Origin of the sequence: Streptomyces sp. JW3 (assembly GCF_052216785.1) — a bacterium.
In the GTDB taxonomy this organism is placed as follows: Bacteria; Actinomycetota; Actinomycetes; order Streptomycetales; family Streptomycetaceae; genus Streptomyces.
This window is the reverse complement of the sequence record NZ_JBQOUX010000024.1, coordinates 1-81,878: the sequence shown is the minus strand read 5'-3', so window position 1 is coordinate 81,878 and position 81,878 is coordinate 1. Positions and strand designations below refer to the sequence as shown.

Genomic DNA, 81,878 nt, shown 5'->3' with positions numbered 1-81,878 from the left:
CCCCCCCCCCCCCCCCCCCCCCCCCCCCCCCCCCCCCCCACGTTTCTGCTGGTGAGGGTGGGGTCAGACGTCCTCGTGGGACGCCACCGCGCGGCGCGCGTCCGCGTCCAGGACACCCCAGCTGATCAGCTGCTCGGTCAGGACCGAGGGCGACTGGTCGTAGATCACGGCCAGTGTGCGCAGGTCGTCCTGGCGGATCGAGAGCACCTTGCCGTTGTAGTCACCGCGCTGCGACTGGATCGTCGCCGCGTAGCGCTGGAGCGGGCCCGCCTTCTCGGCCGGCACCGTGGCCAGCCGCTCCAGGTCCAGGACCAGCTTCGGCGGCGGCTCGGCGGCGCCACCGGGGGTGGTGCCCGGCAGCAGCTCCTGCACCGGAACGCCGTAGAAGTCCGCCAGCTCGGCGAGGCGCTGCACGGTCACGGCACGGTCGCCGCGCTCGTACGAACCGACCACGACGGCCTTCCAGCGGCCCTGGGACTTTTCCTCGACACCGTGGAGGGAAAGGCCCTGCTGGGTGCGGATGGCGCGGAGCTTGGCCCCGAGCTGTTTGGCGTATTCGCTGGACATATGGCTCCCCGGACACTGTGTCGACGCGGCGGCTCGGTTTCCTGCCGCGCGGCTGGTAACTCACTGTGAGGTTACGCAGCGTTACTCTCTCGCGTCAAGCCGAATGGTCCGCACCGACTCTTCCGGGCCGGTGGCGCCACATTAGGCCATACGAGTGGCGGGGGTGCTCCTATGGGGTGACAGGGGCCCGGACGGGGTGGCGACCGGCACCTGCTACCGTGGATGGCGCAAATCCGACGTCCTTTAAGGTCCGTCCCGTGAGGCGGAGAAGGAGGTCCGTTTCTTATGGACGCACAGCCCGACAGCCAGCCCGGTTCATCCCCCGACGCGCGGCCCGTACTCGAAGGCCCCGACATCGCGCGGGTGCTGACCCGCATCGCCCACGAGATCGTCGAACGCGCCAAGGGCGCCGACGACGTGGTGCTCCTCGGCATCCCGACCCGGGGCGTCTTCCTCGCCCGCCGGCTCGCCGCCAAGCTGGAGCAGATCACCGAGCGCAAGGTGCCCTGCGGCTCGCTGGACATCACGATGTACCGCGACGACCTGCGCATGCACCCGCCGCGCGCGCTGGCCCGCACGGAGATCCCCGGCGACGGACTGGACGGTCGTCTCGTCGTCCTGGTCGACGACGTGCTCTTCTCCGGCCGCACCATCCGCGCCGCCCTGGACGCCCTGAACGACCTCGGCCGCCCGCGCGCGGTGCAGCTCGCCGTGCTGGTCGACCGCGGCCACCGCGAACTGCCCATCCGCGCGGACTACGTCGGCAAGAACCTCCCCACGTCGCTGCGGGAGACGGTCAAGGTCCAGCTCGCCGAGGAGGACGGTCGCGACACCGTGCTGCTCGGCGCCAAGACCGGCCAGTAGCGCTGCCCGCGCCGGGCCGCCACGGCGCGCCCACGCGCGCGCCGAGCTGCCCGAATCCTCCCGAATGAACTGCCTTACGGAGCCTGACAGATGCAGCGTCATCTCATCTCGGCCGCCGACCTCACCCGCGACGACGCCGTCCTGATCCTCGACACCGCCGAGGAGATGGCCCGGGTCGCCGACCGGCCGATCAAGAAACTGCCCACCCTGCGCGGCCGTACCGTCGTCAACCTCTTCTTCGAGGACTCGACCCGGACCCGGATCTCCTTCGAGGCGGCCGAGAAGCGGCTCTCCGCGGACGTCATCAACTTCACCGCCAAGGGTTCGAGCGTCTCCAAGGGCGAGTCCCTCAAGGACACCGCCCAGACCCTGGAGGCGATGGGCGTCGACGCGGTGGTCATCCGGCACGGCGCCTCCGGAGCCCCGTACCGGCTGGCCACCTCCGGCTGGATCGACGCCCATGTGATCAACGCCGGGGACGGCACCCACCAGCACCCCACCCAGGCCCTGCTCGACGCCTTCACCATGCGCCGCCGCCTGGTCGGCCGGGACGCCGGGATCGGCCAGGACCTGGACGGGCGGCGCATCACGATCGTCGGCGACGTCCTGCACAGCCGGGTCGCCCGCTCCAACGTCGACCTGCTGCACACCCTCGGCGCCCACGTCACCCTGGTGGCGCCGCCCACTCTGCTGCCGGTCGGCGTCGAAACCTGGCCCTGCGAGGTTTCCTACGACCTCGACTCCACGCTCCCCAAGTCCGACGCCGTGATGATGCTGCGGGTGCAGCGCGAGCGGATGAACGCCGCGTTCTTCCCCACCGAGCGCGAGTACTCCCGCCGCTACGGCCTCGACGGCGACCGCATGGCGAAGATGCCCGAGCACGCCATAGTGATGCACCCCGGCCCGATGGTCCGCGGCATGGAGATCACCGCCGAGGTCGCCGACTCCGACCGCTGCACCGTCGTCGAGCAGGTCACCAACGGCGTCTCCATCCGGATGGCCGTGCTGTACCTGCTGCTCGGCGGCAACGAGCCCGCCCAGACCGCCCCGCTTCGCACTGAGGAGAAGTAAGACCCATGAGCAAGATCCTGATCCGTGGTGCGAAGGTGCTCGGCGGCGAGCAGCGGGACGTGCTGATCGACGGCCCGGTCATCGAGGCGGTCGGGCAGCACCTGTCCGCCGCCGGCGCCGAGGTCGTCGAGGCCGCCGGCAAGGTGCTGCTGCCGGGCCTGGTCGACCTGCACACCCACCTGCGCGAACCCGGCCGCGAGGACTCCGAGACCGTGCTGACCGGCACCCGCGCGGCGGCGAGTGGCGGGTACACCACCGTGTTCGCCATGGCCAACACCTTCCCGGTGGCCGACACGGCGGGCGTGGTCGAGCAGGTCTGGCGGCTCGGCACCGAGTCCGGCTACTGCGACGTACGGCCCATCGGCGCCGTCACCGTCGGCCTGGCGGGCGCCAAGCTCGCCGAGCTGGGCGCCATGCACGAGTCGGCGGCCGGGGTCACCGTCTTCTCGGACGACGGCAAGTGCGTGCACGACGCGGTGATCATGCGCCGGGCGCTGGAGTACGTGAAGGCGTTCGGCGGGGTCGTCGCCCAGCACGCCCAGGAGCCGCGCCTCACCGAGGGCGCCGAGATGAACGAGGGCGTGGTCTCCGCCGAGCTGGGGCTCGGCGGCTGGCCGGCGGTGGCCGAAGAATCGATCATCGCCCGGGATGTCCTGCTCGCCGAGCACGTCGGCTCCCGGGTGCACATCTGCCACCTGTCGACCGCCGGGTCCGTGGAGATCGTCCGTTGGGCCAAGTCCCGCGGCATCCAGGTCACCGCCGAGGTCACCCCGCACCACCTGCTGCTCACCGACGAGCTGGTCCGGTCCTACAACCCGGTCTACAAGGTCAACCCGCCGCTGCGCACCGAACGTGACGTGCACGCGCTGCGCGAGGCGCTCGCCGACGGCACGATCGACATCGTCGCCACCGACCACGCCCCGCACCCGCACGAGGACAAGGACTGCGAGTGGGCCGCCGCCGCCATGGGCATGGTCGGCCTGGAGACCGCGTTGTCAGTGGTGCAGGAGACCATGGTGGACACGGGTCTGCTGGACTGGGCCGGCGTCGCCGACCGGATGTCCGTCAAGCCCGCGCAGATCGGACAGGCAGCCGGCCAGGGCCGTCCCGTCTCGGCAGGTGAGCCCGCCAACCTCACCCTCGTCGACACGGAATACCGTGGCCGGGTGGACCCCGCGGGCTTCGCCTCGCGCAGCCGCAACACCCCCTACGAGGGGCGTGAGCTGCCGGGCCGTGTGACACACACGTGGCTGCGGGGCAAGGCCACGCTCGTCGACGGGAAGCTCACGTGACACCTGTAATCCTGCTGGCCGCCGAGAAGGAATCGGCGCAAGTGACCGACTGGGCCGCCCGCATCGGCTGGGTCGTCGGCCTCGGTCTGTTCGTCGCGCTCGTCTACTGGCTGATGCGCGAGGGCTGGAAGTGGCGCGGCACCCTCCAGGGCGACCTGCCCGAGCTGCCCACCGTGCCGGACGACCCCGGCCCGGCGAGACTGAGCATGAGCGGCCGCTACCACGGCTCCACCACCGCCGGTCAGTGGCTGGACCGCATCGTCGCCCGCGGCCTGGGCACCCGCAGCCGGGCCGAGCTGACCCTGACCGGCGCCGGAGTCGACGTCGTACGCCCCGGCGCCGCGGACTTCTTCGTCCCGGCCGCCGCGCTGCGCGAGGCCCGGCTCGACAAGGGCATCGCCGGCAAGGTGCTCACCGAGGGCGGCCTGCTGGTCCTGACCTGGCAGCACGGCGAGAAGCTGATCGACTCCGGCTTCCGCTCCGACCACGCGGCCGAGCACAACGAATGGGTCGAGACCCTGACCGACATGATCAACAAGAGGGAAACGGAAGGCGCACGATGACGACCTCCACCAGGGGAACCGCCAAGGTTCCCGCAGTACTCGTCCTGGAGGACGGCCGGATCTTCCGCGGCCGCGCCTACGGGGCCGTGGGGGAGACCTTCGGCGAGGCCGTCTTCTCCACCGGCATGACCGGCTACCAGGAGACCCTGACCGACCCGTCCTACGCCCGGCAGATCGTCGTGGCGACCGCCCCGCAGATCGGTAACACCGGCTGGAACGACGAGGACGACGAGTCCCGCCGCATCTGGGTCTCCGGCTACGTGGTGCGCGACCCCGCGCGGGTGCCGTCCAACTGGCGCTCCCGGCGCTCCCTGGACGACGAGCTGGCCCGCCAGGACATCGTCGGCATCTCCGGCATCGACACCCGCGCCCTCACCCGGCACCTGCGCGAGCGCGGCTCCATGCGGGCCGGCGTCTTCTCCGGTGAGGCGCTCGCCGACGACGCCGCGCTCCTCGCCCGGGTGCGGGAGCAGCCGCAGATGACGGGCGCGAGCCTGTTCGAGGAGGTTGCCACCCAGGAGGCGTACGTCGTCCCCGCGCTCGGTGCGAAGAAGTTCACCGTCGCCGCGATCGACCTCGGCATCAAGGGCATGACCCCGCACCGCATGGCCGAGCGCGGCATCGAGGTGCACGTCCTGCCGGCCACCGCGACCGTCGAGGACATCTACGCGGTCCAGCCGGACGGCGTGTTCTTCTCCAACGGCCCCGGCGACCCCGCCGCCGCCGACCACCCCGTCGCCCTGATGCGGGGCGTCCTGGAGCGCGGCACCCCGCTGTTCGGCATCTGCTTCGGCAACCAGATCCTGGGCCGCGCCCTCGGCTTCGGCACCTTCAAGCTGAAGTACGGCCACCGCGGCATCAACCAGCCGGTGCAGGACCGTACGACCGGCAAGGTAGAGGTCACCGCGCACAACCACGGCTTCGCCGTCGACGCCCCGCTGGACCAGGTCTCCGACACCCCCTTCGGACGCGCCGAGGTCTCCCACGTCTGCCTCAACGACAACGTGGTGGAGGGGCTCCAGCTCCTCGACAAGCCGGCCTTCAGCGTCCAGTACCACCCCGAGGCGGCCGCGGGCCCGCACGACGCCGCCTACCTGTTCGACCGCTTCACGTCTCTGATGGAGGGCCAGCGTGCCTAAGCGCACCGATATCCAGTCCGTCCTGGTCATCGGCTCCGGCCCGATCGTCATCGGTCAGGCCGCCGAGTTCGACTACTCCGGCACCCAGGCGTGCCGCATCCTGCGCGCCGAGGGGCTGCGGGTCATCCTGGTCAACTCCAACCCGGCGACGATCATGACCGACCCGGAGATCGCCGACGCCACCTACGTCGAGCCGATCACCCCCGAGTTCGTCGAAAAGATCATCGCCAAGGAGCGCCCCGACGCCCTGCTGCCCACCCTGGGCGGCCAGACGGCCCTGAACACCGCGATCTCCATGCACGAGCAGGGGGTGCTGGAGAAGTACGGCGTCGAGCTGATCGGCGCCAACGTGGCGGCGATCCACAAGGGCGAGGACCGCGACCTGTTCAAGGGCGTCGTCGAAGAGGTCCGCAAGAAGATCGGCCACGGCGAGTCCGCCCGCTCCTACATCTGCCACTCCATGGACGACGTCCTCGCCGGCGTCGAGGCGCTCGGCGGCTACCCGGTCGTGGTCCGCCCCTCCTTCACCATGGGCGGCGCCGGCTCCGGCTTCGCGCACGACGAGGAGGAGCTGCGCCGCATCGCCGGGCAGGGCCTCACCCTCTCGCCGACCACCGAGGTGCTCCTGGAGGAGTCCATCCTGGGCTGGAAGGAGTACGAGCTGGAGCTGATGCGCGACAGACACGACAACGTCGTGGTCGTCTGCTCCATCGAGAACTTCGACCCCATGGGCGTGCACACCGGCGACTCGATCACCGTCGCGCCCGCGATGACGCTGACCGACCGCGAGTACCAGGTGCTGCGCGACGTCGGCATCGCGATCATCCGCGAGGTCGGCGTCGACACCGGCGGCTGCAACATCCAGTTCGCGGTCAACCCCGAGGACGGCCGGGTGATCGTCATCGAGATGAACCCGCGCGTCTCCCGGTCCTCGGCGCTCGCCTCCAAGGCGACCGGCTTCCCGATCGCCAAGATCGCCGCCAAGCTGGCCGTCGGCTACACGCTGGACGAGATTCCCAACGACATCACGCGGGAGACCCCGGCCTCCTTCGAGCCGACCCTCGACTACGTGGTCGTCAAGGCGCCCCGGTTCGCCTTCGAGAAGTTCCCGAGCGCGGACTCGACGCTGACCACCACCATGAAGTCGGTCGGCGAGGCCATGGCCATCGGCCGCAACTTCACCGAGGCGTTCCAGAAGGCGCTGCGCTCCCTGGAGAAGAAGGGCAGCCAGTTCACCTTCGTCGGCGTAAGCGGCGACAAGCAGGAGCTGCTGGAGGCGTCCGTCCGGCCCACCGACGGCCGGATCAACACCGTCATGCAGGCCATCCGCGCGGGCGCCACGCCCGAGGAGATCTTCGAGTACACGAAGATCGACCCCTGGTTCGTCGACCAGCTCTTCCTGATCAAGGAGACCGCCGACGAGCTCGCCGAGGCGCCCGAGCTGACCGCCGACCTGCTCGCCGAGGCCAAGCGGCACGGCTTCTCCGACCAGCAGATCGGCGAGATCCGCGGCCTGCGCGAGGACGTGGTCCGCGAGGTGCGGCACGCGCTCGGCATCCGCCCGGTCTACAAGACGGTCGACACCTGCGCCGCCGAGTTCGCCGCGAAGACGCCGTACTTCTACTCCTCCTACGACGAGGAGAGCGAGGTCGCGCCGCGCGAGAAGCCGGCCGTCATCATCCTTGGCTCCGGCCCGAACCGCATCGGGCAGGGCATCGAGTTCGACTACTCCTGCGTGCACGCCTCCTTCGCGCTGTCCGACGCCGGGTACGAGACCGTGATGGTCAACTGCAACCCGGAGACCGTCTCCACCGACTACGACACCTCCGACCGGCTCTACTTCGAGCCGCTCACCCTGGAGGACGTCCTGGAGATCGTGCACGCGGAGGCGCAGGCCGGGCCGATCGCCGGCGTCGTCGTCCAGCTCGGCGGCCAGACCCCGCTGGGCCTGGCGCAGGCGCTCAAGGACAACGGCGTGCCGGTCGTCGGCACCCCGCCGGAGGCGATCCACGCCGCCGAGGACCGCGGCGCCTTCGGCCGGGTGCTGGCCGAGGCGGGCCTGCCCGCGCCCAAGCACGGCACCGCCACCACCTTCGCCGGCGCCAAGGCCATCGCCGACGAGATCGGCTACCCGGTCCTGGTCCGCCCCTCCTACGTGCTCGGCGGCCGCGGCATGGAGATCGTCTACGACGAGACCCGCCTGGAGTCCTACATCGCCGAGTCCACCGAGATCAGCCCGTCCCGCCCGGTCCTGGTCGACCGGTTCCTGGACGACGCGATCGAGATCGACGTGGACGCCCTGTACGACGGCGAGGAGCTGTACCTCGGCGGCGTCATGGAGCACATCGAGGAGGCCGGCATCCACTCCGGCGACTCGGCGTGCGCCCTGCCCCCGATCACGCTGGGCGGCTTCGACATCAAGCGGCTGCGCGCCTCCACCGAGGGCATCGCCGCGGGCGTCGGCGTACGCGGCCTGATCAACATCCAGTTCGCGCTGGCCGGGGACATCCTCTACGTCCTGGAGGCCAACCCGCGCGCCTCCCGGACCGTGCCCTTCACCTCCAAGGCGACCGCGGTGCCGCTCGCCAAGGCCGCCGCCCGCATCTCGCTCGGCGCGACCATCGCCGAGCTGCGCGCCGAGGGCCTGCTGCCGGCCACCGGCGACGGCGGCGAGCTGCCGCTGGACGCGCCGATCTCCGTCAAGGAGGCCGTGATGCCGTGGTCCCGCTTCCGGGACATCCAGGGCCGCGGCGTCGACACCGTGCTCGGCCCGGAGATGCGCTCCACCGGCGAGGTCATGGGCATCGACTCGGTCTTCGGCACGGCGTACGCCAAGTCGCAGGCGGGCGCGTACGGGCCGCTGCCGACCAAGGGCCGGGCGTTCATCTCGGTCGCCAACCGGGACAAGCGCTCGATGATCTTCCCGGCCCGCGAGCTGGTCGCCCACGGCTTCGAGCTGATGGCCACCTCCGGCACCGCCGAGGTGCTGCGCCGCAACGGCATCAACGCCACCGTGGTCCGCAAGCAGTCCGAGGGCACCGGCCCGAACGGCGAGAAGACCATCGTCCAGCTCATCCACGACGGCGAGGTCGACCTCATCGTCAACACCCCGTACGGCACCGGCGGCCGCCTGGACGGCTACGACATCCGTACGGCGGCGGTGGCCCGGTCCGTGCCCTGCCTGACCACGGTCCAGGCGCTCGCCGCCGCGGTGCAGGGCATCGACGCCCTCAACCACGGCGACGTGGGGGTCCGATCGCTCCAGGAACACGCGGAATTCCTGACCGCGGCCCGCGACTAGCAGCCCCGAGGGGGACACCGGAAACGGTGTCCCCCTCTTCATGAGGCGTCATGAGGCGTCATGAGGAAACCCATGTACCCGTACTTCTTCCGGCTCGTCTTCCGGCGCATGGACGCCGAGCGCGCCCACCATCTCGCCTTCCGCTGGATCCGGCTCGCCGCCCGCGTCCCGGTGCTGCGCACCTTCGTCGCGGCCGTGCTCGCCCCGCGCCACCAGGAGCTGCGCACCGAGGCGCTGGGCCTGCGCATGCACGGTCCCTTCGGTCTCGCGGCCGGCTTCGACAAGAACGCCGTCGCGATCGACGGCATGGCGATGCTCGGCTTCGACCACGTGGAGATCGGCACCGTCACCGGCGAACCGCAGCCCGGCAACCCCAGGAAGCGGCTGTTCCGCCTCGTCGCCGACCGGGCGCTGATCAACCGCATGGGCTTCAACAACGACGGCTCCCGGGCCGTCGCCGCCCGCCTGGCCTCCCGTACGCCCGTCTTCCGGACGGTCGTCGGCGTCAACATCGGCAAGACCAAGGTCGTCCCCGAGGAGGAGGCGGCCGGCGACTACGTGAAGTCCGCCGAGCGGCTCGCGCCGTACGCCGACTACCTGGTCGTCAACGTGTCGTCGCCGAACACGCCCGGCCTGCGCAACCTCCAGGCGACCGAGGCGCTGCGGCCCCTGCTCACCGCCGTCCGCGAGGCCGCCGACCGCGCGGTGACCGCCCGCCGGGTGCCGCTCCTGGTCAAGATCGCGCCCGACCTCGCGGACGCGGACGTCGACGCGGTCGCAGACCTCGCGGTGGAACTGGGCCTGGACGGCATCATCGCCACCAACACCACCATCGCCCGCGAGGGCCTCGGCCTGACCTCCGCACCGGAACTCGTCCAGGAGACCGGCGGCCTGTCCGGCGCCCCGCTCAAGGCGCGCTCCCTGGAGGTGCTGCGCCGCCTGTACGCGCGGGTGGGCGACCGGATCACCCTGGTCGGGGTGGGCGGCGTCGAGACCGCCGAGGACGCCTGGCAGCGCATCCTCGCCGGGGCCACGCTGGTGCAGGGCTACAGCGCGTTCATCTACCAGGGCCCGTTCTGGGGCCGCGCGATCCACAAGGGCCTGGCCGCCCGCCTGCGGCAGAGCCCGTACGCCACCCTCGCCGACGCGGTCGGCGCCGACGTCAAGGAGACCGCATGACCGAGCCTTTCGGCACCCGGCTGCGCCGCGCGATGGACGACCGCGGCCCGCTGTGCGTGGGCATCGACCCGCATGCCTCGCTGCTCGCCGAGTGGGGCCTGAGCGACGACGTGGCCGGCCTGGAGCGGTTCAGCCGCACGGTGGTGGAGGCGCTGGCCGACCGGGTCGCCGTCTTCAAGCCGCAGAGCGCCTTCTTCGAGCGGTTCGGCTCGCGCGGCGTCGCCGTCCTGGAGAAGTCCGTCGAGACGGCCCGGGCGGCCGGCGCGCTGGTCGTCATGGACGCCAAGCGCGGCGACATCGGCTCCACCATGGCCGCGTACGCCGAGTCGTTCCTGCACAAGGACGCCCCGCTGTTCTCGGACGCGCTGACGGTCTCGCCGTACCTCGGCTACGGGTCGCTGAAGCCGGCCGTCGACATGGCGCGCGAGAACGGCGCGGGCCTGTTCGTGCTGGCGCTCACCTCCAACCCGGAGGGCGCCGAGGTCCAGCACGCGGTCCGCGGCGACGGCCGCAGCGTCGGCGCGACGATGCTGGCCCACCTCGCCGAGGAGAACGCGGGGCAGACCCCGCTCGGCTCGTTCGGCGCGGTGGTCGGCGCCACCCTGGGCGACCTCTCCTCGTACGGCCTGGACATGGGCGGTCCGCTGCTGGCGCCCGGCATCGGCGCGCAGGGCGCCACCCCGGCCGACCTCCCCGGGGTCTTCGGCGCGGTGCTGCGCAACGTGGTGCCGAACGTCAGCCGGGGTGTCCTTCGGCACGGCCCCGACGCCGCCGCGCTGCGCGCGTCCGCGGACCGGTTCGCCGAGGAGATCCGGGCCGCGGTGGCCTCGGTGTGACTCTCGCCGCATTCCTGGTGCTCGCCGAGCGGTCCCGCCGGGCGGGCTCCGGGGCCGCTTGAGCCTGGATACATCCTCAAATCCGAGGAAGTATGTCTTAAATGTCCGTCCTCGTAGAGGCTGACCAGGACTTTTCCGCTGTTCTCGCTGACTCCGGCGGCCTTGACCGCTAGTCTCCGGGAAGAGTCAACGGGCAAGCGTGTTGCTCGTAGCTCCCCTGGTGTGGGGCGACTAGGTTCCTCACCGGTCCGTATCCGACAGTTCGACATCCGAGGTGACGTAGGCGTGGCTCTTCCGCCCCTTACCCCTGAACAGCGCGCAGCCGCGCTCGAAAAGGCCGCCGCGGCTCGCCGGGAGCGGGCCGAGGTCAAGAATCGACTCAAGCACTCCGGCGCCTCCCTCCACGAGGTCATCAAGCAGGGCCAGGAGAACGACGTCATCGGCAAGATGAAGGTCTCCGCCCTCCTCGAGTCCCTGCCGGGCGTGGGCAAGGTCCGCGCCAAGCAGATCATGGAGCGACTGGGCATCTCCGAGAGCCGCCGGGTGCGTGGCCTCGGGTCCAACCAGATCGCCTCCCTGGAGCGCGAGTTCGGCAGCACCGGCAACTGAGTCCGGACCACCCCGGTATTGCTGGAATAATCGCCGCATGGCTGCAACACCCCGGGGGACGACCCCCGTACCCCCGGAATCACGTCCGCGGCTGACCGTGCTCTCCGGCCCCTCGGGGGTCGGCAAGAGCACGGTCGTCGCTCATATGCGCAAGGAACACCCCGAGGTCTGGCTCTCGGTGTCGGCGACGACCCGCAGGCCGCGCCCCGGTGAGCGGCACGGCGTCCACTACTTCTTCGTCACGGACGACGAGATGGACAAGCTGATCGCCAACGGCGAACTGCTGGAGTGGGCCGAGTTCGCGGGCAACCGGTACGGCACGCCGCGCGCGGCGGTGCTGGAACGGCTGGAAGCCGGGGAGCCGGTGCTCCTGGAGATCGACCTCCAGGGCGCCCGGCAGGTCCGCGACTCCATGCCGGAGGCCCAGCTGGTGTTCCTCGCCCCGCCCTCCTGGGAGGAACTGGTGCGCAGGCTCACCGGCCGGGGCACCGAGCCGCCCGAGGTGATCGAGCGCCGGCTCGAGGCCGCGAAGACCGAACTGGCGGCCGAGCCGGAGTTCGACAGCACCCTGGTCAACACCTCCGTCGAGGACGTGGCGCGCGAGCTGCTAGCCTTGACGAACGTCGTGTGATCGTTACCGGTTCCACTTCCGGTCACTGAGACTGAATCTTTCCCATCCATCGGAAGGTAGAGCGTGTCCTCTTCCATCTCCGCGCCCGAGGGCATCATCAACCCGCCGATCGACGAGCTCCTCGAGGCCACGGACTCGAAGTACAGCCTCGTGATCTACGCGGCCAAGCGGGCCCGCCAGATCAACGCGTACTACTCGCAGCTCGGCGAGGGCCTCCTCGAGTACGTCGGTCCCCTCGTCGACACCCACGTCCACGAGAAGCCGCTCTCGATCGCGCTGCGCGAGATCAACGCGGGGCTGCTGACGTCCGAGGCCGTCGAGGGCCCGGCGCAGTAACAGCAGACCAGTAGTATTTTCAGCCTTTGGCTGACTTGTCCACAGGCCCGGCGGCGCGACCGCCGGGCCTGTGGTGTGTGATGGGGCCAGACGTTCTTCAAGGTCGGGAGAGACGGTGGACAAGCCCAAGGTCGTCCTGGGGGTCAGCGGCGGCATCGCCGCGTACAAGGCCGGTGAGCTGCTGCGCCGGTTCACCGAGTCGGGACACGACGTCCGGGTGGTGCCCACCGCCGCCGCGCTGCACTTCGTCGGCGCCGCCACCTGGTCCGCCCTGTCCGGCAACCCGGTCTCCACCGAGGTGTGGGACGACGTCCACCAGGTCCCGCACGTCCGCATCGGACAGCACGCCGACCTGGTCGTGGTCGCCCCGGCCACCGCGGACCTGCTCGCCAAGGCCGCCCACGGCCTCGCCGACGACCTGCTGACCAACACGCTGCTCACCGCCCGCTGCCCGGTCGTCTTCGCCCCCGCCATGCACACCGAGATGTGGGAGCACCCGGCCACCCGGGAGAACGTGGCGACGCTGCGCCGCCGCGGCGCCGTCGTCATCGAACCGGCGGTCGGCCGGCTCACCGGCGTCGACACCGGCAAGGGCCGCTTCCCCGACCCGGCCGAGATCTACGAGCTGTGTCGCCGGGTCCTCGCCCGCGGCACGACCGAACCCGACCTGGCCGGCCGGCATGTCGTCGTCAGCGCCGGCGGCACCCGCGAGCCCCTCGACCCGGTCCGCTTCCTCGGCAACCGCTCCTCCGGCAAGCAGGGCTACGCCCTCGCCCGTACGGCCGCCGCCCGCGGCGCCCGGGTGACGCTGCTCTCGGCGAACGCGGCGCTGCCCGCCCCGGCCGGGGCGGACGTGGTCGCGGTCGGGACGGCCGTGGAACTGCGCGCGGCGGTGCTGGCCGCCCTGCCGGACGCCGACGCGGTGGTGATGGCGGCGGCGGTCGCCGACTTCCGCCCCGCGGTCTACGCGACCGGCAAGATCAAGAAGAAGGACGGCCAGGAGCCCGAGCCGCTCGCCCTGGTGCGCAATCCGGACATCCTCGCCGAGATCTCGGCCGGCCGGGCCCGCCCCGGACAGGTGATCGTCGGCTTCGCCGCCGAGACGGACGACGTGCTGGCCAACGGGCGCGCCAAGCTGAAACGCAAGGGCTGCGACCTCCTCGTGGTGAACGAGGTGGGGGAGCGCAAGACGTTCGGAGCCGAGGAGAACGAGGCCGTGGTGCTCGGCGCCGACGGCACCGAGACCCCCGTACCGCACGGGCCGAAGGAAGCGCTGGCCGACACCGTGTGGGACCTGGTGGCCGGACGGCTCACCTGATGTCTCGTGCACCCTCCGACACGCCTGCGCCTCGCACATCCGTGCGTGGCGGCCCTGGCCAAGGACGCAGGTCATCGGTCAGAATGCGCGTGCCGCAGGTCACAGCCTTCTTGAGAGTCGAGACGGGTGGGCCCGCGACCGAGTGCGACCGATAAACTGTTCACGGACGTCGCCGGGTGCAGCTCCCCGTGCCGTCCGACCATGATCAGCCAGCAGCCGCTGCAACCCCAGGGAGCGTTGTGTCCCGTCGCCTGTTCACCTCGGAGTCCGTGACCGAGGGCCACCCCGACAAGATCGCTGACCAGATCAGCGACACCATTCTCGACGCGCTTCTGCGCGAGGACCCGTCGTCCCGGGTCGCCGTCGAAACCCTCATCACCACCGGCCTGGTGCACGTGGCCGGCGAGGTCACCACCAAGGCCTACGCCGACATCGCCACCCTGGTGCGCGGCAAGATCCTGGAGATCGGCTACGACTCCTCCAAGAAGGGCTTCGACGGAGCCTCCTGCGGCGTCTCGGTCTCCATCGGCGCGCAGTCGCCGGACATCGCGCAGGGCGTCGACACCGCCTACGAGAGCCGGGTCGGGGGCGCCGCCGCAGGTGACGACACTGACGAGCTGGACCGGCAGGGCGCCGGCGACCAGGGCCTGATGTTCGGCTACGCCTCCGACGAGACGCCGACCCTCATGCCGCTGCCCGTCTTCCTGGCCCACCGCCTCTCCAAGCGCCTGTCCGACGTGCGCAAGAACGGCACGATCCCCTACCTGCGCCCGGACGGCAAGACGCAGGTCACCATCGAGTACGACGGCGACAAGGCGGTCCGCCTCGACACGGTCGTGGTCTCCTCGCAGCACGCCTCCGACATCGACCTGGAGTCGCTGCTCGCCCCCGACATCCGCGAGTTCGTCGTGGAGCCGGAGCTGAAGGCGCTGCTCGACGACGGCATCAAGCTCGACACCGAGAACTACCGTCTGCTGGTCAACCCCACCGGCCGCTTCGAGATCGGCGGCCCGATGGGCGACGCCGGCCTGACCGGCCGCAAGATCATCATCGACACCTACGGCGGCATGGCCCGCCACGGCGGCGGCGCCTTCTCCGGCAAGGACCCGTCCAAGGTCGACCGCTCCGCCGCCTACGCGATGCGCTGGGTCGCCAAGAACGTGGTCGCCGCGGGCCTCGCCTCCCGCTGCGAGGTCCAGGTCGCCTACGCGATCGGCAAGGCCGAGCCGGTCGGCCTGTTCGTAGAGACCTTCGGCACCGCCAAGATCGACCACGAGAAGATCGAGAAGGCGATCGACGAGGTCTTCGACCTCCGCCCGGCCGCCATCATCCGCGACCTCGACCTGCTCCGCCCGATCTACGCCCAGACCGCGGCGTACGGCCACTTCGGCCGCGAACTGGACGACTTCACCTGGGAGCGCACGGACCGCGTGGAGGCCCTGCGGAAGGCCACGGGGCTGTAGGTCCACCGATCCATCGACTTGTCCGAGGCCCGGCGGTCCCTTCGGGGGGCGCCGGGCCTCGGTCCGTCCCGGACCGGCGGCCGGACCCCGTCCGTTGTCAGTGGGCTTTGGTAAGAATGCAGGTGTGAGCAGCGAGAACGAGCAGGCAGGCGGGGGCGGGGAGGGGGCGCCGCCTGAGCAGCTCGCGCTGATTCGGGAGAGTGTGCGGAAGGCTGCTGTGCCGCGGGCCAAGCCGCGGACCTGGCGGGGGGCCGCGGTCGCCGAGGAGCTGCCGGTCGCGCGGGTGCTGGTCGACAAGGGCGTGCTGCATCTCGACCGGTACTTCGACTACGCGGTGCCGGCGGAGCTGGACGCGGAGGCGCAGCCGGGCGTGCGGGTGCGGGTGCGGTTCGGGGCCGGGCGGGGGCGGGTCCGGGGCGGGCGGCGGGAGGGCGGGGCGCTCATCGACGGGTTCCTGGTCGAGCGACGGGCCGAGTCCGACTACGCCGGGCCGCTGGCCGCGCTGGCCCAGGTGGTCTCGCCCGAGCCGGTGCTCGGCCCCGAACTGCTGGCGCTGACCCGCGCCGTCGCCGACCGGTACGCGGGCAGCCTCGCGGACGTTCTCCAGCTGGCCGTGCCGCCGCGCAACGCGCGGGCCGAGCGGCGGGCGTCCCCCGAGCCGCTGCCGCCGCCGCCCGCCCCGGCGGCGGGCTCCTGGGAGCGGTACGCGCAGGGGCCGGCGTTCGTGGCGGCACTGGCCTCGGGGAGCGCGCCCCGCGCTGTGTGGAACGCGCTGCCGGGACCCGAGTGGAGCGAGGAGCTGGCCCAGGCCGTGGCGGCGACGCTGGCCTCCGGACGGGGCGCGCTCGTCGTGCTGCCGGACGGGCGGGCGGTCGCCCGGCTGGACACGGCGCTGCGAGACGTGCTCGGCGAGGGGCGGCACGCGGTGCTCACCGCCGACGCCGGGCCCGAGAAGCGGTACGGGCAGTGGCTCGCGGTGCGGCGGGGCGCCGTACGGGCGGTGATCGGGACCCGCGCGGCCATGTTCGCCCCGGTCCGGGAACTGGGGCTGGTCGCTCTGTGGGACGACGGCGACGACAGCCACAGTGAGCAGCACGCCCCGCAGCCGCACGCACGGGAGGTGCTGCTGCTGCGCGCGGCCCAGGACAAGTGCGCCTTCCTGCTGGGCGGCTGGAGCTGCACCGTGGAGGCCGCTCAGCTGGTGGAGAGCGGCTGGGCGCGGCCGCTGGTCGCCACCCGGGAGCGGGTGCGGGCCGCCGCTCCGCTGGTGCGGACCGTCGGCGACGGCGACCTGGCCCGGGACGAGGCCGCCCGGGCCGCCCGGCTGCCGAGCCTCGCCTGGCAGGCCGTCCGGGACGGACTGCGGCAGGGTCCGGTACTGGTGCAGGTGCCCCGGCGGGGCTACGTACCGCGGCTGGCGTGTGCCGGGTGCCGGGCGCCGGCCCGGTGCCGGCACTGTGCCGGGCCGTTGGAGGGGCCGGCGGCCGGAGCGGCGTTGCGCTGCGGCTGGTGCGGGCGCGAGGAAGGCGGGTGGCACTGCCCGGAGTGCGGGGCGTTCCGGCTGCGCGCCCAGGTGGTGGGGGCCCGGCGCACCGCGGAGGAGCTGGGGCGGGCCTTTCCCGCCGTACCGGTGCGGACCTCCGGGCGGGAACATGTGCTGGACACGGTGCCAGGGTCGCCCGCGCTGGTGGTCAGTACGCCGGGTGCCGAGCCGGTCGCCGAGGGCGGGTACGCGGCGGCGCTGCTGCTCGACGGCTGGGCCATGCTGGGGCGGCCCGACCTGCGGGCCGGTGAGGACGCGCTGCGGCGCTGGATCGCGGCCGCCGCGCTGGTGCGGCCGCAGCCGGCGGGCGGGACCGTGGTCGTGGTCGCCGAGCCGACGCTGAGGCCGGTGCAGGCGCTGGTGCGGTGGGACCCCGTCGGGCACGCGGTGCGGGAGCTGGGCGAGCGGGCCGAACTGGGTTTTCCGCCGGTGTCGCGGATGGCCGCCGTCTCCGGGCCGCCGGAGGCCGTGGCGGAGTTCCTCGGCGCGGTGGAACTGCCGGCCGAGGCGGAGGTGCTGGGACCCGTTCCGATGCCGGTGACCGCCGCGGGCCGGGCCCGGCGGCCGGGCGCGCCGCCACCGGGGGAGCACTGGGAACGGGCGCTGGTGCGGGTGCCGCCCGGCCGCGGGGCGGCGCTCACCTCGGCGCTGAAGACCGCGCAGGCGGCGCGGATGGCACGCGGGGGCGGCGGCGGTAGCGGTGGTGGCGGCGGAGGCGGTGGGGTGGTGCGGGTGCGGGTCGATCCGCCGGACATCGGGTGAGGCGGCGTCCGGCGGTGGCGCGGGACGAGGCGCGTTCTGCGTGTTCTTGCCAGAACGACGGCTGCCCTCCCGGGAGGAGACGGGAGGGCAGAGCGCGGGTGCGGTGCGCGCCGGTCAGCCGTTGCGAGGGCCGGGGAAGGCGGTCGGCCGGGAGTCCTCGCGCAGGGCGGAACTGCCCGCCGTCGGCTGGGTCGGCATGGAGCGGGCGGCGGGGACCGTGGGGACGGGGGAGATGCCCGCCCCCACGTTCACCGTGCGGGAGCCCGGGGTCTCCGGGGTGTGCTCGGACTCCGGCGGGGCGGCCTGGGCCGCGCGGCGCGCGCCGTACCGGCGGTGCACCGCCTGTTTGGTGACCCCGAGGGCGGAGCCCACCGCGTCCCACGAGAAGCCGAGCGAGCGGTCGAAGTCCACGGCGGCCGTGACCAGCGTCTCGACACTGTCCCGCAGCTCCTGGGCAAGACGGACCGTCGGCGCGGGGGCCCGCCCGTAGACGACGAAGCCCGTGGAGGGGCCGGAGCGGCGCGGGCGGTAGACGTTGCCCAACTGGGCGGTGAGCGTGCGCAGCGCGTCCACCTGCCGGCGGACCCGCTCGATGTCCCGCACCAGCAGGTGCAGGCTGGCCCGAGCCTGGGCGTCGTGAGTTGCGTGGTCGGCCATGAACAAGCCTCTCGAACCGGCGTTGAAAGGAATGGGCCCGTCCGGGGGCCCGTGGTCAACTCTTTCTTGACAACGCGGGACCGGTCCCTGGGTCACGGGGTGGGGCGTGGGGGGTTGGTTTGTGCGCCCCCTCGGGTTTCCCTCGGGTTTCGGCCTTCGGGGGTTTTGATCTCTGCGGTGGTCCGCCTCGTAGACTGGTGCGCTGCCCGCCGACCGTCCCCGCCCGAGAGGCCCGTCCCACCCATGAAGCTGGTCTTCGCCGGTACCCCCGAGGTCGCCGTTCCCGCCCTGGACGCCCTGATCGCCTCCGGGCGGCACCAGGTGGCCGCCGTCGTCACCCGGCCCGACGCGCCGGCCGGGCGCGGGCGCCGGCTGGTCGCCTCGCCCGTGGCCGAGCGGGCCGAGGAGGCCGGGATCGAGGTGCTGAAGCCGGCCAGGCCGCGCGATGCGGAGTTCCTGGAGCGGCTGCGGGAGATCGGGCCCGACTGCTGTCCCGTCGTCGCCTACGGCGCCCTGCTGCCCCGGGTCGCCCTCGATGTCCCGGCCCACGGCTGGGTCAACCTGCACTTCTCGCTGCTGCCCGCCTGGCGCGGAGCGGCGCCCGTGCAGCACGCCGTGATGGCGGGCGACGAGATCACGGGTGCCTCCACCTTCCTGATCGAGGAGGGTCTTGACTCCGGTCCGGTGTACGGGACGCTCACCGAGACGGTCCGGCCCACCGACACCAGCGGCGACCTGCTGACCCGGCTCGCCCTCGCCGGCGCCGGCCTGCTCGCCGCGACCATGGACGGCATCGCGGACGGCACCCTGAAGGCCGTACCGCAGCCCGCCGACGGCGTCACCCTCGCCCCGAAGATCACCGTCGAGGACGCCCATGTCGACTGGGCCGCGCCCGCGCTGCGCGTCGACCGGGTGGTGCGCGGCTGCACCCCGGCACCCGGCGCCTGGACCACGTTCCGCGGTGAGCGGCTCAAGCTGGTGCAGGCCGTGCCGGTCGCCGAGCGGGCCGACCTCGCCCCCGGGCAGCTGGCCGTCGGCAAGAACAACGTGTACGTCGGCACCGGTTCGTACGCCGTCGAGTTGCTGTGGGTGCAGGCGCAGGGCAAGAAGCCGATGCGGGCGGCGGACTGGGCCCGCGGGGTGCGGATCGGCGACGGGGAGCGGCTGGGCGGCTGACGTCCGGGACGGGTCTGGGCCGACGTAGGCTGGCGGGAGTACTTCTTCCCATCTCCGGAGCACCTTTTTCGTGAGCGAGCAGCCTCGTCGTCCCCGCAAGCCCGGCAAGCCCTACCGGCGGCCCCAGAAGGACCCCGTCCGCATCCTCGCCTTCGAGGCGCTGCGGGCCGTGGACGAGCGGGACGCCTACGCCAACCTCGTCCTGCCGCCGCTGCTGCGCAAGGCCCGGGAGGCGGACGGCTTCGACGCGCGGGACGCGGCGCTCGCCACCGAGCTGGTGTACGGGACACTGCGGCGGCAGGGGACGTACGACGCCGTCATCGCCGAGTGCGTCGACCGGCCGTTGCGCGAGGTCGATCCGCCGGTGCTGGACGTGCTGAGCCTCGGGGCGCACCAGTTGCTGGGGACGCGGATTCCCAGCCACGCGGCGGTGTCCGCCTCCGTGGAACTGGCCCGGGTGGTGCTCGGGGACGGGCGGGCCAAGTTCGTCAACGCCGTGCTGCGCAAGGTCGCCCGGGACGATCTGGACGGGTGGATCGAGAAGGTCGCCCCGCCCTACGACGACGATCCCGAGGAGCACCTCGCCGTCGTGCACTCGCATCCGCGCTGGGTGGTCTCCGCGCTGTGGGACTCCCTCGGCGGCCCCCGCGCCGGCATCGAGGAACTGCTGGCCGCCGACAACGAGCGGCCCGAGGTGACGCTGGTCGCCCGCCCCGGCCGGGCCACGACGGAGGAACTGCTCGGCGAGGACGCCGCCGTGGCGGGGCGCTGGTCGCCGTATGCCGTGCGGCTGACCGAGGGCGGGGAGCCCGGGGCGGTCGAGGCCGTGCGGGACGGGCGGGCCGGGGTGCAGGACGAGGGCAGTCAGCTCGTCGCCCTCGCCGTGGCCAACGCGCCACTGGAGGGGCCCGACCGGCGGTGGCTGGACGGGTGCGCGGGGCCCGGCGGCAAGGCCGCGCTGCTGGCCGCGCTGGCCGCCGAGCGCGGCGCGTTCCTGCTGGCCTCCGAGAAGCAGCCGCACCGCGCCGGGCTGGTGGCCAAGGCGCTGGCCGGCAATCCGGGGCCGTACCAGGTGATCGCCGCCGACGGGACCCTGCCCGCCTGGCAGCCGGGGAGTTTCGACCGGGTGCTGGTGGACGTGCCGTGCACCGGGCTCGGTGCGCTGCGGCGGCGGCCCGAGGCACGGTGGCGGCGCCGGCCCGCGGACCTGGACGGGTTCGCGCCGCTCCAGCGCGGGCTGCTGCGCGGCGCGCTGGAGGCGGTGCGGGTCGGCGGGATCGTCGGCTACGCGACCTGCTCCCCGCATCTGGCGGAGACCCGGGCCGTCGTCGCCGACGTGCTGAAGCAGGTGCCGGGCGCCGAACTGATCGACGCCCGACCGCTGCTGCCCGGCGTGCCGGAACTGGGCGAGGGGCCGGACGTGCAGCTGTGGCCGCATCTGCACGGGACGGATGCGATGTATCTGGCGGTTGTGCGGCGGACGGCTTGACGTTCGGGCCGGGTGCCTCCGCGTCGGGCACCTTGAGCCGGTTGCCGCTGGGGTCGTTCGCGGGGCGGCCGGTGCGGCCGCCGCATCCTCGGCCCCGTGTCCGGACGGACACGGACGTGACCGGCGAGGGCCCGTCGGAACGCTCGGAGCCCGTCTCGGTGGGACCAGGTCCGTACCGGGGAGACCCGGCGGGGCCGGGCATGGCAGGCTTGCACCATGGCCGTGCAGATCAACCCCAGCATCCTGTCCGCCGACTTCTCCCGCCTCGCGGACGAGGCGAAGGCGGTGCGGGGAGCCGACTGGCTCCATGTGGACGTCATGGACAACCACTTCGTCCCCAACCTCACGCTCGGCGTGCCGGTCGTAGAGTCCCTCGCCCGTGCGACGGACACCCCGCTGGACTGCCACCTGATGATCGAGGCGCCCGATCGGTGGGCACCGCAGTACGTCGAGGCGGGGGCCGGTTCCGTCACCTTCCACGCGGAGGCCGCCGCCGCCCCCGTACGCCTGGCCCGCGAGATCCGGGCCAAGGGCGCCCGCGCCTCCATGGCGCTCAAGCCGGCCACGCCCGTCGAGCCGTACGAGGACCTGCTGCCCGAGCTGGACATGCTGCTGATCATGACGGTGGAACCGGGCTTCGGCGGACAGGCGTTCCTCGACATCATGCTGCCGAAGATCCGGCGCACCCGGGAGCTGATCGCCAAGCACGGCCTGGAGCTGTGGCTGCAAGTGGACGGCGGGGTCTCCGCGGCGACCATCGAGCGGTGCGCGGAGGCGGGCGCCGACGTCTTCGTGGCGGGCTCGGCCGTGTACGGTGCGTCGGACCCGGACGAAGCGGTGCGGGCGCTGCGCGCGCAGGCCGAGGGGGCGACCGCGGCGGCGTCCTGGGCGTGCGCCCACTGACGGGCGGCGCGTACGGACGCCCGCCGACGTCCACTGAAGGACGAGTACGTGAACGGCTCCCGTCCGGGCTGATCAAGTGCGCCGTATCTGCGAGGATGAACGGCGTATCCAGAGTGTGAACAGCAGTGAGGAGAGCGCCGTGTCGGGTATGTCGGCGGGCCGCGCAGCCATGCGGATGGGACCCGCTGAGCTGGTCCAGGCGGCGGCCATGGCCCGCCGTTTCTACCTTGAGGGCAAGTCCAAGATCCAGATCGCGGAGGAGTTCGGCGTCAGCCGCTTCAAGGTGGCCCGGGTCCTGGAGACCGCCCTCGAACGGGACCTCGTACGCATCGAGATCCGGGTGCCGGCCGAGCTGGACGCCGAGCGCTCGGACGCGCTCCGCGCCCGCTACGGGCTGCGCCACGCGGTCGTCGTGGAGTCCCCGGCCGACGCCGAGGAGACCCCCGACCCCGAGAACCTGGGCGAGGTCGCCGCCGACCTGCTCGGCGAGCTGGTCAACGAGGGGGATGTGCTCGGCCTGGCCTGGGGCCGCTCCACCATCCACATGGCGGCGGCCCTGGACCGGCTGCCGCCGTGCACGGTGGTGCAGCTGACCGGCGTGTACGACGCGGGGACCGCCGAGCGCGGCTCGGTGGAGGCGGTGCGCCGCGCCGCCCAGGTCTCCGGCGGCGACGCCCACCCCATCTACGCGCCGATGCTGCTGCCGGACGCGGCGACCGCCGAGGCGCTGCGGCACCAGACCGGCATCGCGCGGGCCTTCGAGTACTTCGACAAGGTCACCGTCGCCTGCGTCTCCATCGGCTCCTGGGAGCCGGGCATCTCCACGGTGCACGACATGCTCAGCGACGAGGAGCGCGGCCACTACGCCTCGCTCGGCGTCGCCGCCGAGATGTCCGCGCACCTCTTCGACGCCGAGGGGCGCCGGGTCGGCCGGGACCTGGGGGAGCGGTGCATCACGGTCAAGGCCGACCAGCTCCGGCGTATCCCCGAGGTCGTGGCGATCGCCGGCGGACAGCGCAAGGCGGCGGCCATCGACGCGGTGCTGCGCTCGGGCCTGGTCACCAGCCTGGTGACGGACACCTCCGCCGCGGACTACCTGATGGCGGCCGGAGCGGCCCCCCGGTCCGCGCTCAACCGGTCCGACCCGGACGGCATGTGACGCGGCATCAGGAAGGACAGGTAGGACAGGTAGGACAGGAAGGAGCGGAGATGGCGGAGACGGCATCGGATCCGGCAGGCCGGATCGTGGTCGCGCTGGACCTCGACGGGGTCACCGACAAGGCCGGCCTGATGGACCGCTGCGCCCGCGTCCTCGGCCTGCCCGAGTGGTTCGGCCGCAACTGGGACGCCCTCGCGGACTCCCTGGCCGACCCCTCCGTCTGGCCCGAGGGGGCCGGCGAGCGGGGCCTGGTCCTGGTCGTGGAGAACTGGCGGGGCTACGCCGCGGCGCGGCCCGAGGAGTGGCAGGTCGCCGAGGAAGTGTTCGCCGAGGCCACCGACCGCGGCCCGGGGCTCTTCGTCACGCTGGGCTGAGGGACCGGTGGGCTGAGGGACCGGTGGGCTGAGGGACCGGTGGGCCGAGGGACCGGTGGGCCGAGGGACCGGTGGACTCAGAGACCCGTGGGCTGACGGATTCATGGGCTGACGGATTCATGGGCTGACGGATTCATGGGCTCATGGCTTCGTGGGCACGGATGAACCGACTGGCTTTGGAGGTTCCTCCCAGGCGCTCCCGGGCAGCCTGGACGTTCTGCCCGGGGCGCCCTCGGGGCCGGTCGTGAAAGAATGAAGTACGTGCTCTTTCCCCCTGGCTGACCTGTCCGGGGGCCACCTCTGATCGACTGGGATGTGCAGCACGTGCGTTTCCTCAACGACATCCAGCCCTCGTACGACCTGACGTACGACGACGTCTTCATGGTGCCGAGCCGCTCCGCCGTGGGCTCGCGGCAGGGCGTGGACCTCCGCTCCCCGGACGGCACGGGCACCACCATCCCGCTGGTCGTCGCCAACATGACCGCCATCGCCGGGCGCCGCATGGCCGAGACGGTGGCCCGGCGCGGCGGCCTCGTGGTCGTCCCGCAGGACATCCCGATCGAGGTCGTCACCGACGTCGTGCGCTGGGTCAAGAGCCGCCACCACGTGCTGGACACCCCGATCGTGCTGGCCCCGCACCAGACCGTCGCCGACGCGCTCTCCCTGCTGCCCAAGCGCGCGCACAACGCCGGGGTGGTCGTGGACGAGGCGGGTCGGCCGGTCGGTGTGGTCACCGACAGCGACCTGAGCGGCGTGGACCGCTTCACCCAGCTCGAAGAGGTCATGTCCAAGGACCTGCTGCTGGTCGACGCGGACCAGGATCCGCGCGAGGCGTTCAACACCCTGGACGCCGCCAACCGGCGCTTCGCCCCCGCCGTCGGCCAGGACGGCCGGCTGGCCGGCATCCTCACCCGCAAGGGCGCCCTGCGCGCCACGCTCTACACCCCGGCCGTCGACGCGGTCGGCAAGCTGCGCGTCGCCGCCGCCGTCGGCATCAACGGCGATGTGGCGGGCAAGGCCGAGCAGCTGCTCGACGCGGGCGTGGACACCCTCGTCATCGACACCGCGCACGGCCATCAGGAGTCGATGATCAGCGCCGTCAAGCTGGTCCGCGACCTGGACCCGAAGGTGCCGGTCGTGGCCGGCAACATCGTCTCCGCCGAGGGCGTCCGGGACCTGATCGAGGCCGGCGCGGACATCATCAAGGTCGGTGTCGGCCCCGGCGCCATGTGCACCACCCGGATGATGACCGGCGTCGGCCGGCCGCAGTTCTCCGCGGTACTGGAGTGCGCCGCCGAGGCGAAGAAGTACGGCAAGCACGTGTGGGCCGACGGTGGTGTCCGGCACCCCCGGGACGTGGCGATGGCGCTCGCCGCCGGCGCCTCCAACGTCATGATCGGCTCCTGGTTCGCCGGGACGTACGAGTCCCCGGGCGACCTCCAGCACGATGCGAACGGCCGGGCCTACAAGGAGTCCTTCGGCATGGCCTCGGCCCGCGCGGTGCGCAACCGCACCTCGGAGGAGTCGGCGTACGACCGGGCCCGCAAGGGGCTGTTCGAGGAGGGCATCTCGACCTCCCGGATGTTCCTCGACCCGGCCCGCCCCGGCGTCGAGGACCTCATCGACTCGATCATCGCGGGCGTCCGCTCCTCCTGCACCTACGCCGGGGCCGGCTCCCTGGAGGAGTTCGCCGAGCGGGCCGTCGTCGGCGTCCAGAGCGCGGCCGGCTACGCCGAGGGCAAGCCGCTGCACGCCAGCTGGAGCTGAGCGGTCGGGTACGCGGTCCCATGCTGAACGATCTCGACGAACGCATCGTGCGCGCCCTCGCCGAGGACGCCCGCCGCTCCTACGCGGACATCGGGCACCTGGTCGGCCTGTCCGCGCCCGCGGTCAAACGGCGGGTGGACCGGCTGCGCGCCACCGGCGCCATCACCGGGTTCACCGTCCGGGTCGACCCCGCCGCGCTCGGCTGGCGGACCGAGGGCTTCGTCGAGATCCACTGCCGCCGCAACACCTCGCCGGAGACCATCCGGCGCGGGCTGGAGCGCTACCCGGAAGTCGTCGCCGCCTCCACCGTCACCGGGGACGCGGACGCCGTCGCCCAGGTCCTCGCCGCCGACATGCGGCACTTCGAGCAGGTCCTGGAACGGATCGCCGGGGAGCCGTTCGTCGAGCGCACCAAGTCCGTGCTCGTACTCTCCCCGCTGCTGCGGCGCTTCTCGTCGGCCGCGCCCGCCTGAGCCCGAACGGACAGGGGAACCGGGGGCCGCGGAAAATCCCCGGCCCCGCCGCCCCGCCGCGACTACCATCGCTGCCATGACCTGGCGACATTGATCCACCCGTCGTGCCTCCCGAGGGCCGCCTCGGCCGCCGTACCACCGGCGTCCGATCCGTCCTCCCGGGAAGGCCCCATGACTCTCTCACCCCCGCGTGCGCCCGCCGCCGGTCTCCGGCGGCTCGCGGCCACGCTGTACGGCTACGCGTTCCTCGACGACTTCGTGCTGCTGTACCCGGTGTACGCGCTGCTGTTCGCCGACACCGGTCTGTCGATCTGGCAGACGTCCTCGCTCTTCGCCCTGTGGTCGCTGACCGGAGTGCTGCTGGAGGTGCCGTCCGGCGCCTGGGCCGACGCGGTCTCCCGCCGGCTGCTGCTGTGGCTCGGACCGCTGCTCACCTCGGTGGGCTTCGCGCTGTGGGTGCTGATCCCCTCGTACCCGGCGTTCGCGGCCGGCTTCGTCCTGTGGGGCATCCGCGGCGCGCTCGGCTCCGGCGCGCTGGAGGCCCTGGTCTACGAGGAACTGGTCCGGCTCGGCGCGGCCGACCGGTACGCCCGCCTGATGGGCCGGGCCCGCGCGGCGGGACTGCTGGCCGTGATGGCGGCGATGGGCGGCGCCGGGCCGGTCTTCGGGTACGGCGGCTACCCGGCCGTCGGCGCCGCCAGTGTCCTGGTCTGTCTGCTCACCGCGGCGATCGCGACCCGCTTCCCGGAGCACCCGGCACCGTCGGGCGGCGGCGCCGGCTGGGCCGCGACCCTGCGCGCCGGGCTCGCCGCGGTGCGCGCCGGACGGTCGCTGCGCCGGGCTCTGCTGCTGGTCCCGGCGGTCGGCGCGGTGTGGGGCGCGCTCGACGAGTACACCCCGCTGCTGGTGCGCGAGACCGGAGTGCCGGACGCGGAGGTTCCGCTGCTGCTCCTGCTGATCTGGACCGGGGCCACCGCCGGCAGCCTGGCGGCCGGACCGGCCGAACGCCTCGGCGACCGGGGACTGGCCTGGCTGCTCACGGGTTCCGCGGCCGCCCTGGCGGCCGGCGCCGGGGCCGGCACCCCGGCCGCCCTGGTCCTGGTGGCCGTCGCCTTCGGCGGTTTCCAACTGGCGACCGTACTGGCCGACGTCCGGCTCCAGCACCGTATCGAGGACGCCGGCCGGGCCACCCTCACCTCGGTCGCGAGCCTGGGCACCGGGCTGGCCACGGTCCTGGTGTACGCCGGGTACGCGGCGGTCGCCTCGCACGCCTCGCACGGCACGGTGTTCGCGCTGTTCGCCCTGGTGTACGTCGGCACGGCGGTGACGGTGGCCCGGAGTGGATGACCGGAGTGGATGACTGGAGTGGATGACCGGAGTGGATGACTGGAGTGGATGACCGGAGTGGATGACTGGAGTGGATGACCGGAGTGGATGACTGGAGCGGATGACTGGAGTGGATGACCGGGGAGGCGGCCTGGGAGGGCGATCGGGGAGGGCGGCCGCCCCGTACGCAACGAATCGCCGCCAGGTGCCCGAACAACGCAACGAACGGCGGGTCGGCCCGCAACAGTCGTCGCTTGTCGCCCCCGGGCCACCGCCCGTAGCGTCTGAGCGACCCCCCGCGCCCCCCGCGACCTCGGTGAGGAACCCCCATGCGCACCGCCCTGCTCCAGAGCTCCGGCCGCCCCGGCTCCGTCGCCGCCAACCTCGACGTCCTCGACGCGGCCGCGGGCCGGGCCGCCGCCGCGGGCGCCGGGCTGCTGGTGACGCCGGAGCTGTTCCTGACCGGGTACGCCATCGGCGCGGGCCTCGCCCGGCTGGCCGAGCCCGCCGACGGCGACGCGGCCGACGCGATCGCCGCGACGGCCACCCGGCACGGCCTCGCCGTCGCCTACGGCTACCCCGAGCGGGACGGCGACCGCGTCCACAACTCCGTCCAGCTCGTCGCCGCCGACGGCACCCGGCTCGCCAACTACCGCAAGACCCACCTCTACGGCCGCTACGAGCGCGACCACTTCACCCCGGGCGACCGCCCCGTCGTCCAGGCCGAGCTGCCCGGTCTCACCGTCGGCCTGCTGATCTGCTACGACGTCGAGTTCCCGGAGAACGTCCGGGCCCACGCGCTGGCCGGCACCGACCTGCTGCTGGTCCCGACCGCGCAGCCGCACCCGTTCCAGTTCGTCGCCGAATCCCTCGTGCCGGTGCGGGCCTTCGAGAACCAGCTGTACGTGGCGTACGTCAACCGGGTCGGCGCGGAGGGCGGGTTCGAGTTCGTCGGGCGGTCCGTCCTCGCCGGACCGGACGGCGTCGCCCGCGCCCGCGCCGGACGCGCCGAGGAACTCGTCCTGGCCGACGCGGACCCGGTCCTCCTCACCGCCTCCCGCGCGGCCAACCCGTACCTGGCCGACCGCCGGCCCGGCCTGTACGGCTCCCTCATCTGACACCTTCCGAACAAGGAGCCCGCACCCCATGACGTTCACGGTGCCCACCGCCGTAGCGCACCCCGACGGGCAGCAGCCGCCGATCACCATGTCCGGCCCGGACTTCCCGTACGCCTACGACGACTTCCTCGCCCACCCGGCCGGGCTCGGCCAGATACCCGCCACCGAGCACGGCACCCAGGTCGCCGTCATCGGCGGCGGGCTCTCCGGCGTCGTCACCGCCTACGAGCTGATGAAGATGGGCCTGAAACCGGTCGTGTACGAGGCCGACCGGATCGGCGGTCGGCTGCGCACCGTCGGCTTCGAGGGCGCGGGCACCGAAGGGCTGACCGCCGAACTGGGCGCGATGCGCTTCCCGCCCTCCTCCACCGCCCTGAAGCACTACATCGACCTGGTGGGCCTGGAGACCCGGCCCTTCCCCAACCCGCTCTGCGCGGCCACCCCCTCCACCGTCATCGACCTCAAGGGCGCGACCCACTACGCCGAGACCCCGGCCGACCTGCCCCAGGTCTACCGGGACGTCGCCGCCGCCTGGGCCCGCTGCCTGGAGGAGGGCGCCGACTTCTCCGCCATGAACCGCGCCCTGCGCGAGCGGGACGTGCCGCGCGTCCGGGAGATCTGGGCGCGGCTGGTCGAGAAGCTCGACAACCAGACCTTCTACGGCTTCCTCTGCGACTCCGAGGCGTTCAAGTCCTTCCGGCACCGGGAGATCTTCGGCCAGGTCGGCTTCGGCACCGGCGGCTGGGACACCGACTTCCCCAACTCCGTCCTGGAGATCCTCCGCGTCGTCTACACCGAGGCCGACGACCACCACCGCGGCATCGTCGGCGGCTCCCAGCAACTGCCGCTGCGGCTGTGGGAGCGGGCGCCCGAGAAGACCGTGCACTGGCCGTACGGCACCTCGCTGGCGAGCCTGCACGACCGCGGCGCGCCCCGCCCGGCGGTGACCCGGCTGCACCGCACCGCGGGCGACCGGATCACCGTGACCGACGCGGACGGCGACATCCGCACCTACCCGGCGGCCGTCTTCACCGCCCAGTCCTGGATGCTGCTCTCGCAGATCGCCTGCGACGACGCGCTGTTCCCCATCGACCACTGGACCGCCGTCGAGCGCACCCACTACATGGAGTCCAGCAAGCTGTTCGTGCCGGTGGACCGGCCGTTCTGGCGGGACAAGGACGCGCGCACCGGGCGGGACGTCATGTCGATGACCCTCACCGACCGCATGACGCGCGGCACCTACCTCCTGGACGACGGTCCTGACCGGCCCGCCGTCATCTGCCTCTCCTACACCTGGTGCGACGACAGCCTGAAGTGGCTGCCGCTGTCCGCGCACGAGCGGATGGAGGTCATGCTGAAGTCGCTCGGCGAGATCTATCCCGGAGTGGACATCCGGGGGCATGTCATCGGCAACCCGGTGACCGTCTCCTGGGAGAACGAGCCGTACTTCATGGGCGCGTTCAAGGCCAACCTGCCCGGCCACTACCGCTACCAGCGGCGCCTGTTCACCCACTTCATGCAGGACCGGCTGCCCGCCGGCCAACGCGGGATCTTCCTCGCCGGTGACGACATCTCCTGGACGGCGGGCTGGGCCGAGGGCGCCGTGCAGACCGCGCTGAACGCGGTCTGGGGCGTGATGCGCCACTTCGGCGGGGCGACCGACCCCGGCAACCCCGGGCCCGGTGACGTCTACGACGCCATCGCGCCCGTCGAGCTGCCGGAGGACTGAGATGAGGGACGGGTCATATCCCCGCCGCGCGGACCTTCTCGTACACCTCGGCGGCGACGTCCTTCAGTTCCTCGGCGTCGCGCAGGCCCGCCTGGAGGTCGATCATGATCTCGTCCAGGCCGATCGCGGCGTGCGCGGCCAGATCCGCGACGATCTGGTCGACGCTGCCGTGGAAGGGCCGCCGGCCGGAGCCGTCGTACGTCTTCGGCCGGTACCGGGCGTTGGCCCGCAGCGTGGCCCGGAGCGGTTCGGTGCGGCCGCGCTCGGCGGCCAGGTCGCGCAGCTGCCGCCACTGCTCCGACACCGCCTGGACGCCCACGCCCACCGGCAGCCAGCCATCGGCGTGGTCGACCAGCCGGCGTCGGGCGCGCGCGTTGCCCGCCGCCAGCAGGATCGGAATCGGGCGCGCGGGCTTGGGGCCGACCACGGCCGGCCCGATCCTCGTGAAGTCGCCCTGGTACGCCACCGGGTCCGGGCCCCACACCGCGCGGCACACGGCGATCAGCTCGTCCAGCGCCCGGCCGCGCTGCGCGAACGGCCGTACCGACGCCGCCGCGTACTCGTCGTGCGACCAGCCGGTGCCGAAGCCCGCCACCACCCGGCCGCCGCTCGCCGCGTCCAGTGTGGCGAGGGTCTTGGCGAGCTGGAACGGCAGGTGCAGCGGGGCGATCAGCACGCTGGTGCCGAGCCGGGCCCGCTCGGTGGCCGCGGTGGCCAGCGCCAGTGTGACCAGCGGTTCGGCCACCGAGCGGTACTCGTCCGGCCAGGGCAGGCCGTCGATGCCGTACAGCCCCTGGGTGGCGGGTTCGGGGACGAGGGCGCGCTCGAAGACCCACAGGCTGGTGTATCCGGTCCGTTCGGCGGCGCGGGCCACCTCCGGGACGTCCGTGCCGATGTCGTACTGACGCATCTGCGGGAGACCGAGTCCGAGCGGGATCGCCATACCTGTGCTCCTTCGCCGTCGGTGTGACCGAAGGGTCAACACCCGCCGGAGGTACGGGAATTCCGCGCCGGGCGGGAGTCAGCCGGGCAGCGGGGTGAGCAGCATGCGGCCCGCGAGACCGACCGCCTCGTCCAGCCGTGCGGCGAACTCGCCGGCCAGGTCCGGCAGCCGGCGCAGCGCCCACAGGGTGCGGGCCGCGACCCAGGCGGCGTCCCGGGCCCGCTCCAGGCTCCAGGAGCCGAGCAGATGGGTCAGCGGGTCGGCGATCCGGAGCAGATCGGGACCCGGCATCAGATCTTCGCGGACCCGCTCCTCCAGCGACCCGAGGAGTTCGCCCACGCGGTCGAACTCGTCCTCCAGGTCACCGGGCGCGCAGCCGAGCGTACGACAGGTGTCCACGACGGCGAGCGCCAGATCGTGGCCGATGTGCGCGTTGACGCCGGCCAGCGCGAACTGCGGCGGACGTACCTGGGGATGACGGCGGAACTGGAACAGGGGCCGCCAGCAGGCGGGCGGCCGGCGCGCGTCCGCCACCGCGTCGACCGCGGCGAGGTAGCGCTCGGCGAACCGTACATCCAGCGTGCTCGCGGCCCGGGCGTCCGGGAAGCGGCCGCCGTCGATGTCCCGGGCGACGGCCTCGGTGACGGTCAGATAGACCCGGTTGAAGACCGCGATCCCGTCACCGGCGGGCAGCGTCGCGTCAAGGGCGCGCATCCGGGACAGGACGGTGTCCACCGAGCCGGTGGCCGTGGGGACGTGTCGACAGTGCGGCATGGGGGCAGAGTCGCAGCTTCAGGGGGACGGCAGGACCGGCGGGCCCGTAGCTTCCTCACAACGGGGGAACGTGCTCGCCGCGTGGGGAGGGGATCCGTATCGTGTCCGGCCTTCGTACCCGGCGGCTCGCCGCGCGCCGGGCCGCCCGCCGCCGTGCCGCCCGGCGCGGCCTGATGGTCGCCGTGGCCGCCGTCGTGACCGCGGCCGGCACGGTCGCCGGCACGCTGTCCGCGCTGTCCGCGCCGGGGGAGGACGGCGGTGCCGGCGGCGGCCGTACGGACGTGGCCCGGCCGCCGGTCACCCGGTCGCTGCGGCCGGCGCCCGGCACCGCGGAGCCGTCCTCGCCCGCACCGTCCCTCGCCCGCTCCCCGGCCGTGTCGGCCACGCCGACCCCGACCCCGACCCCGGCGCCCACGCCCGCGACGACCGCCGGGACACCGCGTCCCGCCGACCCGGCCGCCCGGCTCTACCGCCACCCCGACTCCCAGGTCCTCGACTGGGTGGCCGCCCACCCCGGCGACCCGCGCCACGCGGTCATCGCCGGCCGGATAGCCGGCCGCCCCGCCGCCGTCTGGTTCGCCGACTTCACCCCGGACACCATCACCGCCCGGGTCCGCGCCGTCACCTCGGGCGGCGCCGCCCAGGACCGGGTCCCGGTGCTGGTGCCGTACGCGATACCCGACCGTGACTGCGGCGGCCACTCCGAGGGCGGGGCACCCGACCTGGCCGCCTACGCCGACTGGATCGACCGGTTCGCCGCCGGGCTGGGCTCGGCCGAGGTCGTCGTCGTCCTGGAGCCCGACTCGGTCGCCCAGGCCGACTGCCTGTCCGACCGGGAGCGCGCCGACCGCTTCGCCGCCCTCGCCCGGGCCGGCCGGGTCCTCAAGGCGGCGAACCCGAAGGCCCGGGTCTACTACGACGCCGGTCACTCCGGCTGGCACCCGCCCGGCGAACAGGCCGGGTGGCTGAAGCGGGCGGGCGCCGCCTCGGCCGCCTCCTCCGACGGGATCTTCAGCAACGTCGCCAACTTCCACCGCACCGCCGACGAGACCGCCTACGACCGCGCGGTGCTCGACGCCCTCGGCGGACCGGCCGGCCTCGGTGCCGTCGTCGACACCAGCCGCAACGGCAACGGCGCCCCGGCCGACGGCGCGTGGTGCGACCCGGCGGGGCGCCGGATCGGGGCCGCGCCGACGCTGCGGACCGGCGCGGACCGGATCGACGCCTACCTGTGGATCAAGCTGCCCGGGGAGTCGGACGGCTGCAAGGGCGCACCGGGCACCTTCTCCCCGTCCTACGCCTACGACTTGGCGCGGTGACCGTCCTCCTGGTCGTACGAGGAGGTGCCCTCGTCCAGCAGCGGTTCCTGCGTCTTGAGGTGGGCGGGGGCGAAGGCGCGCAGCGTGTGGTAGCCGGTGATGACGACGACGGTGCCGAGCGCGATGCCGCTGAGCGAGAAGGTGTCGGTGAAGTTCAGTGAGACCCCGCCGACGCCGATGATGATGCCCGCGGCGGCCGGCACCAGGTTCAGCGGGTTGCGCAGGTCCACCCGGGCGTTGGTCCAGATCTGCGCGCCGAGCAGGCCGATCATGCCGTACAGGATGACCGTGATGCCGCCGAGGACACCGCCCGGGACCGCGGCCACCACCGCGCCGAACTTCGGGCAGACGCCGAACAGCAGCGCGAAGCAGGCGGCGGCCCAGTAGGCGGCCGTGGAGTAGACCCGGGTCGCGGCCATCACGCCGATGTTCTCGGAGTACGTGGTGTTGGGCGGGCCGCCGACCGCGGTGGACAGCACGGAACCGATGCCGTCGGCGGAGATCGCCGTACCGAGCTTGTCGTCCAGCGGGTCGCCGGTCATCTCGCCGACCGCCTTGACGTGCCCCGCGTTCTCCGCGACGAGCGCGATCACCACCGGCAGGGCGACCAGGATCGCCGACCACTGGAAGGTCGGCCCGTGGAACGAGGGCAGCCCGATCCAGTCGGCCTGGCCGACGGCGGAGAAGTCGAGCCGCCAGTGGTCGGTGACCTTGCCGCTGCCGTCCACCGAGTGGATCTTCCCGAAGATCCGGTCCAGGACGAACGACAGCACGTACCCGAAGACCAGTCCCAGGAAGATCGCGATCCGGGACCAGAAACCGCGCAGGCACACCACGGCCAGACCGGTGAACAGCATCACCAGCAGCGCCGTCCACTGGTCCTGCGGCCAGTAGGTGGAGGCGGTGACCGGGGCCAGGTTGAAGCCGATCAGCATCACCACCGCGCCGGTGACCACCGGCGGCATCGCGGCGTGGATGATCCGGGCCCCGAACTTCTGCACCGCCAGACCCACCAGGAACAGCGCGACGCCCACCACCAGCACCGCGCCGGTCACCGTGGCGCTGGTGCCGCCCTGCGCCCGGATCACCGCGGCGACCCCGACGAAGGACAGCGAGCAGCCCAGGTAACTCGGCACCCGGCCGCGGGTGGCCAGCAGGAAGATCGCGGTCGAGACACCCGACATCATGATCGCGAGGTTCGGGTCGAGACCCATCAGGACCGGGGCCACGAACGACGCCCCGAACATCGCCACCACGTGCTGGGCGCCGAGCCCGACCGTGCGGGGCCAGGAGAGCCGTTCGTCGGGGCGGACCACCGCACCGGGGGCGGGGGTGCGCCCGTCACCGTGCAGCTTCCAGCGGACGCCGAGATCCATGGGGTGTCGCTTTCCTCGTTCTGGTTTTGCGTTCCGTGCGGTTCGTCCGGACCATTGTCAGGGCTGACCGGGCATGCTTCGCCCTGATGAGCGCCTGCTTAGGATGAGCGGAGCCGCCGATTCGTGTAGGCGGCAATCATCCCGTACGTCCCAGGAGCACCGCCCATGACCGCCGAAGCCCCGTCCGCCCCCGTCCTCTCTCCCGGCCGGCTGGTCCCCGTCACCGTCCACTTCGACGACCTGGACGCCCTCGGCCTGCTGCACAACGCCCGCTACCCGGTGCTGGTCGAGCGGGCCTGGGGCGAGCTGTGGGAGGCGTACGGCCACCGGTACACCGGCGACTGGGCGGCGGCCGGCGACGCCTGCAACGCCGTCAAGGAACTGCGGATCAGCTACGAGGCACCCGTCACCCGGCCCGGCGGATACGCCGTCCACCTGTGGCTGGAGCGGCTGGGCCGGACCGGGCTCACGTACGGCTTCCGGTTCTGCTCGGCGGACGGGGCGACCACGTACGCCCGCGGCAGCCGGGTCCTGGTCCGGCTGGACCCGGCGACGATGCGGCCGGCCCCGTGGAGCGAGGAGTTCAGGACCGTCGGCCGGGGACTGCTGCGCTCGGCGCAGTGACCTTCAGCGGGGTGCGGTCGCCGGCCCGCAGCACGCCCGCGAACGCCACCAGACCGCAGGCCAGCACGGTCACCAGCCCGAACGACACCACCAGGCTGGTGGCCTCGGCCAGGCCGCCGATCGCGCTCGGCGCGACCAGCCCGGAGGTGTACGTGATGGTGGCGACGCCCGCGATGGCCAGCGAGGGGTTGCTGCCGCTGCGGCCCGCCGCCGCGAAGCAGAGCGGCACGACCACCGCGATGCCGAGGCCCAGCAGCGCGAACCCGGCCATCGCCACCGCCGGGTGGCCGCCGATCACCACCAGCACACCGCCGAGCGCGGCCAGCACACCGCTCACCCGCACCGAGCGCACCGCGCCGAACCGGTCCACGATCCGGTCGCCGGCGAACCGGGACAGCGCCATCGTCAGGGTGAACCCGGTGGTGCACGCCGCCGCCAGCCCCGGCGAGGTGCCGAGCTGGTCGCGCAGGTAGACCGCCGACCAGTCCAGGCTCGCGCCCTCCGCGAAGACCGCGCAGAACCCGACCGCGCCGATCAGCACCGCGGACCGCGGCGGCAGCGCGAACCGCGGCGGGGCCGCCTCGTCCTCGGCCGGCTGGAGGTCCAGCACCCAGGAGCACATGACCACGCCGAGCACCGTCAGGACGGCGGCGGCCAGCAGATGGTGCAGCCGGGCGTCCGCGCCGAGGTGGGCGGCGAGCGTGCCGGCCGCCGAACCGACCAGGGCGCCCGCGCTCCACATGCCGTGCAGCCCCGACATGATCGACTTGTCGAGCCGGTTCTCCACCTCGACGCCCAGCGCGTTCATCGCCACGTCGGCCATGCCCGCGGTGGCCCCGTAGCCGAACAGGGCGAGGCACAGGGTGGGCAGGTTCGGGGCCAGCGAGGGCAGGATCAGCGACAGCGTCCAGCCGGCCAGCAGCAGGCGCAGGGCGGTGCGGGCGCCGAAGCGGTGGCTGATCCGGCCGGCCAGCGGCATGGCGAGCGAGGCGCCGAGCGCCGGGAAGGCCAGGGCCAGGCCCAACTGGCCCGCGCTGACCCCGGCGTGCTCCTGGATCCAGGGCACCCGGGTCGCGAACGAGCCGGTGACCGAGCCGTGCACCGCGAAGACGGCCGCCACGGCGTAGCGGGCGCGCCGTACCTCACGTGGCTGGTAGACCACCGCACTGCTCATTCCCGGCCCCTCCGTCGTGTCCGTGCGCCGCTGTGTCCGGCTGCGGGCGTAAACTATCAGGAAGGTTGCCTTATAGATAGCGGGCAACCGGCCGCGGGCCCCGGCCCGTCGATCTGGAAGGATCCCGGCATGCCCGCCACTCCGAGCACCGCCCGGGCCATCAACGACCGGCTCGCCCTCCAACTGTTCCAGCGGGAGGGCCCGTTGACGGCCGCGCAGCTCAAGCAGCTCACCGGTCTGTCCCGGCCGTCCGTGGCCGACCTCGTCGAACGGCTCACCGCGGCCGGCCTGATCGAGGTGGTCGGCGAGGCGGGGGAGCAGCGCCGCGGCCCCAACGCCAAGCTGTACGGGATCGTCGCCGGGCTCGCCCACCTGGCCGCCCTCGACGTACGCACCGAGGGCGTCTCCGTACTCGTCTCCGACCTGGTCGGCGGGGTACTGGCCGAGGCGTCCGGACCGATCCGCGACGACGCCGGGACCGGACCGGCGGTGGAGCAGGCGGTCGCGCTGGTCGAGCGGGCCGCAAAGGTCGCCGGGGCGGACCGGCTGCACACGGTCGGCATCGGCGCCCCCGGCCTGATCGACCCGGCCGGCGGCGAACTGCGGGACTCCGGCGGCCTGCCCGCCTGGCACCGCCGCCTGGTGGCCGCGCTCCAGGAGCGGTTCCCGGAGTCCCGGGTGAGCGTCGAGAACGAGACCAACCTCGCCGCCCTGGCCGAACAGCGCGACGGCGCGGCCCGGGACCGGGACACGTTCGTCCTGCTCTGGCTGGATCTCGGCATCGGCGCGGCGCTGGTCCTGGACGGGGCGGTGCGGCGGGGCGCCTCCGGGGGCGCCGGCGAGGTCGGCTTCCTGCCGGTGCCGGGCACCACGGGCCTGCCGTCGGCCACCGACTGCGGCGGCGGCTTCCACTCCCTGGCGTCGGCGTCGGCGATCGTCGCGCTGGCGGGGGAGTACGGGGTGCGCGGCGCCGGTCCGGAGACCGCGGACGCCCCGCCGCGTTCCGCCGGTTCTGGGGTCGCGGATGCCCGGCCGCGTTCCGCCGGTCCAGGGGCTGCGGATGCCCCGCCGTACGCTGCCGGTTCTGGGGTCGCGGATGCCCGGCCGCGTTCCGCCGGTTCTGGGGTCGCGGATGCCCGGCCGCGTTCCGCCGGTCCAGGGGCTGCGGATGCCCCGCCGTACGCTGCCGGTTCTGGGGTCGCGGATGTCCGGCCGCGTTCCGCCGGTCCAGGGGCTGCGGATGCCCCGCCGTATGCCGCCGGTCCAGGGGCTGCGGACGCCCCGCCGTACGCCGCCGGTCCAGGGACCGCGGACGCCCCGCCGCACGCCGCCGCCCTCGTGGCGGCCGCCGCGTCCGCGTGCCACGCCGACCCGGCCGCCGGCCGCTTCCTCGACGCCCTGGCCGACCGGGTCGCCCTCGGCGCCGCCGCCGTGGTCTCCGTCCTCGACCCCGGCTGCGTGGTGCTGGCCGGGGAGATCGGCCGGGCGGGCGGGACGGCGCTGGCCGGCCGGGTCCACCACCGCCTCGCCCGGATGTCCCCCCTGCCCACGGAGGTACGGGCCAGCCCGCTGGGCGGCGAGGCCGTGCTGCGCGGGGCACTCCTGACGGCCCGCGACAGCGCCCAGACCGAACTCTTCGCGCCACCGGAACGCTAGGGGTCTTCGGAACGGCGGAGCGCCGCCGCCGTCCCGTCAGGAAGCCACCAGAACGTCAGGAAGCCGCCGCGCCCTCCCCACCGCCCCCCTTCCCCACCGCCAGCCACACCAGCACCGCCGGCAGCACCACCGCCGTCCCCAGCAGCGCCATGAACCCAGCGCCGCTCGCCGCCGACAGGGGCGTCAGATGCCGGGCGTGGAAAAGCAGATGCGGCACCGCGGAGACCAGGTAGGCCACCAGCGAGGTCAGCACCAGCCGCCGGTCCATCGTCACCACCGCCGCGCACAGCACCACGGCCAGCGCCAGCCCGGCCCCGCCGAAGTCCCGCAGCAGATGCTCGTTGTAGGGCGGCAGGTGCGACACCCACGGCCACTTCCAGAACAGCTCCGGCAGCAGCAGCACCCACAGGCCGAGCGCCAGCTGGGTGCCGGCCAGCACTCCGAGCCCCGCCCGGAGCAACCCGTCACGTCCGATCGTCCACCGCACGGCGGTAAGCCTTCCCCGCAGGAGACGCCCGCACCCCGGACCTGGGTGGCCCGGCGGCGGGCAAGGGCCGTCGTCACCACCGCCGGGCCGGTCACGGGAGGGGAGGTCGCGCAGACACTAGAGAGGACTAGACCAAAGCGTCAATAGGTACGGACCTGTCGAGGGCCGGAAAGGCCCGGCTGTGAGCCACCCCACAGCCTCCGCCCGACTGGGCGTGGATCAGGCGTGGCACACTGGCTCTGTACCAGAAGCAGCGCACTCCGGGGTCGGTGAAAGTCCGAACCGGCGGTTACAGTCCGCGACCCGGTCGCCTCCAGCGACCGGTTGACCAGGTGAAATTCCTGGACCGACGGTTAAAGTCCGGATGGGAGGCAGTGCGCGGCGGACGAGCACATGTGCGCGTCGCCGGCTGTTTCGGGCCCGTCCTCGGGGGACAGGTCCGACCGACGAGCGCCACACCCGTGCCGTCGTCCGTACGTCCTGTCGGCTGTCGACAGATGCCCCGGAGTCCGTGCCCAAGAGGCAGGAGGACCCGGGAAGTGTTCACCGGAATCGTCGAAGAGCTGGGCGAGATCACCGCCGTCGAGACCCTCGGCGACGCCTGTCGCTTCCGGCTGCGCGGCCCCGTCGTCACCGAGGGCGCCCGGCACGGGGACTCCATCGCCGTCAACGGCGTCTGCCTCACCGTCGTCGACCACGAGGGCGACGAGTTCACCGCCGACGTGATGGCCGAGACCCTGAACCGTTCCAGCCTCGGCGCCCTCACCACCGGCTCCCGGGTCAACCTGGAGCGCCCCACCGCCGTCGGCGCCCGCCTCGGCGGCCACATCGTGCAGGGCCATGTCGACGGCACCGGTGAGATCGTCGCGCGCGAGCCCTCCGAGCACTGGGAGATCGTCCGGATCTCGCTGCCCGCCCACCTCGCCCGGTACGTCGTCGAGAAGGGCTCCATCACCGTCGACGGCATCAGCCTCACCGTCGTCGACGCCGGCCCCGACTACTTCACCGTCAGCCTCATCCCGACCACCCTCGCCCTGACCACGCTCGGCGTGAAGCAGCCCGGCGACCCGGTCAACCTCGAGGTGGACGTCATCGCCAAGTACGTCGAGCGACTGCTCGGCGCCCAGGGGGGCGCCCGGTGAACTGGCTCAATTCGGAGGCGTTCGTCCTCCTCGACCAGCACATCAAGTGGTCGGACATGATCGGCAACGTCATAGGTCTGCTCGGTCTCGCCCTCGGCTGGCGCCGCTCGCTGTGGAGCTGGCCGGTGCAGTTCCTCTCCGGCCTGATCCTCTTCGCCGCGTTCGCCACCGCCCACCTGTCCGGCAGCGCCGGCAAGCAGATCGTCGTCATGGTGGTCGCCGGGTACGGCTTCCAGCAGTGGAACCGGGGCCGCCGGCAGGCCCAGGACGGCACCATCGCCGTCCGCTTCGCCACCTGGCGCGAGCGCGCCGTGCTGCTCGGCGCCGCCGCCGTCGGCACCCTCGCGGTCGGCGGCCTGTTCACCGCCTACCCGAGCCTGTCCTGGGACCCCTGGCCGGACGCCTACGTGTTCGTCGGCACGATCGTCGCCATGTACGCCCAGGCCCGCGGCATGGTCGAGTTCTGGTTCGCCTGGCTGCTGGTCGACCTGGTCGGCGTCCCGCTGAACTTCGCCAACGGCTTCGCCTTCTCCGGCTTCGTCTACGTCATCTACGGCGCGCTCGTCCTGTGGGGCCTGCGCGACTGGTGGCTGCGCTCCCGCAGGGGACCGCGGCCCGTCATGGAAGGAGCGCCCGCATGAGCGCGGCACCTATCCTCTACACCGCCGACGGCCCCGAGGACCTGGTCCTCGACCCCGTCGCACAGGCCGTCGCCGACATCGCGGCCGGCCGCCCGGTCGTGGTCGTCGACGACGCCGACCGGGAGAACGAGGGCGACCTCGTGATCGCCGCCGAGAAGGCGACCGAGGAACTCGTCGCCTTCATGATGAGCGAGTGCCGCGGCCTGGTCTGCGCTCCCATGGAGGGCGACGAACTGGACCGGCTGCGGCTGCCGCAGATGGTCGAGGACAACACCGAGTCCATGAAGACCGCGTTCACGGTCACCGTGGACGCCACCGCCGCGCACGGCGTCACCACCGGCATCTCCGCCGCCGACCGCGCCACCACGCTGCGGCTGCTGGCGAGCGGCACCGCCGAACCCACCGACCTGGTCCGCCCCGGCCACGTCTTCCCGCTGCGCGCCCGCCCCGGCGGCGTCCTGGTCCGCAACGGCCACACGGAAGCCGCCGTCGACCTCGCCCGCCTCGCGGGCCTGCGCCCGGCCGGTGCCATCGTCGAGATCGCCGGCGAGGACGGCCGGATGCTGCGGCTGCCCGAGCTGATCCCGTTCGCCCGCAAGCACGGCCTGACGATCATCTCCATCGAGGACCTGATCGCCTACCGCCGCAGCGCGGAGCCCACCGTCCGCCGCGAGGCCGAGGTCCGGCTGCCCACCGCGCACGGCACCTTCACCGCGTACGGCTACCGCTCCACCGTGGACGGCGTCGAGCACGTCGCCCTGGTGCACGGCGAGCTCGGCGACGGCGACGACGTGCTGGTCCGGGTCCACTCCGAGTGCCTGACCGGCGACGTCTTCGGCTCCCAGCGCTGCGACTGCGGCCCCCAGCTCGACGCCTCGCTGGCCCGCATCCAGGCCGAGGGCCGCGGCGTGGTCGTCTACCTGCGCGGCCACGAGGGCCGCGGCATCGGCCTGATGTCCAAACTACGCGCCTACGAACTCCAGGAGCGCGGCCGCGACACGCTGGACGCCAACCTGGAACTCGGGCTGCCCGCCGACGCCCGGGACTACGCCGCCGGCGCCCGGATCCTGACGGACCTCGGCGTGCGCGGCGTCCGCCTGATGACCAACAACCCCGACAAGAAGGACGCCCTCGTCCGGCACGGCATCGAGGTCACCGGCCGCGAACCGATGCCGGTCCAGGCGAGCGAGCACAACCTCCGCTACCTGCGCACCAAGCGGGACCGGATGGGCCACGACCTGCCCTGGCTGGACACCACCGCCGTGTCCACCTGCGGCAACCAGTAACGAAAGAGCACGAGGAGCAACGTGAGCGGCAAGGGTGCACCCGAACTGTCCGTCAGCAACGTCGGCGACCTGCGGGTCGCCGTCATCGCGGCGCAGTGGCACGAGAAGGTGATGGACGGCCTGGTGGACGGCGCCCTGCGCGCCCTGCACGACCTGGGCATCAGCGAGCCGACCCTGCTCAGGGTCCCCGGCAGCTGGGAACTGCCGGTGGTCGCCAAGGGCCTCGCCGGACGCGGCTACGACGCCATCGTCGCCCTCGGCGTCGTCATCCGCGGCGGCACCCCCCATTTCGAGTACGTCTGCCAGGGCGTCACCCAGGGCCTCACCCAGGTCTCCGTCGACACCGGCGTCCCCGTCGGCTTCGGCGTCCTGACCTGCGACACCGAGCAGCAGGCGCTGGACCGGGCCGGTATCGAGGGCTCCACCGAGGACAAGGGCCACGAGGCGGTGACCGCGGCGGTGGCGACGGCGGCGACGCTGCGTTCAGTATCCGAACCCTGGCGCCAGGGCGGTCCGCACAACCCGTAGAGTGGGCGGCACCATGTCCAAGAAGACGTTCGAGGAGCTGTTCACCGAGCTCCAGCACAAGGCCGCCCACGGCGATCCCGCCACCTCCCGCACCGCCGAGCTGGTCGACAAGGGCGTCCATGCCATCGGCAAGAAGGTCGTCGAGGAGGCCGCCGAGGTCTGGATGGCCGCCGAGCACGAGGGCAAGGAAGCGGCCGCCGAGGAGATCTCCCAGCTGCTGTACCACGTCCAGGTGATGATGGTCGCCCGCGGCATCTCCCTGGACGACGTCTACGCCCACCTCTGAGCCCCGTCCCCGTAAGAAACCACACGAAGGAAGCCGACCTCATGCTGCGCATCGCCGTCCCCAACAAGGGTTCCCTCTCCGGCCCTGCGGCGGACATGCTGCATGAGGCCGGCTACCGGCAGCGCCGCGAGTCCAAGGAACTGCGCATCGTCGACCCGGGCAACGAGGTCGAGTTCTTCTACCTCCGCCCCCGCGACATCGCCATCTACGTCTCCTCCGGCCGGCTCGACATCGGCATCACCGGCCGCGACCTGCTGGTCGACTCCGGCGCCGAGGCCGAGGAGATCCTCCCCCTCGGCTTCGCCCGCTCCACCTTCCGCTACGCCGGCAAGCCGGGCGCGGCGAGCGGCGTCGAGGACCTCAAGGGCAAGACGGTCGCCACCTCCTACGAGGGCATCGTCGCCCGGCACCTCGCCGACAACGGCGTCGACGCCTCCGTCGTCCACCTCGACGGCGCCGTCGAGACCGCCATCGAACTGGGCGTCGCCGAAGTCATCGCGGACGTCGTGGAGACCGGCACCTCGCTGCGCAACGCCGGTCTGGAGGTCTTCGGCGAGCCGATCATGAAGTCCGAGGCCGTCGTGATCCGCCGCACCGGCGACACCGCCGACGAGACGACGGAGGCCAAGGCCCAGCAGTTCCTGCGCCGCCTCCAGGGCGTCCTGGTGGCCCGGACGTACGTGATGATGGACTACGACTGCCGGGTCGAGCAGCTGGAGAAGGCCGTCGCGCTCACCCCCGGCCTGGAGTCCCCGACCATCTCCCCGCTGCACAACGAGGGCTGGGTCGCCGTCCGCGCGATGGTCCCGGCCGCCGACGCCCAGCGGATCATGGACGACCTGTACGAGATCGGCGCCCGCGCCATCCTCACCACCGCCATCCACGCCTGCCGCCTCTGACACCCCCTTCGGAGATCCTCATGGCGGACACCGCAGCGGGGCGGCCGGAGCTGCCCGCCCTGCCCGTCACGTTCCGGCCGGGCCACACCCGCGCCGTGCTGCTCGCCGCCGCCGTCGTGCTGTTCGTGGTCCTCACCACGGTCGCGATGCTGCTGGACGGCCTCGGCCCGGGGGAGCGGCTCAGTTTCGTGCTGACCGCGCTGATCCTGGACGGCGTGCTGCTGATGCTGGCCCGGCCCAAGGCCGTCGCCGAGGAGTCCGGCGTCACCGTCGTCAACCTCACCCGGCGGCGTCGGCTGGACTGGGCCGAGATCGTCCGGGTCAACCTCCGGGCCGGCGACCCCTGGGTCTTCCTCGACCTGAGCGACGGCACCAGCCTGCCCGTGCTCGGCATCCAGCCCGGCATCGCCAAGCAGCGGGCCGTCGCCGACGCGCGCACCCTGCGGGCGCTCGCCGAGGCCCGCTCGGCCGGCCGCCCGGGGGCGTGAGCCACCTGCTCCGGGCGCCCCCGAGGTGCGCTCCGGAGCGTCCCGGGGGCGGATCGGGGCCCGATCGGGGTCGTCCACCCTGCCGCAGTCGCCCCGTTCGTGATTAATCTGGAGGGCGGCGGCGCGACAGGAGCGCCTCCGTCCCTGTCGCTCCGCCCGGTGCACAGGGGTTCCTGCTACCCGAGGAGTGACTCCCTCCGGCGATGGACGGATCGTCCTGCAGTACCTGCGCCGCCCCCGGTCGTGACACGACACAGGCGGCGGCATCATGACCAACCCCCTGCTGCTCCTGGCAGCCGCACTCCTGCTGATCCTCGCCAACGGATTCTTCGTGGCGGCCGAGTTCGGCCTGGTGACCGTCGAGCGCGCGGACGCCGAGCGGGCCGCCGCGGCCGGTGACCGGCGGGCCCGCCGCGTCGCCGAGTCCCTGAAGGAACTGTCCTTCCAGCTCTCCGGCACCCAGCTCGGCATCACCATCACCTCCCTCGTCGTCGGCATGCTCGCCGAACCGGCCCTCGCCCAGCTCCTGGACGGCCCGTTCACCGCCCTCGGCGTCCCCGCCGGCGCGGTGTCCGGCGTGGCCGTCGTGGTCGGCATGCTGCTGGCCTCGGCGGTGCAGATGGTGATCGGCGAGCTGGTGCCCAAGAACTGGGCGGTGTCCCGGCCGTTGCAGGTGGCCCGCTTCGTGGCCGGCCCGCAGCACGCCTTCGCCCGGCTGTTCCACCCGGTCATCGCCGCGCTGAACACGGTGGCCAACCGCCTGGTACGCACCCTCGGCGTCGAACCGGCCGAGGAACTGGCCTCCGCCCGCACCCCGGGCGAACTGGTCTCCCTGGCCCGGCACTCGGCCCGGGCCGGCGCCCTGGAGCAGGACACCGCCGACCTGTTCGTGCGGACCCTGTCGCTGGGCGGGCTGACCGCGCAGCACGTCATGACCCCGCGCGTGAAGGTCAGCGCCCTGCACTCCTCGGCCACCGCCGAGGACGTGGTCAACCTGACCCGCGCCACCGGCCTGTCCCGCTTCCCCGTCTACCGGCACAAGATCGACGAGATCGTCGGCATGGTCCACCTCAAGGACGCCCTCGCGGTCCGCGCCCACGAGCGGCTGCGCACCCCCGTCGCGGGCATCGCCCGGCCCCCGCTGCTGGTCCCCGAGACACTGCCGGTGCGGCCGCTGCTGGCCCGGCTGCGCAGTGAGCAGCCGATAGCCGTCGTCGTCGACGAGTACGGCGGCACTGCCGGGGTCGTCACCCTGGAGGACATCGTCGAGGAGATCGTCGGCGAGGTCCGCGACGAGCATGACGGACAGGACCTGCCCGAGCTGGCCGCCGCCCCGCCCGAGGACGGCCGGCCCGCCTGGGACGCCGACGGCAGCTGCCGCGTCGACATCCTGCGCCGCATCGGCCTGGAGGTCCCCGAGGGGCCCTACGAGACCGTCGCCGGCCTGGTCGCCGACCGGCTCGGCCGCATCCCGGCGGTCGGCGACCGCGCGGAGCTGCCCGGCTGGCGGCTGTCCGTGCGCCGGGTCGGCCACTACCGCGCCGAGCGGGTACGGCTGGTGCGCACCACACCCGTCGCCGTACCGGTCCCGGAGGCGGTCCGATGAGCGTCCTGCAACTCCTGCTCGCCGCGCTGCTGGTGCTCGCCAACGGGTTCTTCGTGGGCGCCGAGTTCGCGCTGGTCTCGGTGCGCCGCAGCCAGATCGAACCGCTCGGCACCGCCCGCGCCCGCCAGGTGCTGCACGGCCTGGAGCACCTGCCGCAGATGATGGCCGCCGCGCAGTTCGGCATCACCGTCTGCTCGCTCACCCTCGGCGCCGTCGCCGAACCGACCGTCGCCCACCTGCTGGAGCCGGTCTTCACCTGGATGCGCCTGCCGCACGGCATGGTCCACCCGCTCGGCTATGTCATCGCGCTGGCCGTCGTCGTCTTCTGCCACCTGGTCATCGGCGAGATGGTGCCGAAGAACCTGGCGATGGCCGCCCCCGAGAAGGCCGCGCTGTGGCTCAGCCCCGGCCTGGTCGCCTTCGCCCGCCTGTGCCGGCCGATCACGGTCGCCCTCGGCGCCTGCGCCCAGGGCATCCTGCGGCTGTTCCGGGTGGAGCCCAAGGACGAGGTGGAGGCCGTCTTCACCAGCGAGCAGCTCAACCGGCTGGTGGAGGACGCGGGCCAGGCCGGTCTGCTCGACCCCGAGGAGCAGGAGCGACTGGAGGACGCCCTGGAGCTGGGCTCGCGCCCGGTGACGGACGTCCTCCTCAAGGGCGAGTCCTGGGTGACGGTCAGCCCGTCGGTCACCCCGGGCCGGATCGTCGAACTGACCGCGGCGACCGGCTACTCGCGCTTCCCGGTCGCCGCCGAGACCGGCGCCTTCATGGGCTATCTGCACGTCAAGGACGTGCTGGACCTGGAGGACTCCGACCGGGCCGTGCCCCAGCAGGTCTGGCGCCCCATGACGACACTGCGGCCCGAACTGCCGCTCGACGACGCGCTCACCGTGATGCGCCGGGCGGCCACCCATCTCGCCCAGGTGGTCGACACCGGCGGCCGGGTGCTCGGCCTGGTCGCCCTGGAGGACGTACTGGAGCTGCTGGTCGGCGAGGTGCGGGACCCGGCGCACCGGGAGGTGGCCGAGGTGACCGTGGCCGAGCCGCGCGGCAGCGGGTCCCCCGAGGAGGTGCTCGCCTCCTGAGCGCGTCAGGCTCCGGGCGCGGCCCCGCGCTCACATGGCCGGCGGATCCTGCGGCCCGCGCCCGGAGAGCACCTCCCCGTACGCCTGCATCAGATCCGGCAGCCTGAGCGTCGCCAGGTCGTCCCGGGTGAGCGCGCCGGGGTAGGCGGACAGCCGCAGATCCCGGTACGCGCAGCTCTTCTCGTACAGCGTGCGCAGAAACCGTCCGTTGCCCAGCTCGTCGATCCAGCCCTGCTCGACCACGTGCCCGGCGATCGAGCGCAGTTCCTCCAGGGCCTCCTCGTCCCACCGGTCGCCGTTCTCGGCGGCCAGCACCTCGCCGATCGCGGTCAGTTCGGTGGGCCGGTACGAGGGGAAGTCCACGCGGGTGGTGAAGCGGGAGGAGAGCCCGGGGTTGGCGGCGAGCAGCCGGTCCATGCCCTCCGGGTAGCCGGCCAGGATCACCACCAGGTGGTCCCGGTTGTCCTCGGCCCGCTTCAGCAGCACCTGGAGGGCCTCGTCGCCGTACGCGTCGCCCTTGCCGTAGCCGGAGTTGGACAGCGCGTACGCCTCGTCGACGAAGAGGACGCCGCCGAGCGCGGAGTCGATCAGCTCGTTGGCCTTCACGGCGGTCTGCCCCAGGTACTCGCCGACCAGGTCGGCCCGCTGCGCCTCCACCAGGTGGTCGCCGCCGAGCAGTCCGAGGGCGTAGAAGACCCGGCCCAGGATGCGGGCCACGGTGGTCTTGCCGGTGCCGGAAGGGCCGGAGAAGACGAAGTGCCGTTTCGGCGGCTGCACCGGCAGCCCCTGCCCGGCCCGCAGCCGGGCCATGTTCAGCTGCGCGGACAACGCCTTGACCTGCCGTTTCACCGGTTCCAGGCCGACCATCCGCTCCAGCTCGGCGAGCGCTTGTTCCAGTAAACGGGGATCGGTGGGGCCGGTGGGCAGGGACGGGTCGGGCGCCGCGGTCCGGTGCCGCACCGAGGGGTCGGCCGCCGCGGGCGGGGGAGCGGCGGGCGGCCCGAAGGCGGACAGCCGCAGATCCCGGTCCTCGACGCCGTAGAACGGGTCCAGCAGGTCCGGGCCCTCGGCGCCGTCCGCGGCGTCCTGCCCGACCCCGGACAGGGTCAGCGCCGCCAGGTCCGCCGCGTCCTCGTACTCGTCGCCCTCGGCGATCGCCGCCAGCCGCGCCGAGGTGTCCATGAACCCGGGGTCGACCCGGTGCACGGCCCGGTACAGCGGCAGGGCGGCGGCGCTGCGGCCGGTGCCCTCGCGCGAGCGGGCCAGCCAGTAGCGCAGTTCCTTGCGCTGCGGCTGCTCGCTGCGGCACCGCATCAGCGCCCCGGCCAGCAGCGGCTCGGCCTGCCCGTACATCTCCAGGCGGACCCGGGCCATGCCGCCGAACAGGCCCGCCTCGATGCCGAGCAGCGGGTCGCCGAGCAGCGGGTCGGTGTGCCGGACGAGCTGCTCCCAGTCCTTGACGAGATAGGCCCGGCAGGCGTGCAGGAAACGCACGTGCGGGTCGGTGTCCACCGGCGGCAGCCCGGCCAGCGCCCGGTCCAGCTCCGGCACATGGCGGCCGTCCAGCCAGTGCGAGGCGTGCGCGAGCAGCAGGTCGCGGGGGCTCTCCAGCACCGGCTGCACCCACCAGCCCAGCCAGTACCAGGAGTTGAGGGTACGGCCGTGCCGGGTGCGCTGTTCGCCGAAGCGGCCCCGGTGCCGGAACATCCTGAGCAGCGCGGCCGTCGTGTCGACGCGCAGCGCGTGCAGTCCGAGCCAGCCGTCGGCCATCCCCGGGTCGATCCGCACCGCGGTCCGGAACTCCTCCTCGGCCTGCGGATAGGCGCCCATCGTGTAGGCGTCCACGCCTCGCAGCCAGGCGAGGTCGGCCGGGGCCGGCGGGCCCTGCGTGCCGAAGTCCATCACGTCCCCCACGAACCGTGCCCCCGTCGGTATGCCACCGGGCCGTCGCCCGCTTTGCTCCGACCGCTGAACCGCCGTGCCCCGGGGCGGAGTTGCCAGGTGCCCGGAGCGGTCGTCCGCGGGCCGCACCCCAGGGCATCGTACCTGCGGGGGTCTTCCCTCCGAAGGGTGCGGTGACGTGCTGTTGCGCGGGGCGGAAGCAGACGGGGCGCAGAGGGTGCGGTGACCGAGGGTAAGCAGTCGGCGGCGTCCAGCGCCCCGGAAAAGGGGCGATGTGGACAGAACGAAGCCCCCGATCACGGGGGAACAACCGGGGGCTTCGCGTCTGCCGACGGCCCCGAAAGGCCGCACATTGAGAACGTAAGACCTGTCCGACCCTTGGGTCAAGCCGAGTTGGGGCTTCTCAGGAACTTGCCAGGGAGGCGCTTTCACAAGTTCGACACAATGGCGGCGGCCGGTCACTCCGGGTGAGAATCGAGGCCCTGGGGTCCCGTCCCGGCAGGTCCGGGGAGCATCTCGTACCCCTCTTGTCCCTCTTGTCCCGGTCGCACCAGGAGGTCGGCATGGGGGCGCGAAGGGTCATGGCGGAAGTGCCGGCGCTCGGCCGGGATCCACCCGTCCCAGAACTCCCGCTGTTCCTCGCCGTCCCGCGTCCGCCCCCGCGCCCACGCCTGCTCGGGCGGCAGCTCCAGCCACAGCAGCGCGGCCAGCCAGGGGCGCAGTGCCCGGCGGCCCGCGCCCACCCCCTCCACCAGGACCACCGGGGCCGGCGGCAGCGTGCGGGGCGGGCCGAAGCGCCGGGCCCGCCAGTCGTAGGGGCGGTAGCGGGCACTCTCGCCGCGGCCGAGCGGCTCGATCACCTGGTCGCGGAGCCGGCCGGTCCAGTCGAACAGTTCCGTGTGGCTGGCGAGGTCGTCCAGGTGCAGTACGGGCGCGCCGTCCAGGGCCCGCGCCAGCCGCCCGGCGAAGGTGGACTTCCCGGAGCCCGCGTGTCCGTCCACCCCGATCAGCCGGACCGGGCCGCAGGACGGGGGCAGCCGGCGAAGGCGGGAGGCTAGCTCGTGGATGACGGGTCCTGAGGGGCGTGGCGGGCGGCGGTCGGTCCCGCAGCACTCTAACCGCGACCGGCCCGCACCTCTCGGGCGCCCGGGGTGAAGAGCGGTATTCATGGGCGTGGCATGGCGGAAAGTGCTGGCCGCGGCGGTCGGCTGCGGTCATAGTTGGCGCACAACCGTGCAAGGACCTGCCCCGACTCGGACACCTGGGGGTCTTCCGCCCATGAGCAGAGCCGAACAGCCGTCCCGCAGAACCGTCCTGGCCGTCGCGGTCGCCGCCGCCGTCGCGGGCACCGCCGCCCCGGCCGCCGCCGGCACCGCCCACGACGCGCGCGGCACCGGCCCCGACCCCGCCCGCCGTGTCGACCACCGCGCCTGGACCACGTACCGCGACTGGCGCGGCGGCACCGCGCGCGGTACCCGGGCCGTCGCCGGCGGCCGTCCCGGCGTGGTGCTCGGCAGCCCCGCCGGGACCACCTCGTACACCGACCCGCACACCGGCCGCACGGCCGACTGGGAGTACGCGACCTGGACCTCGCCCGTGCACCGGCTCGCCGTGCCGTCGACCGAGGCGATCGTCTCCTGGAACGCCCACACCCCGGGCGGCACCTGGCTCCAGGCCGAACTGAAGGGCACCTACTCCGACGGCACCGACACCCCCTGGTACGTGATGGGCCGCTGGGCCGCGGGCGACCAGGACATCCGGCGCACCTCCGTCGACGACCAGAGCGACGGCCGGAGCAGCGTCTGGACGGACACCTTCGCGATCGACGACGCCTCGACGGGGCTGCGGCTGGTCTCCTACCGGCTGCGCCTGACGCTGTACCGGCGGCCCGGGACCCGCACCACCCCGACCGTGTGGCGGCTCGGCGCGATGGGCTCCGACATCCCCGACCGCTTCACCGTCCCCGCCTCCACGCCCGGCCTCGCCCAGGAACTGGCCGTCCCGCGCTACTCGCAGGAGATCCACAAGGGCCAGTACCCCGAGTACGACAACGGCGGCGAGGCCTGGTGCAGCCCCACCTCGTCCCAGATGATCATCGAGTACTGGGGCGGCCGGCTCACGGCCGAGCAACTGGCCTGGGTGGACCCGTCCTACGCCGACCCGCAGATCTGCCACGCGGCCCGGTACACGTTCGACTACCAGTACGACGGCTGCGGCAACTGGCCGTTCAACGCCGCCTACGCGGCCACCTTCGACGGCCTCCAGGGGGTGGTCACCCGGCTCGGCTCGCTCACCGACCTGGAGACGCTGATCGCGGCCGGCATCCCGGCCATAACGTCCCAGTCGTTCCTGGCCGAGGAGCTGACCGGCGCCGGCTACGGCACCTCCGGGCACCTGATGACGGTGATCGGCTTCACCGCGGACGGCGACGTGATCGCGGGCGACCCGGCCTCCGACAGCGACGAGGCGGTGCGCCGGGTCTACCGGCGGCGCGAGTGGGAGAACATCTGGCTGCGGACCAAGCGCTACAACGCGGCCGGCGAGGTGGCCTCCGGCACCGGTGGCGTCTGCTACCTCTTCTTCCCGGCCCACCCGACCCCGCGCCAGCGCGCGGCGCTCGCGGCGGTGGGCGTGCGCTGAGCACGCCGTACGGCGGTCCCCGGCCGGGCGGGCCGGGGACCGGGCGCTGTGACGGACATCTCTGTCGCAACGCCGCTTTTCGGTGGCAAGGTGGACGGATCGGTGGGGGGAACCACCCGGCAGTCCGACCTCTGCGAGAAGCCATGACCGCACACAACGCCACCGCCGCCCGCGTCCGTACCGGCGGCCCCCAGGAAGACGGCCCCCAGATCCTGGAGCACGTCCTCGGCTGGACCCTCGTGGTGGTCGTCGCCATGCTCGTGGTCCAGCTCGGACTGCTGTGACGACTGCTGTGACCTGACCCACGTCCCGGCTGCCATACTGCGGGGGTCCACAGCCCGCCGCAGCCCGGGGTCGATCGTGAACACGAGCCAGCAGAGCGCCGAACCGCCCGTCCCGGCCCCGCGAGCCGGACACGCCCCGGCCCGGCCGCGCGCCACCGGCCGCTCCCTGGCCCGCCGCGGCGAACTCATCGCCATCGGCCGGCGGCTGTTCGCCGACACCCCCTACGACGCGCTCTCGATGGACGACATCGCCCGCGAGGCCCAGGTCGCCAAGGGGCTGATCTACTACTACTTCCAGTCCAAGCGCGGCTACTACCTGGCGATCGTCCAGGACGCGGTGACCGACCTGGTGACCTTCGCGGCCGGCGGTCTCGACCTGCCGCCGGTGGACCGGGTGCACCGCACCGTCGACGGCTATCTGCGCTACGCCGAGCACAACCAGGCCGCGTACCGCACCATCGTCTGCGGCGGCGTCGGCTTCGACGCCGAGGTGCACGCCATCCGCGACCAGGTGCGCGAGACGATCGTCAGCACCCTCGCCGAGGGCGCCTACGGCCGGGCCGGCATCTCGCCGCTGGCCCGCACCGGACTGCTGGCCTGGGTGTGCGGCGTGGAGGGCGCCACCCTGGACTGGATCGACCGCCCCGAACTCTCCCGCGAGACCATGGGCGCCCTGCTGGTGAAGACGCTCGGCGGCGCCCTGCGCGCCATCGCGGAACTGGACCCCGCCCACCCCGCGCCGGAGCCCGCCCGTCGGGACGGGCGGGCTCCTTGAGGCGAGAGGGTCAGCTGATCGCCTTGATCAGCTCCCCGTCCGCCGTGTCCCCGCTCAGCTCCCAGAAGAACGTGCCGCCCAGCCCCTCCTGGTCCTTGTACGCCATCTTGCCCGCGACGGTCCCCGGAGTGTCGTAACTCCACCAGTCCGAACCGCACTTGGCGTACGCCGTGCCGGCCACGGTGCCGGTCGCCGGGCACTTCTCCTTGAGCACCTTGTAGTCCTCGATGCCCTGCTCGTACGTCCCCGCCGCGGGGCCGGTCGCGGTGCCGCCAGGCGCCTCCTGGGTGACGCCGGTCCAGCCGCGCCCGTAGAAGCCGATGCCGAGCAGCAGCTTCTCGGCCGGGACGCCGAGGCCCTTGAGCTTCGCGATCGTCGCCGAGGTGTGGAAGTCCGCCTTCGGGATGCCGTCGTAGGTGGTCAGCGGCGAGTGCGGGGCGGTCGGCCCGGTGCTGTCCCAGGCGCCGAAGAAGTCGTATGTCATCGGGTTGTACCAGTCGACGTACTGCGCCGCGCCCGCGTAGTCGGTGGCGTCGATCCGGCCGCCGGAGGTCGCGTCGGCGGTGATCGCCGCGGTGACCAGGTGGTCGCCGCCGAACTTGGCGCGCAGCGCGGCCAGCACCGCCCCGAACGCCTCCCGTCCGCTGGTGTCGCAGGTCAGACCGCAGGCGTTCGGGTACTCCCAGTCGATGTCGATGCCGTCGAAGACATCGGCCCACTTGCTGTTCTCGACCAGGTCGTAGCAGGACTGGGCGAAGGCGGCCGGGTCCTTGGCGGCCTCGGCGAAGCCGCCGGACCAGGTCCAGCCGCCGAACGACCACAGCACCTTGAGGTCCGGGTGCCGCTGCTTCAGCTTCAGCAACTGGTTGAAGTTGCCCTTCAGCGGCTGGTCCCAGGTGTCCGCGACCCCGTCGACCGACTCGTCCGCGGTGTACGCCCGGTCGGTCGCCGCGTAGGAGTCGCCCAGGGCGCACTTGCCGCCGGTGACGTTGCCGAAGGCGTAGTTGATGTGGGTCAGCTTGTCGGCCGAGCCGGAGGTCTCGATGTTCTTGACGTAGTACTTCCGGTCGTAGGTGCCCCATTCGGTGAAGTAGCCGACGGTCTTCGAGCCGGCGGCGGCCCGCTCGGCCGTGGGGGCGGCGCTCGCGGTGCCCGCGCCGGCCAGCAGACCGGCACCGAGGGCGGCGGTACAGAGCGCGGAGACGACTCGGCGCAGGCGGGGGCGGTTCGGGAAGTGCATCGGGGTGGCTCCTCGTGGGGGGAGAGGGAACGCGCCGATTGGCATGAACGCGATAGTTCGGTTGGGCGGTCACAGTAGGAGGACTAGACCAGTGCGGTCAATGGTTCGGACCATTTTCCGAACGGGCGCGTTCCGCTTGCGGACCCCGGAGTGCACCCGCAGCATTTCTTTGAAGTGAGCGGTCGTTAACTGGTGACGAGCGCTGCTCCGCGGGGCATAATCGCCGCACAGCCGCTGGTCAGCAGCTTCCGAGACCCGGGAGTACGCGCCCGGCCACGGCCGATCGACCCGGCGAGCCGCCCACCCACGGCGCCCGCCCGCCGGTGCGCCCCACAGGGAGGAGAGCGTCGCCATGCACGACCGCGCCCCGCAGCCGGTGGAACGTCACCTGCCCACGGACGAGGCCCGGGACCTGATCTCGCTCGTCCGGGACATCGCCCGGCGCGACATAGCGCCCACGGCGGCCGAGGAGGAGGACGCCGGACGCTTCCCGCGCGAGGTCTTCACCCTGCTCTCCGACTCCGGCCTGCTCGGCCTGCCCTACGACGCCGAGCGCGGCGGCGGCGACCAGCCGTACGAGGTCTACCTCCAGGTCCTGGAGGAACTCGCCGCTGTCCGGCTCACCGTCGGCCTCGGCGTCAGCGTCCACACCCTCGCCTGCTATCCGCTCGCCGCCCACGGCACCAAGCAGCAGTGCGTCGAGCACCTGCCCGCGATGCTCGGCGGCGGCCTGCTCGGCGCCTACTGCCTGTCCGAGCCGTCCGCGGGCTCGGACGCGGCCTCGCTGCGCACCAGAGCCGTCCGGGACGGCGACGACTGGGTGCTCACCGGGACCAAGGCGTGGATCACGCACGGCGGCATCGCCGACTTCTGCACGGTCCTGGCCCGCACGGGGGAGGATGGCCCGCGCGGCATCACCGCCTTCCTGGTCCCGGGCGACGCCGAGGGGCTGAGCGCGGCGGCACCGGAGAAGAAGATGGGGCTCAAGGGCTCACCCACCGCACAGGTCCACTTCGACGGCGTACGAATACCGGACACGCGGCGGATCGGCGAGCCGGGCCAGGGGTTCGCGATCGCCCTGTCCGCGCTCGACTCGGGGCGGCTCGGCATCGCCGCCTGCGCGATCGGGGTGGCGCAGGCGGCGCTCGACGAGGCGGTGCGCTACGCCACCGAGCGGCGGCAGTTCGGCCGGCCGATCGCCGACTTCCAGGGACTGCGCTTCATGCTCGCCGACATGGCGACCCAGATCGAGGCGGGCCGCGCCCTGTACCTGGCGGCGGCCCGGCTGCGGGACGCCGGGCGGCCGTTCGCCCGGCAGGCGGCGATGGCCAAGCTGCACTGCACCGACACGGCGATGCGGGTGACCACCGACGCCGTGCAGATCCTCGGCGGCTACGGCTACACCGCGGACTTCCCGGCCGAGCGGTACATGCGCGAGGCGAAGGTGCTCCAGATCGTCGAGGGCACCAATCAGATCCAGCGGATGGTCATCGCCCGCCACCTCGCGGGGCCGGAGGAACGCTGAAGTCGCCGAGTGCGCGCGGGGGCGCCGTGAGTTCGGCCCACTCCGGGTCGTGGCGCCCCGGCAGGGTGCGGCCGCGGTCGGCCCAGGCCCGCATCAGCTCGCGGTAGATCGGCGGGTCCGGGGGCTGGGGCGCCGGCGGCAGCGCTCCGGCGGGAACCGGGACGAATACGCGCCGCCGACGCCCGCTCGCCGTGAACGTGGGGGTCATACCAGGGCAACGCGTGAAACCGCGGACAGGTCACCGGCGCACGGAATCGTGCACGAGTTCACCGGGGCCCGGCCGCGCGCCCCCGGTGACACGGAGGTCGGATGGCGCGGGCCGGGAGAGTCCGGTGACATGGAGGTCCGAGGGCGCGGGCCAGAAGAGCCCGGTGACCCGGAGGTCCGGTGGCACGGAAGTCCATTGGCGCCGGCCGGGAGAGCCTGGTGGCACGGAAGTCCATTGGCGCCGCCGGGAGAGCCTGGTGACCCGGAAGTCCATTGGCGCCGCCGGGAGAGCCTGGTGGCACGGAGGTCCGGTGGCACGGAAGTCCATTGGCGCCGGCCGGGAGAGCCTGGTGACACGGAAGTCCATTGGCGCCGGCCGGGAGAGCCTGGTGGCACGGAAGTCCATTGGCGCCGGCCGGAAGAGCCTGGTGACACGGAAGTCCATTGGCGCCGGCCGGAAGAGCCCGGTGGCACGGAGGTCCGACGGCGCCGGCCGGGAGAGCCCGGCCGGCCGCCTCCTGCGGCCCGTCGACGGGCCGCGCGCGGCTCAGGCGGCCTGGCGCCGCATCGTCGGCACCCGCATCGGGCGCGAGCCCGGGCCGCCGACGTGCGAGAAGGGCTGCATCCGCCAGTCCAGTCCCTGCGGGAGCGTCAGCAGCAGGGCGGTGTCCTGCTCCTGGGGCTGGAAGGACTCGTCCGCGGGACGGGCGTCGGTCGCCCGGCGGCCGGTGCCGGCGCAGACCGTGAGCCCGAACGGGTTCCACGGCGAGGCGCACAGCGCGTGCTCCGGGAGCACCTCCTCGTCCGCCAGCAGGGCGATGGGCTGGGCGCAGTCCGGGCAGATCACCCGGTACATCTCGAACGTGTCATAGGTGTCGAGTTCGTCCTCGTCGAAGGCGTCGGGTTCGACGCCCTCCGGCGTGGGCTCGATCACCGGCTGCTGCCGCTTGGGCGTGGTACGACCAGGGCGCTGAAGACTCTGCATGGGATTCTCCCCCTCGGGCTGGGCCGGGACGGCACTGCGGCCTCGACCACAGCAAGCACTTCCCGCCCCCCGTCGGCGGTAATCACGAGAACATCACGGAGGCTGTTCGAAGCCTGTGGCGTTCGTCACATGCCGCTCGCGGGTGCCCGGTGACCTCACCGGCCGGGAGCGATCCGGGGTGCTCGGGTGTCCGGGGAGGTCAGACGCACTGTAGGTTCTTGCGCCATGGAGGAGCTGGACCGACAGATCGTGCAGCTGCTCGTCAAGGACGGGCGGATGAGCTACACCGACCTGGGCAAGGCCACGGGCCTGTCCACGTCGGCCGTGCACCAGCGGGTGCGGCGGCTGGAGCAGCGTGGCGTCATCCGCGGGTACGCCGCGGTCGTCGACCCGGAGGCCGTCGGGCTGCCGATGACCGCCTTCATCTCGGTGAAGCCGTTCGACCCCAGCGCCCCCGACGACATCGCGGACCGGCTGGCCGGCGTCCCCGAGATCGAGGCGTGCCACAGCGTGGCCGGCGACGAGAACTACATCCTCAAGGTGCGCGTCGCCACCCCGCACGAACTGGAGGAACTCCTCGCCCGGCTGCGCTCGCTGGCGGGCGTCTCCACCCGCACCACCGTCGTGCTCTCCACCCCGTACGAGGCACGGCCGCCGCGCATCTGACGGACCTGTGTGCCAGGCGGCCCCGGCGAGGGGTGAGACTGGTGTCCATGAGTGAGTCCAGTGCCCCCACCGAGACCGTCCTGCTGCGCCGCGGCGAGGTCCACAGTCCCGCCGATCCCTTCGCCACGGCCATGGTCGTCGAACGCGGCCAGATCGCCTGGGTCGGCTCCGAGGGGGCCGCGGACGCCTTCGCGGACGGCGTGGACCGGGTGCTCGACCTGGACGGCGCGCTGGTCACCCCGGCGTTCACCGACGCACATGTGCACACGACCGCCACCGGCCTCGCCCGCACCGGCCTCGACCTGTCCGACGCCCCCTCCCTCCCGGCGGCCCTCGCCCGGGTGCGGGAGTTCGCCGCCGCCCGCCCCGCCGACCGGGTGCTGCTCGGCCACGGCTGGGACTCCGCCGCCTGGCCCGAGGGCCGCCCGCCGACCCGCGCCGAACTCGACGCGGCCACCGGCGGCCGTCCCCTCTACCTCAGCCGGATCGACGTCCACTCGGCCGTCGCCAGCACCGCCCTGCTTGACCTGGTCCCGGCCGCGGCCGGCCACCCGGACGCCCCCCTCACCGCCGACGCCCACCACGCGGTACGCGCCACCGCGCTCGGCGCCGTCACCCCGGCCCAGCGCGCCGAGGCGCAGCGCGCCGCGCTCGCCCACGCCGCCTCGCTCGGCATCGGAACCGTTCACGAATGCGCAGGCCCGGAGATCTCCTCCGAGGACGACCTGACCGGCCTGCTGGAGCTGGCCGGTCAGGAGCCCGGCCCCCGGGTGGTCGGCTACTGGGCCGAACAGGATGCCGACAAAGCGCGGGAGCTGGGCGCGGCCGGCGCCGCGGGCGACCTCTTCGTCGACGGCTCGCTGGGCTCCCACACCGCCTGCCTGCACCAGCCCTACGCCGACGCGCGGCACACCGGCCTCGCCCACCTCGACGCGGGCGCGGTCGCCTCGCACGTCGTCGCCTGTACCGAGGCCGGCCTCCAGGCGGGCTTCCACGCCATCGGCGACGCCGCCGTCGCCGCCGTCGTCGAGGGCGTCCGGGCGGCCGCCGAGAAGGTCGGCCTCGCCCGCGTCCGGGCCGCCCGGCACCGCGTCGAGCACGCCGAGATGCTCACCGCCGAGACCGTCGCGGCCTTCGCCGAACTCGGTCTGACCGCCTCCGTGCAGCCCGCCTTCGACGCGCTCTGGGGCGGCGCGGACGGCATGTACGCCCAGCGCCTGGGCGCCGACCGGGCCCGCACCCTGAACCCCTTCGCCGCGCTGCTGCGCGCCGGTGTCCCGCTCGCCTTCGGCTCCGACAGCCCGGTCACCCCCCTCGACCCCTGGGGCACCGTCCGGGCCGCCGCCTTCCACCGCACCCCGGAGCACCGGGTCTCGGTCCGCGCCGCGTTCACCGCCCACACCCGCGGCGGCTGGCGGGCCGTCGGCCGGGACGACGCGGGTGTCCTGGTGCCGGGCGCGCCCGCCGACTACGCCGTGTGGCGCACCGGCGACCTGGTGGTCCAGGCCCCCGACGACCGGGTCGCCCGCTGGTCGACCGACCCGCGCTCCGGCACCCCCGGCCTGCCCGACCTCACCCCGGGCCGTGACCTGCCGGTCTGCCTGCGTACCGTGGTCGGGGGGCGGACGGTCTTCGTACGGCCGGGCGAGTGATCCCCACGTCCGACGGGGCGACGATCTTTCCTCCGTCCCTGTGTCGCACTGCCCGGCCGGTCTCGCCGCTGACCAGGGCATTGATTCGATCACCGCAGGTCAAACGGCTGTTGACAGGCGACGGCGGCGGGCCGGTAGGTTCAGCGGAGTCCACCACCGGACGCCCGACCGGGGAACTACCGCGCACACGGCGCGGCGCCGCTGGGTCAGGGACGGTGTGCCGCACCGGCGCACCGCCACTGTGAGCCAGGCCCAGCACTCGCGCCGCGCCGAGGGAGCGTTCCGGCCGGTCGGGAGGTGTGACCCGGGTGGGGCCCGGGCGCTCAGTAGACAACGGCTCTAGGTCGATCCGCAGCCAGCGGGTCCCGGGTCGGCCCGAAGGGCGCCGGGCCCCCATCCGTAGCCGGCCGCGGCTGGCCGCGGCCGAGTGCCGCCCCAAAAGACCCATTGCTACCCAGGTCTTGTGGAAACGACACCACCATACGAACCTCCTGTCACGTCATCGCAGGCCGCGGCCACTATGGTGGTGCCCTGCGGACGGACTTGAAGGGGCAGCAGTGAACGACGGTGACGGGACGCGAGCGGCATCGGGCCAGGAGAGAAGGTTCGGCCCGCTCGGCACGCCCCTGGTGATCATCCCGACCTACAACGAGTCGGAGAACATCAAGGCGATCGTCGCCCGGGTGCGCGAGTCGGTCCCAGAGGCGCACGTCCTGGTGGCCGACGACAACAGCCCCGACGGCACCGGCAAGCTCGCCGACGAGGTCGCCGTCGTCGACGACCGGGTCCACGTCCTGCACCGCAAGGGCAAGGAGGGCCTCGGCGCCGCCTACCTGGCCGGGTTCCGCTGGGGCCTGGAGCGGGACTACGGCGTCCTGGTCGAGATGGACGCCGACGGCTCCCACCAGCCCGAGGAACTGCCGCGGCTGCTGACCGCCCTGAAGGGCGCCGACCTGGTGCTCGGCTCCCGCTGGATGCCGGGCGGCCGGGTGGTGAACTGGCCCAAGTCCCGGGAGGTCATCTCCCGCGGCGGCAGCCTCTACTCGCGGCTCGCCCTCGACCTGCCGCTGCGTGACATCACGGGCGGCTACCGGGCCTTTCGGCGGCAGACCCTGGAGGGCCTCGGCCTGACCGAGGTGGCCTCGCAGGGCTACTGCTTCCAGGTCGACCTGGCCCGCCGCGCGGTCAAGGCCGGCTACCACGTGGTCGAGGTGCCGATCACCTTCGTCGAGCGCGAGCTGGGCGACTCCAAGATGAGCAAGGACATCCTCGTCGAGGCGCTGTGGCGGGTCACCGCCTGGGGTGTCGGGGAGCGGGTCGGCAAGATCATGGACCGGGACAAGCGGGGCCGTCCGGCGCAGCGGCGGTCCGAGCCCTCCTGACCGGGCCCCTTATCCCGCGCTGAGCCGGGGCCAGGCACACTGGAGGTATGACGACCGGCGCTCACACCCCCAGCCAGCCCGCCCGGCCCCAGCGCTCCCGGCTGCGTACGTTCCTGCCGCTGGGCATCGCCGCCTGGCTGGTCCTGGAGATCTGGCTGCTGACGCTGGTCGCGGGCGCCGCCAGCGGCTTCGTGGTCTTCCTGATCCTGCTGGCCGGCGTCGTCCTGGGCTCCGTGATCATCAAGCGGGCGGGCCGCCGGGCCTTCCGCAGCCTCCAGGAGACGGTGCGGCAGCAGCAGGGCGGCGCGATGCCGACGGCCCGGCCGAACAGCGAGGGCAACGGCCTGATGATGCTGGGCGGCCTGCTGGTGATGATCCCCGGCCTGCTCACGGACGCGGCCGGCCTGCTCCTGCTGCTGCCCCCAGTCCAGAAGGCCGTGAGCCGGTACGCGGAGCGCACCTTCGAGCGCCGCCTGCGCGCGGCCGACCCCGGCACCCTCGGCGACGCCTTCCGCCAGGCCCGTATGCATCGCCCGGACGGCAAGGTGGTGCCCGGCGAGGTGATACGGGACGAGGAGCGAGCCAACCCGGACCAGGACCCGCGGCCACCCCTGACCCGCTGAGCCGGCCCTTCCCGACCGAGGCCGGCCAGGCCGATGGGGGACCGGACCGGGGGCGCGGCCCTCTGGGGAGCACGACTGCGGGCGCCGTACGTGCATGTACACGTACGGCGCCCGCAGCAATCGTCCTCAGTCCCCGCAGGGACTACGCACTCTTGCGGCTGTCTCGCGGATGCACCGCGATGTTCATCGCGCCGGAGCGCAGAACCGCCAGCCGCTCCTCGAGGACCTCTTCGAGTTCCTCGCGGGTGCGTCGTTCCATCAGCATGTCCCAGTGCGTACGCGCGGGCTTGGCCTTCTTCTCCTCAGGGCCGTCGCCGTCCACCAGGAGTGCCTGGGCCCCGCAGACCTTGCACTCCCACTCCGGCGGAATCTCCGCCTCGACCGAGAAGGGCATCTCAAAGCGGTGCCCCTTCTCGCATGCGTACTCCACGGCCTGGCGCGGGGCCAGGTCGATGCCGCGGTCCGTCTCGTAGCTGGTCACCACGAGGCGCGTGCCGCGAAGAGCTCGCTCACTCATGAATCGTGCCTCCCGGGCTTGTCGCCCACAGGACAGGTGTCGCTGTCGTCGTCATCCGGTCAACGTCCGGTCGGCGGTAAAGATTCCCGTCCCGAGTCCCGTTCCGGGGCCATGTGTCGCCGTCGTAGCCGCAGCCTTTGTCAACCAGTGCAGTACCCACCGGCGCCCGGTGTGTCACACCTACTGGGAGATGTCACCCGGCGTTTCGGCACCTTTGACGCGCAGTAACGGTACGCCTGGCAGGCCAAAGGCGTACACTACCGCCCTTTCGTGCCAAGTGCTAAATCCTTTCGGGAACGGGATTGCCCGCGTCGCCGATCGCCCGCCGGACCGGCACCCGCGCGAGCAGCGCGAAGCCGATGACGAAGAACGCCACCAGGGAGATGATCGCGTCCCGGTAACTCCCGGTGAGCTGGTAGGTGAGCCCGAACAGCAGCGGCCCCAGCCAGCTCATCCCGCGGTCGCTGATCTCGTACGCGGAGAAGTACTCGGCCTCCTTGCCGGGCGGCACCAGGTGGGAGAAGAGGGAGCGGGACAGCGCCTGGCTGCCGCCGAGGACCAGGCCGATCCCGGCGGCCAGCACGAAGAACCACCCGGGCGCCCCGGCGGGCAGGAAGTACCCGGCCGCGAGGGTGACCGTCCAGGCGACCAGCGAGCCGAGGATGGTGCGCTTGGCGCCGTATCTGCGGGCCAGCCGGCCCAGCAGCAGGGCGCCCGCCACCGCCAGCACCTGCACCAGCAGGACGGCCACGATCAGGGTGGACTGGCCCAGGCCCAGTTCCTCGGAGCCGTAGACCGACGCCTGGGAGATCACTGTCTGGATGCCGTCGTTGTAGACGAGGTACGCCAGCAGGAAGGCCAGCGTCAGCGGGTGCCGCCGCATGCCGCGCACGGTCGCCGCCAATTGGCGGAAGCCCGGCAGGGCCGCCTCCCGCGCGGGGGTCCGGCGGTCCCGCAGCCGACGCAGCGGGATCAGCGCGAAGGCGCCCCACCACAGGCCCGCCGACGCCAGGCAGACCCGGACCGCCGCGCTCTCGGTGAGCCCGAAGGAGTCGTGCGCGGTGTAGAGCACCAGGTTGACGACCAGCACCAGCGCCCCGGCCGCGTAGCCGAAGGCCCAGCCCCGGGAGGAGACGGCGTCGCGCTCCTCGGGCGGGGCGATCTGCGGCAGGTAGGAGTTGTACAGCATCATCGCCACCGACTGGGCCGCGTTGGCGATCACCAGCAGCAGGCCGCCGAGCAGATAGCGGTCGCCGGCCAGGAAGAACATGCCGGCCGTGGCCGCCGCCCCGGTGTACGCCGCCGCCCCCAGCAGCGGCTTCTTGCGGCCGCCGCGGTCGGCGGCGGCGCCCACCAGGGGCATCACCAGCACCGCCACGATCACCGACAGGGACACCGAGTACGCGAAGAACGACCCGGCGCGCACCGGTATGCCCAGCGGATGGACGTACCCGTCCGTATCCGCCGCCGACTCGGCGACCGAGGTGAGATAGGGGCCCAGGAACACGGTGAGCACGCTCGTCGAATAGACCGAGCAGGCCCAGTCGTAGAAGTACCAGCCGCGCTGTTCGCGCCGGCGTCCGGCGGCGTCGTCGGCCGCCGGTGTCCGCACGGTGTCGGTGCCCACCCGTGCCCCCGCCTTCCCCGTGACCGCGCGCCGTCCCCGGCCGGGCGCGGGTCTCAGACCCAGACGCCGCGGTCCTCCATGACCTTGCGCAGTGTGTCGATGTGATCGGTCATGATGCCATCCACGCCGAGGTCCAGGAGCCGGTGCATCCGGTTGGGGTCGTTGACCGTCCACACGTGCACCTGGAGTCCGCGCGCGTGCGCGGCGCGGACGAAGCGGTGGTCGGCCACCGGGATGCCCGACTGGGCTTCGGGGACCTGGGCGGCCACCGCCGAGCGGCGCGCCGCGGCGGGCAGCCCCCAGGAGCGCAGCCGCAGCCCGAGTACGCCCCGGGTGCCGTACGAGGTGGCCAGCCGGGGGCCCGCGAGGCGCTGGGCGCGGGCCACCCGGGCCTCGGAGAACGAGCCGAGGCAGATCCGGTCCCAGGCGTTCGCCCGCCCGACCAGGTTCAGGAAGGGCAGCAGCGCCGCCTCGGCCTTGACGTCGACGTTCCAGCGGACCTCGGGAAAGGTCTCCAGGAGTTCCTCGAAGAGGGGGAGCGGTTCGGCGCCCGCCACCCGCGCGCGGCTCACCTGTGCCCACGGCAGCTCGGCGATCCGGCCCCGGCCGTCCGTCGCCCGGTCCAGCGTCACGTCGTGGAAGGCGACCAGCTTGCCGTCGCGGGTGGCGTGCACGTCGGTCTCGAGGTAGCGGTAGCCCGCCTCGACCGCCCGCCGGAACTGGCGCAGCGTGTTCTCCAGGCCGTCGGCCGCGCCGCCCCGGTGGGCGAAGGCGATCGGGCCGGGATGGTCGAGGTAGGGGTGGCGTATCGGGGTGGTCACCGACGCAGTATCGCCGCCCGGGGTTGACCGGTGGCAACCACCGTGCTGCCGCCGGATGCCGGCGGGACGGCGAACATCCGCAGGAACAACTGGGCCAGCGGGCCGATCGTCACCGCGTACAGCAGGGTGCCGATCCCGACGGTGCCGCCGAGGGCGAAGCCGGTCACCACGACCGTGATCTCCACCCCCGTACGCACCAGGCGCACCGACCGCCCGGTGCGCCGGTTCAGCCCCGTCATCAGGCCGTCGCGCGGTCCCGGGCCGAACCGGGCCGCGAGGTACAGGCCGGTCGCCGCGCCGTTCAGGACGATCCCGGCGATCAGGAAGGCGGCGCGGGCCGCCCAGCCGTGCGCGTCCGGCAGCAGCGCCAGCGTCCCGTCCATCGCCGCGCCGATCACCAGGACGTTGGAGACCGTGCCGAGGCCGGGGCGCTGGCGCAGCGGTATCCACAGGAGCAGGACGGCGGCGCCGACGATGGTGAGGATCAGGCCCATCGACAGGCCGGTGCGCTCGGCCAGGCCCTGGTGCAGCACGTTCCACGGTTCCAGACCGAGGCCCGAGCGGACCAGCAGCGCCGAGCTGGCCCCGTAGAGCAGCAGACCGCCGTAGAGCTGGGTGAGCCGTCGGGTGAGACGCATGGGGTGCCCCCTGTGGTGGACGTGGCTTGACCTGTGTCACCCTGTGGCCTGGTAGCGAGGGCCTGCTATGGCCAATTCGCGGAAGGTGGACTGATTCGCATGGCGCAGTGGACTTCGGCCGTGGGGGCCGCGCAACTGGCCCGGCTGCTCGGGTCGCAGGCGGAGCGCCCGGCCGGGCCCGGCACCCGCCGCCCGCCCGCCTACCGGGCGCTGGCCGACGGCGTCCGGCTGCTGGTGCTCGAGGGACGGGTCCCGGTCGCCGCCCGGCTGCCCGCCGAGCGGGAACTCGCCCTCGCCCTGTCGGTCAGCCGCACCACGGTCGCCGCCGCCTACGAGGCACTGCGCGCCGAGGGCTTCCTGGAGTCCCGGCGCGGCGCGGGCAGCTGGACCGCCGTGCCGCCCGGCAACCCGGTGCCCGCGCGGGGCCTGGAGCCGCTGCCGCCCGAGGCGCTCGGCTCGGTGATCGACCTGGGCTGCGCGGCGCTCCCGGCGCCCGAACCCTGGCTGACCCGCGCCGTCCAGGGCGCCCTGGAGGAACTGCCACCCTACGCGCACACGCACGGCGACTACCCGGCCGGGCTGCCCGCGCTGCGCGCCACCATCGCCGACCGCTACACCGCGCGGGGCATTCCGACCATGCCCGAGCAGATCATGGTGACCACCGGTGCGATGGGCGCGATCGACGCCATCTGCCACCTCTTCGGGGGGCGCGGCGAACGGATCGCCGTCGAGTCGCCCTCGTACGCCAACATCCTCCAGCTGATGCGCGAGGCGGGGGCCCGGCTGGTGCCGGTCGCCATGGCCGACGGCCTCGGCGGCTGGGAGCCGGAGCGGTGGCGTCAGGTGCTGCGCGAGGCCGCGCCCCGGCTCGCCTACGTCGTCGCCGACTTCCACAACCCGACCGGGGCCCTCGCCGACGAGGACCAGCGGCGGTGCCTGGTGGAGGCGGCCCGGTCGGCGGGGACGGTGCTGGTGGCCGACGAGACCATGAGCGAGCTGCGGCTCGACGAGGACCTGGCGATGCCGCCCGCGATGTGCGCCTTCGACCCGGCCGGTTCGACCGTCGTCACCGTCGGCTCGGCCAGCAAGGCGTTCTGGGCCGGGATGCGGATCGGCTGGGTGCGGGCGGCCCCCGACGTGATCCGCAGCCTGGTCGCCGCCCGCGCCTACGCCGACATGGGCACCCCCGTCCTGGAACAGCTGGCGGTGAACTGGCTCTTCGGCACCGGCGGCTGGGAACGGGCCGTCGACCTGCGCCGCGCGCAGGCCCGGGAGAACCGGGACGCGCTGGTCACGGCGGTCCGGCGGGAGCTGCCCGAGTGGGAGTTCGAGGTACCGAGGGGCGGGCTCACCCTGTGGGTGCGCACCGGCGGCCTGTCCGGGTCGCGGCTCGCCGAGGCGGGCGAGCGGGTCGGGGTCCGGGTGCCGTCCGGGCCGCGGTTCGGGGTCGACGGGGCCTTCGAGGGCTATGTGCGGCTGCCGTTCACGGTCGGCGGCGCGGTGGCCGAGGAGGCGGCCCTGCGACTGGCCGCGGCGGCCCGGCTGGTGGAGAGCGGGGGCGTGGGCGGGGCGGGGGCGCCGCGCACCTTCGTGGCGTGACGCCCCCGGTCGCGGGTTTCGGCTACGGCTTGATGAGCGTGGGCACCGACTTCTTCTCGGGCTGCTGTTCCACCGCCGTCTCCGTCTCCGTGTCCCTCTCCCCCTCCCTGTCCCTCTCCTTCTCCTTCTCCTTCTTCCTCTCTTCCTCGGGCCCCGTGAGGGTCGGGACCGGCTCCGGCTTCGGGGTGGTCTCCGGCTCGTCGCCCGGGACGTCGGGCACGTGCTCCCCGTCGGCCGGGGTGGTGCGCGGCGGGAGCAGTTCCAGGACGCCCTGCCGGTGGGTGTCGTCGGCGTCGTCGTCGTACGGGTCCGGGGTGGCCGGCACCTGGAGGCGGAGCACCGGGCCGGTGCCCAGCCGGGCGTAGCCGCGGCCGGGCGGCACCTGGTCGACCGGCGTGGTCCCCGGGGGAGCGCCGAGCGCCGCCGCCAGTTCGTCCGGGCCGGCCGCGCCGAGCACCACCCGGGCGCGGGTGTGCTGCCGTACCGGGTCGCCGAGCGCGTCGAGGGCGTCCAGCTGGTCGGCCACCACCACCGTCACGTGCGCGGCCCGGCCGTGCCGGAGCGGCACCTGGAGCAGGGCCTGCGGATCCCCCCGGCCGTCCGCGCCGGCCAGGTGCGTGAAGGCGCTCGGCCGGTCCAGCAGCAGCCACAGCGGCCGCCGGGTGTCCTCGGGCGGCGGCTGCCCCTCCTGCCGGGCCCGGTTGACGGCGATCAGCCGGCGTTCGGTCTCCTGCGCGGCCCACTCCAGGCTGGTCAGTACCCCGGTGAGGCCGCACTCGACGGCCAGCACGCCGTCCCGGCCGGTCAGACAGGCGTACTCGCCGGTGCCGCCGCCGTCGACGATCACCAGATCGCCGCCGTGGTGCAGGGCCTGGAGGGCGACGGAACGCAGCAGCGTGGAGGTGCCGGTGCCCGGCCGGCCGAGGACCAGCAGATGCGGCTCGGTGGAGCGCACGCCGGTGCGCCAGACGACCGGGGGCACGTCGCGCCGCTCCGCGCCGTGGGTGAGCGGGAGGGTGCGCTGGACCCGGGTGGGGTCGGTGAAGCCGAGCACCGTCTCGCCGGGCGCGGTGACGAAGCGCTGGGCGGCGAGGTCGGTGGGCAGCGGCGGCAGCACGGTGAGAGTGAGGTGGTTGGCCTCCTCGTCCCAGCCGAAGCGGTACTCGCGGCCGCGGCCCGCCTTCGCGGTGAGCAGGTGTTCGATCCGGGCCCGGGCGGCGGCCTCGCCGTCGGTGAAGTGCGCCGGGTAGTGCACCACCAGGTGCGCGAGGCGGCCGTCGGCGTCGAACTCGTGGACCGGGAACGCCTTCTCCCACGAGCCGCCGTGGGCGTACAGCGGGTCGGGGTCCTCGGCGAGCGAGAAGTAGGGGACCAGGGCCTCGTAGAGCGAGGTCAGCCGCCGGGTCCGGGCGTCGTCGGGTCCGTCGGGCCCGGACGGGACGCGGTCGCGGCCCTGCCAGGCCGCCGCCGCCATCAGCGCGACGGCGGCGAGCAGCGGGCCGTACGGCATCAGGGCCACGACCAGGACGACCGAGGCCACCAGGAAGAGCAGCGCGCCGCGCCGGTCCTTGGGGGTCTCGGTCCACCTGCGCCGCGCGGCCGCGGCGAGCCGGCCGAGGCCGCGGCCGATCATGATCAGCGGCTGGAGGACGTCGGTGGCGCTGCCGGCCGCCGTCCGGGCCAGCTCCCGGCTCCGGGCCAGCTGCGCGCCACCGTTGCTCAGAATGCGGGGGAGGGGGCGCCGGGCCACTGCTGCCTCCTGGAAGTGCGGACAGGGACGGGAACGGTCAGAACTTGAAGCCGCCGAGGAGACCGGCGAGGCTCTCCCCGCCCGCCTTGATGCTCGGGGCGATGGCGGTGCTCGACAGGTAGAAGCCGAACAGCATGGCCACCACGGCGTGCGACCCCTTCAGGCCGTCCTTGCGGAAGTAGATGAAGACGACGACGCCGAGCAGGACCACGCCTGAGATCGAGAGGATCATGTGAGTTCTCCTGGTTCGCGGGGACAGTCACCATGAGTACTTCCAGGATCACAGCATGTATCTATACGATTAAAGGTGCAACCGGGTGAAAAACGGCCGTTTTACCCCGCGTGGCGGACCGTCTCCCGGGTCCGCCCGGCCGTGGTGATCTTTACCTCGGGTGCCCCGGGCCATGTGTCCTACGAGCCAGTACCCTGGCGATTCACTCGTACGGGCCGCCCCGCTCGCGGCCACGCGCGTACGGACCCACGAACGTCTGAGAGAGGTGGTCCCGCCATGAGCGAAACCCCCGACCCGGAGGTCGTCGAGCTGGCGACCAAGATCTTCGACCTGGCCCGGCAGGGGCAGACCGAGCCCCTCGTGGCCTACGTCGACGCGGGTGTCCCGGTCAACCTCACCAATGACCGCGGCGACTCCCTGGTGATGCTCGCGGCCTACCACGGCCACGCCGGCACGGTCCGCGCCCTGCTGGCCCGCGGCGCCGAGGCCGACCGGATCAACGACCGGGGCCAGACGCCGCTCGCCGGAGCCGTCTTCAAGGGTGAGACCGACGTCATCAAGGCCCTCCTGGAGGCCGGCGCCGACCCCGCGGCGGGCACCCCCTCGGCCGTCGACACGGCCCGCATGTTCGACCGCAAGGAACTGCTGGAACTCTTCGGCGCGCGGTGACGCACCGCCACCGCCGATATTTCGGTCGCGGCGGGACGAAGCGCCGGGTCATCATGACGACGTGGTTCACGGACGTGACGGCTGGGCAGGTGTTGCCGCACCGCGCGGACCGTGCCCCGGTCCGCAAGGGCCACCGACGAGAGGCAGAGGAAAATGGTCTTCGGCAAGCAAGAGACGGCGGGCGCTCCGACGTGTTGTCGCGCGGCCAGGTAAACGCGTGCTCACCCGGTTGCGTCGACGCTTGATGTCTTGATGTGAGGCTGTTTCCCATGTTCGATCCGGTCATAGCGCCCAGCGGTACGCTGCTCGGCCTGCTCCAGCGGGGACGCGGCGACGGCACGCTGCACGCGCTCACCGCGCCGCGCGCGGAGGCGCTCGCGGCCCTGCACCACTGCGTGCTGCGGGACCCACGCCACGACTGGCAGGTGGAGAACCGCTCCCTCTACTACGCCCGCCTCTTCCTCGACCTCGACGGCGAGCTGACCGCGGTCGAGGCCCATCTCTTCGACACCGAGGACGTCCTGGACCCCGAGGAGTCGCGCACCGGCCTCGCCCTGGCGTTCCTCGGGCACCTCGCCTCCTACGGCCGGCGGGACGCCCTCGAACTGCTGCGCAGGTACGCCGCCCGCGGCGCCAACTGGGCCTGGGCGCTGGACGAACTGGCGCTGCGGGACGACGACGCGGGGCTGCGCGCCCTGGCCGAGCCCGTGCTGGCGCGCTTTCCCGCCGACCCCGAGGGCGAGGCCGAGCTGGCCGCCGCCGTGCGGGACGCCTTCGAACCCAGGCCCTGGCGGCTGTGGGCCGAGGACGCCCGCGAACCGATCGCCGCGCGGGTGCGGGCCGCCCAGGAGGCCGGCTGCTTCGACCGCTGGCAGCGGCAGCTGCGGCCGGCCGGACCCCGCCCAGGCTGGAGCGTGGCCGCCGTCTTCGACTGGGCCCAGCAGGGGCTGGAGCGCGGCGCCGCCCTCCATGTGCCCGCCGCGCGGTGCCTCACCGCCGTGGCCGGCCCCGAGGACCGGCCGGAGATCGTCGAGGCCGCCCGGTCCGGCACCGAGGGCGCCCGCTGCACCGCCCTGCGCTATCTCGCCGACACCGACGACCCCGCCGCCCTCGACCTGATCGAGCACGCCGTGGCCACCGGTACCACGGGGGTCGTAGAGGCCGCCGTCGACGCGTTCGAACGCATGCGGGGCGACGACGTGGTGGACCGGGCCCGCGGCTGGGTCCACCGTCCCGACGAGCTCGGCGCCGCCGCCGGCCGGGTACTGGCCTGCCGGGGCTGCGCGGCCGACCGGGACCTGGTGCTGGCCGCGCTGCGCGAGGCGGTACGGGGCGAGGGCCCCGACGCGCCGACCCTGTGGACCCTCGTCGACGGCGCCGGCCGGCTCGGCATCGCCTGCGCCGCCCCGGTCCTGCGGCACATCTACCGCGAGACCGCCTCCTCCCACCTGCGCGGCCGGGCCGCCCGGGCGCTGGCCGCCACTGACCCGTCCTTCCCGGCCGGGTTCGCCGTGGAGTGCCTGTGGGACTGCGAGGAGACCACCCGCGAACTCGCCGCCCGGCACGCGGAGACCGGCGACAACCGGGTCGTCGAACGGCTGCGTCGGCTCGCCGCCGACCCGGCCGAGGAGGCCGAGGTGCAGACCGCCGTACGCAGCCGGATCGGACCGGACGCGTCCGCGGTGTGAGGGTTGCGCCGCCCGTCGGGCGAGCGGGGAGCGCGCGGGCGCCCAGGGGGTGCGCGAGCCCGGCCGGGGCGGACCTGCGCGCGCCGGATGAACGAGGGATGACCCGCGGGTCAGGCGCGCGTGGACGTGGCCCGACCTGCCCGGGTGGGCAGTCCAACGCTCATGGGCCGTTCCTCGGCCGGAAAGATCGACGTTGACGCGACCACGTCCAGCCCGGCGACAACACGGATATGCGTGTCGTCATCGTGACCGAGTCCTTTCCCCCCGATGTGAACGGCGTGGCCCACTGCGCGCTCCAGACCGCCCGGCACCTCGTCGACAGCGGTCACGCTCCCCTCGTCGTCGCCCCCGCGCCCGCTCCCGGCACCCGGCCCGACCCCTTCGCCCCGTGCCCCGTCGTCCACGTCCCCTCCCTCCCGCTGCCCGGCTACCCCCAGGTCCGCGTCGCCCTCCCCAGCCGCCGCGTCGCCGCCGCCATCGCCGCCCACCGCGCGGACATCGTCCACCTGGCCAGCCCCTTCGTCCTCGGCGTCCGCGGCATGGCCACCGCCGCCCGGCTCGGTGTGCCCGCCGTGGCCGTCTACCAGACCGACCTCGCCGGCTACGCCCGTACGTACATGGGGGCCGGCGAGGCGGCGGCCTGGCGGCGCATCCGCTCCGTGCACTCCGCCGCCGACCTCACCCTCGCCCCCTCCAGCGCCGCCCTGCACGACCTGGAGACGCACGGCGTGCCCCGGGTCCGGCTCTGGCCGCGCGGCGTGGACACCGTCCGCTTCCGCCCCGAGCTGCGCGACGAGGCACTGCGCCGCGCACTCGCCCCGAACGGCGAGCTGATCGTCGGCTACGTCGGCCGGCTCGCCCCCGAGAAGCAGGTCGAGCTGCTGGCCGGGGCCTGCGCCCTGGACGGCGTACGCGTCGTCATCGTCGGCGACGGGCCCAGCCGGGCCGGACTGGAACAGGCCCTGCCCGGCGCCGTCTTCCTCGGCCGCCGCACCGGCGACGACCTGGCCCGGTTCTTCGCCTCCCTGGACGTCTTCGCCCACACCGGCCCCTTCGAGACCTTCTGTCAGACCGTGCAGGAGGCCATGGCCAGCGGGGTCCCCGTCGTCGCACCCGCCGCGGGCGGCCCGCTGGACCTGGTGGACCACGGCCGCACCGGACTGCTGGTGCCGCCCCGGGACGCCGACGCCGTACGCGACGCGGTGGCCGCCCTGGCCGCCGGCCCCGCGCTGCGCGCCGCCTTCGGGACCGCCGGACGGGCGGCCGTCGAGGGGCGCACCTGGGCGGCCGTCGGTGACCGGCTGATCGGGCACTACACGGACGTCCTCGCCGGACGGAAGGCGGTGCTGGCGGCGTGAGCGGCTTTGGTTTCGTCTTGGATCAGGTCCGCGTCGGGGTGCGGGCCGCTGGACGGGTGGCTGATGCCGGTCGGCCGGTCGGCCGCCGCGTCGGTGTCCCGCGCTGGATGGAAGGCGGTGCTGGAGGCGTGAGCGGCTTCGGTTTCGTCATGGATCAGGACCGCGCCGGGGTGCGGGCCGCTGGACGGGTGGCTGATGCCGGTCGGCCGGTCGGCCGCCGCGTCGGTGTCCCGCGCTGGATGGAAGGCGGTGCTGGAGGCGTGAGCGGCTTCGGTTTCGTCATGGATCAGGACCGCGCCGGGGTGCGTGCCGCAGGACGGGCGGTGGACGCCGGCGTGGTGGCCGACCGCCGCGTCGGTGTCCGCGCCGGGCGGAAGGCGGTGGCCACCGCATGAGCGCCCTCCGGATCGTCCGGCTCGCCAACTTCGTCGCCCCCGCCTCCGGGGGCCTGCGCACCGCCCTGCGGGAGCTGGGCAAGGGGTACCTCGCCGCCGGGCACGAGCCCGTCCTCGTCGTCCCCGGCGAGCGCGCGAGCGACCAGGAGACCGAGCAGGGCCGGGTGATCACCGTGCCCGGACCGCTGCTGCCCGGCACCGGCGGCTACCGCGTCCTCACCGACCGGCGGCGGGTCGCCGCGCTCCTCGCGGACCTCGCCCCCGACCGCCTGGAGGTGTCCGACCGCACCACCCTGCGCTGGACCGGCAAGTGGGCCCGGCGGGCCCGGATCCCCGCCGTGATGGTCTCCCACGAGACCGCCGACGGCGTGCTGCGCACCTGGGGCCTGTCCGAGGCCGCGGCCCGCCGCGCCGCCGACGCGCTCAACACCCGTACCGCGCACACGTACGCGCGCGTGGTGTGCACCACCGAGTTCGCCGAACGGGAGTTCCTGCGGATCGGGGCCCGCAACGTCGTACGCGCCCCCCTGGGCGTCGATCTCGTCGCCCGGCACCCGGGGCTGCGGGACGCGCGGGTGCGGGCGCGGTACGCGGGCGGCGCCGGGACGCTGCTAGTGATGTGCTCCCGGCTGTCCGTGGAGAAGCGGCCCGGGACCGCCCTGGACGCCCTGGAGGCGCTGGGCCGGCGCGGCCGGCGGGCGGTGCTCGTGGTGGCCGGGGACGGCCCGCTGCGCGGCCGGCTCGAACAGCGGGCCCGCGAGCGGCGGCTGCCCGTCGACTTCCTCGGCCACGTGGGCGACCGCGGGCTGCTCGGCGCGCTCCAGGCGTCCGCCGATGTGTGCCTGGCGCCCGGACCGGCGGAGACGTTCGGACTGGCCGCGCTGGAGGCGATGGCGTGCGGCACCCCCGTGGTGGCCAGCGCCTCGTCCGCGCTGCCCGAGGTGATCGGCACCGCCGGGGCGGTCGCCGCCGATCACGGGGAGGCGTTCGCCAATGCCGTGGAGCTGCTGGTGGCGCGTGCGGAGCCGGGGCGGCGGGTGGCGGCACGCGCGCGTGCGGAGTGTTTCGGCTGGGGGACGGCGGTTGCCGGGTTCCTGGCGGCGCACGATGTGCCGGTGCCGGCACCTGTGCACCGGGGTGCGGCATGAGGCCGCCGCGGTACGTGGCGCTCGGCGACTCGCTGACCGAGGGGGTGGGCGACCCCGTCGACGGCCGCTGGCGCGGCTGGGCGGCGCTGCTCGCCGGCTCCCTCGCCGGGGAGTCCGAGCGGCCGGTGGAGTTCCGCAACCTCGCGGTCAGCGGGGCGCAGTCCCGGGACGTGCTGGAGGCGCAGCTGCCCGCCGGGCTGGCGCTGCGGCCGGACCTGGTCTCCGTCGTGATCGGCGTCAACGACACCCTGCGCTGCACCTTCGACATCCGCGCGGTGGCCGCCCGGCTGGACGAGGTGTACGGCGCGTTCAGCGCCCAGGGCGCCGTCCTCCTCACCGCCTGTCTGCCCGACCCCGGCACCATGCTCGGGCTGCCGGGCGCGCTGGCCCGGCCGCTGGCCCGGCGGCAACGGGCCGTCAACGCCGTGGTGCACGCGCTGTCCGAGCGGTACGGCGCCCTGCACCTGCACGCCGGCGAGGGCGACTGGATCACCGACCGCGCGATGTGGAGCGCGGACCGGCTGCACCCCGGCGAGCGGGGGCACCGGCAACTGGCCGTACGCGCCCACGCGCTGCTCGCCGGGCACGGACTCGCGCGGGGGCCGGCGCCCTCGGCCGAGCCCGGTTCCCCGGCACCCACCCGGTCGGCGAGCCTGTGGTGGCTGGCCACCGCCGGCACCGGCTGGGTGGCCCGGCGCTCCACCGACCTGCTGCCGCAACTGCTCACCCTGGCCGCCGCCGAACTGCGCCACCGCGCGCGCGGCACGAGCGCCCGGCTCGACCTGCGCGCCTCGGCGGCGGTGTCGGCGGCCCTGGCGGCCTTGTCGGTCACCGACCGCAGGGAGGCCGCCTGAGGCCGCCTGAGGCCGACGCGGCGCCCGCCAAGAGGTCACACCACGCGGTACTGCTCGTCGCGGGCGTCCGTGACGAGCATCTGCCCCGGCGCGTGCGTGATCGCGAACGGCGGACGCGACGCCATCACCGCCGCCTGCGGGGTCACCCCGCACGCCCAGAACACCGGGATGTCGTCCGGCTCCCGGTCCACCGCGTCACCGAACTCGGGCCGCTCCAGGTCCGCGATGCCGAGCGCCGACGGGTCGCCGCAGTGCACCGGGCCGCCGTGCACCGCCGGGAGCAGACTCGTCTCCCGGATCGCCGCCGACAGGTATCGCGGCGGTACCGGGCGCATGGACACCACCATCGGACCGTGCAGCCGCCCGGCCGGACGGCACTGCCGCCCGGTGACGTACATCGGCACGTTGCGGCCCTGCTCGACGTGGCGGATCGGGACGCCGGCCCGGGACAGCGCCGACTCGAAGGTGAAGCTGCACCCGATGAGGAACGACACCAGGTCGTCCCGCCAGTGCGCCCGCACCTCCGTCGGCTCCGCCACCAACTCCCCGTCCCGCCACACCCGGTAGCGCGGCAGGTCGGTACGGAGATCGGCGCCGTCGGCCAGCCCGGTCGTCCACGATCCGGCGTCCGTCACGTCCAGCACCGGGCACGGCTTCGGGTTGCGGGTGCAGAACAACAGCATGTCGTAGGCCCAGTCGGCCGGTACGGAGATCAGATTGGCCTGGGTGCGACCGGCCGCGACCCCGGCCGTGGGGCCGGCCAGCCCCTCCCGGAACCGGGCCCGGGCCGCTTCCGGCCGCCACGCGCCCGCGCGGTCGTCGACGAGCGTGACCGCCCGGTCCTCCGTCACCTGGTGCGTGCCGTTCATGCCAGCTCCTTCCCGCGCGTCTCGGGCAGTCCGAGCAGCGCCGCCGCCGCGATGCCGTAGCCGATCGCGCCGAAGACCAGCGCGCCGCCCACGCCCCAGCTGTCGGCCAGGAAGCCGACCGTCGTGGGGAAGACGGCGCCCACCGCCCGTCCGGTGTTGTACGTGAATCCCTGGCCGGTGCCGCGCACCGCCGTCGGGTACAGCTCGGCCAGGTAGGAGCCGAAGCCGCTGAAGATCGCCGACATGCAGAACCCGAGCGGGAAGCCCAGCACCAGCAGGAGGGTGTCGGCGCCGGCCGGAATGTTGGCGTACGCCAGGACGCAGACGGCCGACAGCAGGGCGAACAGCCAGATGTTGCGCCGGCGCCCCAGCCGGTCGGTGAGGTAACCGCCGGTCAGATAGCCGATGAAGGCGCCCGAGATCAGGAACGTCAGATAGCCGCCGGTGCCGACCACCGACAGACCGCGCTCGTCCTTCAGGTACGTCGGCACCCAGGTGGCCAGCGTGTAGTAGCCGCCCTGGACACCGGTGGACAGCAGCCCGGCGAAGACCGTGGTCCGCAGCAGCCCGGGGGCGCCGGCCGTGCCCCGCGCGAAGATCGCCCGGAACGAGCCCTTCCGGGTGCTCTGTTCGCGCGCGGCGACGGACTCGGGGGCGTCGTGCACACTGCGCCGCACCCACAGGACGAGCAGCGCGGGCAGCGCGCCGGTCCAGAACATGATCCGCCAGGCCAGCGCGTCGTCGGCCACCGAGAACACCACCGTGTACACGATCGCGGCCAGCGCCCAGCCCACCGCCCAGGAACTCTGGATCGCGCCCAGGGTGCGGCCCCGGTGTTTCGCGCTCGCGTACTCGGCCACCAGGATCGCGCCGACCGCCCACTCGCCGCCGAAACCGAGCCCCTGGAGGGCCCGGAAGACCAGCAGCGTCCCGTAGTTGGGCGCGAAACCGCAGGCCACCGTGAACACGGCGTACGTGAGCACCGTGAGCAGCAGCGCCTTGACCCGGCCGATCCGGTCCGCCAGTACGCCGGCGAGCGCCCCGCCGACCGCCGAGACGACCAGCGTGACGGTGGTGAACAGCCCGGTCTGGCCGCTGTCCAGGCCGAAGTACGCGGCCAGCGCGACCATGCTCAGCGGCAGCGTGAAGTAGTCGTAGGAGTCGAGGGCGTAGCCGCCGAACGCGCCGGCGAAGGCGCGGCGGCCGCGCGGGCCGAGGGCGCGCAGCCAGGCCAGGGCGCCGTCGTCGGAGCCGCCCGGGCCGCTGTCGGGGTGCGGGACGACGGTGAGCGGGGCCTGCGGTGGAGGGGTTGTGCTCATGGGGCACCTCGCAGAAGGAGGACGGAGGGTGCGTGCTGATGAGCCGAGGTCCGGTGTCGAGGTCCGGTACCGATGGCAGGTACCGTAGAGGATCGTTCAACGATCCCTCAATACCCCTGTTGTTTCGTTCTTGTGTCTGAGGTTGAATTCCGGGCATGGCAGAGCAGCTGGCGCAACTCGCCGACGACCGCGCCCTCCTGGGGCGCACCAGTACCGCCGAGCGGGTCTCGGACATCCTCCGGAGCCGGATCGCCGACGGATTCTTCCCACCCGGCACCCGGCTGTCCGAGGACAGCATCGGCGGCGCGCTCGGGATCTCCCGCAACACCCTGCGGGAGGCGTTCCGGCTGCTCACCCATGAGCGGCTGCTGGTGCACGAGCTGAACCGCGGCGTCTTCGTCCGGGTGCTGACCGTCGACGACGTCGAGGACATCTACCGCACCCGCTCCCTGGTCGAGTGCGCGGTGGTCCGCGGTCTCGACGAGCCGCCGTACGCGCTCGCCGGCCTCGCCACGGCCGTCGAGGACGGGCGGCGGGCGGCCGAGGAAGGCGACTGGAAACGGGTGGGCACCGCCAACATCCACTTCCACCAGGCGCTGGTGGCCCTCGCGGGCAGCGAGCGCACCGACGAGGTGATGCGCAGCGTCTTCGCCGAACTGCGGCTCGCCTTCCACGTCGTGGACGATCCGCGCCGCCTGCACGAGCCGTACATCGCCCGCAACCGCGAGGTCCTCCAGGCCCTTGAGATGGGTGACCGGGAGGGCGCCGAGCGGCTCCTCGCCGCGTACCTGTCGACCTCGCTGGAGCGGGTGCTCGAGGTGTACCGGCGGCGGGTCGGCGAGGACGGCTGACCGGGCCGGGGCCGGCGCCGGGGGCCGCCCCGGCCGGTCCGCGGCAGCCCCCTGGCAGGGGACGTCTGCGGTCGTTTGGGCCGATGTCAGACCTAGGACCTAGTCTGTGCACCGTGACTTCGCCTGCATCGACGGACAGCGCTCCGCCCCAGCTCAGCGCGGGGCCGCGCCCCGCGACGGGCCCGGCCGCCGACGAGGGGCTGGCGCGGCGGCTGCGCGCCCTGGCCTGCACCGCCCCGCTGCACGACCTGGACGCCCGCAAGGCCAACTTGGCCGGCGAGTACTCGGTCTACGGCATGGCGGAGGTGGCCCTCGCCGCCATCGACCTGGTCACCCTGAACATGGACTTCGACACGGGCGCCGACCACGACCAGATAGTGGCCCGGCTCGTCCCGCGCGTCGCCGCCCAGACCCCCGGCCGCCCCGTCGCCGAGCACGAGCGGGTGGCCCGCTGGGTCCTGGAGAACCTGATCAACGTCGGCAGCGTCGACCGCGGCTTCCGCGCCGTCTACGGCACATTCGAGCCGGACGGCAGCTATGTGCGCCGCGACTACGACTTCAAGCTGATCGAGGAGGTCCCGGGCCCCGGCGGCACGGTGTACCTGCGCACCACCGACGAGGCGGTCAACGTCCTGGTCGGCGCCCTGGACACCGACGTCACCAGCGCCCAGATCGCCGCCGAGGTGAAACTGGAGGTGCTGATCAGCCGCGGCCGGCTGGCCGACGCCCAGCTCGCCGCCGAGCAGGCCCGCTACCGCACCGTGCAGTACTCGGAGACGCTGCGCCGCGCCCTGGACGCCACCCGGCGCAATGTGCGGGCGGTGGACTGGCTGGAAGCCGTCCCCGACATGATCGCCGAGGCCCTGGACCACGTGGCGGACCGGTACCGCCACGAGAACGCGATCCTCACCAACATCCGCAAGGCCCGCGACGAGTCCGAGGAGCTGGAGCACAAGCGGCGCGCCGCCGAGCTGGTCGACATCGTCAAGGACTGCATCCGCCGCCACACCCAGCTCCAGTCCCGACTCCTCGAAGCGGGCCCGCTGTTCCGCGCCGAACAGGACCGGCAGGCGTTCGCCACCCCCCTCACCTCCTCCGGCACCGACCTCTACGGCCACCTCCTCGCCCCCGTCCTGCCGCTGCCCGTGGAGCGGGCGCTGCGCGTCACCGACGCCTTCTTCGCCCACGGCACCGGGCTGCGCACGCCCGTCTCGGTCCGGGTCGGCGACCTCGTCGACCTGCTGCTGACCCCGCCCGTCGAGCGGGAGCACCTGGGCGTCGAGATGCCCGAGCCCGACCTGATCGCCACCCCGGACGACAGCCGCTTCAGCGAGGCGCAGCTGGCGGCGGCCAAGGACCTGCTCGACCTGCCGCACGACGCGCCGCGCCGGCTCTCCGGGCTGCTCGCCGAGGCCCGCCGCCGCGACCCCGAACTGCCCTACCTGGTCGCCCTGCTCGCGGTGCACGCCGCCAGTCCGCCGGTCGGCACCGCCTACCGGCAGGGCGAGGGAAAGCTGCTGTTCGCCGTCGACGACGGCACGGAGCTGGACGACCCAGAGTTCGGCGGCGCCGACCTCGTCGTCGGCACCGCCCTGCTGGACGCGGCCGGCATGACGGCGGCCCGGACGGAGGCGGCGTGACCAGTGGGCGCCCAGCAGATGGGCGGGGCATCGGTCGTGACGGGTGTGGTGTCGGGCCGGCCGGTGCCGGGACGGCTGGCCGGGTCGTGCGGGGCATCGGTCGTAACCAGCGCGGGACCGGGCCGGCCGGCACCGGGACGACTCGCCGGGGTGTGCTGGGCAACGGCCGTGACCGGCGCGGCGCCGGACCGGACGGCACCGGCACCGGCACGACCACGGACAAACGCAAGCGCAGCGAGGAGTACCGACCGTGACCGAGCCCGTCGACTGGAGCGAAGCCGAGCCGGCCGCCGCCGAGAGGGCGCCCGCCGTCACCCCCGCCGACGCCGCCGACGCGGCCCGGCTGGTCGCCTTCGGCCTCCAGCCCAAGCTGCTGCCGGCCCGCGACCAGGAGTACGCCGACCTGCTGCGCCGCTACCGCGAGGACCCGCCGTTCGCCCGGCTCGCCGACGCCGTGGCGACCGGCCTCGGCCTGATCGTCCTGGAGGTGTCCGCCCGCGCGGGCATGGCCGTGACCGCCGCCGAGGACTCGGTGTTCGCCGTCCGCATGGGCGACTACGCGCGCCGCGCCGCCACCGACTCCGCCGACCGCTTCCTGCACGGCCTGGCCCACCTGGCCGTCGCCGCACTGGCCTTCCCGCGCCCCGAGGACCTCGCCGACGACGGCTACATCGGCCGCGTCACGGTCAACGGCGTGGACGGCTTCGTCCGCCAGGCCTGCCGCCGCCTGGAGGAGCGCGCCGCCGAACAGGGCGAGAACACCGACCCGGTCAGCGACGCCCCCGGCCTGGAATCCGCCTGGCGGATCTGGGTCCGGCGCAGCGCCACCGGCGCCACCAAGGACGCCCGCCGGCTGCCCGGCTCGACCACCGGCATCGTTGCCAAGGCCGTCGCCTTCCTCACCGACTCCGGCTTCCTCCAGCGCACCGGCGACGACCACGGCGGCACCTACCGCACCACCGCCCGCTACCAGCTCCAGGTCCGCGACCTGGCCGGCAGCGCCGCCCTGACCGAACTGCTGGAGCTGGGCGTCGTCCCCGTCACCGACGGCACCCCGACCCTGCTGCCCGCCGAGGACACCGACGACCTGGACCTGGTCGCCGACGCCGGCCTGCCGTTCCACTCCGCCTGAGCCCCCACCGACCGACCTCACGAAGACTGCCGAGAGTCCGCCATGTACGAGCTGTCCCGGGTCCGCCTCTACTCCATCGGTCCCGCCGGTGCGCGCTACGCCGACACCGTGCTTGACCTGCGCGGGGTGGGCGAGACCGTGCCCGACCCGGCGCCCACGCAGGCGGAGTTCTTCGAGGAGGAGCCGGTCGGCCCGCCGCGCCGCCCGGCCCCCGCCGGCGTGCTCTTCCTGGAGAACGGCGGCGGCAAGTCGGTCCTGCTCAAGCTCATCTTCTCGGTGATGCTGCCGGGCCACCGCAACACCCTGGGCGGCGCCAGCTCCGGCGTACTGCGCAAGTTCCTGCTCGCCGACGACTGCGGACACGTGGCCCTGGAGTGGCAGCACGTCCTGACCGGCGAGTGCGTCGTGGTCGGCAAGGTCAGCGAGTGGCGGGGCCGCCAGGTCTCGGGCGACCCGCGGAAGTTCGCCGAGGCCTGGTACTCCTTCCGGCCCGGCCCCGGACTGACCCTGGACAACCTCCCGGTCGCCGAGTCCACCGCCGTCCGCCCGCCCGTCGAGGGCGCCTCCGGCGCGCAGGGCCGACGCCGCACCATGAAGGGCTTCCGGGACGCCCTGACCGAGGCCGGCAAGGCGTACCCGCACCTGGAGGTGCACTGGGAGGAGATCCACGACCGCTGGATCGAACACCTCGGCGACCTCGGCCTGGACCCCGAACTCTTCCGCTACCAGCGGGAGATGAACGCCGACGAGGGCGAGGCGGCCGGCCTCTTCGCGGTCAAGAAGGACGCCGACTTCACCGACCTGCTGCTGCGCGCCGTCACCGACACCCGGGACACCGACGGACTCGCCGACCTGGTCAGCGGCTTCGGCAACAAGCTGGGCCGACGCGCCGAACTGATCGCCGAACGCGACTTCACGGCCGGCTCCGTCGACCTGCTCGGCCGGATCGTCGAAGCCACCGGGGCCCGCGCCCTGGCCCGCGACATCCACACCGCCGCCGAGCGCCGCACCCGTACCCTGGCCCGCCGGCTCGCCGCCCGCGGCACCCGCGAGCGGGCCCGCGCCGGGGACCTCGCCCAGCGGGTCACCACCGCCGCCCAGGCCGTCACCCACGCCGAGTCGGCCCGCGAGCGCAGCGCCCTGGTCGCCGCCGAACTCGCCTACCGGCACGCCTCGCTGGCCCTGGCCGCCGCCGAGAAGTCCGCCGCCGCGCAGAAACGGGAACTGGCCGACGCCCGCACCCTGCACTCCGCCTGGCAGGCCGCCGAGGCGGTACTGCGGCACCGCGTGGCCACCGACCGGGTCTCCCGCGTCTCCGCCGCCATCCAGGAGGCCGAACGGGACGCCGCGCCCGCGCTCGCCGCCCGCGCCAAGGCCGCCGTCGACCTGGTCCGCGCCCTGCACGCGGCGGCCGGCAAGGCCGAGGACCGGGCCAACGAGGAGGAGGAGCGGTCCGCCGCCCTCCAGGACACCGGCGACGCCGCCCACCAGGACGCCACCGCCGCCGCCACCGAGGCCCAGCGCGCCCGCAGCGAGGCCGGCCACCTGCGCCAGCGGCTGACCGAGGTCGAGCAGGAGACCGCCGAGGCGGTCCGGGCCGGCTGGCTCGACGACAGCACGCCCGACGCCGACCCGGCCCGCGCCGCCCTCGCCGCCAGCGACGCCGAGAAGACCACCGTCGCCGCCTGGGACACCGCCCGGGAGGCCGCCCGCCAGGCCACCGAGCAGGCCCGCGAGGCGGCCGCCGCCGAGAGCCGCGCCGAACTGACCGCGGCCCGCGCGGCCGACGCCGCCACCGCCGCCCGGTCGGCCCGCGACGCCGAACACCGCACGGCCGGCGCCCTGGCGGCCGAGGAACGCCTCGCCGACCTGCTCGGCCTGGCCTCCGCGACCGGCGGGGCCACCGCCCGCCCCGGTATCCCGGGGCCCCGCCGGGACCGGCCGAGCACCGGCCCCGACAGCGACGGCACCGACGCACCGTCCGGCCCGCCCGCCCCGGGCGACACCCCCCTCACCCCCGAGCAGCTCGACCGCTTCGCCGACGAGTTGGGCGAGCTCCTCGACACCTCCGTCTCCGCCGCCGAACGCCAGCTCTTCGACCTGCGCACCGCCGCCGCCGACGACGCCCGCATCCTCGGCGCGCTCGGCGACGGCGGACTGCTGCCGCCCGGCCCGGACGTACTGGCCACCGTCGAGTTCCTCGGCGAGCACGGCATCCCCGCCCTGCCCGGCTGGCGCTACCTCGCCCAGGCCGTCGACCCCGCCGACCACGCCCGGGTGCTCGCCGCCCGGCCCGAGCTGGTCGACGGCGTCATCATCACCGACCCCGCCTCGCACGCCCGGGCCCGCGCCGCCCTCGGTGACGCCGCCCTGCTGCCGCGCTCCGCCGTCGCCGTCGGCACCGCCGCCGCACTGCTCGCCCCCACCCCGGCCGAGAGCGCCGGCGACGAGGGCGTCTTCCTCGTACCGCCGAACCCCGCCATGCACGACGAGTACGCCGCCGACGAGGAGCGGCAGGCGCTGCGCGCCCGGGCGACCGAGCGGGACGAGGAGATCCGGGCGCTGGCCGCCCGGCTCGGCAAGGACCGGGAACTGGCCGCGCGGCTCGCCTCCTGGCGCACCGGCTGCCCGGCCGGCCGGCTCACCGAGCTGGTGCGGACCGCCGCGGAGGCGGACGCCTTCGCCGCCGAGTGCGAGGCCGAACTGGCCGAGGCCCGCACCGTACGCGCGGAGGCCGACCAGGCCGCCGCCGAGGCCGTCCACGTACGCGACGAACGGCAGGAGGCCGCCCAGAAGGCCCGCCGCGCCGCCGACGCCCTCGCCGGACTCGCCTTCCGGTTGCGCGAACGCGCCGGCTGGGGGGCCCGGCTGCGCGAACTGGCCGACGAGGCGGCCGAGGCCGAGGCCCGCGCCCAGGTCTGCCTGGAGCGGGCC

Annotated in this window: 73 protein-coding genes, 1 pseudogene and 1 riboswitch; of the genes and pseudogenes, 55 read left to right on the top strand and 19 right to left on the bottom strand. The window is 73.6% G+C overall.

The features are described from left to right. Positions 1 to 63 precede the first annotated feature (63 nt). Entirely contained in the window at positions 64 to 567 is a 504-nt protein-coding gene (gene bldD, locus ACTT8P_RS13185) for a transcriptional regulator BldD (RefSeq protein ID WP_024887373.1), read from the bottom strand. Positions 568 to 852: 285 nt separating this feature from the next. Here bldD and pyrR point away from each other — a divergent pair, with 285 nt between their 5' ends. The 14 genes from pyrR (at position 853) to ACTT8P_RS13115 (ending at position 17,474) form a co-directional block, all read left to right on the top strand. Next, entirely contained in the window at positions 853 to 1,431 is a 579-nt protein-coding gene (pyrR, locus tag ACTT8P_RS13180) for a bifunctional pyr operon transcriptional regulator/uracil phosphoribosyltransferase PyrR (RefSeq protein WP_442831794.1), read from the top strand. A gap of 90 nt (positions 1,432 to 1,521) precedes the next feature. After that, positions 1,522 to 2,502 (top strand): aspartate carbamoyltransferase catalytic subunit, encoded by a 981-nt coding sequence (locus tag ACTT8P_RS13175; protein WP_442831793.1) that lies wholly within the window; start codon positions 1,522 to 1,524, stop codon positions 2,500 to 2,502. A gap of 5 nt (positions 2,503 to 2,507) precedes the next feature. Then, entirely contained in the window at positions 2,508 to 3,794 is a 1,287-nt protein-coding gene (locus ACTT8P_RS13170; RefSeq protein WP_442831792.1) for a dihydroorotase, read from the top strand. Beyond that, entirely contained in the window at positions 3,791 to 4,357 is a 567-nt protein-coding gene (locus ACTT8P_RS13165; protein WP_442831791.1) for a PH-like domain-containing protein, read from the top strand. Before ACTT8P_RS13170 ends, ACTT8P_RS13165 begins: the two co-directional genes overlap by 4 nt. Beyond that, positions 4,354 to 5,496: a glutamine-hydrolyzing carbamoyl-phosphate synthase small subunit gene (gene carA / locus ACTT8P_RS13160; protein ID WP_442831790.1), complete on the top strand. Its 1,143-nt coding sequence runs from the start codon at positions 4,354 to 4,356 to the stop codon at positions 5,494 to 5,496. The genes ACTT8P_RS13165 and carA overlap by 4 nt, the downstream gene beginning before the upstream one ends. Continuing rightward, the gene (carB, locus tag ACTT8P_RS13155; protein WP_442831789.1) at positions 5,489 to 8,797 is read left to right on the top strand and encodes a carbamoyl-phosphate synthase large subunit; all 3,309 of its coding nucleotides are present in this window, start codon (positions 5,489 to 5,491) and stop codon (positions 8,795 to 8,797) included. Before carA ends, carB begins: the two co-directional genes overlap by 8 nt. Before the next feature lie 72 nt (positions 8,798 to 8,869). Then, positions 8,870 to 9,976, top strand: a complete 1,107-nt coding sequence (locus tag ACTT8P_RS13150) for a quinone-dependent dihydroorotate dehydrogenase (protein ID WP_442831798.1) — start codon at positions 8,870 to 8,872, stop codon at positions 9,974 to 9,976. After that, the gene (pyrF, locus tag ACTT8P_RS13145) at positions 9,973 to 10,812 is read left to right on the top strand and encodes an orotidine-5'-phosphate decarboxylase (RefSeq protein WP_442831788.1); all 840 of its coding nucleotides are present in this window, start codon (positions 9,973 to 9,975) and stop codon (positions 10,810 to 10,812) included. The genes ACTT8P_RS13150 and pyrF overlap by 4 nt, the downstream gene beginning before the upstream one ends. Before the next feature lie 285 nt (positions 10,813 to 11,097). Beyond that, positions 11,098 to 11,421, top strand: a complete 324-nt coding sequence (locus tag ACTT8P_RS13140) for an integration host factor (RefSeq protein ID WP_190206445.1) — start codon at positions 11,098 to 11,100, stop codon at positions 11,419 to 11,421. A 37-nt stretch (positions 11,422 to 11,458) separates the two neighbouring features. Then, positions 11,459 to 12,052 (top strand): guanylate kinase, encoded by a 594-nt coding sequence (gene gmk, locus ACTT8P_RS13135; RefSeq protein WP_442831787.1) that lies wholly within the window; start codon positions 11,459 to 11,461, stop codon positions 12,050 to 12,052. Between the two features lie 63 nt (positions 12,053 to 12,115). After that, positions 12,116 to 12,388 carry a DNA-directed RNA polymerase subunit omega gene (gene rpoZ / locus ACTT8P_RS13130; RefSeq protein ID WP_003988945.1) on the top strand — a complete coding sequence of 91 codons (273 nt, stop codon included), beginning with the start codon at positions 12,116 to 12,118 and terminating at the stop codon, positions 12,386 to 12,388. A gap of 115 nt (positions 12,389 to 12,503) precedes the next feature. Then, positions 12,504 to 13,706 carry a bifunctional phosphopantothenoylcysteine decarboxylase/phosphopantothenate--cysteine ligase CoaBC gene (gene coaBC, locus ACTT8P_RS13125; protein ID WP_442831786.1) on the top strand — a complete coding sequence of 401 codons (1,203 nt, stop codon included), beginning with the start codon at positions 12,504 to 12,506 and terminating at the stop codon, positions 13,704 to 13,706. A 239-nt stretch (positions 13,707 to 13,945) separates the two neighbouring features. After that, a complete protein-coding gene (gene metK / locus ACTT8P_RS13120) occupies positions 13,946 to 15,169 on the top strand; it encodes a methionine adenosyltransferase (protein ID WP_442831785.1) in 1,224 nt (407 codons plus the stop codon). Between the two features lie 124 nt (positions 15,170 to 15,293). Beyond that, positions 15,294 to 17,474 (top strand): primosomal protein N', encoded by a 2,181-nt coding sequence (locus tag ACTT8P_RS13115; protein ID WP_442831784.1) that lies wholly within the window; start codon positions 15,294 to 15,296, stop codon positions 17,472 to 17,474. A 114-nt stretch (positions 17,475 to 17,588) separates the two neighbouring features. On the opposite strand, the gene ACTT8P_RS13110 is transcribed toward ACTT8P_RS13115, so the two are convergent. Then, positions 17,589 to 18,131 (bottom strand): hypothetical protein, encoded by a 543-nt coding sequence (locus ACTT8P_RS13110; RefSeq protein ID WP_442831783.1) that lies wholly within the window; start codon positions 18,129 to 18,131, stop codon positions 17,589 to 17,591. 243 nt (positions 18,132 to 18,374) lie between these two features. Here ACTT8P_RS13110 and fmt point away from each other — a divergent pair, with 243 nt between their 5' ends. The 10 genes from fmt (at position 18,375) to ACTT8P_RS13060 (ending at position 29,645) form a co-directional block, all read left to right on the top strand. Next, on the top strand, positions 18,375 to 19,307 hold the full coding sequence (gene fmt, locus ACTT8P_RS13105; protein WP_442831782.1) for a methionyl-tRNA formyltransferase: 933 nt from the start codon (positions 18,375 to 18,377) through the stop codon (positions 19,305 to 19,307). A 70-nt stretch (positions 19,308 to 19,377) separates the two neighbouring features. After that, entirely contained in the window at positions 19,378 to 20,796 is a 1,419-nt protein-coding gene (locus ACTT8P_RS13100; protein ID WP_442831781.1) for an RsmB/NOP family class I SAM-dependent RNA methyltransferase, read from the top strand. Positions 20,797 to 21,012: 216 nt separating this feature from the next. Further along, on the top strand, positions 21,013 to 21,699 hold the full coding sequence (gene rpe, locus ACTT8P_RS13095; RefSeq protein WP_442831780.1) for a ribulose-phosphate 3-epimerase: 687 nt from the start codon (positions 21,013 to 21,015) through the stop codon (positions 21,697 to 21,699). 115 nt (positions 21,700 to 21,814) lie between these two features. Next, on the top strand, positions 21,815 to 22,858 hold the full coding sequence (locus ACTT8P_RS13090; RefSeq protein ID WP_442831779.1) for a sugar-binding transcriptional regulator: 1,044 nt from the start codon (positions 21,815 to 21,817) through the stop codon (positions 22,856 to 22,858). 50 nt (positions 22,859 to 22,908) lie between these two features. Beyond that, positions 22,909 to 23,232 (top strand): barstar family protein, encoded by a 324-nt coding sequence (locus ACTT8P_RS13085; protein WP_442831778.1) that lies wholly within the window; start codon positions 22,909 to 22,911, stop codon positions 23,230 to 23,232. A 324-nt stretch (positions 23,233 to 23,556) separates the two neighbouring features. Beyond that, the gene (locus ACTT8P_RS13080; RefSeq protein WP_442831797.1) at positions 23,557 to 24,999 is read left to right on the top strand and encodes a GuaB1 family IMP dehydrogenase-related protein; all 1,443 of its coding nucleotides are present in this window, start codon (positions 23,557 to 23,559) and stop codon (positions 24,997 to 24,999) included. Between the two features lie 20 nt (positions 25,000 to 25,019). After that, positions 25,020 to 25,472: an Lrp/AsnC family transcriptional regulator gene (locus tag ACTT8P_RS13075; RefSeq protein WP_442831777.1), complete on the top strand. Its 453-nt coding sequence runs from the start codon at positions 25,020 to 25,022 to the stop codon at positions 25,470 to 25,472. 171 nt (positions 25,473 to 25,643) lie between these two features. Then, positions 25,644 to 26,819 (top strand): MFS transporter, encoded by a 1,176-nt coding sequence (locus tag ACTT8P_RS13070; protein ID WP_442831776.1) that lies wholly within the window; start codon positions 25,644 to 25,646, stop codon positions 26,817 to 26,819. Positions 26,820 to 27,127: 308 nt separating this feature from the next. Next, the gene (locus tag ACTT8P_RS13065) at positions 27,128 to 27,916 is read left to right on the top strand and encodes a carbon-nitrogen hydrolase family protein (protein ID WP_442831775.1); all 789 of its coding nucleotides are present in this window, start codon (positions 27,128 to 27,130) and stop codon (positions 27,914 to 27,916) included. A gap of 28 nt (positions 27,917 to 27,944) precedes the next feature. Further along, a complete protein-coding gene (locus ACTT8P_RS13060; RefSeq protein WP_442831774.1) occupies positions 27,945 to 29,645 on the top strand; it encodes a flavin monoamine oxidase family protein in 1,701 nt (566 codons plus the stop codon). A gap of 13 nt (positions 29,646 to 29,658) precedes the next feature. Here ACTT8P_RS13060 and ACTT8P_RS13055 read toward each other — a convergent pair whose 3' ends face one another. Beyond that, a complete protein-coding gene (locus ACTT8P_RS13055; RefSeq protein ID WP_442831773.1) occupies positions 29,659 to 30,588 on the bottom strand; it encodes an LLM class F420-dependent oxidoreductase in 930 nt (309 codons plus the stop codon). A 78-nt stretch (positions 30,589 to 30,666) separates the two neighbouring features. Then, positions 30,667 to 31,362: a DUF5995 family protein gene (locus tag ACTT8P_RS13050; protein WP_442831772.1), complete on the bottom strand. Its 696-nt coding sequence runs from the start codon at positions 31,360 to 31,362 to the stop codon at positions 30,667 to 30,669. A gap of 173 nt (positions 31,363 to 31,535) precedes the next feature. Here ACTT8P_RS13050 and ACTT8P_RS13045 point away from each other — a divergent pair, with 173 nt between their 5' ends. After that, positions 31,536 to 32,681: a glycoside hydrolase family 6 protein gene (locus tag ACTT8P_RS13045; protein WP_442831796.1), complete on the top strand. Its 1,146-nt coding sequence runs from the start codon at positions 31,536 to 31,538 to the stop codon at positions 32,679 to 32,681. Here the strand turns inward: ACTT8P_RS13045 and ACTT8P_RS13040 are convergent. Then, positions 32,663 to 34,057: a uracil-xanthine permease family protein gene (locus ACTT8P_RS13040; protein ID WP_442831771.1), complete on the bottom strand. Its 1,395-nt coding sequence runs from the start codon at positions 34,055 to 34,057 to the stop codon at positions 32,663 to 32,665. The two genes, ACTT8P_RS13045 and ACTT8P_RS13040, sit on opposite strands and share 19 nt — an antisense overlap. Positions 34,058 to 34,222: 165 nt before the next feature. Here ACTT8P_RS13040 and ACTT8P_RS13035 point away from each other — a divergent pair, with 165 nt between their 5' ends. Continuing rightward, the gene (locus ACTT8P_RS13035; RefSeq protein ID WP_442831770.1) at positions 34,223 to 34,681 is read left to right on the top strand and encodes an acyl-CoA thioesterase; all 459 of its coding nucleotides are present in this window, start codon (positions 34,223 to 34,225) and stop codon (positions 34,679 to 34,681) included. On the opposite strand, the gene ACTT8P_RS13030 is transcribed toward ACTT8P_RS13035, so the two are convergent. After that, positions 34,641 to 35,855, bottom strand: a complete 1,215-nt coding sequence (locus tag ACTT8P_RS13030; RefSeq protein WP_442831769.1) for an MFS transporter — start codon at positions 35,853 to 35,855, stop codon at positions 34,641 to 34,643. The two genes, ACTT8P_RS13035 and ACTT8P_RS13030, sit on opposite strands and share 41 nt — an antisense overlap. 129 nt (positions 35,856 to 35,984) lie before the next feature. On the opposite strand from ACTT8P_RS13030, the gene ACTT8P_RS13025 reads away from it, so the two are divergent. After that, positions 35,985 to 37,511, top strand: a complete 1,527-nt coding sequence (locus ACTT8P_RS13025) for an ROK family protein (protein ID WP_442831768.1) — start codon at positions 35,985 to 35,987, stop codon at positions 37,509 to 37,511. A gap of 55 nt (positions 37,512 to 37,566) precedes the next feature. On the opposite strand, the gene ACTT8P_RS13020 is transcribed toward ACTT8P_RS13025, so the two are convergent. Continuing rightward, positions 37,567 to 37,998: a hypothetical protein gene (locus ACTT8P_RS13020; RefSeq protein WP_442831767.1), complete on the bottom strand. Its 432-nt coding sequence runs from the start codon at positions 37,996 to 37,998 to the stop codon at positions 37,567 to 37,569. Positions 37,999 to 38,249: 251 nt separating this feature from the next. After that, positions 38,250 to 38,380: riboswitch (FMN riboswitch) on the top strand. 157 nt (positions 38,381 to 38,537) lie between these two features. Between ACTT8P_RS13020 and ACTT8P_RS13015 the strand changes: the two genes are divergently transcribed. The 9 genes from ACTT8P_RS13015 (at position 38,538) to ACTT8P_RS12975 (ending at position 45,956) form a co-directional block, all read left to right on the top strand. Beyond that, complete coding sequence (locus ACTT8P_RS13015; protein ID WP_442831766.1) at positions 38,538 to 39,140, top strand: riboflavin synthase; 603 nt, start codon at positions 38,538 to 38,540, stop codon at positions 39,138 to 39,140. After that, positions 39,137 to 39,781 carry a nicotinamide mononucleotide transporter family protein gene (locus ACTT8P_RS13010; protein ID WP_442831765.1) on the top strand — a complete coding sequence of 215 codons (645 nt, stop codon included), beginning with the start codon at positions 39,137 to 39,139 and terminating at the stop codon, positions 39,779 to 39,781. The genes ACTT8P_RS13015 and ACTT8P_RS13010 overlap by 4 nt, the downstream gene beginning before the upstream one ends. Then, a complete protein-coding gene (locus tag ACTT8P_RS13005; protein WP_442831764.1) occupies positions 39,778 to 41,067 on the top strand; it encodes a bifunctional 3,4-dihydroxy-2-butanone-4-phosphate synthase/GTP cyclohydrolase II in 1,290 nt (429 codons plus the stop codon). The genes ACTT8P_RS13010 and ACTT8P_RS13005 overlap by 4 nt, the downstream gene beginning before the upstream one ends. Positions 41,068 to 41,088: 21 nt before the next feature. Further along, complete coding sequence (gene ribH / locus ACTT8P_RS13000) at positions 41,089 to 41,595, top strand: 6,7-dimethyl-8-ribityllumazine synthase (RefSeq protein WP_442831763.1); 507 nt, start codon at positions 41,089 to 41,091, stop codon at positions 41,593 to 41,595. 13 nt (positions 41,596 to 41,608) lie between these two features. After that, a complete protein-coding gene (locus tag ACTT8P_RS12995) occupies positions 41,609 to 41,881 on the top strand; it encodes a phosphoribosyl-ATP diphosphatase (protein ID WP_442831762.1) in 273 nt (90 codons plus the stop codon). Positions 41,882 to 41,922: 41 nt separating this feature from the next. Then, complete coding sequence (hisG, locus tag ACTT8P_RS12990; RefSeq protein ID WP_442831761.1) at positions 41,923 to 42,780, top strand: ATP phosphoribosyltransferase; 858 nt, start codon at positions 41,923 to 41,925, stop codon at positions 42,778 to 42,780. 20 nt (positions 42,781 to 42,800) lie between these two features. Continuing rightward, positions 42,801 to 43,268, top strand: a complete 468-nt coding sequence (locus ACTT8P_RS12985) for a PH domain-containing protein (protein WP_442831760.1) — start codon at positions 42,801 to 42,803, stop codon at positions 43,266 to 43,268. Positions 43,269 to 43,536: 268 nt separating this feature from the next. Next, the gene (locus tag ACTT8P_RS12980) at positions 43,537 to 44,874 is read left to right on the top strand and encodes a hemolysin family protein (protein WP_442831759.1); all 1,338 of its coding nucleotides are present in this window, start codon (positions 43,537 to 43,539) and stop codon (positions 44,872 to 44,874) included. After that, entirely contained in the window at positions 44,871 to 45,956 is a 1,086-nt protein-coding gene (locus ACTT8P_RS12975; protein WP_442831758.1) for a hemolysin family protein, read from the top strand. Before ACTT8P_RS12980 ends, ACTT8P_RS12975 begins: the two co-directional genes overlap by 4 nt. 30 nt (positions 45,957 to 45,986) lie before the next feature. On the opposite strand, the gene ACTT8P_RS12970 is transcribed toward ACTT8P_RS12975, so the two are convergent. After that, a complete protein-coding gene (locus tag ACTT8P_RS12970) occupies positions 45,987 to 47,858 on the bottom strand; it encodes an AAA family ATPase (RefSeq protein WP_442831795.1) in 1,872 nt (623 codons plus the stop codon). 458 nt (positions 47,859 to 48,316) lie between these two features. Beyond that, the gene (locus ACTT8P_RS12965) at positions 48,317 to 48,859 is read right to left on the bottom strand and encodes a uridine kinase family protein (protein WP_442831757.1); all 543 of its coding nucleotides are present in this window, start codon (positions 48,857 to 48,859) and stop codon (positions 48,317 to 48,319) included. 277 nt (positions 48,860 to 49,136) lie between these two features. Here ACTT8P_RS12965 and ACTT8P_RS12960 point away from each other — a divergent pair, with 277 nt between their 5' ends. The 3 genes from ACTT8P_RS12960 (at position 49,137) to ACTT8P_RS12950 (ending at position 51,557) form a co-directional block, all read left to right on the top strand. Next, positions 49,137 to 50,498, top strand: a complete 1,362-nt coding sequence (locus ACTT8P_RS12960; protein ID WP_442831756.1) for a peptidase C39 family protein — start codon at positions 49,137 to 49,139, stop codon at positions 50,496 to 50,498. Between the two features lie 143 nt (positions 50,499 to 50,641). After that, positions 50,642 to 50,782 (top strand): SCO1431 family membrane protein, encoded by a 141-nt coding sequence (locus tag ACTT8P_RS12955; RefSeq protein ID WP_442831755.1) that lies wholly within the window; start codon positions 50,642 to 50,644, stop codon positions 50,780 to 50,782. 76 nt (positions 50,783 to 50,858) lie between these two features. Continuing rightward, positions 50,859 to 51,557, top strand: coding sequence for a TetR/AcrR family transcriptional regulator (locus tag ACTT8P_RS12950; RefSeq protein ID WP_442831754.1), 699 nt, complete (start codon positions 50,859 to 50,861; stop codon positions 51,555 to 51,557). 10 nt (positions 51,558 to 51,567) lie between these two features. On the opposite strand, the gene ACTT8P_RS12945 is transcribed toward ACTT8P_RS12950, so the two are convergent. Continuing rightward, positions 51,568 to 52,797: a glycoside hydrolase family 18 protein gene (locus ACTT8P_RS12945; RefSeq protein WP_442831753.1), complete on the bottom strand. Its 1,230-nt coding sequence runs from the start codon at positions 52,795 to 52,797 to the stop codon at positions 51,568 to 51,570. Between the two features lie 352 nt (positions 52,798 to 53,149). On the opposite strand from ACTT8P_RS12945, the gene ACTT8P_RS12940 reads away from it, so the two are divergent. Further along, positions 53,150 to 54,322 carry an acyl-CoA dehydrogenase family protein gene (locus ACTT8P_RS12940; protein ID WP_442831752.1) on the top strand — a complete coding sequence of 391 codons (1,173 nt, stop codon included), beginning with the start codon at positions 53,150 to 53,152 and terminating at the stop codon, positions 54,320 to 54,322. Between the two features lie 754 nt (positions 54,323 to 55,076). Here ACTT8P_RS12940 and ACTT8P_RS12935 read toward each other — a convergent pair. Further along, positions 55,077 to 55,514, bottom strand: a complete 438-nt coding sequence (locus tag ACTT8P_RS12935; RefSeq protein WP_442831751.1) for a hypothetical protein — start codon at positions 55,512 to 55,514, stop codon at positions 55,077 to 55,079. A gap of 225 nt (positions 55,515 to 55,739) precedes the next feature. Between ACTT8P_RS12935 and ACTT8P_RS12930 the strand changes: the two genes are divergently transcribed. The 4 genes from ACTT8P_RS12930 (at position 55,740) to fxsA (ending at position 59,837) form a co-directional block, all read left to right on the top strand. Further along, a complete protein-coding gene (locus tag ACTT8P_RS12930) occupies positions 55,740 to 56,180 on the top strand; it encodes an Lrp/AsnC family transcriptional regulator (RefSeq protein WP_004002750.1) in 441 nt (146 codons plus the stop codon). Between the two features lie 47 nt (positions 56,181 to 56,227). Continuing rightward, positions 56,228 to 57,832, top strand: coding sequence for an amidohydrolase (locus ACTT8P_RS12925; RefSeq protein ID WP_442831750.1), 1,605 nt, complete (start codon positions 56,228 to 56,230; stop codon positions 57,830 to 57,832). Between the two features lie 557 nt (positions 57,833 to 58,389). Continuing rightward, positions 58,390 to 59,214, top strand: coding sequence for a polyprenol monophosphomannose synthase (locus ACTT8P_RS12920; RefSeq protein WP_442831749.1), 825 nt, complete (start codon positions 58,390 to 58,392; stop codon positions 59,212 to 59,214). 47 nt (positions 59,215 to 59,261) lie between these two features. Continuing rightward, the gene (gene fxsA, locus ACTT8P_RS12915) at positions 59,262 to 59,837 is read left to right on the top strand and encodes an FxsA family membrane protein (RefSeq protein WP_442831748.1); all 576 of its coding nucleotides are present in this window, start codon (positions 59,262 to 59,264) and stop codon (positions 59,835 to 59,837) included. Positions 59,838 to 59,979: 142 nt separating this feature from the next. Here the strand turns inward: fxsA and ACTT8P_RS12910 are convergent, their stop codons facing one another. The 4 genes from ACTT8P_RS12910 to yczE all read right to left on the bottom strand — a co-directional run bounded on the left by ACTT8P_RS12910 (position 59,980) and on the right by yczE (position 63,440). Further along, the gene (locus tag ACTT8P_RS12910) at positions 59,980 to 60,354 is read right to left on the bottom strand and encodes an RNA polymerase-binding protein RbpA (RefSeq protein ID WP_003977404.1); all 375 of its coding nucleotides are present in this window, start codon (positions 60,352 to 60,354) and stop codon (positions 59,980 to 59,982) included. Between the two features lie 280 nt (positions 60,355 to 60,634). Next, positions 60,635 to 61,981 (bottom strand): MFS transporter, encoded by a 1,347-nt coding sequence (locus ACTT8P_RS12905; protein ID WP_442831747.1) that lies wholly within the window; start codon positions 61,979 to 61,981, stop codon positions 60,635 to 60,637. 53 nt (positions 61,982 to 62,034) lie between these two features. Beyond that, the gene (locus ACTT8P_RS12900; RefSeq protein WP_442831746.1) at positions 62,035 to 62,802 is read right to left on the bottom strand and encodes a glycerophosphodiester phosphodiesterase; all 768 of its coding nucleotides are present in this window, start codon (positions 62,800 to 62,802) and stop codon (positions 62,035 to 62,037) included. Then, on the bottom strand, positions 62,799 to 63,440 hold the full coding sequence (gene yczE, locus ACTT8P_RS12895; RefSeq protein WP_442831745.1) for a membrane protein YczE: 642 nt from the start codon (positions 63,438 to 63,440) through the stop codon (positions 62,799 to 62,801). The genes ACTT8P_RS12900 and yczE overlap by 4 nt, the downstream gene beginning before the upstream one ends. Positions 63,441 to 63,539: 99 nt before the next feature. Here yczE and ACTT8P_RS12890 point away from each other — a divergent pair, with 99 nt between their 5' ends. Next, entirely contained in the window at positions 63,540 to 65,039 is a 1,500-nt protein-coding gene (locus ACTT8P_RS12890; protein ID WP_442831744.1) for an SCO1417 family MocR-like transcription factor, read from the top strand. Between the two features lie 22 nt (positions 65,040 to 65,061). Here the strand turns inward: ACTT8P_RS12890 and ACTT8P_RS12885 are convergent, their stop codons facing one another. Together ACTT8P_RS12885 and ACTT8P_RS12880 are read right to left on the bottom strand one after the other, a co-directional pair. Further along, the gene (locus tag ACTT8P_RS12885; RefSeq protein ID WP_442831743.1) at positions 65,062 to 66,789 is read right to left on the bottom strand and encodes a hypothetical protein; all 1,728 of its coding nucleotides are present in this window, start codon (positions 66,787 to 66,789) and stop codon (positions 65,062 to 65,064) included. Positions 66,790 to 66,826: 37 nt separating this feature from the next. After that, on the bottom strand, positions 66,827 to 67,021 hold the full coding sequence (locus ACTT8P_RS12880; RefSeq protein ID WP_361166858.1) for a hypothetical protein: 195 nt from the start codon (positions 67,019 to 67,021) through the stop codon (positions 66,827 to 66,829). A 276-nt stretch (positions 67,022 to 67,297) separates the two neighbouring features. Between ACTT8P_RS12880 and ACTT8P_RS12875 the strand changes: the two genes are divergently transcribed. The 6 genes from ACTT8P_RS12875 (at position 67,298) to ACTT8P_RS12850 (ending at position 73,133) form a co-directional block, all read left to right on the top strand. Further along, complete coding sequence (locus ACTT8P_RS12875; RefSeq protein ID WP_442831742.1) at positions 67,298 to 67,690, top strand: ankyrin repeat domain-containing protein; 393 nt, start codon at positions 67,298 to 67,300, stop codon at positions 67,688 to 67,690. A 269-nt stretch (positions 67,691 to 67,959) separates the two neighbouring features. Continuing rightward, complete coding sequence (locus ACTT8P_RS12870) at positions 67,960 to 69,378, top strand: HEAT repeat domain-containing protein (RefSeq protein ID WP_442831741.1); 1,419 nt, start codon at positions 67,960 to 67,962, stop codon at positions 69,376 to 69,378. A gap of 230 nt (positions 69,379 to 69,608) precedes the next feature. Further along, positions 69,609 to 70,736: a glycosyltransferase family 4 protein gene (locus ACTT8P_RS12865; protein ID WP_442831740.1), complete on the top strand. Its 1,128-nt coding sequence runs from the start codon at positions 69,609 to 69,611 to the stop codon at positions 70,734 to 70,736. After that, the gene (locus ACTT8P_RS12860; RefSeq protein WP_442831739.1) at positions 70,733 to 71,131 is read left to right on the top strand and encodes a hypothetical protein; all 399 of its coding nucleotides are present in this window, start codon (positions 70,733 to 70,735) and stop codon (positions 71,129 to 71,131) included. Before ACTT8P_RS12865 ends, ACTT8P_RS12860 begins: the two co-directional genes overlap by 4 nt. Continuing rightward, entirely contained in the window at positions 71,128 to 72,279 is a 1,152-nt protein-coding gene (locus ACTT8P_RS12855; protein ID WP_442831738.1) for a glycosyltransferase, read from the top strand. The genes ACTT8P_RS12860 and ACTT8P_RS12855 overlap by 4 nt, the downstream gene beginning before the upstream one ends. Then, on the top strand, positions 72,276 to 73,133 hold the full coding sequence (locus ACTT8P_RS12850; protein ID WP_442831737.1) for an SGNH/GDSL hydrolase family protein: 858 nt from the start codon (positions 72,276 to 72,278) through the stop codon (positions 73,131 to 73,133). Before ACTT8P_RS12855 ends, ACTT8P_RS12850 begins: the two co-directional genes overlap by 4 nt. A gap of 35 nt (positions 73,134 to 73,168) precedes the next feature. Here the strand turns inward: ACTT8P_RS12850 and ACTT8P_RS12845 are convergent, their stop codons facing one another. Both ACTT8P_RS12845 and ACTT8P_RS12840 read right to left on the bottom strand, forming a co-directional pair. Next, positions 73,169 to 74,002: a putative hydro-lyase gene (locus ACTT8P_RS12845; protein ID WP_442831736.1), complete on the bottom strand. Its 834-nt coding sequence runs from the start codon at positions 74,000 to 74,002 to the stop codon at positions 73,169 to 73,171. Further along, positions 73,999 to 75,321 carry an MFS transporter gene (locus ACTT8P_RS12840; protein WP_442831735.1) on the bottom strand — a complete coding sequence of 441 codons (1,323 nt, stop codon included), beginning with the start codon at positions 75,319 to 75,321 and terminating at the stop codon, positions 73,999 to 74,001. The genes ACTT8P_RS12845 and ACTT8P_RS12840 overlap by 4 nt, the downstream gene beginning before the upstream one ends. A gap of 155 nt (positions 75,322 to 75,476) precedes the next feature. On the opposite strand from ACTT8P_RS12840, the gene ACTT8P_RS12835 reads away from it, so the two are divergent. The 4 genes and pseudogenes from ACTT8P_RS12835 to ACTT8P_RS12820 all read left to right on the top strand — a co-directional run. After that, positions 75,477 to 76,172, top strand: a complete 696-nt coding sequence (locus ACTT8P_RS12835; RefSeq protein WP_442831734.1) for a GntR family transcriptional regulator — start codon at positions 75,477 to 75,479, stop codon at positions 76,170 to 76,172. A 113-nt stretch (positions 76,173 to 76,285) separates the two neighbouring features. Continuing rightward, a complete protein-coding gene (locus ACTT8P_RS12830; protein ID WP_442831733.1) occupies positions 76,286 to 77,812 on the top strand; it encodes a hypothetical protein in 1,527 nt (508 codons plus the stop codon). Between the two features lie 250 nt (positions 77,813 to 78,062). After that, positions 78,063 to 78,944 carry a hypothetical protein gene (locus ACTT8P_RS12825; protein ID WP_442831732.1) on the top strand — a complete coding sequence of 294 codons (882 nt, stop codon included), beginning with the start codon at positions 78,063 to 78,065 and terminating at the stop codon, positions 78,942 to 78,944. Between the two features lie 42 nt (positions 78,945 to 78,986). After that, positions 78,987 to 81,878, top strand: a pseudogene (locus tag ACTT8P_RS12820) (hypothetical protein); the annotation flags it as partial.

Coding starts and splice junctions, on each gene's coding strand:
- bldD (WP_024887373.1), bottom strand. CDS start 567: ATGTCCAGCGAATACGCCAAACAGCTCGGGGCCAAGCTCCGCGCCATC.
- pyrR (WP_442831794.1), top strand. CDS start 853: ATGGACGCACAGCCCGACAGCCAGCCCGGTTCATCCCCCGACGCGCGG.
- ACTT8P_RS13175 (WP_442831793.1), top strand. CDS start 1,522: ATGCAGCGTCATCTCATCTCGGCCGCCGACCTCACCCGCGACGACGCC.
- ACTT8P_RS13170 (WP_442831792.1), top strand. CDS start 2,508: ATGAGCAAGATCCTGATCCGTGGTGCGAAGGTGCTCGGCGGCGAGCAG.
- carA (WP_442831790.1), top strand. CDS start 4,354: ATGACGACCTCCACCAGGGGAACCGCCAAGGTTCCCGCAGTACTCGTC.
- ACTT8P_RS13150 (WP_442831798.1), top strand. CDS start 8,870: ATGTACCCGTACTTCTTCCGGCTCGTCTTCCGGCGCATGGACGCCGAG.
- pyrF (WP_442831788.1), top strand. CDS start 9,973: ATGACCGAGCCTTTCGGCACCCGGCTGCGCCGCGCGATGGACGACCGC.
- gmk (WP_442831787.1), top strand. CDS start 11,459: ATGGCTGCAACACCCCGGGGGACGACCCCCGTACCCCCGGAATCACGT.
- ACTT8P_RS13110 (WP_442831783.1), bottom strand. CDS start 18,131: ATGGCCGACCACGCAACTCACGACGCCCAGGCTCGGGCCAGCCTGCAC.
- fmt (WP_442831782.1), top strand. CDS start 18,375: ATGAAGCTGGTCTTCGCCGGTACCCCCGAGGTCGCCGTTCCCGCCCTG.
- rpe (WP_442831780.1), top strand. CDS start 21,013: ATGGCCGTGCAGATCAACCCCAGCATCCTGTCCGCCGACTTCTCCCGC.
- ACTT8P_RS13085 (WP_442831778.1), top strand. CDS start 22,909: ATGGCGGAGACGGCATCGGATCCGGCAGGCCGGATCGTGGTCGCGCTG.
- ACTT8P_RS13075 (WP_442831777.1), top strand. CDS start 25,020: ATGCTGAACGATCTCGACGAACGCATCGTGCGCGCCCTCGCCGAGGAC.
- ACTT8P_RS13070 (WP_442831776.1), top strand. CDS start 25,644: ATGACTCTCTCACCCCCGCGTGCGCCCGCCGCCGGTCTCCGGCGGCTC.
- ACTT8P_RS13065 (WP_442831775.1), top strand. CDS start 27,128: ATGCGCACCGCCCTGCTCCAGAGCTCCGGCCGCCCCGGCTCCGTCGCC.
- ACTT8P_RS13060 (WP_442831774.1), top strand. CDS start 27,945: ATGACGTTCACGGTGCCCACCGCCGTAGCGCACCCCGACGGGCAGCAG.
- ACTT8P_RS13055 (WP_442831773.1), bottom strand. CDS start 30,588: ATGGCGATCCCGCTCGGACTCGGTCTCCCGCAGATGCGTCAGTACGAC.
- ACTT8P_RS13050 (WP_442831772.1), bottom strand. CDS start 31,362: ATGCCGCACTGTCGACACGTCCCCACGGCCACCGGCTCGGTGGACACC.
- ACTT8P_RS13045 (WP_442831796.1), top strand. CDS start 31,536: ATGGTCGCCGTGGCCGCCGTCGTGACCGCGGCCGGCACGGTCGCCGGC.
- ACTT8P_RS13040 (WP_442831771.1), bottom strand. CDS start 34,057: ATGGATCTCGGCGTCCGCTGGAAGCTGCACGGTGACGGGCGCACCCCC.
- ACTT8P_RS13035 (WP_442831770.1), top strand. CDS start 34,223: ATGACCGCCGAAGCCCCGTCCGCCCCCGTCCTCTCTCCCGGCCGGCTG.
- ACTT8P_RS13030 (WP_442831769.1), bottom strand. CDS start 35,855: ATGAGCAGTGCGGTGGTCTACCAGCCACGTGAGGTACGGCGCGCCCGC.
- ACTT8P_RS13025 (WP_442831768.1), top strand. CDS start 35,985: ATGCCCGCCACTCCGAGCACCGCCCGGGCCATCAACGACCGGCTCGCC.
- ACTT8P_RS13005 (WP_442831764.1), top strand. CDS start 39,778: ATGAGCGCGGCACCTATCCTCTACACCGCCGACGGCCCCGAGGACCTG.
- ACTT8P_RS12995 (WP_442831762.1), top strand. CDS start 41,609: ATGTCCAAGAAGACGTTCGAGGAGCTGTTCACCGAGCTCCAGCACAAG.
- hisG (WP_442831761.1), top strand. CDS start 41,923: ATGCTGCGCATCGCCGTCCCCAACAAGGGTTCCCTCTCCGGCCCTGCG.
- ACTT8P_RS12985 (WP_442831760.1), top strand. CDS start 42,801: ATGGCGGACACCGCAGCGGGGCGGCCGGAGCTGCCCGCCCTGCCCGTC.
- ACTT8P_RS12980 (WP_442831759.1), top strand. CDS start 43,537: ATGACCAACCCCCTGCTGCTCCTGGCAGCCGCACTCCTGCTGATCCTC.
- ACTT8P_RS12975 (WP_442831758.1), top strand. CDS start 44,871: ATGAGCGTCCTGCAACTCCTGCTCGCCGCGCTGCTGGTGCTCGCCAAC.
- ACTT8P_RS12970 (WP_442831795.1), bottom strand. CDS start 47,858: ATGGACTTCGGCACGCAGGGCCCGCCGGCCCCGGCCGACCTCGCCTGG.
- ACTT8P_RS12960 (WP_442831756.1), top strand. CDS start 49,137: ATGAGCAGAGCCGAACAGCCGTCCCGCAGAACCGTCCTGGCCGTCGCG.
- ACTT8P_RS12955 (WP_442831755.1), top strand. CDS start 50,642: ATGACCGCACACAACGCCACCGCCGCCCGCGTCCGTACCGGCGGCCCC.
- ACTT8P_RS12945 (WP_442831753.1), bottom strand. CDS start 52,797: ATGCACTTCCCGAACCGCCCCCGCCTGCGCCGAGTCGTCTCCGCGCTC.
- ACTT8P_RS12940 (WP_442831752.1), top strand. CDS start 53,150: ATGCACGACCGCGCCCCGCAGCCGGTGGAACGTCACCTGCCCACGGAC.
- ACTT8P_RS12935 (WP_442831751.1), bottom strand. CDS start 55,514: ATGCAGAGTCTTCAGCGCCCTGGTCGTACCACGCCCAAGCGGCAGCAG.
- ACTT8P_RS12930 (WP_004002750.1), top strand. CDS start 55,740: ATGGAGGAGCTGGACCGACAGATCGTGCAGCTGCTCGTCAAGGACGGG.
- ACTT8P_RS12925 (WP_442831750.1), top strand. CDS start 56,228: ATGAGTGAGTCCAGTGCCCCCACCGAGACCGTCCTGCTGCGCCGCGGC.
- fxsA (WP_442831748.1), top strand. CDS start 59,262: ATGACGACCGGCGCTCACACCCCCAGCCAGCCCGCCCGGCCCCAGCGC.
- ACTT8P_RS12910 (WP_003977404.1), bottom strand. CDS start 60,354: ATGAGTGAGCGAGCTCTTCGCGGCACGCGCCTCGTGGTGACCAGCTAC.
- yczE (WP_442831745.1), bottom strand. CDS start 63,440: ATGCGTCTCACCCGACGGCTCACCCAGCTCTACGGCGGTCTGCTGCTC.
- ACTT8P_RS12890 (WP_442831744.1), top strand. CDS start 63,540: ATGGCGCAGTGGACTTCGGCCGTGGGGGCCGCGCAACTGGCCCGGCTG.
- ACTT8P_RS12880 (WP_361166858.1), bottom strand. CDS start 67,021: ATGATCCTCTCGATCTCAGGCGTGGTCCTGCTCGGCGTCGTCGTCTTC.
- ACTT8P_RS12875 (WP_442831742.1), top strand. CDS start 67,298: ATGAGCGAAACCCCCGACCCGGAGGTCGTCGAGCTGGCGACCAAGATC.
- ACTT8P_RS12870 (WP_442831741.1), top strand. CDS start 67,960: ATGTTCGATCCGGTCATAGCGCCCAGCGGTACGCTGCTCGGCCTGCTC.
- ACTT8P_RS12865 (WP_442831740.1), top strand. CDS start 69,609: ATGCGTGTCGTCATCGTGACCGAGTCCTTTCCCCCCGATGTGAACGGC.
- ACTT8P_RS12855 (WP_442831738.1), top strand. CDS start 71,128: ATGAGCGCCCTCCGGATCGTCCGGCTCGCCAACTTCGTCGCCCCCGCC.
- ACTT8P_RS12850 (WP_442831737.1), top strand. CDS start 72,276: ATGAGGCCGCCGCGGTACGTGGCGCTCGGCGACTCGCTGACCGAGGGG.
- ACTT8P_RS12845 (WP_442831736.1), bottom strand. CDS start 74,002: ATGAACGGCACGCACCAGGTGACGGAGGACCGGGCGGTCACGCTCGTC.
- ACTT8P_RS12840 (WP_442831735.1), bottom strand. CDS start 75,321: ATGAGCACAACCCCTCCACCGCAGGCCCCGCTCACCGTCGTCCCGCAC.
- ACTT8P_RS12835 (WP_442831734.1), top strand. CDS start 75,477: ATGGCAGAGCAGCTGGCGCAACTCGCCGACGACCGCGCCCTCCTGGGG.